This window comes from Ideonella aquatica (assembly GCF_018069755.1).
GTDB classification, from domain to species: domain Bacteria; phylum Pseudomonadota; class Gammaproteobacteria; order Burkholderiales; family Burkholderiaceae_C; genus Ideonella; species Ideonella aquatica.
In genome coordinates, this window is the sequence record NZ_JAGQDE010000003.1 from 1 (window position 1) to 114,583 (window position 114,583).

The window sequence follows — 114,583 nt, forward strand, 5'->3', positions numbered from 1 at the left end:
CAGCGAGGGCGGTCGGCTGCGCCGACTCCCCTGCGCTGCTCGAACTGCAGGGCGGCCCCCAAACTCGCTCCGCTCGCCTGCGGCTCGCTGTGCTCAGACAATGTGGGCCAAGTCAGAAAGACTTGCCCTGCAGTCCTGCGCTGCTCGGCGCCCTCCAATGGCCGGCTCTGCCTGCCTGCCCAGCCCTTGGCGGCACGGTTGGGGTAGCGCGATGGCCCCGAAGCGGCCTACGGCCGCTCCGGGCAGGTTGCCGACCTCAACCATGAGCCGCCGGGGGGAATGGGACAATCGGGGCATGAGCGATACCCTGACACTGATTCGCCCCGATGACTGGCACCTGCATGTGCGCGATGGCGCGCCGATGCAGGCGGTTGTGCCCTATACCGCACGGCAGTTCGGTCGCGCGATCATCATGCCCAATCTGCGTCCGCCGGTGACCACGGCGGCGCAGGCGGTGGCCTACCGTGAACGCATCCAGGCGGCGGTGCCGGCGGGCGTGGACTTCACGCCGCTGATGACGCTGTACCTGACCGACAACACGCCGCCCGACGAGATCCGACGCGCCAAGGACGCGGGCGTGGTGGCGCTCAAGCTGTACCCGGCGGGTGCCACCACCAACAGCGATGCCGGTGTCACCGAGCTGCGCAAGACCTACGCCACGCTCGAGGCCATGCAGCGCGAGGGCCTGCTGCTGCTGGTGCATGGCGAGGTGACCGATCCAGCGATCGACCTGTTCGACCGTGAAGCCGTGTTCATCGAGCAGGTGATGCAGCCGCTGCGCCGCGACTTTCCCGAGTTGAAGGTGGTGTTCGAGCACATCACCACGCAGGAGGCCGCGCAGTATGTGGCGGCTGCCGGTGCGCACACGGCAGCCACGATCACCGCGCACCACCTGCTCTACAACCGCAACGCGATCTTCCAGGGGGGCTTGAGGCCGCACTATTACTGCCTGCCGGTGCTCAAGCGCGAGGTGCATCGCCAGGCCCTGGTGGCGGCGGCCACCAGCGGGTCAGACCGCTTCTTCCTGGGCACTGACAGTGCGCCGCACGCGTCGGTGATGAAGGAGGCGTCGGTGTGTGGCGCGGGGTGCTTCACCGCGCTGAGCGCGCTGGAGCTGTATGCCGAGGCCTTCGATGCTGCAGGCGCCCTGGACAAGCTCGAGGGCTTTGCCAGCCGCCACGGTCCGGCGTTCTACGGCCTGCCCGTCAACACCGGAACCGTCACGCTGCGTCGCGACGCGCTGACGCTGCCCGAGTCCGTGCCCTTCGGCGACGCGCAGCTCAAGCCGCTGCGCGGCGGCGAGACCCTGGCCTGGCGCCAGATCGACTGACGCGCCCCGCCAGGCGGGGTCGGGCCAGGCCCACCGCCAGGGAGGCGCCTCCAGCGCCTCCCCGCCGTGCATCACTGGGTCACGTAGACGTTGTCGAAGATGCCGACGATGCCGCCCTTGATGCGCTGGGTGAGGCAGTTCTGGATCTCGTTGCGCAGCGACACGTTGGCAAACACCGCGACCGGCGCCACGCTGTCGTCCTGGGTGTAGGTGATGGTCGCCGTGATCGCGCCGTCACGGGTATAGGTGAAGGTGTTGGTCTTCTTGTCCCACGCGAACTGCAGGCGCATCGGCGTGCCCGGCGTCACGCTGCCCAGCGAGACCACCAGCGGCACGCCCGGCAGCGCGGCGCTGGCCGAGCAGTCGGCGACGGTGCACTGCGACAGCACGCCCTGAACCTGCAGCACGCCCGGCGCGTCGACCGAGTTGCTGGTGCGGCGCGCGCGCACCTGCGCCAGCACGTCGCCGGTGCGATCACCCGGGACCGGGCCGCCCGGACGGATGTTGAAGAACGAGCCGAGCAGGCGGGCCGAGGAGATGCCGACCGAGGTGTTGGCGGCGCAGCTCTCGTCCTGCTTGATGTCGTCGATGGTCAGATCCGCCCGCAGGCCCTTGACCGGCGCGAGGATGGGCACGCTCATGTTCCACGACTCCATCGTCAGCCCGGTGTCCGACAAGGTGTTGCCGTACAGGAAGCGGCCCAGCGTCAGCTTGTTGCCGTCGATGTAGCGCGCGGCTTCGCTCTCGCTCCACTTGACGCGGTCGATGCCGGTGGTGACGTTGAAGTCGTCGTACTTGACGGGGGCAGCGTGGGCGGTCAGTGCCAGCAGGCTGGCAACGGCGGCGGGGATCAGGCGAATCTTCATGGGACGGCTCCGGAGCGTGTGGGTGTGGTTGTGGTGAGAGGCGCTTGCGCCACCGCCTCGATTGTGGGCAGCCTCGCATGCGGTGCCCAGTATCGGCACGGCGCAGCCCCCTAGAACGCCAGACGGCCCGGCGTGAAGCGTGTCACGACCGGGCCGTTGGCGTGCCGGAGGTGGGGCTCAGTGCACGATGCCGTAGTTGTCGAACTGCGCGCCGATGCCGGCCTTGGCACGGCCGGCCATGCAGTTGGCCACCTCGGCTCGCGCCGTCAGGCTGTTGAACGGACGGGCCGGCGTGCCGGTGATCGTCACCGTGTAGGGCACGGCCAGTGGCGTGCCACCGTCGCGGATGAACAGGAACTGGTTGTTCGCCGCATCCCACTCGATCTGCAGCGTGACCTTGTCACCGACGTTGGCGGTGCCCAAGTCGACGCTGCCCAGGTTGTTCGAGGTCGAGCAGTCGAGGTTGGTGCACTGCGGCACGCCGCCAGCCACCCGCAGGACGCCCGGCGCATCGGTGGAGTTGGACGAGCGGCGCAGCCAGGCCTGGGCCAGCACGTCGCCGGTGAAGTCACCGGCCACCGGACCACCCACGCGGGTGCTGAAGTAGTTGCCGATCACCCGCGCCCGCGCCGTGCTGGGCGTGGTGTTGGCGGCGCAGCCGTCGAGGCGATCGATGTCCTCCACCGCGATCGTCACCTTGACCGCGCGCGCGGGCGAGGTATCGAGCTGGCTGAGCCCCAGCTGGGTCACGGTGACCCCGCTGTTGCTGGCCGTGTTGCCGAAGCCCCACTGGCCCAGGTACAGGCGGCCGTTGTCGACGTAGCGGTAGCTCTCGGGCGCCGACCAGCGGGTGGCGTCGATCTCGGGCAGGTTGAAGTTGTCGCTCACCGTGGCGGCGACCGCGGACAAGCTGGCCAGCACCAGGGTGCTGGCGGCAAACAGGCGCTTCGTGTGCGTCATCATGGACTCCTGTGTGATGTCGCGGCGCGGCTCAGTAGCTGAAGCGCACGTTGTCGAAATCCGCGACGATGCCGGCCTTCACCTTGGGCGTGCTCAGGCAGTTGGCCACCTCGTTGCGGAGGCTCGGCTGCACGAAGCCCTGCACCGGCGGCGTGCCGCTTGAGCCGGTGTAGGCCACGGTCTGTGTCACGCCGTTGGCGGTGAAGTCGAAGGTCTTGGCCTTTTTGGCCCAGTCGACCCGGCTGATCACCTTGGTGCCCAGCGCCACCGGCGCGAAGTTGACGACGCCGATCGCGGTCGAGGCGCTGCAGTCAGCGTTGTTGCAGGTCGACAGGATGCCCTGCACCTCGACCTGGCCCGGGGGCAGCGCGGAGTTCACCACCCGGCCCAGGCGGATCTGGGCCAGCACGTCACCGGTGCGGTCGCCCGGCACCGGGCCACCCGGGCGCTGGTTGAAATAGGCGGCGATCAGGCGCGCCCGGGCGCCGGTGATGAACGCGTTGGCGGCGCAGGTCTCGTCGGTCTTGATGTCGACGACGGTGATGTCGGCACCCATCGCCTTGGGCGGCGTGGCGTCGAGCAGCGGCTCGTTGAAGGTGTCGGCGACCAGCCCGCTGTCGCTGGCAGAGCCACCATAGGTGAAGCGCCCCAGGCGCAGCTGCTTGGCCTCGATCCAGCGGCCCTGCTCGCTCTCGATCCACAGCGCGCGGTTGAGGCCCGGCGTGCTGAAATCGTCCTGCGTGGGCACCTTGACCGCCCAGGCCGACCCGGCCAGCGTCAACGCCGCCAGTGCGGCGACCTGCCGGGGAATCCTGCTTTCCATGTTCACCTCCAGGAACTGCTGCCGGAGCGTGAACCCCACGACCGGTCGAAATCGATTGTTCCGACCGACGTGGCGGGGGTCATCCACACAATGCCCGATGACCCCCTAGTTTGACTGCCGTCAAGTCGCGGGCAGGAAGCCCTCGATCGACAGGTAGCGCTCACCGGTGTCGTAGTTGAAACCCAGCACCTTGGCGCCGGCCGGCAGCTCGGGCAGCTTCTTCGCAATCGCTGCCAGCGTGGCGCCGCTGGAGATGCCCACCAGCAGGCCTTCCTGAGCGGCGCTGCGACGGGCGTATTCGCGGGCCTCCTCGGCCTCGACCTGGATCACGCCGTCGAGCAGCTCGGTCTTCAGGTTCTTCGGCACGAAGCCGGCGCCGATGCCTTGAATGGGGTGCGGGCTGGGCGCGCCGCCGGAGATCACCGGCGACTGGCTGGGCTCGACCGCGAACACCTTGAGCTGCGGCCACTTCGCCTTCAGCACGGTGGCCACGCCCGACAGGTGGCCGCCAGTGCCGACGCCGGTGATGATCGCGTCCAGGCCCTCGGGGAAGTCGGCCAGGATCTCCTGCGCGGTGGTGCGCACATGCACGTCGATGTTGGCCGGGTTCTCGAACTGCTGCGGGATCCAGGCGCCGGGCGTGGCGGCGGCCAGTTCCTCGGCCTTGGCGATCGCGCCCTTCATGCCCTTCTCGCGCGGGGTCAGCTCGAAGCTGGCGCCGTAGGCCAGCATCAGGCGGCGGCGCTCGACGCTCATGCTGTCGGGCATCACCAGCACCAGCTTGTAGCCCTTGACCGCGGCCACCATGGCCAGGCCGACGCCGGTGTTGCCCGAGGTGGGCTCGATGATCGTGCCGCCGGGCTTCAGCTGCCCGCTGGCCTCGGCCGCCTCGATCATGGCCAGCGCGATGCGGTCCTTGACCGAGCCGCCCGGGTTGCTGCGCTCGGACTTGACCCAGACCTCATGGGTGTTGCCGAACAGGCGGTTGATGCGGATATGTGGCGTGTTGCCGATGGTGGCGAGGACGTTGGCGGCTTTCATGGCGGTCTCCTGTGGTGCGCCGATGATGCCGCAAGCCGTGTGCCGCCACGGGCATAAGCTTCTTTCCACTTCTCATGAACCGCCGCGGGGCGCGGGCTTTCGCCGGCATGGGACAATCGCCGCCGTGAAGCCGACCAGACCGCCGCTGGTGCATTCGCCGAAAGGCCGCACTGGAGGAAGGTCCGGACTGCATAGAGCAGCGTAGCGGGTAACGCCCGTCCACCGCGAGGTGCGGATCAGAGCCACAGAGACGAGTCGCCCAAGGGTTCCCGAAGCGGAGGCACAGCCTGGACGCCAGTTCAGCGCCGTGCTCACCCGCCCAGGGGTTCGACCCCTGGGCGGGTGAAACGCGGCAATCTCTACGCGCAGCAACACCAAATAGGCCGGCATTGAAGCGGCTCGCTGAGCCGGCGGGTAGGTGGCATCGAGCCAGGGTGGCAACACCCCGGCCCAGAGGAATGGCGGTCACGGTGGGGCGACCCACCGCACAGAATCCGGCCTATCGGTCGACTTCACTCTTTTCATGACATTCACCGGATGAACCCCGAAGCTTCCCGTGTCTGGCGCGGTCCGCGCTGGTTGCTGGCCGCGCTGCTGGCCGGCCTGGGCATGCTCGGGCCGTTCTCGATCGACACCTACCTACCGGCCTTCACCGGCATTGCGCAGAGCCTGGGTGCCACGCCGGTGCAGATGCAGCAGACGCTGTCGGCCTACCTGCTGGGCTTTGCGCTGATGAACCTGTTCCACGGCGCGCTGGCCGACAGCTTCGGCCGCCGGCCGGTGGTGCTGGCCGGGCTGGCAGTGTTCACGCTGGCCTCGCTGGGCTGCGCGCTGAGCCAGAGCATCGGCCAGCTGGTGCTGTTCCGCGCCTTGCAGGGCATGTCGGCAGGTGCCGGCATGGTGGTCTCGCGGGCCATCATCCGCGACCTGTTCCATCCGGACCAGGCGCAGAAGGTGATGTCGCAGGTCACCATCTACTTTGGCGTGGCGCCGGCGGTGGCGCCGATCATCGGCGGCTGGCTGTACGTGCACCTGGGCTGGCACGCGATCTTCTGGTTCCTGGTGGGCGTGGGCCTGGTACTGATGGCCACGATGGCGCGCATGCTGCCCGAGTCGCTGCACCCCAGCCAGCGCCAGCCCTTTGAGGCGCAGCCGCTGATGCAGGGCTACTGGCAGATGGTCAGCAACCCGGTGTTCCTGGCGCTGGCCTTTGCGTCGGGGGTGCCCTTCAACGGCATGTTCCTCTACGTGCTGTCGGCGCCGGTATTCCTGGGTGACATCCTGCACCTGGGCCCCACCGAATTCTTCTGGTTCTTCCTGCTGACCATCGGCGGCATCATGGCCGGGGCCTGGTGGTCCGGTCGGCTGGCCGGGCGCATCGAGCGCACCCGGCAGATCCGCCGGGGTTTTCGCATCATGGTCGGCGTGTCGCTGCTGAACGTGGCGATGAATGCGCTGCTGACACCGCACCCGGCCTGGGCGCTGCCCCTGATCGCGGTGTTCGCCTTCGGCTGGGCGCTGATGGTGCCGGTGGTCACGCTGCTGGTGCTGGACCAGGCGCCTGAGCGGCGCGGCATGGCCAGCTCGCTGCAGGCCTGCCTGGGCAGCGTGGCCAACGCCTTCGTGGCGGGGGTGATCGCACCCCTGGTGATGCATTCGGCGCTGGCACTGGCGCTGACCTCGCTGGGCCTGATGGGCATCGGGCTGCTGGCCTGGCACTGGGTGCGACGCCGCGTGCCCGCCTGAGCCGAAGCGGCGACAATCCGGTCGACTACCCAGGAGACCCGATGGACGCCGCCGACACCCCTGACCAGCCCGACACCGAGGGCCTGGAGATCTCGCTGGCTGCCGCGCTGGAGCTGTGCAAGCTGGAGCTGGGCACGCTGATCGACATCCGCCAGTCCTTCGAGATCGAGATGAAGGGTGCCATTCCCGGCACCGTCCACATCCCGCTCTTCGAGGTCAAGGTGATGCTGGGCGATTCGCTCAGCGAGGACGAGCAGGACATCCTGGACGCCGGCACGCCCAAGGACATCGACGCCAAGACCTTCTTCACGATGATCAACCAACTGCACCACGCGCGCGACCACCTGCTGCTGTGCGTGTGCAACAGCGGCCGCCGCAGCCTGGCGGCGGCGCGCATGCTGCGCTCGCTGGGCTACCCCAAGGCCTTGTCGGTGGCGGGGGGCTTCCAGGCTTGGAAAAAAAGTCAGAGCGTGCCGGCAGCACGCTGAGGCGCCTCAAGTTGGCCAGCGGGTGTCCGATACAGGACGGTGAGGTCCGGATCGGCCGGATCGGAGAACACCCATGTCCGACAGGTTCCACCCCCGTCTCGCCCTCCTGCTGCTGGCCCTGAGCGCCGCGCCGGCCTGGTCCGCTGACCATGGCCATGCTGAACCGGCGGCCAAGCCCGCCGCCAAACCCGCGGCGGAGCCCAAGGCCGAGGGCAAGGCCAGCCATGGCAAGGAAAGCATTTCGATGGACGAGCTGCGCGAGCGGCTCGCCGCGCGGCTGGGCGCCACCAAGGCGCCCGAGGCCAAGAGCGGCTACGTGCTGCGGGTGACCAACAAGTCCGAGGCGCCGTCCGAGCCGGTGCGCCGTGCCGCGCCCAAGGCGGCCGAACACGCAGGGGACGGGCATGGCGGCCATGCCAGCCCCGGGGTGGCAGCGCAACTGCTGCCGCACGCCGCCCACGACCCGCACTGGGCGTACGAGGGCGTCAACGGCCCGCAGGCCTGGGGTGCGCTCAAGCCGGAGTTCGCCACCTGCGCCAGCGGCCAGCGCCAGAGCCCGATCGACATCCGAGACGGCATCCCGTTGGAGCTGCAGCCCATCGAGTTCGCCTACATCCCCACCGGCTTCTCGGTGATCGACAACGGCCACACCGTGCAGGTCAACCTGCCGCAGGGCAATTCGATCAGCGTGCAGGGCAAGCGTTTCGAGCTGCTGCAGTTCCACTTCCACCGCCCGTCGGAGGAGCGCATCAACGGCCGCCAGTTCGACATGGTCGTTCACCTGGTCCACAAGGACCTGGACGGCCGCCTGGCGGTGGTGGCGGTGATGCTGGACCGCGGCACCGCCCACCCGCTGATCCAGGCGGTGTGGAACGCGCTGCCGCTGGAGAAGGGCGTGGCCGAGCCGGCGCCCACCGCGCTGGACCTGAACCAACTGCTGCCCAAGGATCGCCGCTACTACACCTACATGGGCTCGCTGACCACGCCGCCGTGCAGCGAGGGCGTGCTGTGGATGGTGATGAAGGAGCCGGTGCAGCTGAGCCCGCAGCAGATTGGCATCTTCGCGCGCCTGTACCCGATGAACGCCCGGCCGATCCAGAAGACCGCGGGGCGGATGATCAAGGAAGGGCAGTGAACCACCCCTGAGGCTGCCCGGCGCGGCCGTGGGCTGCCCGGGGCGCCTGAGCACGCGCTACTGCACCCGCTTGTAGGTGGTGTAGCCCTCGATGGGCGCGGTGTCCGGGCTCAGCACCAGCACACCCCAGGCCGGCACGGTCACGCCCAGCAGACCGGCCACCGGCACGATCGGGGACGGCTCGCCCGTCAGCAGGTCGCGCAGCGGCGAGAAATTCATGATCTTCGAGTTGGCCACCAGCACGTGGTCCTCGACCGGCTGGTCGCTGGGGTTGGCCAGCACCAGCACGGTGTCGGCCACGCGGTCGGTGTGGCGCTCGAAGGCCAGCAGCCGGGCGCTGGTGATCTCGCGCAGTTCGCCCACCCGCAAAGCCCGGTGCGCGCGGCGCAGCGCGATCAGCTGCTTGGTCCAGCGCAGCTCGGGGTGATCGTCGCTCACCTGGTCCCAGGGCATCGGGGCGCGCATCTCCGGGTCGTCACCCCCGGCCAGGCCCAGCTCGCTGCCGTAGTACAGGTTGGGCGCGCCAGGCAGGGTGAACTGCAGCACCTGGGCCAGGCGCCGCGCCGCAGGGTCGGGCAGCGCGGTGGCCAGGCGGATGGTGTCGTGGTTGTCCAGCATCAGCCAGCTGCGCAGCATGTTCTCGATGCCGGCTTCGTCGACCACGCGCTGGATCATCCGCGCCGCCACCGGGCCGGGGATCTGGCCGCGCATCGTGCGCAGCAGCACCTCGCGCACGGTGAAGTTCATCACCGCGTCCAGCGACGGGAACCACTCCCTGGGGTAGTTCCAGGTCTCGCCCACCACCAGTGAGCCGGGCTTCTCGGCGTGGGCCGAGCGGGTCAGGTCTTCCAGCAGGTTGAAGCCGATGTCGTGCGCCACGTCCAGGCGCCAGCCATCGACGCCATCGCGCAGCGCCTGGCGCACCACCGAGTTCGCACCGGCATGGATGTGCTCGCGCACCGCCGGGTGCTCCATCACCACCTCGGGCAGGTTCTGGGCGCGGAACCAGGCGCGGGCGCCGCCGGGCAGTGTGTCGTTGAAATCAAACCACGCACGGGTGGGCGCGGCCGGATCGGCCAGGGCCTGCTGGAAGGCCGGGGCGTTGCGGCCCATGTGGTTGAACACGCCGTCGAGCACCAGCTTCATGCCGCGGGCATGCACCGCATCGGCCAGTGCGCGCAGGTCGTCGCGGCTGCCGAACTCGGGCGACACGGCGGTCCAGTCGAGCGCGTCGTACTTGTGGTTGGTGTACGCGGCGTGGATGGGGTTGAGGTAGAGCACGTCGGCGCCCAGGCCCTGCACATGGTCCAGGCGGCTGGCGGTGCTGGCGAGGTCGCCGCCCCAGAAATCGATCTCGTGGCTCCAGACCTTGGCGTCGGCCAGGTACTGTCCGGCGCGCGGCTGTTCGTGCCAGGCGCGCAGGCGCTTGGGCGCGGGGTAGAGGTGGCGCTTGGCGTCCAGATCGGCGCTGGGCGCAAAGCGGTCGACCAGCACCTGGTAGACCACGGCGCCGCAGCGCCAGTCGGCCTCGCGGCGCTCGAAGGTGCCGGCCAGGGCCTGGTCGTGTCGGTTGGCGTAGTCCATTGGTCAGGGCACCCGCTTGTAGCGGTCGTAGCCGCCCATCGGCTCGGGGCGGGGCTGCAGCACCAGCACGCTCTGCGGTGGCACCTCCACCTCCAGCAGACCGGCGATCAGCGTGAAGCGGGCTGGCGTGCCGCCCGCGCTGTTCAGCACATCGACCATTGGCGTGCCGTCCATCAGCCAGGCGTCGGGCACCGGCAGGCGCTCCTTCACCGGCTCGCGGGTGGGGTTGGCCACCACCACGCGGCTGTCCAGCGGCCGGTCGGTGTGGCGCAGGAAGGCCAGCAGGCGCTCGCCATCCAGCGCGACGTGGTCGCCGATGCGCAGGGCGCGGTGTTCGCGGCGCAGCGCGATCAACCGCCGCACCCAGGCCAGCTCGGGGTGGCTGGCCTGCACGCGATCCCAGCGCATCGGGCCGCGGTTGGCCGGGTCGGGGCCGCCTTCCATGCCCACTTCCACTCCGTAGTACAGGTTGGGTGCGCCGGGCAGCGTGAACTGCAGCGCCTGCAGCAGACGGCGCGGCGCGGCTTCGGGGAATTCGGTGTGCAGGCGCGGCAGGTCGTGGTTGTCCAGCAGGTTCCAGGAGCGTAGCGTGGGCAGGATGCCGGAGGTCTTCACCAGCGCGTCGATGCGCCGGCCGGTGGTGCCGCCACTCACCTGGCCGCGGGCCAGGTCGAACAGCATCAGGCGCAGCGTGAAGCCCATCACCGCGTCGTGCGAGCGCAGCCAGCGGTCAGGCCAGTTGACGATCTCGCCCACCACCAGCGAGCCGGGCTTCTCGCGGTGGGCGGCGTCGGTCAGCTCACGCAGGAAGCGCGGGCCCAGCTCGTAGGCGGTGTCCAGGCGCCAGCCGTCGGCGCCATCGCGCAGGTAGCTGCGCAGCACCGAATCGCGGTCCAGCCACAGGTGGCGGCGCACCGGCAGGTGCTCGAGGTTCAGCTCGGGGTGGTTCTGGAATCCCGTCCACACCCGCGCGCCACCGGCGTACTGCGGACCGATCGCGAACCAGTGGCGGTAGGGGCTCTTCGGGTCGGCCAGCGCCTGCTGGAAGATCGGCGCGTTGCGGCCCATGTGGTTGAACACGCCGTCGAGCACCACCCTCAGCCCCAGGCCATGGGCCTGCGCGGCCAGGCGCTTGAAGTCAGCGCGGCTGCCGTACTCGGGCGAGATGGCCTGGTAGTCCAGCGCGTCGTACTTGTGGTTGGTCCAGGCCAGGTGGATGGGGTTGAGGTACAGCACGTCGGCGCCCAGGTCGCGCAGGTGCGACAGGTGGGCGCTGGTGCTGGCCAGGTCGCCGCCCCAGAAGTCCAGTTCGGCCGAGTTGACCTTGTACTCGGGCAGCTGCACGCCGGCCGCGGGCACCTCGTCCCAGCCGCGCAGGCGTTTGGGCGCAGGGTAGAGCGCCCGCTTGGCCTCCAGGTTGGCGCTGGGCGCGAAGCGGTCGACGATGACCTGGTAGACCACCTCACCGTTGCGCCAGTCGCGCTCGCGGCGGTCGTAGACGCTGTCGGCGGCCAGGGCCGGGCCCAGGCCGGCCAGGGCCAGCGCGGCCAGCATGCTGCGGCGTTTCATCCCTTGACACCTCCGGAGGTCAGGCCCGAGACGATCCAGCGCTGGGCCAGCAGGAACACCGCGGTGATCGGCAGGCCCGACAGCACGGCGGCCGCGGCAAAGTCGCCCCACAGGTACTTCTGGTCGTAGAGGTAGTACTTGGAGCCCACCGCCAGCGTGAGGTGGGGCTCCTCGCGCAGCAGCACCGAGGCGATCGGGTACTCGATGATGGTGCCGATGAAGGCCAGCACGAAGACCACCACCAGGATCGGCACCGCCATCGGCAGCAGCACACGCCAGAAGGCCTGCCAGCTGGTGGCGCCGTCGACCTTGGCGCATTCCTCGATCTCGGCCGGCACGGTGTCGAAGTAGCCCTTGATCGTCCAGACGTGCATGCCGATGCCGCCCAGGTAGGCCAGGATCAGGCCGCCGTGGGTCTCCACGCCCAGCCAGGGCACCCAGCGCCCGATCGCGTCGAAGATGGCGTAGACCGCCACCAGCGCCACCGCTACCGGGAACATCTGCAGCAGCAGCAGGCTGTTCATCAGCGGCGCCTTGAAACGAAAGCGCAGCCGCGCAAACGCATAGGCCGCGGTGGTGGAGAGCAGCACGATGCCGGCCGACGAGATGAAGGCCACCTTTATCGAGTTCCACAGCCACAGCAGCACCGGAAAGGGCGGCTGCACGACGGTGCCGTCGGGCTGCGTGACCGGGATGCCCAGCGCCAGCTGCCAGTGCTCGAAGCTGATGCGCTCGGGGATCAGCTGGCCGATCGCGAAATTGCCCGGCCGCAGCGAGATGCTGATGATGGCCAGCAGCGGAAACAGCGTGACGGCGATCAGCGCCCACAGCGCCGCATGGGTGGCGATGACACGCCAGCGGTGACTCTTGCCGGTGACGATGGGCATCAGCGTTTCCCTTCCTGCGCCTGGGTGAGTTTCAGGTTCAGCAGCGACAGCACCGCCACCAGCGCGAAGATCACCGTGGAGATCGCTGCGGCCAGGCCGAAGTTGGCGCCGGCGTCGGTGAAGGCGATGCGGTAGGTGTAGCTGACCAGGATGTCGGTGGTGCCGGCCGGCAGCTTGGTGTTGAGGTAGTCGGGCCGGCCGTCGGTGAGCAGGCTGATCAGCACGAAGTTGTTGAAGTTGAACGCGAAGGCGCTGATCAGCAGGGGGGTGAGCGGGCGGATGATCAGCGGCAGCGTGATGCGCCGGAAGTTCACCCAGGGGCTGGCGCCGGCGATGGCCGAGGCCTCGTACAGGTCCGACGGAATCGCCTTGATCAGGCCGGTGCACAGCACCAGGAAATACGGGTAGCCCAGCCAGGTGTTGACGATCAGGATCATCGTGCGGGCCAGCGCCGGGTCGGCGAACCAGGCGGGCTTGATGCCGAAGAGGTGGTCGAGGATGGCGTTGATCTCGCCAAAGTTCTGGTTGAACAGGCCCTTGAACACCAGGATGGAGATGAAGCCCGGCACCGCATACGGCAGGAACAGCAGCGTGCGGTAGAGCGTGCGGTACTTCAGCGCCTCCCAGTTCAGCACCACCGCCAGCGTGCCGCCGATGGCCGCCGAGAACAGGACCGTCAGCCCGGCAAAGGCCACGGTCCAGATGAAGATCGAGCCGAAAGGGCCGCGCATGTCCGGGTCGCCGAACAGGCGCTGGTAGTTGCCCCAGCCGACGTTGACCTGGAAGCCCGGCTGCAGCCGGGTGCCGTCGGGCGCGGTGAAGAAGCCGCTGTCGCGGTCGGGCGCGTACAGTGTGCCGGTGACGGGCTGGCGCAAGGCGCCGCCGTCAGCGGCCGTCCACAGCGGCGTGAAGGGGGCGAACTCGCGCAGGCCGGCATAGGCCAGCACCGTGCCGTCGGGACCGGTCACCTTCAGCGGCCGCAGCGTTTCACGCAGGGCGATCAGTGCGCGCAGGTCCAGCGCCTCGCCAGGCTCGCCAGCCAGCGCTTGCAAGGGCAGCGGTGTGGAGGGGGCCTCCCCGAGTACCGGCGTGGCCAGGCGGCTGCCGTCGGTGGCGCTGAACACCAGGCGCACCTGGCCACCGGCGTCGCGGTGCGCGGTGTAGGGCAGGGCGCGCTCCATGGCCACCTCGGCCTGCTCGAGCAGGTAGGCGCGGGCGCGTTCCTCGGTGAGCAGGTTGTTGGCCGAGTAGTTGGTGAAGCCGATCTGCACCGTGTAGAGCAGCGGGAAGGCGATGAAGACGATCATCGCCACCACGCCCGGGTACAGGTAGCGCCAGGCCAGCGAGCGGCCCAGGCCGTAGGTGGCAATCGCCGAGCTGCCCAGCACCAGCACGGCCACCGCCCACACGGGGTTGTCGGCGCGCATCATGCCGGTGACCAGCCACAGCAGGGCCATCTCGGCCAGCAGGCTGGCGGCCAAGGTCCAGCGGCGGGGCGTCATCGGGCCTGCATCCGGGCTGCGGCGCCGTCCAGCGCCTCCTTCGGGGACTGGCGGCCCTGGGTGATGGCCTCCAGCGCGGCGTCCATCGCCGGCCAGAAGCGGCCGGTTTCAGGAATGTTGGGCAGCGGCTCACCGGCGCGGGCGTTGGCCATGGTGGCGGCGATCTTCGGGTCACCGGCCAGCTCGGCGTAGTAGGCGGTGTTGGCGGGCGTGCCCAGCGGCACGTCGGCCGAGATGGTCTTCAGGCTGTCAACGCGCAGCAGGTGCTCCTCGATGAACAGGCGCGCGATGTCCTTGTTCGGGCTGGGCGCAGCGATCATGCAGCCCAGCACGCCGGCAAAGGGCTTGCTGGGTTGGCCGGGCACCACCGCGGGCAGCGGCGCCACGCCGATGTCGATGCCGGCCTTGCGCGCGTTGTCCCAGGCCCAGGGGCCGGTGATCATCATCGCCACCTTGCCCTGGGCGAAGCCGGCTTCCATCTCGGAGTAGCGCGCGCCGCGTGGCATGTGGCCGCCCTCGATCAGGCGCGCCAGCGCCTGGGCGCCGCGCACCGCGCCGGGGGTGTTGACGCCGATCTGCGCCGGGTCCAGCTCGCCCTGCGCATTGCGGCCGAAGACAAAGCCGCCGGCACCGGCCAGCAGCGGCCAGGTGAAGAAGCTCTTGTTGTAGTCCCACAGCAGCGCATGCCGGCCCTGGGTCTGCAGCTGGCGATCCAGCGCGATCAGCTCGTCCACCGTGGCCGGCGGCGTGGTCACCAGCGCCTTGTTGTAGACCAGGCCGATCGCTTCGATGGCCAGCGGGTAGCCCCAGGTCTTGCCGCGGTAGACGAAGGCCTTCCAGGCGAAGTCATCGATGCCCTGGCGCACGGCGGGCGAGGGGTGCACCGGCACGATCAGGCCCGAGCGCGCCCATTCGCCGGCGCGGTCATGCGGCCAGCAGAAGATGTCGGGGCCCTTGCCAGCCGCGGCGGCGGCCTGGAACTTGTCGGGCGCGCCCTCGGGGTGCTGCACCACCACCGGCACGCCACTGACCGCGGTGAAGGCATCGCCCACCTGCTGCAGGCCGTTGTAGCCCTTGTCGCCATTGATCCAGACCAGCAGGCGCGGCGGCGCCGCCAGCACGCCCGTGCAGGCGGCCAGCAGCAGCGCCGCCAGCGGGCGGCGCAGGATCCGGGCGCGTGCGGTCATGCGGCCTGGCGCAGCTCGGTAGCGGCGTGGCGGCGGAAGGCCAGGCCCTGCGCATCGAACAAATGGCAGGCGCCAGCGGGCACGCCCAGCGTCAGGGCCTCGCCGCTCTTCAGGCGCAGCGCGCCGTCGAGTTGGCAGGTCAGCGTGCTGTCGGTGCCGGGCAGGGTGCTGTAGGCGAAGGTGGCGCTGCCCAGTTGCTCGACAAACGTCACCTGCGCCTGGATGCGGTTGTCGGCATGGCTGACCACGAAATGCTCGGGGCGGATGCCCAGGGTCACGGTGTCGCCCGGCTGGGCGCGGGCGGCGTCCACCTCGCAGCGCACGGTTTCCTGGGTGGCCAGGCGCACCACCGCCTCGGCGCCACTGGCGCTGACGATCGTGCCGGGCAGGAAGTTCATGGCCGGCGAGCCGATGAAGCCGGCGACGAAGAGGTTGTCAGGGTGCTCATACAGCTCCAGCGGCGAGCCCACCTGCTCGATCTTGCCCGCCGACAGCACCACGATGCGGTCGGCCAGCGTCATCGCCTCGACCTGGTCGTGGGTGACGTAGATCATCGTGGTCTTCAGGTCCTCGTGCAGCTTGGCGAACTCGTAGCGCATCTTCACGCGCAGCGCCGTATCCAGATTGGACAGCGGTTCGTCGAACAGGAAGACCTGCGGCTTGCGCACGATGGCGCGGCCGATGGCCACGCGCTGGCGCTGGCCGCCCGACAGGTCCTTGGGCTTGCGGTGCAGCAGGTGGTCGATGTTGAGGATCTTCGCGGCCGACTGCACGGCGCGGTCGATCTCGTCCTTGGGCACCTTGGCGAGCTTCAGGCCGAAGGCCATGTTCTCGTAGAGGTCCATGTGCGGGTAGAGCGCGTAGCTCTGGAACACCATGGCCACGCCACGCTCGGCCGGCGGCACGTCATTGACCACGCGGCCGCCAATGCTGAGTTCGCCGCCGGTGATGTCCTCGAGCCCGGCGATGGTGCGCAGCAGCGTGGACTTGCCGCAGCCCGAGGGGCCGACAAAGACCATGAACTCGCCGTCGCGCACCTGCAGGTGGATGTCCTTGAGCACCACGGCGTCGCCATAGGCTTTCTGCACGTTGACGAGCTTCACTTCTGCCATGCCGGTCTCCGAAAGGCTGTGACCGGTGTTGGCCGGTCGGAATGTAGCGAATATACATCGCAAGACGGGTGCTTCGAACCGATGTGATGGCGGGGTTTTCCCGGTCATGCACCTATGTAGAACTTGATTGACTCGCCTCATTTTCACGACCTGGAATGTAGTCAAACTACACAAATCGTCGGAAATTGGTGATACTGGCCTCCATCGCGCCGAAGCCGCCGCACCGCAGCCTGGCGCCATCCTTGCCTGGAGGACCGTGATGACCACTGCCACCCGCCCCGCCCACCGCCCCGCCGCTCAGGGCCGCGAGCTGCCCGCACTGGCCCGCCGCGCGCTGGCCCAGCGCAGCGACGCGCCGTCGGGCGACGCCTGCTGGACCGCGCTGGCCAGCGCCGCCCGCGAGCTGCTGGCCGAGCGCTGGGCCGCCACCCAGCGTGCCGATGCCCGCCGCGGCCGCGCCCGCCGCGTGCACTACCTGTCGATGGAATTCCTGATGGGCCGTGCGCTGGGCAATGCGCTGCAGGCGTTGGACCTGCAGGACGCCGCTGCGGCCACGCTGCCCGCGGGCGCGCCGCCGCTGGGCGAGGTGCTGGAGCACGAGCCCGACGCCGCGCTGGGCAACGGCGGCCTGGGCCGCCTGGCCGCGTGTTTCCTGGACAGCTTTGCCACGCTGGGCCTGCCGTCCTTTGGCTATGGCCTGCGCTACCGACACGGCATGTTTGCCCAGGCCATCCAGGACGGCCGCCAGATCGAGCGCCCCGACACCTGGCTCGAGGCCGGCAGCCCGTGGGAGCTGCCGCGTCCCGAGCTGCGCTACACCGTCGGCTTTGGCGGTCATGTGCGCTTTGAGGGCGGCCAGCACCGCTGGGAGCCGGCCGAGACGGTGGCGGCGCAGGCGATCGATTTCATCGTGCCGGGCCACGGCACCGAGCGCGTCAGCACCCTGCGCCAGTGGCAGGCCGAGGCGGCGCAGCCGATCGACCTGGGCGCCTTCAGCCGCGGCGAGCACGCCCAGGCCGGCCAGCAGCGTCTGGCCGCCGAGCGCCTGAACTGGGTGCTGTACCCCGATGACAGCACCCCGGCCGGCCGCGAGCTGCGCCTGCGCCAGGAGTTCCTGCTGGTCAGTGCCTCGCTGCAGGATCTGCTGGCCCGGCACCTGCGCGAAGGCGGCGACATCCACCACCTCGGCCGCGCCAACGTCGTGCACCTGAACGACACCCATCCGGCGCTGGCGCCGCTGGAGCTGATGCGTCTGCTGCTCGATGAGCACGGCCTGGACTGGGACGCCGCCTGGCAGGCCACGCACCAGGCCACCAGCTACACCAACCACACCCTGATGCCCGAGGCGCTGGAGACCTGGCCGCTGGACCTGGTCGAGCGCCTGCTGCCGCGCCACCTGGCGATCGCCTACGAGATCAACCACCGCTTCCTGGACGAGGTGCGCGCGCGCTTCCCCGGCGACGAGGCGCGCGTCGCGCGCATGTCGCTGTTCGACGAAGGCCAGTCCCACCACGGTGGCGAGCGCCGACTGCGCATGGCGGCGCTGGCGGTGGTGGCCTCGCACAAGGTCAATGGGGTCTCGGCGCTGCACTCGCAGCTGATGGTCGACACGCTGTTCGCCGACTATGCGCAGCTGTGGCCTGAGCGCTTCCTCAACGTGACCAATGGCGTGACGCCGCGGCGCTGGCTGGTGCAGGCCAACCCCGGCCTGACCGCGCTGCTGGACAAGCACATCGGTGCCGAATGGCGCCAGGACCTGTCGGCGCTGGGCGCGCTGCGCGCCAAGGCCGCCGGCAAGCGCATCGGCGCCGAATTCCTGCGCGTCAAGCGTGCCGCCAAGGCGCGGCTGGCCGAGCACATCCGCGACGAGCTGGGCATCGTGGTGCGCGAGGACGCGCTGTTTGACGTTCAGGTCAAGCGCATCCACGAGTACAAGCGCCAGCTGCTGAACCTGCTGCAGGTGATTGCGCGCTACCAGGCCATCATCGCCGACCCCGGCGCCGACTGGGTGCCGCGGGTGGTGGTGTTCGCCGGCAAGGCGGCCTCGGCCTACCGTGCCGCCAAGGGCGTGATCGCGCTGATCCACGACGTGGCGCGGGTGGTCAACACCGACCCGCGCGTGGGCGACCGCCTGAAGCTGGTCTTCCTGCCCAACTACAGCGTCAGCCTGGCCGAGGTCATCATCCCTGCGGCCGACCTGTCCGAGCAGATCAGCACCGCCGGCACCGAGGCCAGCGGCACCGGCAACATGAAGTTCGCGCTGAATGGCGCGCTGACCGTGGGCACCTGGGACGGCGCCAACATCGAGATGGCCCAGGCCATGGGCGAGCGCGAGATGTTCGTCTTCGGCCTGCGCGCCGACGAGGCGGCCCGCATCAAGGCGCTGGGCTACGACCCGCGCCTGTACATCGAGGGCAGCCGTGTGCTGCAGCAGGTGATCGACGCCATCGCCCATGGCAGCTTTGCGCATGGCGACCCGCAGCGCCACCGCGAACTGCTGCAGCCGCTGCTGCAGCACGACCCCTACCTGCTGATGGCCGATTTCGACAGCTACCTGCAGGCGCAGGCGCGCGCCGATGCGCTGTGGCGCGACCCGGCGGCCTGGGCCGCCAGCGCGCTGCGCAACATCGCCGGCATGGGCGGCTTCAGCAGCGACCGTACCATCGGCGACTATCTGCGCGAGGTCTGGGCTCCCCCGGCCCGCTGAGGACGCTGCCACGATGCTGACCGACCACGACGCCCAGGCGCTGCTGAACGCCCACCACCCGGACCCGTTTGCGGTGCTGGGCCTGCATGCCGACGCCGACGGGCGGCTGTGGGTGCGCGCGCTGCTGCCGGGCGCCACGGCCGTGGAGGTGGTGGCGGTGGCCACCGGCCAGCGGGTGGCCACGCTGAGTGCCCGCGCCGACATGCCGCTGTTCGAGGGCCTGGTGCCGCGTCGCAAGCTGCGCTTCGACTACCGCCTGCGCATCACCTGGGACCACGGCGGCAGCAGCCTGCTGGCCGACCCCTATGCGATCGGCCCGCTGCTGGGCGACGCCGACCTGCATTACTTCGCCGAGGGCAGCCACCTGCGCCCCTTCGAGATGCTGGGCGCGCTGCCGATGACGCTGGGCGAGGGTCCGCATGCGCTGGCGGGCACCCGCTTTGCGGTCTGGGCGCCCGACGCGCGCCGCGTCAGCGTGGTGGGCGACTTCAACGCCTGGGATGGCCGGCGCCACCCGATGCGCGCGCGCGGCAGCTCGGGCGTGTGGGAGTTGTTCATCCCCGCCGCCGGCGTGGGCGATCGCTACAAGTTCGAGATCCTCGGCGCCGCCGGCCAGGTGCTGCCGCTGAAGGCCGACCCCTATGCCCGCGCCGCCGAGCTGCGACCGGGCACTGCCAGCATCATTGCGCCGCTGCCGCAGCGGCGCGAGCGCGCCCCCGAGCGCCGCGTGGCCGACACCCGCGGCCAGCCGATCAGCGTCTACGAGCTGCACGCCGGCAGCTGGCGCCGCCACCCGGATGGCCGCTGGCACGACTGGGACGAACTGGCCGCCGCGCTGCCCGCCTACGTGGCCGGCCTGGGCTTCACGCACGTGGAGCTGCTGCCGATCAGCGAGCATCCGTTCGATGGCAGCTGGGGCTACCAGACCCTGGGCCTGTACGCGCCCACCGCACGCTTTGGCGGGCCCGAGGCCTTCCAGCGCTTCGTTGACGCCTGCCATGCGCATGGTCTGGGCGTGGTGCTCGACTGGGTGCCGGCACACTTTCCCACCGACGCCCATGGCCTGGCACAGTTCGATGGCAGCGCCCTCTACGAGTACGCCGACCCGCGCGAAGGCTTCCACCGCGACTGGAACACGCTGATCTACAACTTCGGCCGCCGCGAGGTGGCCAACTTCCTGGTCGGCAGCGCGCTGTACTGGGTCGAGCGCTACGGCATTGACGGCCTGCGGGTCGACGCGGTGGCCTCGATGCTCTACCGCGACTACAGCCGCCCGGCCGGTGAATGGGTGCCCAACGTGCACGGCGGCCGCGAGAACCTCGAGGCGATCGCGCTGCTGCGCCGCACTGCCGAGGTGCTGGGCCAGGAAGCGCCCGGCGCGCTGCTGTTTGCCGAGGAGTCCACCGCCTTCCCTCAGGTGTCGGCGCCCACCTTTGCCGGCGGCCTGGGCTTTCACTACAAGTGGAACATGGGCTGGATGCACGACACCCTGGCCTACCTGCGCGAAGACCCGGTGAACCGGCGCTGGCACCACGACAAGATGAGCTTCGGCCTGGTCTACGCGTTCAGCGAGCACTTTGTGCTGGCGCTCTCGCACGACGAGGTGGTGCATGGCAAGGGCTCGCTGCTGACCAAGATGCCGGGCGACGCCTGGCAGCAGGCCGCCAACCTGCGCGCCTACTACGGCTTCATGTGGGGCCACCCCGGCAAGAAGTTGCTGTTCATGGGCCAGGAGTTCGGCCAGCCCAGCGAGTGGAACCACGACGCCGAGCTGCCCTGGGGCCTGCTGGGCCAGCCGCGCCACGCCGGCATCCAGCGCTGCGTGGCCGACCTCAACCGCCTGTACCGGGATGAACCGGCGCTGCATGCGCTGGACTGCGACGGCGCCGGCTTCGAATGGCTGCTGGTGGATGCGCGCGAGCTGTCGGTCTTCGCCTGGGTGCGCCGCGACGGCCAGGGCCGCGAGGCCATCGTGGTGTGCAACTTCACGCCGGTGCCGCGGCCCGGTTTCCGCCTGGGCGTGCCGGCCGGCGCCGGGGCCTGGCGCGAAGCGCTCAACAGCGATGCGGCGGTCTACGGTGGCAGCAACCAGGGCAATGGCGGGCAGACGCTGGTGGTGCAGGCCGAGCCCGCCACCGGCCGCGGGCAGTCCATCACGCTGACGCTGCCGCCGCTGGCCACACTGATCCTGCTGCCGGCATGAGGCTTGCACCGCACTGGCCATGAACGTGCATCTCCCCACCCAGCTGCTGGAAGGCCGGCCCGAGCCGATGGGCGCGCTGGCGCGCGACGGCGGCGTCAACATCGCGGTGTTCTCGCAGCATGCCGAGGCCGTCGAATGGTGCATCTTCGACGCCAGCGGCACGCGTGAGCTCAAGCGCTACCGGCTGCACGGACCGCACGACCAGGTCTTCCACGGCTTTCTGCCCGGTGTCGGGCCCGGCCTGGTCTACGGCCTGCGTGCGCACGGCCCCTACCAGCCCGAGCAGGGCCACCGCTTCAACCCGCACAAGCTGCTGCTCGATCCCTGCGCGCGCGAGATCGTCGGCCGCTTCCACTGGTCCGATGAGCACCATGGCTACGAGGTGGGCCACCCCGAGGGCCCGCGCAGCTTCGACCGCCGCGACAACGCCGTCAGCGCCCTCAAGGCCCGCGTGCCCGAGGCCATCGGCCCGGCGCCCGGCCGCGCCAACGCACCCCGCGTGCCAGCGTCCGACCTGGTGCTCTACGAAGTCCACGTCAAGGGCTTCAGCCAGCAGCACCCGGCCATTGCGCCAGCGCTGCGCGGCAGCTATGCGGCGCTGGCCCACCCGGCCAGCCTGGCCCATTTCAAGCGCCTGGGGGTGACCACGCTGAGTCTGCTGCCGGTGCAGCAGCGCCTGGATGAATCGCACCTGGCCGAGCGCGGCGCCACCAATTACTGGGGCTACAACACGCTGGGCTTCTTCGCCCCCGAGCCGCGCCTGGCCAGCGCGGCGGCGCGCCACGATCCGGCGCTGGTGCGCGAGGAGTTCCGCGCCATGGTCGATACCCTGCACCAGGCCGGCCTGGAGGTGGTGCTCGACGTGGTCTACAACCACACGCCCGAAGGCAGCGAGGCCGGCCCCACGATCAGCTGGCGCGGCCTGGACCACGCCGCCTGGTACCTGCTGCGTGCCGACGACGCCAGCCACTGCGAGAACCACACCGGCTGCGGCAACACGCTCAACGTGGCGCACCCGCGCGTCACGCAGTTCGTGCTGGACAGCCTGCGCCACTGGGTCGAGGCCTATGGGGTGGATGGCTTCCGGTTTGATCTGGCGCCGGTGCTGGGCCGTGGCCGCCATGGCTTCGACCCGCAGGCCGCCTTCTTCACCGCGCTGCGCCAGGACCCGCTGCTGGCCCAGGTCCACCTGATCGCCGAGCCCTGGGATGCCGGCTGGGGCGGCTACCAGCTGGGCCGCTTCCCCGGCAGGTTCCTGGAGTGGAACGACAAGTTCCGCGACACCGTGCGCCGCTACTGGCTGGACCGCAGCGTGCGCCGCGGCGAGCTGGCGCGGCGCTTCACCGCCTCGTCCGACCTGTTCCACCACGGCCAGCGCAGCCCCAGCGCCAGCGTCAACTTCATCACCGCACATGATGGCTTCACGCTGGCCGATGTGGTCAGCTACGCTGGCAAGCACAACCGGGCCAATGGTGAAGACAACCGCGACGGCCGCGACGGTGAACCCTGCGCGCCCTTCGGCCCCGAGGGACCGAGCGAGGACCCGGCGGTGATCGCGCTGCGCGGCCGCGTGCAGCGCGCCATGCTGGCCACGCTGCTGCTGGCCCAGGGCACGCCGATGCTGGGCGGTGGCGACGAGTCCGGCCGCAGCCAGCAGGGCAACAACAACGCCTACTGCCAGGACAACCCGCTGACCTGGCACGACTGGACGCAGCCCGACGAGGCGCTGACCCAGGTCGTGGCCGACCTGATCGCGCTGCGCCGCGCCGAGCCTGCGCTGCACCACGACCGCTGGTTCCAGCACGCACCGGCCGCGGCCGGCGAGCGCAGCCTGATGTGGTTCACCCCCAATGGCCAGGAGATGCAGGTGGCCGACTGGCACGACAGCCACAGCCACGCCTTCGCCTGCAAGATCCTGCCCGGCGCCGATGCGCCCCCCGCTGAGCGCCGGCTGATGCTGGCCTTCAACCCCGACATCCTGCCCACCCGCTTCACACTGCCGCCCGGGCGTTGGCAGGTGGCGCTCGATTCCTCTGGTGAACTGCTGCGCGGCCTGGAGCCGCCACGCGGTGCGCCGCTGATGGTGCCTGCGCATGCGCTGGTCGTGCTGCGCAGCCTCGATTGATGGAGACAAGACCCCCATGGACCTGACCCAACGCGCCAGTGGTGTGCTGCTGCATGTCACCTCGCTGCCCGGCCCGCACGGCATCGGCGACTTCGGCCCCGACGCGTACCGCTTCGTCGACTGGCTGGCCAGCGCCGGCCAGCGCCTGTGGCAGTGGCTGCCGACCACGCCGATCGGCCCGGGCAACTCGCCCTACCAGAGCGTCTCGGCCTTTGCCGGCAGTCCGCTGATGGTGGCGCTGGAGCCACTGGTCGAGCGCGGCTGGCTGCGCCTGGACACGGTGCCCGACTTCGACGCCAGCCGTGTCGATTTCGGCCGCATCGTGCCCTGGCGCATGGACCGCCTGCGCGACGCCTTCGCCGGCTTCGAGCGCCACGCGCTGGCCAGCGACCGCGCCGCGCTGGCCGAGTGGCAGGCCGCCCAGGCCCACTGGCTGGACGACTACACGCTGTTCATGGCGCTGGAGACGGCGCACGGCGGCCAACCCTGGTGGACCTGGGACGACGGCCTGCGCCGCCGCCTGAAGAAGCCGCTGGCCGCCGCGCGCACGCAGCACGCCGCCGAGATCGCCTTCTGGGCCTGGGTGCAGTGGTGCTTCGACACCCAGGCCGCGGCGCTCAAGGCCTATGCCAATGCGCGCGATGTGCACCTGATGGGCGACCTGCCGATCTTCATCGCCCACCACAGCGCCGACTGCTGGGCCCGCCCCGAGCTGTACTACCTGGACGAGCAGTGCCAGCCCACCGTGGTGGCCGGTGTGCCGCCCGATGTCTTCACCGCGCTGGGCCAGCGCTGGGGCAATCCGCTGTACCGCTGGGACAAGATGAAGAAGGAGGATTTCGCCTGGTGGAGCGCCCGCATCCGCCGCGCGATGGACCAGGCCGATGTCTTCCGCATCGACCACTTCCGGGGCTTTGCCGGCTACTACGAGATCCCGGCCAGCTGCCCCACCGCGGTGGAAGGGACCTGGAAGCCAGGGCCGGGGAAGGCCTTGTTCGAGGCGATCGAGCGCGCGCTGGGCCCGCTGCCCATCATTGCCGAGGACCTGGGCCTGGTGACGCCCGACGTGATCGAGCTGCTCGAGGCCACCGGCTTTCCGCGCATGAAGATCGTGCAGTTCGCCTTCGGCGACGACGGCACGCACGAGTTCCTGCCGCACAACTACGATCCCAACACCGTGGTCTACACCGGCACCCACGACAACGACACGGTGCGCGGCTGGTGGGCCACGGCCACGCCGCGCGAGCGCGAGTACGCCTGCTGCTACATGGCCTGCGGCGAGCACGACATCCACTGGGGCATGATCCGCGCCGCGGCCAACTCGGTGTCCAACCTGGCGGTGTTTCCGCTGCAGGATGTGCTGGGCCTGGGACCCGAGCACCGCATGAACCTGCCGGGCAGCCTGGGCGATCACAACTGGAGCTGGCGCTTCGGCTGGGAGATGCTGGGCGCCGAGCCGGCGCGGGTGCTGGGCCTGATCACCGCAGCGGCCGGCCGCGGGCCGTTCGAGCTGCTGAAACTGCCGGCTTAACGGCGGCGCCACAGCAGGTAGGCCAGCAGCCCCAGCGAGCCGCCCGCCAGCGTCAGCAGCACCCAGGGCCAGGCCGCGCGGCCCTGCGCGCGGCATTCGGGCACGACATAGCCCAGTGCCACCCCGCAGGCCAGCACCAGATCGATCGTGATCTGCGTGCTGCCCAGGCCGGCGAAGCCCTCGCGCCAGATGCCCAGGTAGCCCACCTGGGCCATGACCCACAGCGAGAAGGCGCCGAAGGCCGCGGTGACGATCCACAGAAGGGGCTGGAGGGGGGACATGAACGGCTCCTTGGGGCTTGATGTCCGGCACTGTCGGTCCGGCCGCGCACCGCCGCAATGACCTGCCAGGTCATCGGCGCCATCACCCGGCTCGCCTATGCTCACGCCCATGCACCCCCTCACCGCCCTGCGCCGCGAGCGGCGCGTCAGCCAGCTGGAACTGGGCCTGCGCGCCGGTGTGTCGCAGCGTCACCTGAGCTGCATCGAGACGGGTCGCGCCCGACCCTCGCGCGCCACGCTGCTGGCCCTGCTGGATGCGCTGGACGCCCCCTTGGCCGAGCGCAACGCCGCGCTGCTGGCTGCCGGTCTGGCACCCGCCTACTCGCAGCACGGCCTGGATGCGCCACAGCTGGCGCCAGCGCTGGATGCGGTGCGGCAGATGCTGCACGCCCCCGGCAGCCCGCCCGCGCTGGTGCTGGACGCTGAATGGAATCTGCTGATGGCCAATGCCGGCGTGCAGCGCCTGCTGGCATTGATCGAGCTGCCGCTGCCTGAAGGCCCGCTGAACCTGCTGGACTGGTTGCTCAGCCCGCAGGGCCTGCGCAGCCGCCTGCTCAACGAGGCCGAGACCTGCGGCGAGGTGCTGCACCGCGCCCGGCGCGAAGCCCAGCACCTGCCGGCGCTGGCAGCCCGGCTGCAGCGCCTGTCGGCCGGCCTGCCGGACTGGCCGATGCCCACTGCAGCCACGCCGCTGCTGCTGACCCGACTGCGGTCCACAGCGGGAGATCTGAGCCTGTTCTCGATGTTCAGCAGCTTCGGCGCCCCTCTGGACGTGACCCTGGCCTCCCTGCGCATCGAGCACCTGTGGGCCGCCGATGCCCGGACCGCTGCGCTGCTGCAAGGCTGAGCAACGCACCGATTCGGCGCACCGCCAGGAAAGACCGGTGGAACCCGTCTTCTCCGCGCTCAGGCACCGGGCGTTTGCGCCGATAGTGTGGACATGCGTTTCATGCGAAGGTCAGGCCATGCTCCGTCACAAGGATTCGATTCGGCTGTCCGCTGTTGACCAGCGCCTCTTCGAGGCCCTGACCGGTCCGGGCCAGCCCACCCCCACCACGGTGGCCGACTACAACCAGCGCCTGCGCCTGGCAGCGCAGAGCTGGAGCCAGGCGCGCACGCGCGATGAGCGGCACCTGGGCGAGATCGCCTCCGGCCTGCTGCTTGACGAGCACGACCACGCGGCGGTGATCGACCACCACCGGCTGGCCCGCGTGCGCCACTGAGGGGTCGCCTCAGCGGGCCCGGCGCAGCAGCGCCAGCCCCAGCGCGATCAGCGCCACGCCACCCCCGTACAGCGCCCACTGTGGCGCGCCCCAGGCATCGTCGCCGGCCATCGCCACCGTGCCGGCTGCCAGGCTGAAGACGCCCAGGTAGATCGGCACGTGGCCGTACGCCCACAGACGCAGTTGCCGACCGCCGGCCGTGCCGTGGACCACGCGTTCGTCGTGCGCCCGGGTCACCTCGAAGTAGCCCAGCCAGGTCAGGAAGGCCAGCGCCGCGCCCAGCAGCGCCGCGACCACCGCGGTGCCATGCAGCACCGGTCCATGGTCCAGTGCATGCACCACCGAGGCCACGCCCTCGCCCAGCAGGATGATGGTGAACAGGCCGAAGCGCTCGGGCAGGTGCTCGGGATGCGGCGGTACCGCGGCGGTGTAGCGCGCCACCCACCAGGGCGAGGCCAGGTCCAGCGCCAGCGCCAGCCCCCACAGGACCAGCCGCGGCGTCGGCGGCAGCCCTGCCGAGACCGCCCACAGCAGCGCCTGCAGCCCGTACAGGCCGCTGTAGGCGGCGATCAGGCCGTGCGCGCCGCGCCAGCGCCGCTCGGCCTGGTAGGCCAGCACCAGCAGCGCCTTGAAGGCCGCCAGTCCCAGCGCGAAGCCGGCGGCCCGCTCGCCGAAGGCATCGCTGACGCCATAGGCGATCACGCAGACCGCCCCGATCTGCGCCAGGCCCAGCCAGCGCTGGTCGGGGCGCTGCTGGTCGAAGCGGGTGGCGTGGAAGGTGTGGCCCAGCCAGCACCACCACATCGCCATCAGCAGCAGGGCGCTGCCGGCCGCTCCCGCCAGGTCGAAGTGGTGCGCATAGCGGCCCGACAGCTGGGCCACCGCCACCACGAACACCAGGTCGAAGAACAGCTCGAACCAGGTGGCCTTGCGGGCATGCACCTGCGGTGGCAGGTCCTCGCCTCCAGCGTGGTGCACGCTCATCGGCTCAGTCGCGCGAAAGCGAACTGCCGGCCCAGGCCCTGCTTGAACGCCAGGTGGATCCACACCATCGCCAGCGGCTCCAGATAGCGCGCGGCGCTGAGCGGGCCCATGTCGATGGCGTCGAAGCCGATCAGCGTGGCCAGCGCCAGCACCTGCTGGCGCGCTGCGGCGTCATCGCCGGCCACCGGCATCATCGGCTGGCCGGCGGGGAAGTGGCTGTCGGCCATGTTCTCGGCGCCGGTGGTGTTGAAGGCCTTGACCACGCGAGCCCCGCGGGCCCGCTCGGCGATCTGCTCGGCACCGCTGGTGGTGGTGCCCAGGCTCAACCCGGCCAGCCCGGGCGAGAGCGGGTTGGTGGCATCCACCAGCACGCGGCCCTGCCAGTCGGCCCGCTCGGCCGCGATGGCCAGCGCGGCCGAGTAGGGCACGGCCAGGATCACCAGCTCAGCGCTGTCGATGGCCGCGGCGCTGCCGGTCAGGCGCGCCTGTGGGCCCAGCGCTGCCACGGCGTCGGCATAGCGGGCCGGCTCGGGCACGCCCAGGGTCACCGGCTGGCCGGCGCGCAGCAGCGCGCGGGCCAGCGCCATGCCGACGTTGCCGGCACCAAGAATGCTGATCGTCATCGTCGTCTCCTGCGGCTTCAGCGGCCCAGCGCTTCGATCACCAGCCGCGCGGTCTCGCCGCCCGAGAAGTTCTGCTGGCCGGTCACCAGGTTGCCGTCGCGCACCGCAAAGCTGCGCCACAGCCCGGCCTGCACGTAGTTGGCGCCCAGCGCCTTGAGGCGATCCTCGATGCGCCAGGGCATCACATGCTGGTCGCGCGGCAGCAGGCCGTAGGACCACACCGCGTTGTCGGCGAAGTCCTCCTCGACGTTGGCAAAGCCGGTGACGGTGCGGCCCTTGGCGATGTACTCGCCGCGGCTGTCGCGGGCATAGGCCAGGATGGCGCTGCCGTGGCACAGCGCGGCGGCCACCTTGCCGGCCTCGAAAAAGGCAGCGAACACGCGGTGCAGCTCGGTCGCTCCCTCGAACGTGAACATCGGCGCCTGGCCGCCCGCCACGACGATGGCGTCGAAGGCGGCCACATCGATCTCGGCCACCGGCCGGGTGTGGTCGACCAGGGCCTTCAGCGCAGGCGTGTGGATGAAGCCCTGGCTGATCAGGTCGGTCTGGCTGTAGCCGCTGGCGTCGTTGGGATCGCTCATGGCATCGGCGGCGCAGGCGCCGCCGGCGGGGCTGAAGACCTCGACCTCATAGCCGACTTCAGTGAAGGCGTGGTACGGGTGGCTCAACTCGCTCCACCAGAAGCCCACTGGCCAGCCGGTGGTGGTAGACACCGCGGGGTTGGCGATCACCATCGCCACGCGCTTGCGGCGCTGGGGGTTCAGGACGTTGGGGTCTTGCAGGCTCATGGCGAACTCCTCTGGGGTGAATGCATGGGCGTCAGTCTGTGCGCTGGCTCGGTTGGCTTCAATCCATCACAATGAGACTTACTGTTGCCCAGATTGACAACAATGGATCTCTCGTCCTTGCAGGCGTTCGTGAAGGTCGTGCAGACCGGCAGCTTCACCCGCGCGGCCGACACGCTGCAGACGCACAAGGCGCGTCTGTCGCGCGTGGTCAGCGATCTGGAGCGCGAGCTGGGCGTGCGCCTGCTGGAGCGCAGCACGCGCGCGCTGTCGCTGACCGAGGCCGGGCGCGAATTCTTCGAGCGCGCCCACGCCATCCTGGGCTCGGTCGACGACGCCAAGCAGGCGATGCAGCGCGTCCGCGGCGAGCCGCAGGGAACGCTGCGTCTGACCTGCGGCGTCGAGTTCGGCCTGGTGGCCGTGGGTGGCTGGATCGCCGACTACCTGGCCGCCTACCCGCAGGTGCAGGTCGAGGCCGACTACACCAACCGGGTGGTCGACATCGTGCATGAAGGTGTCGACCTGGCAGTGCGCGTCGGCCCGCTGGCCGACTCCTCGCTGGCCGCACGGCGCCTGGGTGTGCTGGACTACGGGCTGTATGCCTCAGCAGCGTATCTGCGGCGCCATGGCCGGCCGGCCAGTCCGGCCGAGCTGGCGCAACACCCGCAAGTGGTCTACGCCGGCACCGCACCGCAAGGGCACTGGACCCTGGTCCGGGGCGACGAGCAGCAGCGGGTCAAGCTGCTGCCGCGCCTGCGCGTGAACACCAGCCTGGCCGCACGCGAGGCGCTGCAGCGCGGCCTGGGCATCGGCCTGCTGCCGCGCCGCGTGGCCGAATCAAACGAGCTGCGCAGCGGCCTGCAGCGCGTGCTGCCGGCGTGGTCGGCGCCGGAGGTGCCGGTGCACGCGGTATTCGCCAGCGCGCGCTACCTGACCCCCAAGGTGCGCGCCTTCATCGACCTGGCGGCGCAGCAGTTCAGCGGGGCCGCCTGAGGAACATCAGGGCAGGGTCGGCTGCGTCCAGGTCTCGGTGCTGGTCAGGCTCTGCAGGAAGGCCACGATCTGGTCGACCTCGGTATCGCTGAGCCCCTTGTCGGTCATCAGCGGCGTCTTGGCCGGATCGGCCTTGCCGGCGCTGGCCATGTAGCGCACGGCCTCCTTCAGCGTGGCCACGCTGCCGTCGTGGAAGTACGGCGCACTCAGGGCTACCGAGCGCAGGCCGGGCACCTTGAAGGCGCCGCGGTCGGCTTCGTTCTTGGTGACATTGAAGCGGCCCGGATCGGGGTTGGCCTTGCCGCTCTCCAGACCGATGTTGAAGAAGGCGGGCGTGCTGAACGTGGGCGGCGCATGGCAGGCCACGCAGCCGGCCTTGCCGGTGAACAAGCGGTGGCCCTCCACTGCCGCCGGCGACACGGCGCGGGTGTCGCCGGCCTCGTAGCGGTCCCAGGGCGCATTGGTGCTGACCAGGCTGCGGAAGAAGGCCGCCAGGGTCTTGACCACGTTGTCCGGCGTGGGGCCGCTGCCCCAGACGGCTTGAAACTGGCTGCGGTAGCCTGGCACGGTATCGAGCAGCGCGGCCACCTTGGCCGGGTCGGCGCCGATCTGGGCGCGCCAGGCAGCCAGCACCTGGCCTTCGAGCGTGGTGGCACGGCCGTCCCAGTACCAGTGGCTCTGGTAGCCGACGTTGTACAGGCTGGGGGTGTGCCGGGTGTTGAGCTTGCCGTCGTCCTTCATGGACAGCGGCTTGGCATCGGTCCAGCCCAGGTCGCGGTAGTGGCAGCTCTGGCAGGCCATCTTGCCGCTGCCCGACAGGCGCGGGTCGGCAAAGAGCTGCTGGCCCAGCGCCAGCTTCAGTGGCGTGGACGGGTTGTCGGCCGGGTGGCTGACCGGGGGCAGGGCCGAGGCCGGGGGGCTCGCCGGCGCGCGGTGCGTGGCGCCCGTGCAGGCGCTCAGGGCCACAGCGGCGATCAGCAAAGGCATCCAGGCCCTGGGTGTCAGTGTGCGTTGCATGTGCTCCTCCTGGTGTGTGTTCGCCCTTATCGGTGACTGCCTGGGGGCTGTCAAGCCCTGCGCAGCACCCCTGCCGACACCCAGGGCAACACTGAACAAGTGCCTCGCGGCGCGCGCATCCCTGCTTCGGCGACTTGTTCAGCGTCGCCCGAGGACTCAGCGATCGGCGGTGAGCGTGTTCAGCACATCGGCGTACCAGGCGAGGTTCAGGCCCAGCGACTCATCCTGGGCCTCGTCGCGAGGGTGCATGTCCATGCGGGTCGAGTGCACGCCGATCAACTGCCAGGGCATGCCGCTGCCGGCATCGTGCTGGCGCCGTCGACGCAACACCGGCGCGCCGCTGCTGCCCCGGTGCGTGCGTGCATCGGTGAGAAAACAGCCTTGGCGCTGGAAGCGGATGCCGTAGGCCGAGGCCAGCGACGCACTGCGCGCCACCGCCAGGTGATGCACCGTGTCATGAAAGCCCATCGGAAAGCCGACGATGGTCAGCGCATCGCCGATGGCGATGTCCTCGTCGCCGGCCTGAAGGTCGCTGGCCTCGAAGGCCTGCAGCACCGCGTTGGCCGGCAACTGCCCAGGGGCGATCTCCAGCACGGCCACATCCACGGGGCCGGCCTGGTCGCTGGCCTCGCGCCACAGCGGCAGGCCGTCGCGGAACAGCGGCAGGCCCAGCACAGTGGCGCGGCTGAGGTCCTGGACGTCGGTGTGCACAACGACTTCCAGGTGCTCGGGCTGGTGGCCACTGGCGGCATCGGCAAACACATGCCGGTTGCTGACCAGGAACAGGCGTGCGTCGCGTCGGAAGAAGAAGCCGCTGGCGCGGGTCAGCGAGCGGTAACGTGCAAAGGTGGTGATCGCGGCGGTGGTCAGCAGCAGCGCCTCGACCGGCCCGGACTGGGCAGCGGTGGCCACCCGGCGCAGGCTGGTGGCGATGCGCGCCACATCGCGCTCGAAGCTCGACAACACCAGGTCGGAGATGTCGGCAGGCAGCATCAGGGTGCGCGCCACCTCGGCATGGGTGTCGAACGAGCCTTGCAGCCGGGCCCGCACGGGCGCGGGCAGGGCGTCGATCAGCGCGGGCACCAGCGTGTCCAGGGCCACCAGGCTGCCCTTGAGTTCGCAGATGCGCTCGGTGGCTTCTTGCAGGTTCTTCATGGGCGTCCTTCGCAACGGCAGCGCACAACGAAAAAGCGCGGCCGGGGCCGCGCTTTCAGGGGCGAGGCGAGGGCCTCAGCCGATCGAGCGGATGCGCGAGGCTTGCGGGCCCTTTTGGCCTTGGGTCACCTCGAACTCCACGCGCTGGTTCTCGGTCAGGGTCTTGAAACCCGTGCCCTGGATTTCCTTGAAGTGGGCAAACAGGTCCTTGCCGCCGTTGTCGGGGGCGATGAAGCCAAAGCCCTTGCCTTCGTTGAACCACTTCACGGTGCCGGTTTCAGTCGTCATGTCATCAATCCTTGCTGGATGCGTTGAGAAAAATGCCCCAGCTTTCGCCAGTGCGGGCCAACAGCTGCCGCACAGGGCCGCTGAAAGTCTTGAGAAAAGGGTGCGACGCCGGGAGATCGGGGCCAGTGCAGGCCACGGCGAGCTCCGGGGTCAGATCGAGCTCGGCGCTGAGGGCAGCCCGATGCGAGGGACGGGAGGTACGGATGGGAGAGTCCTTGGGGCGTCGTCACCGCAGCAGCGGTGTCGGCGCGGGGCCAGTCTGTCGGGGGTGATCGCGCGGAAATGCGCGGGCGGGGGTCGAGCTCTGTCCGGCGTCTGGCCCGCGGGGTCGTTCGCGGCGGGCCAAAGGCAGCCAGAAAAGAGAGACGGCCGGGGCGATCAGACAGTCTGGCAGGGGATGGAGATCAGCGGGTGATCTCGGTGCCGAACCGTGGGCCGGCACCAAAAAGCAGAGGCAGTCTAGCACGCATCCATCCGACGTGCCGGATTCTTTCGTGCCACACTGGTCCATGACGCAACCCCTGCTGCAAGCCGCCGATCTGCGCGGCGCCACGCGCCTGACCACCGATGCGGTGGTCGGCCTCGCCAGCCTGGTCGAGGCCATGCATGCGCGCATTGCCCGGCCGCCCTGGCTGCCCCGCCTGGGCGGCGAGGTGCGCGACGACGAGCGCACGCGGGGCCTGACCGGTCTGGTCTACAAGACAGTGCGCGGCGTCACCCATCTGGTGGGCGGCAGCACCGAGCACCTGCTGGGCTGGATCGAGATGGCGATGGCCGAGCCGGGTGGCTCACTGGCACCGCGTGCCGAACGCAAGGCCGTACTGGCGGCACTCAATGGCGTGCTGGGCGACCATCTGGCAGCCACCGACAACCCCTTGGCGCTGAGCATGGCCTTTCGCCAGGCTGGCCGCGCGCTGCCGCTGGATCGGCCCGCGCTGCGCGCGCGCCTGCCCCAAGCCACACCCCGGCTGCTGGTGCTGCTGCATGGCCTGTGCATGAACGACCTGCAATGGCAGCGCGACGGCCACGACCACGGCGAGGCGCTGGCGCGGGCCGCGGGCTACACCCCGGTCTACCTGCACTACAACAGCGGCCTGAGCATCTCGACCAATGGCCGCATCCTGGCGGCGCTGCTCGAGCAGTTGTTCGATGCCTGGCCGGTGCCGATCGAGCGCCTGGCGCTGCTGGGCCACAGCATGGGTGGTCTGGTGGCGCGCAGCGCCATCTTCCACTCGGCGCAGTTGCGCCGCGGCGGCCTGCGCTGGCCGGCCCGGCTGGACGATCTGGTCTGCCTGGGTTCGCCCCACCTGGGTGCGCCGCTGGAGCAGGCCGGGCAGGGTGTCGACCTGCTGCTGGGCGCAGCGCCCTACGCCGGGCCGCTGGCGCGCATTGGCCGGCTGCGCAGTGCCGGCATCCAGGACCTGCGCCGCGGCAGCATCGTCGGCAGCGCGGCCGAGGACGGCGACGGGCCGCGCGCCGCGGCGGTGGCGCTGCCACCGGGCGTGCGCTGCTGCGCGGTGGCCGCTCGGCTGGGGGCGGCCGGTCGCGGCCTGGCGGGGCGCCTGCTGGGCGATGGCCTGGTGCCGGTGGCCAGCGCGCTGGGGCAGGACCCGGACCCGGCCCACCGGCTGGACTTTCCGCCGGAGCGGCAGATGATCGCGGACGACACCGGTCACCTTGAGCTGCTGTCCTCGCCCGCGGTCTCCGAGCGCCTGGCGGCCTGGCTGAGCTGATCGCCCATCACGGCCCGGGGCCGATCTCGGCCCCGGGCACCACCGACAGCAGCTCGAAGACACAGCACACCACCGGCATGTCGGGCGAGGGCGTGCGGCCGATGCGGGCGCACTCACGGCCGAAGAAGGCCTCGTGGGCCTGGCGCCAGAAGGCCAGCGAGCCATCACCCTCGCCCTCGATCGCGGCGTAGCGCGCATCCACCTGGTCGAAGGCCCGGATGTCGACCTCGGTGAGCCGGGTGACCAGGGCCGGTTGATGGCGATGGTCGATCACCAGCTCGATGTCGCCCACCTGTGGCAGGTCCTCGCCGTCATGCTCGAGGGCCCACAGCAGGCCGGTGCCGGCGCGCTTGCGGCCGCTGACGATCAGCGCCAGCAGCTCGCGCGAGAGCGCGGGCGAGTCGCCATAGCCGTCCACCCGCAGGCGGCCAGGCGGCAGGGTCACGCCCAGGGCACTCAGCCGCTGCAGCACGGCGTCGACATCGATCATCTGGGGCCTCTGATGGGTGACGGTGGGCGCTGCGCCAGCGGCCCGTGGCGGCGGTAGTCGCGCGGCGAGCAGCCGTGCCGGCGCCGGAACTGCTGGCCGAAGTGTGACAGCGTCGGAAAGCCGCAGTCCAGCGCGATCGCGGCCACTGGCTCGTCGCACTCCAGCAGGCGCTGCGCAGCCCAGCTGCAACGGGCGTCATTGACGAACTCGGTGAAGCCGCAGCCCAGCTCGCGGCGGAAGAAGCGACCAAAGGCCGCGGGGCTGATGCCGACGATGGCCGCAGCGTCGGCCACGCGCAGCTCGTCGCCCAGGTGGCGCTGGATCCAATCGAGCAGGCGCGTCAGGCGGTCGCGGCGAGCGGCGTGCACGGCATCGCTGCCAGCCACTGGCGCATGGCGCGACAGAGGGCGCAGCGCGTGGGCAGGCGCCTCGGCCAGCACGGCCAACAGCTCGATCAGCAGCGCGACGCGGCGGGGTGCATCGGCGCTGGGCATGCGCGCCAGCAGCGGCTGCACCTGCGCGCGGGTGGCGCCCTCCACGGCCAGGCCACGGGCGGCGCGGGCCAGCACGCCCGCCAGGCCAGCCAGCTCGGGCCAGGCCGCCTGGGCGCACCAGTCCTGCGGGAACTGCAGCACCGTGGCCTCGTGGCGGCCCTGCGCGGCCGGGCCCGCGCTCAGCCAGACGTGCGGCAGCTCGGCACCCAGCAGCACCAGATCGCCGTCGCCAAAGGGCTCGACGCGGTCGCCCACCCAGCGCAGGCCGCGGCCGCGCTCGATCCAGGTCAGCTCGCAGTGGCCGTGCCGGTGCAGGCTGCCGCGAAAGGCCGGCAGCCGCAGCCGCATGCAGCGCATCGAGGCCTCGGGGTGGCGGATGATCTCGCGGGCGATCTTCACGCTTGGCCGCGCAATGGGTTTGAAAACAGTCATTATGGGTGCGATGCGCGGCTGAAAGCGCCGGGAATCTCCGCAAGACTGGCTGTTTTCAACCCCGCAGGCAGGCCTCGATGTCTGAACCATGGTGGCGCGGCGCCACCCTCTACCAGGTCTACCCGCGCAGCTTTGCCGATGCCAACGGCGACGGCATCGGCGACCTGCCCGGGTTGATCGAGCGCCTGCCCTACATCGCCTCGTTGGGTGTGGACGGGCTGTGGGTCTCGCCCTTCTTTCCCAGCCCGATGCGCGACTTCGGCTACGACGTCAGCGACCACTGCGGCGTCGATCCGCGCTTCGGCACGCTGGCCGATGTCGATCGGCTGGTGGCCGAGGCGCACCGCCTGGGCCTGAAGCTGCTGATCGACCAGGTCTGGAGCCATACCGCGGCCGAGCATCCGTGGTTCCAGGCCAGCCGCGCCAGCCGCGAGGGGCCGCTGGCCGACTGGTACGTCTGGGCCGACCCGAAGCCCGACGGCAGCCCGCCCACCAACTGGCAAAGCTGGATGGGCGGCCCGGCCTGGCGCTGGGAGGCGCGCCGGCGCCAGTACCACCTGCACCAGTTCCTGCCGCAGATGCCGGACCTGAACTTTCACTGCCCGGCGGTGCAGGACGCGGTGCTGGAAATCGCCCGCTTCTGGCTGGAGCGCGGCGTCGACGGCTTTCGCCTGGACACCGCCAACCTCTACGCCCACGACCCGCTGCTGCGCGACAACCCGCCCGCCGAGCCCGGCCAGCGCGGCGACAGCCCGGTGCTGATGCAGCGCCACCTGCACACCATGGACCAGCCCGAGTCGCTGGCCTTTCTGCGCCGGCTTCGGCCTGTGTTGAACAGCTACCCGGACCGCTTCACCGTCGGCGAGATCGGTGGCCCCGAGCCGCTGGCCACGATGCAGGCCTACACGGGCAGCGGCGATGCGCTGCACACCGCCTACTCCTTCGCCTTCCTGGGCGAGCGGCCCGATGCCGCCGACGTGGCGCGACAGTTGGCGGCCTGGGACGACAGCGCGGGCTGGCCGTCCTGGGCCTTCTCGAACCACGACGTGCCGCGGGTGGCCACGCGCTGGGGCGATGGCGGTGCGGCCGGCTTCGGCTTCGGTGGCGCCGGCGCCGCGTCCGCCCGCCCGGGTGCCGGGGCGCTGACCTGGATGGCGCTGCTGATCGCGCTGCGCGGCACAGTCTTCATCTACCAGGGCGAGGAACTGGGCCTGCCGCAGAGCCAGGTACCGCCCGAGTTGATGCAGGACCCTTACGGTCTGGCGAACTGGCCGCTGCTGCCCGGGCGCGATGGCTGCCGCACGCCGATGCCTTGGGTGCATGACGCGCCGCAGGCCGGTTTCAGCAGCGCCCGGCCCTGGCTGCCGGTGGATCCGGCCCATGCGGCGCTGGCGGTGGACCTCCAGCATGCCGACCCGCGGTCGATGCTGCAGTACACCCGCGCACTGATCGCGCTGCGCCGCCGCGAGCCCGCGCTGCGCGTGGGGTCCAGCCGGGTGCGCTGGGCCGAGGGCGAGGTGCTGGTGCTGCAGCGCGGCGAGAGCCCGGACGCGGTGCTGGTGGTGTTCAACCTGGGCGCCCGGCCGGCACCGCTGCCGGCCATGTCCCCCGGGCTGCTCGATCCGGCCCACTGCCTGTGGGCCCATCCCGCGCCGCTGTCCGCCGATCGGCCACTGCCGGCCGGTGCCGCCGCCTTCTACCGTCTGACAGGACACTGGACATGACCGACCTCGACCAGCCCTACCCCCTGGCTGCCGAGGCCATCGCGCGCTTTCGCCGCGATGGCTTCATCAAGCTCAAGAACGTGCTGAGCCCCGCCACGCTGGCGCACTACGGCGCCGAGGTCACGCGCCTGACGCTGGCCCTCAACACCGATCATCGTCCGCTGGCCGAGCGCAGCACCTACGACCGCGCCTTCCTGCAGTTGATGAACCTGTGGGAGAAGAGCCCGCTGGTGGGCCGCTTCGTGATGGGCCAACGCCTGGGGCGCATCGCGGCCGAGCTGCTGGAGGTCGACGGCGTGCGCCTGTACCACGACCAGTCGCTGTACAAGGAGCCCGGCGGCGGCCTCACGCCCGCCCATGCCGACCAGTACTACTGGCCGCTGGCCAGCGACCGCACGATCACCGCCTGGATCCCGCTGCAGCCGGTGCCACCCGAGATGGGCCCGCTGGGCTTTTATGCGCGCAGCCAGTCGGTCGAGTTCGGGCGCGACCTGGGCATCAGTGATGAGAGCGAAGACAGGATCAGCGCCAACATGGCGCGCCACGGCTTTGAGTTCGTCAGCGGCGCGTTCGAGCTGGGCGAGGTCAGCTTCCACCTGGGTTGGACCTTCCACAAGGCCGGCGCCAACCACAGCCAGCGCCCGCGCTCGGTGATGACCATCATCTACATGGACGCCGCGATGCGCCTGCTGCCAGCGCTCAACGCCGTGCAGGCCAACGACCGCGAGCAATGGTGCCCGGGTGCCAATGAGGGCGAGGTGATCGACACGCGCAAGAATCCGCTGATCTGGCACCGCCGCTGACACCATGATCACCCGCCGCCACACCCTGAGCCTGCCGCTGCTGCTGAGCGCCTGTGCGCAGCCGCCGCTGACCCGGAGCCCCGCGATGCCCACCGTGCAGTTCGGTCGCCTCGAGCGCCTGCCCGCCATGGCCTCGCGCCAGGTCGACCCCCGTCCGGTCGACGTGTGGCTGCCGCCCGGCTATGACGGCCGGCGCCCTCACGCCGTGCTGTACATGCACGACGGCCAGATGCTGTTCGACCCCGCCACCACCTGGAACAAGCAGGCCTGGGAGATCGACCGCATGGCGGCGCCGCTGCTGGCCCGCGGCGTGCTGCGCGACTTCATCGTGGTGGCGCCCTGGAACCTGGACAAGCTGCGCTTTGCCGAGTACTTCCCGCAGGCCTGGCTGCCCCTGCTGGACGATACCTGGCGCCAGACCCTGGCCGAGCGTGCGCTGCAGGGGCCGCCGCGCAGCGATGCCTACCTGCGCTACCTGGTTGAAGAGCTCAAGCCGGCGGTCGACGCCCGCTACGCCACGCAGCCCGGTCGCGAGCACTGCTTCCTGGGCGGCTCCAGCATGGGCGGCCTGATCAGCCTGTACGGGCTGTGCGAGCACCCGCAGGTGTTTGGCGGCGCCGCCTGCCTGAGCACACACTGGATCGGGGGCTTCGAGCGCAACGAGGTGGTCCCGGCTGCCGCGCTGCGCTACCTGCACGACAGGCTGCCGCCACCAGACAGCGTGCGGCTGTGGATGGACCGCGGCGATCAGGAGCTCGACGCACTGTATGACCAGGCCCAGGACCGGGTCGACGCCTTGATGGCCGCGAAGGGCTTTCGGGCACCGCAGTTTGCCAGCCGGGTCTATCCCGGCACCGGCCACAACGAGCGCGCCTGGCGCGACCGTCTGCCCGAGGTGCTGGGTTGTCTGCTGGGGACGTGATGCGCCGCTGGCTGTGCGGGCTGACGCTGGCCACCTGGGGGCTGTCGGCAGCGTCGGCGGTCCACCGCGAGGTCGACCCCTTCATCGGCACCGACGGCACCGGCCATGTGACGCCCGGCGCCACCGTGCCCTTCGGCATGGTGTTCCCCGCGCCCGACAACGCCGACCGCGGCTGGCGCTACAGCGCCGGCTACCAGTTCCGCCACCCGCGCATCCTGGGCTTCTCGAACACCCACCACAGCGGCGCCGGCATTCCGGAACTGGGCGACGTCCTGTTGCAGCCGCGCGCCGGCACGCACTGGGGCGCGCAGACGCGCGACTTCAGCGCCCGCAAGTCCGAGGAGCGTGCCCGCCCGGGCCACTACGCCGTGCGCCTGGCCGCCCATGGCGTGCGCGTCGAGCTGAGCGCCGCACCGAAGGTGGCCTTGCAGCGCTACCGCTTCGACCGACCGGGCCGCGTCCAGGTGCTGGTCGACCTGCAGCACGGCTTGCACTACGTCGATGGGCCGGCGGCGCTGCGCGCTGAGGTGAGGGCGCGCGACGACGGCCTGCAGGGCACGGTCTGGCGGCGCAACTGGGTGGAGCGGCAGCTGTCCTTCGTCGTCCAGTTCAGCCAGCCGGTGCGCAAGCGCCAGACACTGCCGCCGCGGCCTGGCGATCGGGCACCGCGTGAATTGCTGGAGTTCGACCTCGGCCGGGCGCGCACGCTGGAAGCGCGCATCGCCTTGTCCACCGTGGACGAGGCGGGTGCGCAAGGCAACCTCGACACCGTGGCGGGACAGTCCTTCGAGACGGTGCGTGACGCCGCCGAGACGGCGTGGACCGCGCTGCTGCAGCGCATCCGCATCCAGGCGGATGCGCGCACGCGGCGCCTCTTCTACTCGGCGCTGTACCGCGCCCTGCAGCACCCCAGCGACATCGCCGACGCCGACGGCCGCGTGCGCGGCCCGCGTGGCGAGGTGCTGCAGGCGCCGGGTGGCGTCTACTACTCGACACTGAGCCTGTGGGACACCTTTCGTGCCTCGCACCCGCTGTTCACGCTGGTCGTGCCCGAGCGGGTGCCCGGCTTCGTCAACACCTTGCTGGCCCACCACCGGCAGATGGGCTGGCTGCCCTTGTGGACCAGCTGGGGCCGCGAGACCTACACCATGATCGGCAACCCGGCGCTGCCGGTGATCGCCGACGCGCTGGTCAAGGGTCTGGGCGAGGGCGGTGCGATCGACGAGCGCGCCGCGCTGGCGGCCATGGTCGAGACCAGCACCCGCGAGCGGCCCGACGCCCCGGCCTGGGCCCAGCGCGGCTGGCTGCTGCTGGACCAGCACGGCTACCTGCCCTTCGATCTGCAGGCCGGCGAGTCGGTCAGCATGACGGCCGAGTTGGGCTACGGCGATGCGGCGGTGGCAGCCGTCGCCCAGCGGCTGGGCGAGCCGGCGCTGGCCGAGCGTTTCCGCACCCGCTCGCGCGCTTGGCTGCAGCTGTTCGACGAGCAGACGCGCACGCTGCGCGGCAAGGACAGCCAGGGCCGCTGGCGCACGCCCTTCGACCCGGTGGCTGCCACCTCGCCGCTGAAGAACCCCGGCGACTACACCGAGGCCAACGCCTGGCAATACACCGCCACGCCCGCGCTGCACGATGTGGCGGGTTTCCGCCAGCGCCTGGGTGGCGCAGCGGGTTTGGAGGCCTGGCTGGACCGCTTCTTCAGCCTGCCGGTGCCCCACCCGGACAAGCACCTGGGCCAGGAGGCGCTGATCGGCCAATACGCCCACGGCAACGAGCCCAGCCACCACATCAGCTGGCTCTACGCCTACACCAACGCCCCCGAGAAGGGCCAGCGCCTGCGCGAGCGCATCGTGCGGCGCTTCTACGGCATCGGCCCGGGCGGTCTGGTCGGCAACGACGATGTCGGCCAGATGAGTGCCTGGCTGGTGTTCGCGTTGCTGGGCCTGTACCCGGCGCAGCCCTTCAGCGGCGAGTACGTGCTGGGGCAGCCCATGCTCAGGCAGGCCGAGCTGCGCCTGGCGGACGGTCGCTGGCTGCGCATCAGTGGACGCGGGGCCCGCGCGCTGCTGGACGGCCGGCCGGTGGACGCACCGGCCGTGCGCCACCAGGACCTGGTCGGCGCGCAGCACCTGCATTGGCGCTGAAGCGCGGGTCGCTCAACCGTCGATCGCGAACACCGCCACCGACTGCGGCGCCAGCATGAAGGCGCTGGCATCCGCGGGTCCTGGGCTGCTGCGCCACAACAGCGTCGGGCGCACCCCGTCGGGCAGCCCGACGGGCCGGGCCAGCGCAGGACCCTGGCCGTAGTTGATCAGCACCAGTGTGCGTTCGTTGCCCAGACGGCGCTGGAAGGCCAGCAGCAGGCCATCGGCGCTGCTGTGCGCGAAGTCGCCCCGGGCCAGGCTGGGTCGGGCGTTGCGCAGGCCGATCACCTCGCGGTAGAAGTGCCACAGCGAGTGCGGGTCAGCGCGCTGCGCGGCCAGGTGGTGGGTGTCGGCATTGGGCGCGCGTCCGTTGTAGGGGCCTTTGGGGCTGAAGCCGGCGCCGGGGCGCTCCGCGTTCCAGCTCATCGAGCCGCGCACCGGCCGGTCGCCCGTCAGGCCCGGCAGGCTGGCCTGGCCGACCTCCTCGCCGTAGTAGACGAAGGGCGTGCCGGGCTGCAGCAGGTAGCCGGCGGCGGCCAGGCGGTAGCGGGCCTCGTCGCCGCCTACCTGGTCCCACAGGCGCAGGCCGGCGAAGATGTCATGGCTGCTGGTGAAGGTGGCCATGCGTGGCGACGCGCTGCGGTAGTACGTGGCCAGCGCCGCCACCGACGAGGCCTCACCCTGCGCCGCCTTGACGAAGTGGTGCTGGTAGCCAAAGGCGAAGGCGCCGCCGCACACTGCTGGGTCGCCATAGGCCTGCGGCTCGGCGGTGGCTTCGCAGACCACATAGCGGTTCGGGTAGGCGAGGATGGTGTCCTGCAGCCGCTTGGTCAGGGCACGGCTCTCGGGCTGGTCGTTCCAGCGCACCGCGTCGTTCTCGATCATGTGCGGCACGGCATCCAGTCGGAAGCCGTCCAGTCCGCGGTTGAGCCAGAAGCGCAGCGAGTCCAGGTGGTACTCGAAAACCTCCGGCCGGCGCAGGTTGAAGTCGGGCATGTGCGGCCCGAAGGTGCCGAAGAAGTGGTCCTTCGCGCCTGGCGGCGCGGGCGGCTGGGTTTTGGGGTCGCCGTGCTCCCAGGGGCGGCTGGGCAGCCAGTACCAGGGGTTGGCGTCCCAGATCTTCCAGCCCTGGGGCGCGTCCTGGCTGAAGACGAACCAGTCGCGCCAGGGACTGCGCGGATCGGCGATGGCCGCCTGGAAGGCCGGGTGCTGCCACGAGGCATGGTTGACCACGTAGTCCATCACCACACCGATGCCGCGGCGGTGGGCCTCGCGCAGCAGCGTATCCATGTCGTCCAGCGTGCCGTAGGCGGGCTCCACCGCGCGGTGGTCGGTGGTGGCGTAGCCATGGTCGTGGTCGGCGCTGGCGGTGATCGGCATCAGCCACAGGCCACGGATGCCCAGTGCCTGCAGCTCGTCCAGGCGGCTGATCAGGCCGCGCAGGTCGCCGATGCCGTCGCCATCGCTGTCCTGGTACGCCCGGACGAAAATCTCCATGAACACACCCTGCTGCCAGCCGGCGGGCAGGGCGCTGGGGGCGGCACGCATCGGCTGCGGGCTGCGGTCGAAGGCCGGCTCGGCGGCGGCCAGGGCCCAGGTGCTCCACAGGGCCAGGGTTGTTGCACGCAGCGTGTGTAGTATGGCTACATTCATAAGCCTGGATGCTGGCACATGGCTGAGGAGTTGCCAAGAGATGCGGTTTCACGCATGGTCAAACTGGCTGTAATTTGGGTACATTTGACGCCATGAATCGCCTTTGTTGGAACGCCATCTGGGCCTGGCTGCCGGCTCTGCTGGCACCTGCCGTGCAGGCCCAGGATGACTGCAACGACCCGGCGCCCTGGCGCGTGCTGACGGCGGCGGCCGAACCGGCGCCAGCGGCGCGCGCGGTGCTGGCCGATCGACATCGCCTGCTGTGGGCGGGGGCTCCTGCCGACGCAGAGGTCTGGCTGCTGGCCGCGCCCCAAGGGGGGCTGCGCACGCCGCTGGGCCAGGCCCCGCAAGGCGTGGTGCAGCGCTGGCGGCTGTCCGTCGACCGTGCGGTGCCGGCCGAGGCCGCTCAGCGCCTGCGCTACCTGGGCGACGGCGCCTGGCGCGCGCTGCCTGCGGAGGCGGTGGCCACGTTGCCGCAGCAGTTGCGTGGCGAGACGCGGGTGGTGCGCCTGGACGCCGAGGGCCGGGTCACCGCTGCTGCCGGCCTGCAGATCGCCGGTGCACTGGATGACCTCTACGCCGCCGCCGAGTCGCTCGATGACCTGGGGGCGCAGCCCGGCCCCAGCGAGAGCCGCTGGCGCCTGTGGGCGCCGACGGCGCAGGCGGTGTCGCTGTGCCTGTACCGCGCCGACGCCGGCCCGGCCCTGGCGCAGCACGCACTGCGCCGCGACGACGCCACCGGCAGCTGGCAACTGGCGCTTGCGGGCGATGCGCGCGGCCGCTACTACCGCTATCTGGTGGATGTGTGGACGCCCGGCACGGGCCTGGTGCGCCAGCGTGTGGCTGACCCGTATGCGGTGTCGGCCGGCGTGGACGCGCGCCGCGCCTATGTCAGCGGCCTGGATGAGCCGGCGGTCACACCGCTGGGCTGGGCCGCCGACCGCGCGCCTGCCAGTGTGCGCCAGGCCACCGACATGACGGTCTACGAGCTGCACCTGCGCGATTTCTCCATCGGCGACAGCAGCGTGCCGCGCGCCGATCGCGGCCGCTACACCGCCTTCACCCATGCCGACAGCGCCGGCATGCGCCACCTGCGCACGCTGGCCCGCGCCGGCTTGACCGATGTGCACCTGCTGCCGGTGTTCGACCATGGCGCCGTGCCCGAAGCCGGCTGCGTCACGCCCACTCCCCGCGGCGGCCCGGCCGACGCGACGCAGCAGGCTGCGGTGGCCGCCAGCGCGGCGCGCGATTGCTTCAACTGGGGCTACGACCCGGTGCTGTTCAATGCCCCGGAGGGCAGCTACAGCCGCCGGGCGGCCGATGGTGCGTCGCGTCTGCACGAATTCCGCCAGATGGTGATGGCCCTGCACCGCGCCGGCCTGCGGGTGGGCATGGATGTGGTCTACAACCACACCGTGGCCTCGGGCCAGCACCCCAATGCGGTGCTCGACCGCGTGGTGCCAGGCTACTACCACCGACTCAACGCGGATGGTGTGGTCGAGCGCAGCACCTGCTGCGACAACACCGCCACCGAGCACCGCATGATGGGCAAGCTGCTGGTGGACTCGGTGCTGCTGTGGGCCCGGGCACACCACATCGACAGCTTCCGCTTCGACCTGATGGGCCATCAGCCACGGGCGCTGATGGAGCGCCTGCAGCAGCGCCTGCGCGCCGAGCTGCCCGACCGCGTGATCCCGCTGATCGGCGAGGGCTGGAATTTCGGCGAGGTGGCCAGCGGTGCGCGCTTCGAGCAGGCCAGCCAGCTCAGCCTGAACGGCAGCGGCATCGGCAGCTTCAACGACCGCCTGCGCGACGCCGTGCGCGGCGGCGGCGCCGGTGACAGCGGCGCCGCGCTGTTGCAGCGCGCCGGCTGGGCCTTCGGCCTGGCCGACCGCAGCGCGGACGATGCCGAGCTGCAGCGCGCCGCCCTGTGGCTACGCGCCGGCGCCGCCGGCAGCCTGCGCCACTATCCGCTGCGCCAGCAAGACGGCAGCGTGCGCGAGGCGCAGGCCGTCGACTACGCCGGTCAGCCGGCTGGCTACGCGAGCCAGCCCACCGAGGTGGTCAACTACGTCGAGAACCACGACAACCAGACGCTGTTCGACAACGGCGTGATGAAGCTGCCGCCCGACACGCCGCGTGAGGTGCGCGCGCGCGCCCAGCTGGTGGCCCTGGCCACCGTGGCCTTCAGCCAGGGGGTGGCCTATTTCCATGCCGGCGGTGAGCTGCTGCGCAGCAAGAGCCTGGACCGCAACAGCTTCGACTCGGGCGACTGGTTCAACCGCATCGACTGGACCGGCCAGCGCCATGTCTTCGGCACCGGCCTGCCGCCCGCGGGCGACAACCAGGCCGACTGGCCGGCGATGCGCGAGCGCCTGGCCGACACCCGCATCGCCCCGACCCCGCGCGAGATCGCACTGGTGCGCGAGGGCTTCCTGGACCTGCTACGCATCCGCGCCAGCACGCCGCTGCTGCGCCTGGCCGGCGCCGACGAGGTGCTGCAGCGCGTGCGCGTGCTGCCCGCCGAGCCCGCGCTGCTGGCCGTGCAGATCGACGGCCGCGGCCGGCCTGACGCCCAGTTCGGCCAGTTGCTGCTGCTGGTCAATGCCAGCCGGACACCCCGCCGCTTCGCGCTGCCCGAGGGACGCTGGACCAACCACCCGGTGCTGGCCTCTGTGGCGGGAATCCTGCATCGCGGCACCGACTGCCTGGCCGGCACTGGCCAGGGCGGTTTGGATCTGCCGGCGCAGAGCGTGCTGGTCTGCGTGGCGCCGCGCTGAAGTGGCGCGGCGTCCGGCGCACCGTCAGCCCGGCAGCAGCGCCCGCGCCGCCGCGGTGTACAGCGGAATCCCCAGCACCAGATTGAACGGGAAGGTCAGGCCCAGCGACAGGCCGACATAGACCGCCGGCCGCGCCTCGGGGACCGCGTGGCGCAGCACCGCCGGCACCGCGATGTACGAGGCGCTGGCGGCCAGCACCATCAGCACCGCGCCATCAGCGGCGCCTAGGCCCACCAGCGCCGCCAGGCCCAGCGCCAGCGTGGCGTGCACCAGCGGACCGCCCACGCCATACAGCCACAGCGCAGGCGGCAGGCCGCGCAGGCTGCCCAGCTGGCGGGCGGTCAGCAGGCCCATGTCGAGCAGGAAGAAGGCGAGCAGGCCCTTGAACAGGTCACCGGTGAACAGCGTCATCGAGCGCGCGCCGGCTTCGCCTGAGGCCAGGCCCACCAGCAGCGAGCCCATCAGCAGCAGCAGTCCGCCGTCGGTGCAGGCCTCGCGCAGGGCGGTGCCCAGCGCGGTGGCGCTCCCGGTGGTGGCAGCCGGGGGGTGTTCACCCGCAGGCAGGGTGGCGAGCCGGCTGCGCAGCACCTGGGCCGAGGCCACGGCCAGCAGGATGGCGGGCGACTCCATCAGCGCCATCGCCGCCGCCATGTGGCCACCGGCCGGCGTGCCCTGCTGCTCCAGCACATGCATCGCGGTGATGAAGGTCACCGCGCTCACGCTGCCATAGGTGGCGGACACCGCCAGCGCGTCGAACGGCGGCAGCAGTCGACGCAGCGCCACCCAGGCCAGCGCCGGCACCACCACCGACAGCACCACTGCGCAGGCCAGCGCCGTGGCAATGTCGAGTGTCAGACCCGAGCGGGCCAGTGCGAAGCCCCCCTTCAGGCCCAGCGCCATCAGCAGGTACAGCGCCAGGAAGCGCGACAGCTGGGGCGGTACCTCCAGCGAGGATTTCATCAGGCCCGCGACGATGCCGAGGGCGAAAAAGAGCAGGACGGGGTCGAGCAGCGCAGCCATGAGGCCCGGATGCTAGGGTGTCATGGCTTTATTGAAAAATCGATAATACTGATCGAGAACATATCGAAAGTGCTATGAATCCGAGTTTTCGGCGTCTGCGTCTGCTGCTGGCGCTGTCGCGCACCGGCAGCATCACGGCCGCCGCGCGCGACTGCCATGTGAGCCAGCCCACCGCGTCGATGCAGCTGCGCGAGCTGTCCGAGGCGCTGGGCCTGCCGCTCCATGAGGCGGCTGGTCGCCGGGTGCGGCTGACCGCTGCCGGTCACGAGGTGGCCGCGGCCGCCCAGCGCATGGTCGACGAGTGGGAGGCGCTGGAGCAGCGCATCGCCGCGATGAAAGGCCTGGAGCAGGGGCGGCTGCGGGTGTGCCTGGCCAGCACCGCCAAGTACTTCCTGCCGCGCATGCTGGGCCCGTTCTGCCAGGCCCACCCCGGCATCGACATCACGCTGGAGGTGCTCAACCGCGACCGCGTGGTGCAGCGCCTGCGCGAGCAGCTTGACGACCTCTACCTGCTGTCGCAGCCGCCGCGCGACATTGCCCACCAGGCCGAGACGCTGATGGACAACCCGCTGGTGCTGATTGCGCCGCTGCACCACCCGCTGGCCGCCGTGCCGCGGCTGCGCTGGCAGCGCCTGCGCGGCGAACCCTTCATCCTGCGCGAGCAGGGCTCGGGCACGCGCCTGGCCGTGGATGCCCACCTGGCGGCGCTGGGCCTGCAGCCGCGCGTGCGGCTGGAGCTGGGCGACAACGAGGCGATCAAGCAGGCCGTGGCCGCCGGCATGGGGCTGGGGGTGGTGTCGCGCCACGCGCTGGCGGCGGACCCGGCACGCGAAGGCCTGGCCCTGCCGTCGGTGCAGCGCTTTCCGGTGCCCTCGTCGTGGTCGGTGCTGTGGCCGACCGGTCGCCGCCTGTCACCGGCGGCGCAGGCCTTCGTGGCACACCTGCATGCGGCCTCGGCGGGGTGGGCAGTGCATTCATGAGGCTGCGGCGGGGCCGGAGCTGGTGATCCATCCAGCTCTGGCGCACCAGCCGTCTTGAGGGTTCACTTTCGAACCCCTTCCCAAGTCCTTGTTTGTGAAGCGAAATTTACGTGACGCTGCCTTTGCAATCGCGTGTAAGTGACTGATTTCATTGAATTTTTTGCTCGGATGCGTTGACCCGGGGTGGGTGGTGGGTTAAAGTGGGGGAAAGTGCACTTTTGTAGGTTCTCGTGTCCGATTTTGTGTTCCAAGGCGAGTCTGCGCTGACGCTGGACGGCAAGGGGCGGGTCACCGTTCCCGCCCGTTTCCGCGATGCGCTGGCCGCCTTGTGCGCCGGGCAGATGACCCTGACCAAGCACCCCAGCCGCTGCCTGCTGCTGTTCCCGCGTCCGGCCTGGGTGGAGTTCCGCGCCAAGCTGATGGCGTTGCCGATGGGCTCCGAGGCCTGGCGGCGGCTGTTCATCGGCAGTGCCATGGATGTGGACATCGACGGCGGCTCGCGCGTGCTGCTGTCGCCCGAGCTGCGCGAGTGGGCTGGTCTGGGCAAGGAGCTGATGCTGGTGGGCATGGGCTCGCGCATGGAAATCTGGGACCGCGCGCGCTACCTGGCCAATGAAGAGGCCACGCTGGCGGGCCCCATGCCCGACGGCCTGGCCAACATGGTGATGTGACGTGAGCGATACCGGCTTCACCCACACCACCGTGCTGCTGAACGAGACCGTTGACGCGGTGCTCGCGCGGCCCGAGGGCTGCTATGTCGACGGCACCTTCGGCCGTGGCGGCCACTCGCGCCTGCTGCTGTCGAAGCTGGCGCCCGCCGGTCGCCTGATCGCCTTCGACAAGGACCCTGAGGCGGTGGCCGCGGCCACCACAGGCCCGCAGGCCATCGCCGACCCGCGCTTCGAGATCCGCCACGCCAGCTTCACCGCGATGGCCGAGCTGCTGGCCGAACGCGGCGCCGGCACGCTCGACGGCGTGATGCTGGACTTGGGCGTCTCGTCGCCGCAGATCGACAACCCCGAGCGCGGGTTCAGCTTCCGTTTCGACGGCCCGCTGGACATGCGCATGGACCCGACCCGTGGCGAGTCCGCCGCGGATTTCTTGGCCCGCGCCGACGAGCGCCAGATAGCACAGGTGATTCGCGACTATGGGGAAGAACGGTTTGCTGTACCGATTTCAAAGGCGCTTGCTGCTCGCCGGGCGAGCGGGAAGCCTGTTCGAACCACAGGCGAGCTGGCCGAGCTCGTGGCTCGCACGGTCAAGACCCGCGAGCCGGGCCAGGACCCTGCAACGCGCACATTTCAGGCTCTACGGATTCTCGTCAACGCCGAGCTTGAAGAGCTCGAGCAGGGACTGAGCGCCGCACTGGATGGGCTGCGTGAGGGCGGCCGCCTGGCGGTGATCAGCTTCCACTCGCTGGAAGACCGCATCGTCAAAAGCTTCATCAACCGCGAGAGCAAGGCCGAGGTCGACCGCCGCGCGCCCTTTGCGCCGCCCACCCGCCCGCTGCGCCTGCAGGCGCTGGGCCGCATCCGCGCCGGCCAGGCCGAGCTGTCGGCCAACCCGCGCGCCCGCTCGGCGGTGCTGCGCGTAGCCCAGCGCACGTCGGAGGGCTTTGTCGCATGATGCGCCTGTCCGTGCTGCTGCTGATCGCGCTGGTGGCCAGCGGTCTGTACCTGGTGCGCACCAGCTACGAGTCACGCCGGTTGTTCGTCGAGATCGAGCGCGCCAGGAACGACGAAAAGCAGCTGCTGGCCGATGAAAAGCGCCTGGACGCCGAGCGCCAGGCCCAGGCCACGCACCTGCGTGTCGAGCGCGTGGCGCGCGAGAAGCTCGGCATGCGCATGGCGGGGCCGGACATCACCGTCTACGTCAGCGACGCGCGCAGCGCGTCCAGCGCCTCGGGGGCCCTGCGGTGAAGCTCTTCCAGCGCTCAGCGAGTACCGGCGTGCAATCGGTGCGTGGTGTCAACTACTCCAGCAGCCCGCTGCTGGCCTCCAAGACCCCGCCCTGGCGCAGCCGCTTCCTCGTGATGCTGTTCGGTGTGGGCTCGGTGGTGCTGGCCGGGCGCGCGCTGTACATCCAGGTGCTGCAGTCCGACTTCTTCCAGAAGAAGGGCGAGGAGCGCTATGCCTCCACCGTGGCGCTGCCGGCCAACCGCGGCCGCATCGTCGACCGTGAGGGCCGCATCCTGGCGATCAGCGTCAACGCGCCCACCATCGCCGTCAACCCGCAGCACTTCCAGGCCGACAGCGCGCAGAAGAAGGAACTCGCCACGCTGCTGAAGCTGCCGCTGAAAGAAGTGGACGCGCGCCTGGCCGACGGCGGCGCCTATGCGGTGCTGCGTCGCCAGGTGGATGACGGCGTGGCCCAGCAGGTGCGCGCGCTGAAGATCAAGGGCCTGCAGTTCGAGCCCGGCTACATCCGCCGCTACCCCGAAAGCGAGGCCGCCGCGCACGTGGTGGGCTTCACCGACATCGAGGACCACGGCCAGGAGGGCATCGAGCTGGCCCTGCAGCGCCAGCTCAAGGGCCAGGGCGGCTCGCGCGCGGTGGTCAAGGACCGGCTGGGCCGGGTGGTCGAGGAGCTGGGTGACCCGGTCGATCCGCGCGATGGCCGCGACGTCACGCTGACGATCGACTCCAAGGTCCAGGCGCTGGCCTACCAGCGCCTGCGCGACGCGGTGCAGCAGCACAAGGCCAAGGCCGGCTCGGTGGTGGTGCTCGATGCGCAAAGCGGCGACATCCTGGCGCTGGCCAACTACCCCAGCTATGTGCCGGGCGACCGCCGCAACCTGAGCGGCAACCAGCTGCGCAACCGCGCGATCACCGACGTCTTCGAGCCCGGCTCCACCGTCAAGCCCTTCATCATCGGCCGCGCACTGGAAGAAGGCCTGGTGCGCCCCGAGACCGTGCTCGACACCCGCCCCTTCATGGTGGGCCCGCTGCGCGTCAATGACGGCGACCACGGCCGCCCCGAGATGTCGGTGGCGCAGATCATCCAGAAGTCGTCCAACGTCGGCACGGTCAAGCTGGCCCAGCGCATCGACACCCGCACCATGGGCGAGCTCTACCAGAGCGTGGGCTTCGGCCAGAAGCCGCAGATCGGCTTCCCGGGCACCGCCACCGGCAAGCTGCGGCCCTGGAAGAGCTGGCTTCCGGTGGAGAAGGCCACGATGGCCTATGGCTACGGCCTGTCGGCCTCGTTGCTGCAGATCGCCCGCGCCTACACCGCGATCGCCCGCGATGGCGAGCTGGCGCCGCTGACCCTGGTCAAGGGCGGCGAGGCGCTGCCCACCGCCCGCGTGTTCCGTCCCGAGACCGCCCGCACGCTGCGCCAGATGATGCGCGGCACGGTCAGCAAGGACGGCACCGCGCCGCTGGCGCAGCCGCTGGGCTACTCGGCCGGTGGCAAGACCGGCACCGCCGCCAAGCAGGAGGGCAAGGGCTACGCCAGCCACAAGTACCGCGCCTGGTTCGCCGGCTTCTCGCCGGTGGACCAGCCGCGGGTGGTGGTGGCCGTGATGATCGACGAGCCGAGCAACGGGGTGTACTACGGCGGCCTGGTGGCCGCGCCGGTGTTCAAGGTCGTCGTCGAGCAGGCGCTGCGCACGCTGGGTGTGCCGCCTGACCTGGAAGTCAAGCCGCAGGTGGTGGCGCAGGCCCCTGCCACCCCGTCCAACAAGGTGCAGTGAGATGCCGCTGACCCGTCTGAAGAATCCCGACGCCGCCGCCCGCTGGCTCAGCTCCTGGGTCACCGGGGCGCTGCGCACCGACAGCCGCCAGGTCCAGCCTGGCGATGCCTTCATCGCCTGGCCCGGCTATGCCACCGACGGCCGCCGCTTCGTGCAGGCGGCGCTGGACGCCGGTGCCTCGACCTGCCTGGTCGAGGCCGAGGGCATCGAGGCCTTCGGTTTCGATGACGCCCGCATCGCCGTGCTGCCCGGCCTGAAGGCCGCCACGCCACTGATCGCCCACGCCTTCTACCGCCAGCCCAGCGCCGCGCTGCGCGTGGTGGCCACCACCGGCACCAATGGCAAGACCAGCACCGCCTGGTGGACGGCTCAGGCGCTGGCGCTGCTGGGCCAGCGCTGCGGCGTGGTCGGCACGCTGGGCGTGGGCACGCCGCCCACGCCGGGCGCCGACGCTGGCGAGATCGTCTACACCGGCCTGACCACGCCCGACCCGGTGGTGCTGCAGCAGGGCTTTCGCCGCATGGTCGACGCCGGCTTTGCGGCCTGCGCGATCGAGGCCTCGTCGATCGGCATCGTCGAGCACCGGCTGGACGCCACCGCCATCGACGTGGCGCTGTTCACCAACTTCACCCAGGACCACCTGGACTACCACGGCGACATGGCCACCTACCGCGCCGCCAAGCGCGCGCTGTTCGACTGGCCCGGTCTGAAGGCGGCGGTGATCAATGTCGACGACCCCACCGGCGCCGAGCTGGTGGCCGAGCTGGCCGGCCGCGGCCCGGCGCTGTGGACGGTGTCGGTCGAGGGCGAGGCCCGCCTGTCGGCCCAGCATGTGCGCTGGGAGGATGGCGGCCTGGTGTTCTCGGTGGTCGAGGGCGATCGTCGTGTCGAGGCGCGCACCAGCCTGATCGGCGACTACAACGTCAGCAACCTGCTGGTGGTGATCGGCGCGCTGCGCGCGCTGGGCGTGCCGCTGTCCGAAGCCGTGGCCGCGGCCGCCCGCGTGACGCCGGTGCCTGGCCGTATGCAGCGAGTGGCGGGCGAGGGCGTCGGCCCCGAGGTGGTGGTCGACTACGCCCACACGCCCGATGCCCTGGACAAGGCCCTGGGCGCGCTCAAACCGCTGGCCGAGGCGCGCGGCGGCCAGCTGTGGTGCGTGTTTGGCTGCGGCGGCGACCGCGATCCGGGCAAGCGTTCACTGATGGGCGCGATCGCCGAGCGCTACGCGCACCGCGTGGTGGTCACCAGCGACAACCCGCGCTCCGAGGACCCGCAGGCCATCATCGAGCAGATCGTCAGCGGCCTGTCCGACGGTGCCGGCACGATCAAGCTGACGGTGGAGGTGGACCGCCGCCTGGCCATCCTGGAGGCGCTGGCCGCGGCCGGCCCGCAGGACGTGGTGCTGATCGCCGGCAAGGGCCACGAGGACTACCAGGAGGTGCACGGCGTGCGCCATCCGTTCTCGGACGCCGCGGTCGCGGCCGGCGCGCTGCACGCGAGGGCCACCGCATGACGCTGATGTCGCTCGGTCAGGCTGCCCAGTTGCTCGGCGCCGACGCCGTGCTGCTGGGTGACGCGGGCGTGTCCTTCGCCCGCGTGCACACCGATACCCGCACGCTGCAGCCCGGCGACCTGTTCGTCGCGCTGCGGGGTGAGCGCTTCGATGCGCATGACTTCCTGCCCCAGGCGCGCGCCGCCGGTGCGGTGGCCGCGCTGGCCGAGCGCGGCCTGGCCGAGGCCGGCCTGCCGGGCCTGCAGGTGGCCGACAGCCTGCGTGGCCTGCAGCGCCTGGCCGCCGGCTGGCGCGCCACGCAGACGCTGCCGCTGATCGCCGTGACCGGCAGCAACGGCAAGACCACGGTGACGCAGATGATCGCCAGCATCCTGCGCGCCGCCCACGGTGAGCGCGCGCTGGCCACCCGCGGCAACCTGAACAACCACATCGGCGTGCCGCTGACGGTGCTGGGCCTGAACGGCCACGCTGCGGCCGTGATCGAGCTGGGCATGAACCACCCGGGCGAGATCGCCGAACTGGCCGCCATCGCCCAGCCCACCGTGGCCCTGGTCAACAACGCCCAGCGCGAGCACCAGGAGTTCATGGGCACGGTCGAGGCGGTGGCGCGCGAGAACGGCTGCGCGATCAGCGCGCTGCAGGCCGACGGCGTGGCGGTCTTCCCCGCAGACGACGCCTACACCGCCGTCTGGCGTGAGCTGGCCGGCACGCGGCGCACGCTGAGCTTCGCGCTCGACGCGGCGGCCGACGTCACCGGCGAGGCGCGCTGGGACATCGACCACTGGGCGCTGCGTCTGCGCACGCCGCAGGGCGAGGCCGGTCTGGCGCTGCGCATCGCCGGCCGCCACAACGTCAAGAACGCGCTGGCGGCCGCGGCCGCGGCGCTGGCCGCTGGCACGCCGCTGGCGGCGGTGCGCGACGGCCTGGCCGCCTTCGAGCCGGTCAAGGGCCGCTCGCAGGTCAAGCCGCTGGCACGCGGTGGCCGCGCGCTGACGCTGATCGACGACACCTACAACGCCAACCCCGATTCGGTGCGTGCCGCGATCGACGTGCTGGCCGCGCTGCCGGCGCCGCGCTGGCTGCTGCTGGGCGACATGGGCGAGGTGGGCGACCAGGGCCCGGCCTTCCATGCCGAGGTGGGCGCCTATGCGCGCGAACGCGGCATCGAGACGGTCTGGTGCGCCGGCACGCTGGCCGCCGACGCCGCGCGCGCCGCCGGCGGGCGCCACTTTGCCGACGTGCCCCAGCTGCTGGCGGCGCTGAACGAGGCGCCCGCGTTTGCGTCGGTGCTGGTCAAGGGGTCGCGCTTCATGCAGATGGAACGCGTGGTGGCGGCCCTGCAGGCTGCCGGTGCCGCGCAGGAGGGCGCATGCTGCTGAGTCTGGCCCAATGGCTGCAAACGATGTACCCGGAGAGCCTGGGCTTTCTGCGCGTCTTCCAGTACATCACCTTCCGTGCGGTGCTGGCGGCGATGACCGCGCTGCTGATCGGCCTGGCCTTCGGCCCCTGGCTGATCCGCCGTCTGACCGAGCTGAAGATCGGCCAGCCGGTGCGCGGCTATGCGATGGAGACCCACCTGGTCAAGAGCGGCACGCCCACCATGGGCGGCGCGCTGATCCTGATCGGCATCTTCGTCGCCACGCTGCTGTGGAGTGACTGGAGCAACCGCTTCGTCTGGATCGTGATGATCGTCACCTTCGGCTTCGGCGCGATCGGCTGGGTCGATGACTGGCGCAAGGTGGTCGACAAGAACCCCGAGGGCATGGCCTCGCGCGAGAAGTTCATGTGGCAGACGCTGATCGGCGTGCTGGCCGCGATCTACCTGGCCTTCAGCGTGTCCGAGACCAGCAACCTGCGCGTGATCGAGCTGTTCTTCCGCTGGATCCAGAGCGGCTTCTCGAACGACCTGCCGCCCAAGGCCGACCTGATGCTGCCCTTCTTCAAGACGGTCAGCTACCCGCTGGGCGTGTTCGGCTTCATGTTCTTCGCCTGGTTCGTCATCGTCGGCATGAGCAATGCGGTCAACCTGACCGACGGTCTGGACGGCCTGGCGATCATGCCGGTGGTGCTGGTGGCGGCGGCGCTGGCTATCTTCAGCTACGTCGTGGGCAATGCGGTGTACTCGAAGTACCTGCTGTTCCCGCACATCCCCGGCGCGGGCGAGCTGATGATCTTCTGCGCTGCGATCAGCGGGGCCGGCCTGGCCTTCCTGTGGTTCAACGCCTACCCGGCGCAGGTCTTCATGGGCGACGTCGGCGCACTGGCGCTGGGTGGCGCGCTGGGCACGGTGGCGGTGATCACGCGCCAGGAGATCCTGCTCGGGATCATGGGCGGCGTGTTCGTCGTCGAGGCGGCATCGGTGGCGCTGCAGGTGGGCTGGTTCAAGTACACCAAGCGCAAGTACGGCGAGGGCCGGCGCATCCTGCTGATGGCGCCGCTGCACCACCACTTCGAGAAATCGGGCTGGAACGAAACCCAGGTCGTCATCCGCTTCTGGATCATCACCATGCTGCTGTGCCTGGTGGGTCTGGCCTCTCTCAAGCTCCGCTGAACATGTCTGCCCCCACGCTCACTTCGTTCGCTGCCCCCCGAGGGGGCGCGCGGCCCGCTTGGGGCGGCCCGGCGCTGGCCGCGACTTCGGCCATCTGACCATGAAGTACCTTCAAGGTCTTTCCGTGCTGATCCTGGGCCTGGGTGACTCCGGCCTGGCGATGGCGCGCTGGTGCGCCCGCCAGGGCGCGGCCCAGGTGCGGGTCTGGGACTCGCGCGAGGCGCCGCCGCAGGCCGCCGCGCTGGCGACCGACGTCCCCGCGGCCACGCTGTTCAGCGGTGCGTTGTCAGCTGAACAACTGGGCGATGCCAAGCTGGTGCTGAAGAGCCCCGGCCTGGCGCCCAGCGATGCGCGCATCGCGCCGCTGCTGGACGCCGCCCGCGCCCAGGGTCTGGCGGTGATGGGTGAGCTCGACCTGTTCGCCCACGCGCTGGCCGACCTGAAGGCCGAGCGCGGCTACGCGCCCAAGCTGCTGGCGATCACCGGCACCAATGGCAAGACCACGACCACCTCGCTGACCGCGATGCTGGTCGAGCGCGCCGGTCTGCGCGTCGGCCTGGCTGGCAACATCGGCCCGACGATGCTGGACACGCTGGCCGCCGCGCTGGCCAAGGAGCCGGCGCCGGCCACCGAGATCACTGAGGAAGAGACACCCGAGGACGTCGTTGGGCAGTACGCCGAACCCGCCGGAAACACGGACGGGGTGGCGATCGACGCGCCAGGGGTGAACGGGGAGCCCGCGGACGATAACGCGGACGGGTCTGAACCTGGGGAGGAGGAGGCGCCGCTCGTGCTGGCACCTCCCCCTCCCAAGGATCCGGTCTTCGCCCACCTGCCCCAGGTCTGGGTGCTGGAGCTCAGCAGCTTCCAGCTCGATGGCGTGCGCGGCTTCGAGCCCAGCGCCGCCACCGTGCTCAACATCAGCCAGGACCACCTGGACTGGCACGGCGACATGGCCGCCTACGCCGCGGCCAAGGCCCGCATCTTCGGCGAGCAGGGCCTGATGGTCATCAACCGCGACGAGCCCCTGGTGGAAGCCATGGTGCCGGCGCCCGTGATGGTCAAGGGCGGCCGCGGCAAGCCCGCCAAGGCCGTGGGTCGCGCGGTGCTGCGCTTCGGTCTGGATGCGCCGCAGCACCCTGGAGACTTCGGCCTGGTCACCGAAGGCGGCATGGCCTGGCTGGTGCGCGCGATGCCGGCCGATGAGACGATCAAGAAGCGCAAGGGCGAAGAGGAAGAGCTGATCATCCAGCGCTTGATGCCCGCCGATGCGCTGCGCATCCGCGGCCGCCACAACGCCAGCAATGCACTGGCCGCGTTGGCGCTGACCACGGCGATCGGCTGCCCGCTGGCGCCGATGCTGCATGGCCTGCGCGAGTACCGCGGCGAGCCGCACCGCGTCGAGCCGATCGGCATCCTTGGTGGCATCGAAGCGGTGGACGACAGCAAGGGCACCAACGTTGGCGCCACCGTGGCGGCGATCAAGGGCCTGGGCGAGGACCGCCTGAGCAGCCAACTGGTGGTGATTCTGGGTGGCGACGGCAAGGGCCAGGACTTCGCGCCGCTGGCGGCACCGGTGCAGCGCCACGTGCGCGCCGTGGCCCTGATCGGCCGCGACGCCGAGGCCATCGCAGCGGCACTGGCCGGCACCGGCGTGCCGATGCAGCGCCACGACTCGCTGGAGGCCGCCGTGCCCTGGTGCTTCGCGCAGGCCAAGGAAGGCGACGCCGTGCTGCTCAGCCCGGCCTGCGCCAGCCTGGACATGTTCCGCAACTACGCCCACCGCGCCCAGGTCTTTGCCGACGCGGTGCAGCAGCTGGCGCATGAGCGCGGGGAGCTGCTGTCATGAACTTCGCCGCCACGCTCAAGCCCGATGTGGCCGGCTGGCGCGCTCGCCTGGCGGGCCTCATCGGCCGCCGCGGCGAGGGCAGCGAGCCGCTGCCGCCGATCCGCGACTGGGTGGGCGGCAACGAGGGCCGCCCGGCCGCGATTGCCGGCATCGACCTGGCGCTGATCTGGGTGACCGTGGCGCTGCTGGCGCTGGGCCTGGTGATGGTCTATTCGGCCTCGGTGGCGCTGCCCGACAACCCCAAGTTCGCCAAGTACACACCCACCTATTTCCTGGGTCGCCAGGCGATGTTCATCGCCGTGTCCCTGGTCGCCGCGCTGATCACGCTGCAGATCCCGATTGCGGTGTGGGAGAAGTGGGCGCCGTGGCTGTTCGCGCTGTCGCTGGCGATGCTGATCGTGGTGCTGATCCCGCACGTGGGCAAGGGCGTCAACGGCGCGCGGCGCTGGCTGCCGCTGGGGGTGATGAACTTCCAGCCCAGCGAGCTGGCCAAGCTGTCGATCGCGATGTATGCGGCCAGCTACATGGTCCGCAAGATGGACGTCAAGGAGAACTTCTTCAAGGCGGTGTGGCCGATGGCGGTGTCGCTGGGCGTGATCGGCGTGCTGCTGCTGGCCGAGCCCGACATGGGCGCCTTCATGGTGATCGCCGCGGTGGCGCTGGCCATCCTGTTCCTGGGCGGCGTCAACGGCCGGATGTTCCTGCTCAGCGTGGCGGTGCTGGTCGGCGCCTTCGTGCTGATGATCGTCTTCAGCGAGTTCCGCCGCCAGCGCATCTTCGCCTACCTCGACCCCTGGAACCCCGACTATGCGCAGGGCAAGGCCTACCAGCTGACGCACTCGCTGATCGCCTTCGGCCGCGGTGAGCTGTTCGGCCAGGGCCTGGGCTCGTCGATCGAAAAGCTGCATTACCTGCCCGAGGCGCACACCGACTTTCTGCTGGCCGTGATCGGCGAGGAGCTCGGCTTTGTCGCCGTGCTGTCGGTGGTGGTGGGCTTTTTCTGGCTGACGCGCCGCATCTTCGTCATCGGCCGCCAGGCGATCGCGCTGGACCGCGTCTTCGCCGGCCTGATGGTGCAGGGCATCGGCGTGTGGTTCGGCGGCCAGAGCTTCATCAACATGGGCGTCAACCTGGGCGTGCTGCCCACCAAGGGCCTGACGCTGCCGCTGTTGAGCTACGGCGGCTCGGGCATCCTGATGAACCTGGTGGCGCTGGCGATCGTGCTCAGGGTGGATCAAGAGAATCGACAACTCATGCGCGGAGGCCGCGCATGACGAAGCACCTCGTCGTCATGGCAGCCGGCACCGGCGGCCACGTGATTCCCGGCCTGGCGGTGGCGCGCGAGATGCTCTCGCGCGGCTGGACCGTCAGCTGGCTGGGCACCGAGGGTGGCATGGAGAACCGGCTGGTGCCGCCCAGCGGCATCAGCATCGACCGGCTGGCCTTCACCGGGCTGCGCGGCAAGGGCTGGCTGCACACGCTGACCGGCGGTGTGCGCCTGCTCAAGGCCTTCTGGGACGCGCTGCGCATCCTGCGCCAGCGCCGCGCCGACGCGGTGCTGGGCATGGGTGGCTATGTCTGCTTCCCGGGCGGGCTGATGGCCTCGCTGCTGGGCAAGCCGCTGGTGCTGGTCAATGCCGACGCCGCGCTGCTGATGAGCAACAAGGCGCTGCTGCCGGTGGCCGACGCGGTGGCCTTCGGCTTCGACGGCCCCGACGCCGCGCGCGTGCGCCACGGCAAGGTCACCGGCAACCCGGTGCGCCAGGAGATCGAGCAGATGCCGCAGCCCGCCGCGCGCTTCGCCGGGCGCGAGGGCCCGCTGCGCCTGCTGCTGGTGGGCGGCAGCCTGGGTGCCAAGGTGCTCAACGAGACCTTGCCGGCCGCGCTGGCCCACCTGCCGGCCGATGCCCGCCCGCAGGTCACGCACCAGACCGGCATGGCCCACCTCGATGACGTGCGCGGGCGCTACGCCACGCTGGGCGTCGAGGCCGAGATCCTGCCCTTCATCGACGACATGGACCGCCGCCTGGCCGACTGCGACGTGGTGCTGTGCCGCGCCGGTGCGATCACGGTGAGCGAGCTGTGCGCCGGTGGCGTGGCCAGCGTGCTGGTGCCGCTGATCGTCTCGACCACCTCGCACCAGCGCGACAACGCGGCCTGGATGGCCGAGCGTGGTGCGGCGATCCATCTGCCGCAGACCGAGATGACCCCGCAATCGCTGGCCGACCTGCTGCAGGGCCTGACACGCGAGAGACTGCTGGCGATGGCCGAGGCCGCGCGCGGCCTGGCCCGCCCCCATGCCGCCGCGAAGGTGGCTGACGAGATCGAGGGACTGGTGGCATGAAGCACGCCGTCAAGCACATCCACTTCGTGGGCGTCGGCGGTGCCGGCATGAGCGGCATCGCCGAGATCCTGCACAACCTGGGCTACACGGTGTCGGGCTCGGACCAGTCCGACAGCGCGGTCACGCGCCGCCTGGCCGAACTGGGCATCCGCATCCACACCGGCCACGACGCCGCCCACATCGCCGGCGCCGAGGCCCTGGTCACCTCCACCGCAGTGAAGGGCGACAACCCCGAGGTGATCGCCGCCCGCGCGAAGCGCGTGCCGGTGGTGCCGCGCGCGGTGATGCTGGCCGAGCTGATGCGCCTGAAGAAGGGCATCGCGATCGCCGGCACCCACGGCAAGACCACCACCACCTCGCTGGTCACCAGCGTGCTGGAAGAAGCCGGGCTGGACCCGACCTTCGTGATCGGTGGCAAGCTCAACTCGGCGGGCGCCAACTCGGCGCTGGGCTCGGGCGACTTCATCGTCGTCGAGGCCGATGAGTCAGACGCCTCGTTCCTGAACCTGATGCCCATCCTGTCGGTCGTCACCAACATTGACGCCGACCACATGGACACCTACGGCCACGACTTCGCGCGGCTGAAGCAGGCCTTCGTCGACTTCCTGCACCGCATGCCCTTCTACGGCGCCGCCATCGTCTGCGGCGACGACCCCGGCGTGAAGAGCATCATCCCGATGATCTCGCGCCCGGTGGTCACCTACGGCCTGGGCGAGGACGTGCAGGTGCGCGCGATCGACGTGCAGGCCCTGCCCGGCGGCCAGATGCGCTTCACCTGCCAGCGCCGCAACGGCGTGGTGATGCCCGACCTGCAGATCACGCTGAACCTGCCCGGCGAGCACAACGTGCGCAATGCGCTGGCGGCGATCGCCATCGCCACCGAACTGGAGCTGCCCGACGCCCCCATCGTGGCCGCGCTGGCGAAGTTCAGCGGCGTCGGCCGGCGCTTCCAGCGCTGGGGCGAGGTGCGGCCCACCCAGGGCGGCGCGGTCACGCTGATCGACGACTACGGCCACCACCCGGTGGAGATGGGCGCGGTGCTGTCGGCGGCGCGCGGCGCCTTCCCGGGCCAGCGCCTGGTGCTGGCCTTCCAGCCGCACCGCTACACCCGCACCCGCGACTGCTTCGAAGACTTCGTCAAGGTGATGGGTCAGGCCGATGCGGTGCTGCTGACCGAGGTCTACGCCGCCGGCGAGGCGCCGATCGTGGCGGCTGATGGCCGCTCGCTGGCGCGTGCGCTGCGGGTGGCGGGCAAGGTGGATCCGGTCTTCGTCGACGACGTGGCCGAGCTGCCGCAGCAACTGCTGGACTTCACGCGTGACGGCGACGTGGTGATCCTGATGGGCGCCGGCTCGATCGGCGGCGTGCCGGCCAAGGTGGTGGAACTCGCAGGGAGCAGCGCGGCATGAAGGCGATTGACGTCAAGACACTGGGCAAGGTGGCGGTGCTGATGGGCGGCCACTCGGCCGAGCGCGAGGTCTCGGCCACGATGTCCGGCCCCGGCGTGCTGGCCGCGCTGCGCTCGCAGGGCGTGGACGCGCACCCCTTTGATCCGGCCGAGCGCGCGCTGGGTGAGCTCCAGCGCGAGGGCTTCCAGCGCTGCTTCATCGCGCTGCATGGCCGCGGCGGCGAGGACGGCACGGTGCAGGGCGCGCTCGAGCTGTTGGGCATTCCCTACACCGGCTCGGGCGTGATGGCCTCGGCGATCGCGATGGACAAGGTCATGACCAAGCGGGTCTGGATGGCCGAGGGCCTGCCCACGCCCGCCTGGCGTCTCCTCGGAAAAGGCCACCACACGCGGGAAGACACGCGCGCCGTGCCCGACGTGCTGGGCCTGCCGATGATCGTCAAGCCGGCGCGCGAGGGTTCGTCCTTTGGTGTAAGCAAGGTCGAAGGCTACTCAAATGTGATGGAAGCGGTCACTCTCGCGGCACAATACGACTCCGACGTGCTTTGCGAAGAATTCATCGATGGCGACGAAGTCACCTGCCCGGTGCTGGGAGAAGGTGACGCCGCCGTCGCTCTGCCGGTGGTGCGCATCGTCGCCCCCGATGGCAACTACGACTTCGAACACAAGTACGTCTCCAACGACACCACCTACCTCTGCCCGAGCGGGCTGCCCGAGGCCGAGGAGCGTGAGATCCAGCGCCTGGTGGTGCAGGCCTACCGCCTGCTGGGCTGCCGCGGCTGGGGCCGTGCCGACCTGATGATCCGCGCCAGCGACCGTCGGCCCTTCCTGCTGGAGATGAACACCTCGCCGGGCATGACCAGCCACTCGCTGGTGCCCAAGTCGGCGGCGCAGGCCGGCATCAGTTATGAGCAGCTGTGCCTGGGCCTGCTGGCCGGCGCCACGCTGGACAGCCTGGCCAGCCAGGGAGCCTGACCGACCATGGCCAACGCCCTGCCCGTCGACATCCGCCTGATGAACGCCACCGCGGCGCTCGTGGGTGTGCTCGCGCTGGGCGTGCTGGCCTTGGGCGCCGCCTCGTGGGTGGCGCGGCAGCCGGCTTTTGCCCTGCGCCAGATCCGCCTGGAAGGTGAAACCGCGCGCAACAACGCGGCCACCGTGCGCGCCCACGTCATGCCGCGCCTGGCCGGCAACTTCTTCACCCTGAACCTGCAGGCCGCGCGCGAGGCCTTCGAGGCTGTGCCCTGGGTGCGCCACGCGGTGGTGCGCAAGGTCTGGCCCAACCGGCTGGTGGTGCAGCTCGAAGAGCACCACCCGGTGGCGGTGTGGAAGGGCGAGGAGGGCGATGACCGCCTGGTCAACAGCCATGGCGAGGTCTTCGAGGCCAATCTGGGCGACGTCGACGAGGCCCAGTTGCCCGACTTCGCCGGCCCGCTGGCCGAGGCACCGCAGATCCTGGCGCTGTACCGTCGCCTGCGCCCGGTGTTCGAGCCGCTGGGCCGCGAGCCGGTGAGCCTGGCGCTGTCGGGCCGTGGCTCCTGGCGCGTCGAGCTGGACGACGGCGTGGCCGTCGAGCTTGGCCGCGGCAGCGAGGACGAGGTGCTCGAACGCAGCGCGCGCTTCGTGCGCACCATCACCCAGGTCGGTGGCGCCAGCCGCCGGCCCATCGATTACGCCGACCTGCGGCACGCCGACGGTTACGCGGTGCGCTTCAAGGGCGGTCCCGGGGCTGCCGCCACACCCACCGGAGCCCACTGAGGAAGGCCATGGCCAAGGAATACAAGGATCTCGTCGTCGGCCTGGACATCGGCACCGCCAAGGTGATGGCGGTGGTGGCCGAGGTCGTGGGTGGCGAATTGCGCGTCGCCGGTCTGGGGGTGGCCAGCTCGCACGGCCTGAAGCGCGGCGTGGTGGTCAACATCGACGCCACCGTGCAAAGCATCCAGCAGGCGCTGAAAGAGGCCGAGATGATGGCCGCCTGCAAGATCGAGCGCGTCTACACCGGCATCACCGGCAGCCACATCCGCGGCCAGAACAGCACCGGCATGGTGATCGTGCGCGACAACCGCGAGGTCACGCCCACCGATGTGGCGCGCGTCATCGAGACCGCCAAGGCGATCAACATCCCCAACGACCAGCGCCTGTTGCTGGTCGAGTCGCAGGAGTTCGTGATCGACGGCCACGAGGTCAAGGAGCCGATCGGCATGAGCGGCAGCCGGCTCGAGGTCAAGGTCCACATCGCCACCGGCGCGCAGAGCGCCGCCGAGAACATCGTCAAGTGCGTGCGCCGCTGCGGCCTGGAGGTCGAGCAGCTGTGCCTGTCGCCCACCGCTGCCGCCGCCGCGGTGCTGACCGACGACGAGAAGGACCTGGGCGTGGCGGTGGTGGACATCGGCGCCGGCACCACCGATGTGAGCATCTTCACCGGCGGCTCGATCCGCCACACCGCGGTCATCCCCATCGCCGGCGACCTGATCACCAGCGACATCGCGATGGCGCTGCGCACGCCCACCAAGGACGCCGAGGAGATCAAGGTCGAGTACGGCGTGGCCAAGCAGATGCTGGCCGACCCCAACGAGCAGGTCGAGGTGCCCGGTCTGGGCGACCGCGTGCCGCGCATGCTCAGCCGCCAGGCGCTGGCCGGTGTGATCGAGCCGCGGGTGGAAGAGATCTACTCGCTGGTGCACCAGGTGATCCGCGATTCGGGCTACGAGGAACTGCTGTCCTCGGGCATCGTGATCACCGGCGGCACGGCGGTGATGCCGGGCATGGTCGAGCTGGGCGAGGACATCTTCCTCAAGCCCGTGCGCAAGGGCCTGCCCACCTATTCGGGGCCGCTCTTTGACATGGTGGCCAACCCGCGCTCGGCCACCGTGATGGGTCTGCTGGAAGAAGCCCGGCTGGCCCATGCACGCGGCCACAAGGCACAACAACAGGCCGGCTCGGTGAAGACCTTGTTCGGCCGGGCGAAGGACTGGTTCTTGGGAAATTTCTGACCGGCGGGGCCGGCACACAACGACGGACGTTGCAACGATCCGCACAGGTAGCAAGCGTTTTCAATTCAGGCAACTGCACACAGCACGACGGAGGTTCCACATGGCCATCGAGATGATCGAAGACTTCGACCAGGGCACGCAGATCAAGGTGATCGGCGTGGGCGGCGGCGGCGGCAACGCGGTCGACCACATGATCGCCCAGGGCGTCCAGGGGGTGGAGTTCATCGTCGCCAACACCGACGCGCAAGCGCTCAACCGCAGCGGCGCCGGTCAGCTGGTGCAGCTGGGCAGCACCGGTCTGGGCGCCGGCTCCAAGCCCGAGGTGGGCAGCAGCGCCGCCCAGGAGGCCGAGGGCCGCATCCGCGAAGCCATTGCCGGCGCGCACATGCTGTTCATCACCGCCGGCATGGGTGGCGGCACCGGCACCGGCGCGGCGCCGGTGATCGCCCGCATCGCCAAGGACATGGGCATCCTGACCGTGGGCGTGGTCACCAAGCCGTTTGAATTCGAAGGCGGTCGCCGCTCCAAGCAGGCCGATGCCGGCGTGACCGAGCTGGAAGCCAACGTCGACAGCCTGATCGTGGTGCTCAACGAGAAGCTGCTCGAGGTCATGGGCGACGACGTCACCCAGGAGGAGGCCTTCGCGCACGCCAACGACGTGCTGAAGAACGCCGTGGGCGGCATCTCGGACATCATCCACATCCCGGGCCTGGTGAACGTCGACTTCGAGGACGTCAAGACCGTGATGAGCGAGCCGGGCAAGGCGATGATGGGCACGGCCATGGCCGGCGGTCCGGACCGCGCCACCAAGGCCGCTGAGGCCGCCGTGGCCTGCCCGCTGCTCGAAGGCATCGACCTGTCCGGCGCGCGTGGCGTGCTGGTGCTGATCGCGGCAGCCCGCAGCACCTTCAAGCTGAGCGAGAGCAAGAACGCGATGAACACCATCCGCCGCTACGCCGCGGAAGATGCGCACGTGATCTACGGCACTGCCTACGACGACAGCCTGGGCGACCAGCTGCGCGTGACCGTCATCGCCACCGGCCTGTCCTCGGCCCGCCGCGCCGCCGCCCCGCTGACCGTGGTCCAGACCCAGCCGCAGACCGTGCTGCGCACCGGCACCGACAACCTGCCGGTGCTGAGCAGCCCGATCGGCGCCACTGCCGCCCCGGTGATGGGCGCTACCGACTACGCCGGCATGGCCACGCCCAGCGTCTGGCGCACCGGCCGCACCCAGGCCGCCGCCAAGGTCGAGGCGCTGAGCAGCAACGGCATGGACGAGATCGAGATCCCGGCCTTCCTGCGCAAGCAGGCCGACTGAGGCCGCGCCAGCACCTGTGCGCCCGGGCCTGGCCGGCCCGGCGTGCTGCCGTCGCCTGCATTCCAGGGGGGCGCCCGCTCGGGGCAGCCCCTTTTTTCATGCGCTGTCGTGCGTGATATAAGCCGGGGGCCGGCGATGTGCTGGTGACAGTTTCCCTGGCGCATGATGTCGCAGACCCCCCCGGACGATCAGGTCCCGAGCGTGTTCCTCCACGTTCCCAAGAGCGCAGGCACCACCTTGCGCGCGGTGTTCCATCGTGCGCTGGGCGACCAACTGCTGTGGTTCCGCAACCCCGACAGTCGCCGGCCGCCCGAGCCCGATCATCCGCGCCACACCGATGATCTCTCCAAGCTGAACAGCCCCGAGGCCTGGGCCGGGGTGCGCATGGTGGGCGGCCACTTTCCGGCCTGGAAGCTGCCGCTGGCGCTGCTGGAGCGCAGGCCCTTGCTGATGGCGGTACTGCGCGAGCCGGTGGCTCGGGTCGAGTCCCTGTACGCCTACATCCGGCGCGAGGAGCACCATGCGCTGCACCACGAGCTGAGCCAACGGACCTTGCTGGAGGCCCTGGACCTGCCGCAGTTTCGCCGCGTGGTCCCCCAGGGGCAGCTTCGATTCCTGCGCACCGCTCAAAGACCCTGGCATCCCAGCATGCTGGCGCCCTTTCCGGTGCTGATCGGCAAGCATGAGCATCTGCCCGCCTTTGTCGAGGCGGCCGCCCGTCGCACCGGCCTGCCGCTGGAACTGGCCGACATGTCGGCCAATGTCAGCCCGCCGGGCTACCGCGATTCGCTGAAGCAACAAGCGGGCTACGCCGAGGCGCGCGCGCTGATCGCCAGCCTGACCGAGGACGAAGCCGAGTTCATGCGCAGCTTCGACCAGATCTACGAGCACGAGGCCGGGGACATGCCGGTGGTGCCGCAGCGGCCCAGCCGCCCGGCGGGTGCCGTGGCCAAGCCAGCGGCCAAGGCGACGCCAGCGCCGAAGGGCCCCAGGCCCGACTCGCGGCCCGCCGCACGACCCCTTGCACGGGCCGATGCACCGCCGGCCGCTGACGCCGCAGGCACCCAGGCCGACGCGCCGACCGAAGCGCAGGCCGAGCGTCGCGCTGCCCGGCGCGAGGCGCGCCGCGGTGCCCGCCAGGCCGAGCGTCGGCGGCTGCGTGAGCAGGGCGACGAGCCGCAGGGCGGTTCGTCGCCGTAGCGCGGCCTCAGCCGGATCGCCGTCAGAACGGCTGCTCGTAACCCAGCCGCCACAGCACCTGGCGGTGCCAGGCCTCGCGGGCGTCGTAGCGGACCGGCAGGCCAGCTTCCACCACCTGCACGCGCTTGTTGTCGACCATGTCGTTGCCCCACCACTGCTGGGCCGACAGCCGCCAGGTGTGGCGCGGCTGCGGCTGCCAGGACAGGTCGGCGCTGAAGCTGTGCTGGGCATTGAAGGCCAGGCGGCGCTTGTCGGGCTGATCGGCCAGCGCGCGGCCGCGGGCCTGCAGACCCAGCTGCGCCGTCCAGGCCGCTGACAGCGGTTGCGTCAGGTCCAGCTTGGCCTGCCAGTCGGGCTGGCCGGCCAGTGCAGGGCGGGCACCGGCCACATCGTCCAGGCGAGAGCGCAGGGCTGCCAGGCTGGCCTGCCAGCGCAGTGGCCGGCCGTCGATCAGTGCGCCGCGGGCCTCGCCGCGCAGCTCCAGCTCCAGGCTGGCGCTCCAGGCGCTGCCGGCATTGAAGCGCTGCAGCAGGTAGGGGTAGCTCAGGTCTTGCGCCTGCACGATCAGGCGATCGAGGATGACATCGTCAATGCGGCGCAGCGCGGCCGACCACACCATCTCGCCGCCCAGCGCTGGCAGCGCGCGCTGCCAGCTGGCGTCCAGGCTCCAGGCGCGTTCGGGCCGCAGGTCCGGATTGCCGGTCTGTGCCGGCGCGGTGGGCGAGACCTCGATCGGCACGTAGCGGCGCGGCATCACGTCGCGCGGCGCCGGCAGCTTGAAGCCGCGCGACAGGCCTAGCTTGAAGGTGCCCCAGCCGCCGGCGGGCGTGGTGGCGATGCGCAGCACCGGTCCGACCAGGCGGTGGGACTGTCGCACCGCGGTGAAGACGTTGCCCTCGCTGTCGGTGGACAGCTGTTCCAGGCGCAGGCCCAGCTGGGCCTCGGTTTTCTCGGCCAGCGTCCAGTCGTCCTGCACATACAGGGCGCGGCGCTGCACGCGTGCGTCGTAGCGCTCGTCGAGGTTGTCGGGCGGCTTGCCACCGGGCAGTGCCAGCTCGGTCTGCACCCGGTCCTCGCGGCGCACCGCCTGCTCCAGCTCGGCCCCCACATCCAGCCGGTGCGCCTCGCCCAGCGGGCGCTGGTGGTTGAGGTTGAGCACCACGCTCTGGTCGTCGGCGCGTCCATCGACGTGCGTGTCCTGCACCAGGCGCGGCGTGAAGTCGGTGCCCAGGCCGCGGGCCTGCTGGTCGCGCCGCGAGAAGGTGCCGCTCAGCCGCGCCTCGGTGCGTGAGCCATCGGCCGCCTTGTGCTGCAGCTGGGCTCGGCCGCGCCAGAACACCCGCTGGTAGTGCAGTTGCAGCTGGCTGTCCTGCTGCTCCGGCGGCGCGCCGAGCAGCGGCGTGCGGTGATCGATCACGCCACCGTCCGAGCGGGCATAGCGCAGGCTGTGGTCGGTGGAGAGTTGCCAGCGGCTGCCATCGGCCTGCTCCTGCTGCCAGGACAGGCGGGGGTTCAGCGCCAGCGACTCGGTGCGGTCGTATTCGACCTTGTCGGTCAGCGTGCGTTGCACCAGGGTGGCGGCCTCGCCCTCGCGGCGCTCGCTCAGCCAGGTGGCCGGCCAGCGCTGGCGCTCGCTGGCCAGCACCGTGCCCAGGCCCCAGGTGGCGGCGCCCCAGCGGTCGCCCAGGTTCAGGGTGGCGCTGGCCTGCGGCAGGCCCCACTGGCTGGCCAGCGCGAGCTTGATATCGCGCGTGGCCAGCGCACTGGCGCGGCGCGTGACCAGGTTGATCGTGCCGGCAATCGCCTGCGTGCTCTGCACCGATGCGCCGCGCTGGATCTCCACCCGCTCCAGGCTGTCCAGCGCGATGCTGTCCAGCGAGAAACCGCGTGGCACCGGCTCGCCATTGATCAGCAACTGGGTGTAGCCGCCGCCCAGGCCGCCGAGCTTGAGCTCGGTCTGCGGGCCGCGGCCATCGACCGTGATGCCGGGCACGCGACCCAGCGCATCGGCCAGGCGGGTGTCGCCATGGCGCAGCAGCTCGTCGCGGGCCACCACCTGGCGGCCGGCGGTGTCGGCGCGGCGCTGGGCGCTGCTGTCACCGCGCACCTCGACCTGGGTGGCCGGTTCCTGCGCCACGGCGCAGCTGGCCAGCAGCAGCAGCGCGGGTGAGCAGGATCGTCGGCGGTGGTGGTTCGGTGTCATGCAAGCCTCCCTGGCACGGCCTGCGGTGGGCCGAGCGTGATGTGTTGAGCAGGCGATGCTATCCGAGCCCGGCTCATGCACGGCGTAGGCTGAGCCCATGCTGCTGGACATCAGCCCCATGCGCCACAACCTGGCCTTTCGCCGACTGTTCGCCAGCCAGTTCATCTCGGGCCTGGGCACCATGGTCAGCGATGTGGCCGTGCCCTGGCAGCTGCATGAGCTGACCCACCCTGGGTGGGTGCGCTGGTGATCGGCGTGTTCAGCGGCCGGACCCACCGCGTCCAGTGCCGTGGCCGCGCGGTGGTGATCGCGGCTGGCGCTGACTGGCCTGGTCTGGCCGCGCTTCTGGCGCTACCTGCCGCCGTCCGGCCCGGGCTGAGGCGGTGGACCGATGCTGTCGCGCATCGCCTGCGCCAGCGCCGTCTGACCACGCTGGTCCAGCACCTCGGCGGCCGACTGCCGGTCGCGCAGCGCCTTGTTCTGGCTGAGCTTGGACTTGCCCACCAGCGAGCTGATGCTCACCTGGATGCCGACGATCTTGCGCAGCATCTCGTCAATGAACTCGGGCGCCGAGTCCGACATCTTCCAGGGCTTGGTCTCGGCCGCCTCGTGCTGGCGCGTCAGTCGCGCCACCAGGCCGCGCACGAAGCGCTCGTCGTCGTGCACGCTCAGCGTGCCGTGGGCATGCACCACCTCGTAGTTCCAGGTGGGCACCTGGCGGTGGCTCTCGTGCTTGCTGGGGTACCAGCTGGGCGAGATGAAGGCCTCGGCGCCGCGGAACACCACCATCACCGGCGTGCCGGTGGGGCAGCGTTGCCACAGCGGATTGGCGCGCGCCACATGGGCGCTGAGCGTGCCCAGCGGCCCCGCGGCCGGATCGAACTCGAAGGGGATGTGGTCGGCATCCATGCCCAGCTCGCCCGGCGTCACCAGCATGCCCAGCGGGTGCGCGCGGATGATGCGGTGCAGGGCCGCGGGATCGGTGAGGGCGAAGTGGGCGGGGGTGTACATCGGAGGGCCTCGCGTGGGGGCGCGCCGCCAGCCCGGCGCGAACCCAGGCATCTTGGCACGACACCGGGCGCGACGCCGATCAGCCAGTGTGCTGCGCCACGCGCTGCAGCCAGCGGTGCAGGGCCAGCGCCTCCACTGGCTTGCTCAGCCACGCCAGCCCCAGGGCCTGCAGCCGGGCCTGGGTGGCCGCCCGCGTGTCGCCACTGACCACCAGCGCCGGCAGCGGCCGGCCGGCGTGTTGGCGCAGGTGGTCGATCTGCTGGCTGCCATCGCCGCCAGCGGCAGGGCCGAGCTGCAGATCAACGATCAGCGCGTCCAGCGGCGGCTGGCCAGCCAGCTGGCGCTCGATGTCTGCGGCGTCGTCACCATCGGTGACGACACAGCCCAGCGTGCGCAGCCAGCCGCCCAGCGCGTGGCGGTTGGCGGCGTCATCGTCGATCACGGCCAGGTGCAGTGGGCCGGGCAAGGCGGGCAGCGGTCCGCCAGCGGCGCCAGGCAGTGCGAGGGACTCGGCATGACCGGGCACCCGCAGCTCGAAGCAGCTGCCCCGGCCCGGCGCCGAGCGCAGGCTCAGCGGATGATCCAGTGCGCGTGCCAGCCGCTGCACGATGGCCAGGCCCAGGCCCTGGCCGCGGTGGCGCTGGCGCGACGGGTTGTCCAGTTGCACAAAGGGCTCGAAGATGGCCTGCTGGTGCCCGGGCGCGATGCCGATGCCGCTGTCGCGCACCTGCAGCCGCCAGACGGGCTGGCCGGTGCCGTCGCGGCCGGCGCGGGCGCACAGCAGCACGGTGCCCTCGGTGGTGTACTTCAGCGCGTTGCCCAGCAGGTTGCGCAGCAGGGTTTCCAGCAGCAGCGCGTCGCTCAGTGCAGCGGGCGGCAAGGCGCTGCTGACGCGCAGACTCAACAGCAGGCCGCGCGCCTCGGCCTGGGGCTGGTGCTCGCTGGCCAGGCGCAGCAGCAGGGCGCGCAGGTCCAGCGGGGCAGGGCGGGCGTGGACCTCGCCGGTCTCGGCGCGCGACAGGTCCAGCAGGCTGTCGAGCATGCTGCGCAGGGCCTGCACGCAGCTGTTCATCTCGCCCAGCAGGGCGTGCTGCGCGGGCTCGGTCAGCAGCCGCTCGAACATGGCCGATTGCAGCGACAGCGCATGCAGCGGTTGGCGCAGGTCGTGGCTGGCGGCGGCCAGGAAGCGGGTTTTGGCGGCATCGGCCTGCGCCAGTGCGGTGTTCAGCTCGGTCAGGCGGTGCCCCTCCTGCAGCGCACGGTCGCGCTGGTCGGCCAGTCGGGCCAGCTCCAGCTGGATCGACAGCGCCAGCCGCTGGGCCTGGGCCGCGCGCCGGTGGGCCTGATCGCCCAGACGGGCGGCGCGGCGCTGGTGATGCAGCGCGCCGGCCAGATCGCCCAGCGCCTCGCAGGCACGGGCGGCCTCGTCGTGCAGGCGGCAGGCATCGGCCGGGAAGGTGGCCCCTTCGAAACCCTCTGGGTCGTGCTGGCGCAGTTGCTCCAGCAAGCCCCAGGCCTCGCGCGCCCGGCCCTGGTCGGTCCAGACCGCCGCCTGCGCCCAGACCCATTCGACCGGCGGGTGCGCCGGGTCAGCGCTCAGCGGCAGCGACACATCCAGCCAATGCTGCGCCTCGGCCAGCCGGCCAGCGCGCTGGTAGATCGAGCCATAGAAGGCGCTGCGGATCCAACGCTGGTAGGCGTTGAAATGCGGCTCCCAGGCCGACAGCCGGTCGGCCAGCGCCGCGGCTTGCTCGTGTTGGTTGGTGCCGCTGAGCGCCATCATCAGGTTGATGCCCGCCACATGGATGGCCGGCCACTGGCCGGTGTCGGCGCACAGTGACCAGGCCTCCTGGCAGTGCTCGATCGCCCCCTGGTGGTCGAGCAGGCTGCCCTGGTAGCCGCCCAGGCTGCCCAGGGCGATGGCCAGCAGCACCGGGGCGTTGGCCGCACGGGCGGTCTGGATCGATTCGAAGTGCAGGCGCAGCGCCATCTCGGGCTGCTTGAGCTGCTCGTGCGCCGTCGCCAGACGCAGCCGCAGCGTATAGCTCTGCAGCGGGTGTGTGGGCGCCTCCAGGTGAGCCAGCCAGGGGGTGAGCAGCGCCACCACCTCGTCGGCGCGGTTGTGCCGGTGCAGCCATTGCGAGGCCAGGTCGTCACAGGCCATGGCCAGCGTCTGCCGGCCGGCGTGGGCCGGGGGCAGCGTGGCCAGGTGCTGGCGGGCCTCGGCCAGCGCCGCCTCGTACGCTGCGGTGTCCCCGGACCAGAGCTGGCGCCGGCCCTCGAAGGTGGCCGCCAGGCCCTGGGCCAGCGCGTCATCGGCCGCCTGGGCCCGCAAGGCCTGAGCGCCCGGGTTGGGCCCCAGGCGGTCTTGCGCATGGGCCCGCCAGGCCTGGTCGATCAGCGCGGACAGCGGGGCGTCGTCGGTCATGCGGGGGGCGGGCCAGAGCGTGCGCCGGATGATAGGCCGCGTGCTGCGGCCATGCGATCAACGATCGGCGATCAATAGCAGATTCGCGCCTCGTAGGTGGCGCCCAGCCCGGGGTAGCTGGCCGGCCCCTGGTAGCAGCGGCTGTCATAGGCGCTGAGGGCCCAGGTGGACACCAGCGCGCCGCCCGAGTACAGCTCCACGCGCAGCGCGCCCGGGCCTTGGGGCAGCGCCACCAGCGTGCCATCGGGGAACACCATCTGGCCATTGGCATCCAGCGGCAGCGGCTCAGGCTGCACGGGTTGGCCATAGGTCAGACCGCATTCCAGCAGGTCATCGCGGCCCATGCACAGGTACAGGCTGGCGGCGGCCGGGAAGCTGATGGTGGGCGCATAAGTGTCCACTTGGGTCACGGCCGGGTCGTGGTTGTTCTGCGTGCTGGACTCGGCCACGCCTTGCAGCACCTGGGCGCGGCCGGTCAGCGTCAGCGTTTGGCTGGTGCTGGACACGCGCAGCGGCAGGTGCACGGTCTTGGTCTCGCCCACCGCAATACCGGGCCAGACGCAGGCCAGCACGCGGGTGTTGCTGTTCCAGCTGCAGCCCGGCGGCAGGTTCAGCACCCAGGTGCCGTTGGTACCGCGCTGCAGGTCGGGCGACACGCTGCTGGGCAGGTTGACGTAGCCGCGCGTCTGGCCAGCGGCCGCCACGCCATCGTTGCGCAGGCTCAGCCTCCAGAACGCGCCCTTGCCGCGCTGCAACTGGGCCGGGCCGCTGAAATCGGTGACGATGTCGGGCCGGGGCGTGTTGTTCTGGGCCGCCGCCAGGCTGGAGCCCAAAGCCAGAGCGAGCAGAACCAGGGTCTTGTGCATCATGATGTGGATCCTCTTCAGGGTGGGGGACAGGTGGTGGCCGTGTGAACCGGCGCCAGGCCAGTGTCTGGCCCACGGCGCGCCGCCCACCCGTCCAGTTGGACGGGTCGGCGCCCCCCAGTTCGTGGATGATCGACACCGCACCCACCCACCGCGATGACCCTGCCCGTCCTGATCGTTGAAGACCACCCGCTGTTTCGCAGCGCGCTGGCCTCCACCGTGCAAGCCGCCGGCCTGGCCGCCGAGTGCGTGGCCGTGGGCAGCGCCGCGCAGGCGCGCGCGCTGTGGCGGCCCGGCGTGCGCTATGCGCTGGCCCTGATCGACCAGCGCCTGCCCGACGGCCTGGGCCTGCGCCTGGCCCAGGAGGCCCGCGCCTGGGCCGAGCGCTGCGTGCTGCTGACCGGCGCCGAAGAGCCCGGCCTGGCCCAGCAGGCCCGCCAGCTGGGCCTGGACGGCTTCATCCCCAAATCACTGCCGCCCGAGGCGCTGGTGGCCGCACTGCGCCGCGTGCTGCGCGGCGAGCCCTGGTACCCCGACCAACCCACCGCCGCCGCCACCCCGCTGACCGAACGCCAGCGCCAGGTGCTGCGCGAAGTGGGCCGCGGCCGCTCCAACCGCGAGATCGCCGAGCGCCTGGGTATCAGCGAACGCACCGTGAAGGAACACCTCAGCGTGGTCTTCATCCGCCTGGGCACCAACCGGCGGGCGGAGGCGATTGCGCAGGCGACGTCGCTGGGGTTGATTGATTTTGAGGGGGAGGGGTGAGGGGCGGGGCTGCTGGCGCGTTGAGGAGGCGTGATTGGTGGGCCTGGCGGACTGCAGTGCAGCGTAAGCAGCCATTGGCCGCGGACAAGCTAACTGGCGCTGCCTGGCACAAAGCGGTCAGCAGCATTGCATGAAAGCTGCGAGTTGCCCTGCACTTGGCTTCAGATGCCATCGATGCTTCTCGACCTCCCAGTTGTCTCCGCCGGCATGTCGATAGACACCAAGGTGGTGAAGCCTGCCTCCAAACGCATTGCCGCGCGAGTCCGGACCATACAGTTCCTTCTCTCCATAGAGCACCCAAACTGCCCGCAACCCCTCCCGCTGCACGAACGCAAGGAATGCGTCCCGGTCGACCAGGGCTGCCGAAGGACCATCTTGAGTCACAGCGGGATCAAAGAACGTCGTTCGCTTGCCGTCAGTCCAAGTGAGGTCGGCACCGTTTGACAGCCTCAGCCCCAGGCCTGCGCACAGCCACGCTCCTGGCATCCGGAAGTTACAGGTCCCATCGGCGGAGTAGTCGTATCCCTTCGAATGGGAGTACTGGACGGTTGGCACAAGGAGCCGCGGGAGCCTTTCCCTCCAGTCGCTGGCCGCGTGCCACTCGTCAAGACCCTTGGCGGAGGGATGCCAACCATATTCCCCGAGGAATGCTTCCGAGAACCCGTCGCGATTCGGAAGGTCCGGATGACTTTCCGCCTTGCTCCTGGTGAGTGCGGCCACGAGGTTGTCCTCATCGGCCGGACTGACTATCAAACAATGCAGATGGACCCAAGACTTGCGCGTCACCTCCTGCGGGTGCTGGCGATTTCCCATGCGGGTCCAGGATCCTGCACCGTGGAGGGAGAGCCAACGTCGCCCATCAATGTCGAGAAGGTCAATAACCTTCTCGTCGTTGACGACGTCGACCTCCGAAGTGAGCCACTGCACGGCCTCCTGAGGCGTACGACAGGACAGCTTCGCCTGCTTAGGCATCCACCATGTCGCGCTCCACGCTTTCCAACCATCATCCTTGGTAGACCTGCGCAGCATCGACGGGTCGATGTCTCTGCCACTCACCTGCCATGGCCCTTGGTACGGCTCGGGGTCGTCCTTAGACCAGCCGGCGAGAAGCTGAACACTGTCCGACAGGCGCCCCACGAGCTCGTGCAATGCGAGCCACTGGTACTTTTTCCCCAGCCGCTCGATTCGATGGTCCATTCGATCGAGTGTGGGCCGAAAAGCTTGCTCGGCACGTTCAAAGTCTTTTGCGGACCAGCCGAGGTCGTGGGCTCGTTTGGCCACCCACCTGGCTGCCCACAAACTGTCGAAGCTAGCGCGTCCATCGACGTACTCTGCTTCGGGCACAAGTAGGTCTCCTGAGGCAGTGCAAATGCGGAAGTTCTCTGCGACCAGCATGCCAACCTTTGACTTGAAGCGATCGAAGACCAACTTGGCTGCTTCTTCCAGCTTCTCGCGCCGCTCCCAGTTGCTCCGTCTAGCAACGACTATCTCGCGCCTAGCACTTAGAAGATCCTTGAGCGCATCACGCGCATCCTCTCCAGCCCAAGAGTCAAAGTGCTTGAGCCAAAGGGCCGCCAGTTGGTAGGTGGAGATCGCACTCGGGGCCGCCCTCGGTGAGCAGCCAAACGATTGCGTGCTATGCGGAATCGTGTAGTGCTCGAAGTCATCGTGCAGGCATGAGCGGACAACGTCATCGTCGATATCGCTGCCTGCAGGCCATACGAAGCCGGCGAGAGCCTCCTCTGGGACCAGGTCAACGGTCCAGCTGCATTGGTACGGTGGTCGGGCGGCGGCCGCCTGGCTGTCGGCTATAGCACCCATGTGCACTGCGATCTCGACAATGCCTCTCGCAAAGTCCCGCGTGAGCACATGAGTCGTCGTGCCTGGCTCGAAGAACTCCTTCAGTACAAACTTGGCGACTGGGCTGTACTCAGCTGCGGACCAACTACCCTGCATGGCCGCACCGTATGCAGCCGCAAAGAGCCGCTCTTGAAGATAGCCATCATCGACAGTCTTGAACTTTTCAAGCAACGCCAGCGACGCTGCCCCACTACCGGCAAGTACGCAAGCGAGGGCTTTCGTTGCCTTGTCTCGCACCTCCCGATGGCTCGTCGTGAGCAGCCAAGTCAGTGTCGTTCCAAGCAGTTCAACGCGCACGGGGTCGGTGATCCGCCTACCGCTCGCCAGTGCCCAGTCAACGATCCTCTGGATAGATCCCCCTTTCTCGAACCCAAGGCGGTTCACGGTCACCGACCAGTCAACGTCGCGCGCTGGCATCGTCATGCCCGCAAGCCGTTGATGCAACCAGTCGGCGTTAAATGCATTGCCAACCTGTGGCCCGAACTCGATGTAGAAGCCCGCCAACCCGTCGGCGTCGACAGCGTCTTCTATCCAGTGAAGCGTCCTCTGGGTCACGCTCTGCGCGGAGCGCCAGTGCACCGTGTCAAGGAAGTTCTCGCGCCCTCCCCATACGCCTGGAGCGTACTTCGCTGGCACGATGTCGCCAAGCTCAGCGCTATGCCCTTCGGCAATCTGGATTGCCAGTGCCTGGATGACACTCTCCAGTCCCCAGTCGGTGCTTCGCAGGGTGTCCCCCAGCGGCGTTCCTGCGGTGAACGCGTCGGCGAGGGCGTGATGCTCGAAGTGCTTACGAAGGATTGCTCGGGCGATCTCATGATCGCTCATACGCTCGAACGTGAAGCGAACATAGTCACGGCTGGGGTCGGCGCCGACGCCTGGCTCGACGGCAAGGAGCCCCTCGGCCTCGAGCGCCGCTAGGAGGTTCTTCTCCGCGACGCCTCCACTCGCGAAAGTCTGTTCGGCGAGCCGGTACGCATCCTCATAGAGAACATACCTATCAGCAGACGCCGTCACAAGCTCTGCGAAGCTGGCGAGGAACCGATCGACAACTCGCAATTGAGGGACGACCCCGAGTCTTCGCTCTACTGAGCTTGCCACCTCCCGTTTGTAGAAGGAGAACATCGCGGTGATGCCTTCAAGGCCTCGCGGCAGCTCGTGCCCGCCGGCGGCAAGGACGGCATCACAGCATGTGCGCAGGAACAGGGGATTGGTCGACTCTGGGCCTGGTCGCACTCCCAGCCAGCCGGTGACTCCTCGCATGTTCAGGTATCGCCGCGCCAGTTCACCCGTGGAGTCTTCGAAGCCTTTGACGACTCCGCGAGCCCAGTGCGACACCAGAGTGCTCGCCGTGCTTGGCGTGACCATTCGATCAACGAAGGTGTCCCTGCAAGTGAGCACGACCGACACATAGGGGTAGCGCTGTGCCTCGACGAGGAACTCCGACAGCTGCTCTGGCCACCAGCGACGCGCCGGTCCCTCGTTAATTGCGTCAATCGCTAGTAGCGCTCGTGTTTCCGCAGCCTGCCCTGCTGCATCCAACGCGCCCAAAAGTTCGTCGACGCTCAGCGGCGCACCGCGACCGAGCCTTTCAGCAACGCTCAACCAGCCGGTCGGGTTTGCGCCGAGTACGCTGCTGGGAACAAGCACTGCAGGCCGCTTGCCCTCCAAGATGGACTGAACCGCGTCTCCGAGGAGATGCGACTTGCCTGAGCCTCCCGGACCGGTCAGGAAGAGCGCCTTCTTGTTTGCTGCGTCCCACTTGTCACTTGCAAGCTCGTGGGCGATGTCATCCAACAGGTCAATGAGCCTGTATGTATAGTGAGCCAGCGAACGCCAGTGGTCGCCGTTCGGCTTGCTTGCGACATCCCATAACCAACTGAGGAGGTCGCCCAATGACTTTCGCGCCACCGTCGCCGCATCTCGCCACGCGTCCACGTCGTAGACGCCTTCGATGCTCACATCGCGAGGTCTCAACGCACCACAGAGAGCAACTACCGGAGCCAGGAGGTCATTCGCAGGAGGCGGTGCGGCGGGGGATGCCTTGACTGCTCCCGCAAGGGAACTGCGCACGCTCACAACAGCTTCGAGCACCTTGCCCGCCAGCGCTTCTAGGCGGACAAAGAAGTCTGGCCCCCGCACGAGTGCGTCGATGAGCTGACGGGCTGGAGTCTCGACATTGAACTTCGGAAGATACCGTTCGCCGAGGACTGACTTGGCTTCCTGCCAGCGCTTAGCGAACCATCTTTCGCCGAAGACCTCCTGGTCGAGCCAATACTTCATCCTCCCAGCGTAGCGCCCATCACTCGACGTAAGCTTTGTGTGGATGGCGCTCGCATCCCAAAGCTCGAGCTCGAGCACCCGCGATCGCTTTCGCGCATCTGCCTGTGCCTTGTCCTTCCAGGCTTTCCATCTATTCATCTCCGTCGTCGACTTGGTCGAGCTCTTCCCGGGGTCACGCAGGTTAAACGGCAGACAGACGATGTACTTGACGAGCTTTGGGTGATTGTCGAATGCTTGGTTGAGTGACGCAGTCAGCTTGCTGGCAAGGTCGGTGGTGAACTGGCTGTAGAACTTCGCCTGGAGACAATGCTGGTCGCCGCCGTCGAACTCGACGTAGGCCTCGACACCGGCGTCAGCACTGCCGCCCTTTCGATAGAAGCACGCGCTCGCTGGCCTGGGCTCCAGCGAAAGGAGCTGTGCGCACAGTTCCTCAAAGCCATGATGTTGCGAACCCCTGTGGAGACGAACCTTCTGAAGATCAAAGGCAGACAGTGGTTGGGACACGTTGGCTTCCCGTTCTTGGCGTGCTCACATTCTCGGGTTGACTCATGTGTCGCGCGCCGATAACTTGGCACCTCAGCTCTGGAGTTGGTCGGACGCCGAACGAAGACCCCGCCGGCGATGCCCAATTGCTCCCTACGGCTGCTTGCTGTGGTTGCCGACATCCGTTCCTCAACGGTGAATGTCGGTTGACCGTCTCGAACGGCAATCTTGAATGCATGCGAGCAAAGCAGCGATGACCGCCACTCGACCAAAGCAAGCGAATTCGCGGTAACAGGCACAAAGCCGACATCCGCCCTCGCGACCGATGCTTGTACTGGGGACGGCTTATCCGACGCGCGAGTACGGGTAAGCATTCTTGATTTGATAGGCCAAGAACTGCCCTTTGGATCCTGCCTGCATTAGCTGCTCAAAGAGTGCCTGCGTCACGTTGTAGTACTGGTAGATGCCGCCACTCGAAAACTCCACTTCCAATGTCTGCGACGGTTCGTCGTAGCCGATTGAGGCGATATTGGACGAAGCGACTGGTTCTCGGTTCATTGTTCACCTACCTGTGGTTCTGGGGTGTCTTCGACTGGAACTCGCACGATGCCAGGGTCTCTCGTGACGGCGAACGTCCTCTGGGCACGCCAAGAGGCGACTACTCGGTCGTACCCCTCTGCGATCCTCTTGGTGGCCCAAGCTTCGGACACCTTGGGGTCAGAGCTCTTGGGGCGGTGCTCAGGCGCGGGCAGCGTGACGCGGCATCGCACGGGCAGTCGGGCAGCCTCTCCGGCTACGATTGCCTCCCCCGTTCTCAGCACCGGCAGCAGGTCCACCAACCCGCCAAGGTTGTCGGGAAGTGCGCCCTTCACTCGGGCACGATCTTCAGGGTTTGAAAGGCGCAAGGCCATGATCGTGCCGCACTGAGACAGGATGGTCTCATCGACCTCTGCGGGACGTTGTGAAACCACCATCGCGCCAATACCGTACTTACGTCCTTCCTTGGCGATCCGCTTCACCACGTCGGCCGCTGGACTGTCTTCCTTGGCGCCTGACAGGTATCTGTGTGCCTCTTCCATCACGACAAGCAGTGGGCGGTGTATGCCTCCTTCGGTTTTCTCGCGGCTCCAGAAGAGCGCCTCGTAGACGATCCGCAAGATTGAACCGATAAGAGTCGTCAATACGGAGCTCGGCACACCAGAAAGGTCCAGGATGGTGACTGGCTTTTCGTAACCCAACCAGTCATCCAAGAGATGGTCCAGATCGCGTTCAACGGTTCCGTCCAGCGCAGGCTCCCACGGGCCAGGGTGCAGGATGAAGTCGAACCGGTGGTCTAGCAGACGTGACCGCATTAAATTCAACTGTCGGCGAATCCCTTTTGCCTGAGTGTTCAAGAACGGTCCCGCAGCGCCCAACGCCGCCGGGGTGTATTTGGGGGGTGCGAGAGTTATAGGGTTGCCGGCAGCTTCCAATGCCGGCTGGTCCCGCTGTGGCCCGTTGAGCGTCCGCATCTCGAAGTCTACGAGGTCATACCAGCATTGCTTGAGGCTGAACGGCACCGGGCTATCGACGGTGAGCGATTGAGGGTCCAATCCGGCGAAGTTGGCCGCCGTTAGCACCGCAGCCTTCATTTCCTGAATCTTGTCGGAGAACGCAATCTCTTGATTCTCAGTCAGGCCTCCCGCAACAAAGTCCAGCAGGTCTTTCGATTGCAGAGCCCAGTAGGGCACGAACAGCGGGCGTTCTCCGGGTTGTGGCGTGGCGCTGTACACGCGAGCGAGATCTGCCAAGGCATGGGTGTATTCACCATGTAGGTCAAGAAGAAGGATCCGAGACGCCGGCGCGCCATCTTCCTGATTGGGCCGAACGATCGAGCGCAACAAGCTTGCGACGGTTGTAGATTTGCCTGAGCCAGTTGATCCCAAGATGGCGGAGTGCCGAGATACCAAGGCATCCAGCGAGAGTTTGACAGTGATGCTCTCTGAACTGGAAAGAGTGCCTATGGCTATCTGGTCAACGCCATCGCTCCCATAGATTCGTCTCAGGTCACCCTCGCTAACGATGTGCACCGCATCGTTTATAGACGGCAACTGGCTAAGTCCGCGCTCAAAGCTCCGCCCTAGGGCTTCTCCAGCGAGTTCCACTTTCATCCAACGTCCACCGCTGGCTGCTTTGGAATCTGACGATGCGCCCACCTCGCTCACGATGCCGAATAGGTCCTGGTATCCCTGAGGTATCCGCACAAAGCCACCGACCTGAGCAACCCGGTACATGTGCCCTTCAATCATGGCGATGCCTGATGCGAGGGACTCGGCGAGCGACACTGTCACGGTCGGCCCCGAAACTGATGTCACCAACCCTAAGAAGGTAGGGTCCTTGGCGCTCACGCTTTGGGCTCCCCGGCATTCGCTTCGGCAATGGCAATCGCAGCTGGGGCACCTGCGACGGCGGCGTCGGGTGTCTCCTGTGCACTCATTTCGGTTGCTTGAGCAAGGGCGCAAAAGCGGGTGAGCAGCGCAAAGTCGCCAAGCAGAAATTTGCTCTGTTCCCCAGGCCACCGTGGCCCCCAGAAGGTCGCACGGATGTCCTCCCAGTTCTTTGGTGGATCCCCGGGACGCCATGTTCCCTTGACGCCTCCAATCACAGCCCCATCGGACGCATACACCGAAAGGTTGGGGCGTTCGTACGCCAGTTTGCAGGCGGGCTCCTCAGACGCCAATGGCATGTACTGGAATGCCATCACCGAGGCGTTCGCATTCATGGCAAGCGCTTCGTCCAACACTGCGCAGATGTGTGCGTCTCGGAATGAGAAGCCAGAGGTGAGCAAGATGCTGTCTGGGGTCAGTAGAAACTGGCGTAGTCGCTCGAACAAGGCCGAGTAGGGTTGCTTCTGGGTCAGCTCGTACTTTAGGTGGTCGGGATACACGAGCTGCGAGGCTGTTCGTCCGCGTCCGCGAACAACCGAGTCGCCTTCTAGCGCCCAACCCAAGGAGCCATGCAACTTCCAGAGCCGGGACCACCTTGGTGGTAAATCGTCGCTGGCGACGCTGACGGGATCAAAGAAGGGCAGATGCCCTCCGGTGAATCCGTCGAAATAGGAAGCGCGGGATCGTTCGAACGCCTCTTCGAACAGCAAGTCGTAGTTAGTAGTGAAGATTTCGACGGCGTGCGCCCGAAGCGTTCCGCTGACCCAAGAGACCAACTCCGTGTAGGCGTTTCGCTCCTTAGGGAGGGCTGCGCCCACTACTTCGCCGATCTTCCTACACACTTCCATGCCGAGCGCCATATATCCGTTGGAGTCCAGTCCATGAACCTGGGCTGGCCCAAGTGCCTGCTGCAAGAGTCGGATACGGGTGAGGATTGATTCGATATTTGCGGCAGCACCAAGTTCCGCGCGAATCGCCTCAGCAGCGGCCTTCTGCTGTCCAGTCAATGCCCCAATCGCCTGTGCGGTCAACTCCTCGACACCAGGCATCAATGCGCGTCCACCTTCGGATACCAACGTCCCAATATCGTTCACCCGGAGAGACATCGGAGCTCCTGCACCTACCAGCAGACCAATGCGCTTCCGCCCTTGTGACAGGATCTGCCGGAGGTCCGACATGAAGCGGTCGGGGTTGTGGAATGTGTTCATGCGGGCTCCCTTGCCGTATCTTTTCGTAGCCACATTCTGCATGGTTCCTAAGTTGACGCCCTCTGGGGACCGGCCGGCCCTTTCCCGGGGTTGCTGCATCGGCAAGCTTGCCCGAAGAGCTTTCTGGCCAAGAGATCTGTGGCGCTCAATCCGTAGCCGAGGAACCCGGATCCTTGAGTTCCGCAAACTTGGCGGCCATGGTCGGATTGCCCTTGGTGAGCTTCTTGATTGTCACGTCCTGGGCTTTGTCATTTGCCAACCGCAAATTTCTGTCAGCACCTAAGAGTGCGTCCTTGGTCTTTTGCAGGTGGTCGATGGACTTGTCGATCTCGTCAATTGCAGTCTGAAACCTGCGCGAAGCCAAGTCGTAGTTCTTGGCAAACGCTGTCTTGAAGCCCTCAAGTTCACTCTCGAAACTGGTGATGTCGATGTTCTGGGCCTTCACAAGAGCCAGCTCGGTCTTGTACTTGACCGCATTCATCGCCGCATTGCGCAGCAGTGTGATCATCGGGATGAAGAACTGCGGTCGCACCACATACATCTTCGGATAGCGATGAAAGACGTCGACGATGCCGGTGTTGTAGAGCTCACTTTCGGGTTCCAGGAGAGAGACCAGCACTGCATACTCACAGCCCTTTTCCGTGCGATCCTTGTCTAGCTCTTTAAGGAAGTCCTCGTTGCGCTTCTTGGTGGCAGTCGCATCGTTCTCGTTCTTCATCTCGAACATGATGGACACGATTTCAGTGCCGGACTCGTCGGTGTCCCGAAAGATGTAGTCACCCTTGCTTCCGGTGCTGGCGTCGTTGTCCTTCTCAAAGTAGGCCAGCGGGAAGGCGGTGGCACGGATGCGATTGAACTCGGTCTCGCAGTGTTGTTCTAGCGTCTCGCCCACCATCTTCGTGGACAGGCGCGCCTTCATGTCGCGTAGGCGCTCGATGGCCTCGTCGCGGTCTTTGATCTGGACCTCATAGCGGTCTTTGAGGGACTGCTCCGCGAGTTGCTTTTCCAGCCGCACCTGCGCCAGGCTGGCCTGCAGCTCGTCACGCTGCTTCTCGACGCCGCTCAGCGCCTCGGTGATGGCGAGCTTTCGGGAGAGTTCAAGCGCCGCCAGCCGAGCCTTCAAGCCCTGGATTTCGCTGTCCTTGCTAGCAGCAGTGAGTTGCAACTCGGCAGTACGCTGGGCCTCGGCCAATTGCCGGACGGTTTGGGTTTCCTGCCTAGCTTTGTCCAGTTCGCTGGCGAGGGCGTCCCTCTGCTTTTCGACATCGCTCAAGGCCTGTGCAACTGCTAACTGGCGGGACACCTCGCCAGCCTCAAGCTGAGCCTTGAGCTTCTGGATTTCAGCCTCTCGTTCGGCGCTCTGCTTCTGCAACTCAGCAGACAGCTGGGCGCGGGCGAGTTCCACAGCGCTCCGTTTGTCGCGCTCCGCGAGTTCCAGGCGCTCATGAAGTTGGTGCTCGAAGTCGCTGTCTCGCACCTGCTTGAGGATGTCGGCGTAGCCGGCCTCGTCAATCTTGAATGCCCTGCTGCAATGCGGGCAGATGATCTCGTTCATGTCTGTCGCTCCCAAGACCTACAGGTTAGCAAACCTGCGGATTCCAAGGAGTAGGTTGGCTCCGCAGGACAGCGCGCAGAAGGTGGTCTAGGACTGCAGGTTCTCGATACAAGGCCGACGGGCAGTACGGCTGCTACGAGATGGCCGGTCCTGATCCCAGCAGACATTGACGTTCCGAGTTCGTGCGACAGCACACAGTCTGAAGCCGAACCTCGCTGTTGTTGACGTCGTTGACGGCCTGCGGGCATGAAGTGCCGCGCGCGACGAAGATTCCGTGCTCACCGCAGCCAACATGATGCCCGGGCGACCTCGGCGGACCATGAGGTCTTCCAAGACCTGACCCTCCCGGCCATCCCTGGTCCCCCCGACAGGAATCGAACCTGTATCTGGCGCTTAGGAGGCGCCCGTTCTATCCATTGAACTACGGGGAGACTCACGCGGGGTGCTGGGCACACTGCGCGAAAGCGCGAATTCTCGCATGAGGCTCCGGCGCGTTACGCTGTGGCCTGGGGTGACGACGAAGGAGTCGACATGACGATGGTGGGCAAGGTGGGCGTGCTGCTGGCGGTGATCGGCATGGCGGCGCAGCTGGGTGAGGCGGGGCCGTGGGCGGGATGGGTGTTGCTGGCGGGGCTGGTGGCCCTGGGCGTGGACGTGGTCCGCGGGGTCAAGGCCTTCCTGTCGACGGACGGGCGCTGAGCCATGGGGGCCGCTCGCAGGATGGGTAGCAGGGCGCTGGGCGCGCTGATGATGGCGCTGGGGATGGTCTGCGCGATGCAGGGCGCGGTGGCGCAGACATCTCCGACTGCGCCGCCAGCGCCTGCGGCCTCGTCCCCACCCGCCGCCTTTGACGAGGCCCTGGCCGCCCGCACCGGCGCCGATGAGTACGGCATGAAGCGCTATGTTTTCGTGCTGCTGCGCACCGGGCCCAACCGCATGCCTGATGGGCCGGCGCGCGACGAGATGTTCCGCGGCCACTTTGCCAACATGAAGCGCCTGGCCGATGCGGGCCATCTGGTGCTGGCCGGGCCGTTCGATGGGGTGGACGGCTGGCGCGGCCTGTTCATCCTGGCGGTCAAGGACATTGACGAGGCCAAGAAGCTGGCCTCGACCGACCCGGTGCTGGCCTCGGGCGAGATGTTGGCCGAGTACCACCGCTATTTCGGCTCGGCGGCGCTGGTGATGGTCAACGAGCTGCACGCCAGGCTGGCGAAGAAGTCCTTCTGACCGGGCCACTCAGGGCCAGCGCCAGCTCCAGATCAGGTCCACCGCGTTGTCCTCGCCCGACTGCGCGCGCAGCGTGAAGCGCTGGGCGATGCGGTAGACCAGCTGCCAGGTGCCGGTGGTGGCGTTCACACCGCGCTCATAGCCGACGTACCAGCGCCGGCTGAGCTGCTTGCCCACGCTCACCACCATCTGCCGCACGTCGTTGGCGTCGGTGGCCTGGCGCAGCGAGAAGTCGGTCAGGCCCAGGGCCTTCATCACCGCGTCGGTGGGGGCTTCGCCCTCGCCGGCCAGCAGGGCCACGGCGGCGCGCTGCAGCAGCGCGGTGTCGGCCTCGCCCAGGCCGTCGGGTTCGCGGCCCAGCATCAGCCAGCTGAGCTTGTAGGCGTCGCTCATCTCGGGCTCGCTGGCCAGGCGCACGCGCGGGTTCAGCGCGGTGCCGGTGACCTGCACGCCCACCGTCACGTCCAGGTTGGGCCGTACCGCGAAGATGTCCAGCCGCGGGTCTTCCACCGGGCCGGTGAAGCTGAGCACGCCGCGCTCGATGTCGAGGTTCTGGCCGTAGGCCACATAGTGGCCATCCTGCAGGCGCACGCTGCCGTTGACCGACAGCTTCTGGTTGGTCACGCTGGCCAGCAGCTCGCCGCGCAGCGTGCCGTCGATGCCGCGGCCCTTGATGCGCAGGCGCTCGCCCAGGTCCAGCTTCGCCTTCAGTTGCATGGGGCGTTGGGCGCGGGCGGTGCCGGCGGTCTCGGCGCTGGCGGGACGGGCGCTGGCGAAGACGACGTCGTTGTCCAGGCCGGGGGCGTCGCCCTGGCTCACGTCCACCAGGCCTTCGTCCACCTTCAGTGCGCCGTCCAGCAGCCAGCGCTCGGGGCTCAGGCTCAGCGTGGCCTGGCCGCTGGTGACCAGTCGGCGGTCGAGGCGGCCCAGCACCTGAAAGCGTTCGGCCTGGGCCTGCAGCTGCAGCTCGGGGCGGGCGCCCAGGCGCGCCTCGCCCTGCAGCGTGACGCGGCCGTCGCCACCGCGGAAGCTGAACTGCTCGATGTGGGCGCGCTCGCCGTCCAGGCGCATGTCGACCTGGCCGTCGCTGAGCTGCACGCCCATCAGCGCGTGGCGCGCTTCCAGGCGCTCGCCGCTGAGGCGGCCGGTCACCTCGGGCGCGCCGAAGCGACCGCCAAAGCCGGCCGTCACCGCCAGCGCGCCGCCCAGGCGCCAGCCCGGCGGCACCCAGGCACCCCAGGCACCCAGGTTGGCCACGCGCAGCTGCAGCACGCCGTTGAGCGGCGCATCGGCGGTGGGCCAGGCCAGCTCGGGGCGGGTTTGCAGCGTGGCCACGCCGGCCATCTCGCCCAGCGCGCGACCGGCCAGGGCCTGCGTGAAATGCCAGGTGCCGTCGTGCGCCGACAGCGCCAGACGCAGGTCGCTCAGCGCCAGCGGCTGCACGCGGCTGCGCGGATCGCGGGCGTCATCGACCATGGCCAGGTCGCCGCCCAGGCGCTCGAAGACCAGTTCGGCGTCAAAGCGCTCCTCGCGCCGGATCTGCACCGAGCCGCCCAGCCGCAGGTCGCCGCGCCAGCCCAGCTCGGGCTGGGCACGGGCCAGCAGCGGGGCCAGCGCGAAGGGCTCGATCTGGGCGTCCAGCGCCAGCGTGGGGGCGGCCCTGCCCGGGCGCCAGCGCGCTTCGGCCTGGCGCCAGCGCAGGCGGGTTTCGGGCAGCGCCAGCGCGCCGGGCTGCAGCGTGGCGCGCAGCGGGTGGGCCTGGGCGTCGAGCTGCAGTTCGGCCTGCAGGTCGGTGGTGGACAACCAGTCGCTGCCGGCAGCGCTGCCGGTGCCGCGCGCACGCAGGCGCAGCTCTGACAGCGCGGCCTGCCAGCGGCCGGCCCAGCCCTCACCGTCGGTCAGCCAGCGGCCCTGGCCGGCCAGGCGCAGCTCTGTGCCGTTGCCGCCCGGCGTGCCCAGCGCCTGCGCCAGCAGCTCGCCCGGCCGCGCCGGGCCGCTGGCGGTCAGGCTCAGGCGGTGTTCGGCCAGGCGGCCGTCCACGCGCGCCTGGGCCTGGTCCAGTTGCAACACGCCGGCCGCCAGGCCGCGCAGCTGGGCGTCCAGCTGCAGCGGGCCGTCGGGCTCGCCCGGCCAGGCCAGCCTGGCCTGGCCTTGGCTGAGCTGAACGCCAGGCAGCTGCAGCGCGTCGGCCTGCACATCGGCCCGCCAGGCACGCTGGCCAGGGGTGCGGCTCAGCGTGGCCTGCAGGCGGCCGGCCGAGGGCGCCCAGGCGGGATCGAGCAGGCGCAGCAGCGGCGCGGCGGCGGCCAGCGCGGGCGCGTCCAGGCCCAGCTCGCCACCGACGGCCTCGGTGTCACCGTCCCAGCGGGCCTGCAGGCGGTTGCCGGCCAGGTCCAACACGGCCGTGCCCTGGCTGCGCACCTGGCGCTCCCAGGTCAGTTGGCCTTGCAGCGGCACGCCGGCCAGCAGACTGGGCTGCAGCTCGGCGCCGAGCCGGCCCTGCCAGGCCAGCGGCCACTGGCTGGGGCTGGCCTGGGCGAGGCGGTCCGTGTCCAGCCGGCCCTGGGCCTGCCACTGACCCTGCAGCCGGTGCGGGCCGCGGCGCCAGGGGCTGTCGGCGGCCAGCGGCCACCACAGCGTGGGGTCGAGTTGTTGCAGGCCGCCTTGCAGCTGCAGCTGCCATCGGCCGCTGCCTTCGGGCACCACCTGGCCGCTCAGCTTGGCGCGGGCCTCGCCGGCCTTCAGCTCGGCGCGCTGCAGTTGCAGCTGGCGGGCATCGGCGCGCAGGTCCAGGGCCAATCCCAGCTCGGGTGTGGCGGGGGCGCCCACCAGGCGGCCCTGCCAGTCCACCGTCAGTTGGCCGCGCAGCGCCTGCGCCTGCAGCGCGGCGCGGCCGGCCAGCCAGTCGTCCAGGGCCGGCAGGCCGGCCAGCTGGCCGGTGAGCGGGCCGCTCCAGGTGCTGGCGCGCAGGCGGCGGTCCAGCGCTTCGGGGTGCAGGGCGCGCAGGCGGGCGTCCAGCGTGAGGGTGTCGGCCTGCCAGTTCAGCGTCGCGTCGGCCTGGCCACCGTCGGGCAGCGTGGCCTGCAGGCGCTCCAGCGTCAGGCCTCGGGGCAGCAGCGCAGTGGCATCGGCCCACTGCCAGTGGGCCTGCCATTGCAGACGGGACAGCGGCAGGCGGGCGCTGTCCCAGGGACCGGCGGCGGCGTTGTCGATGCGGCCCTCCCAGGCCGTGGGCTGGCCGGCCTGGCGCGCGGCCAGCGACACGCTGGCATCCAGCGCGGTGCGCGGCCAGCCGGCCTGCAGCGCCGACAAGTCCAGCGCCTGGCTGCGCAGCTGCAGTGCGCCCAGGGGCCAGGGGCTGAAGGGCTGCACCTGGGCGTCGGCGTCCAGCGACGGCGCGGTCTGGCCGGACGGCGCCTGACCGCGCAGCGTGGCGCGGGCGCGCAGCTTGGTCAGTGGGCCGTCGGCCTGCAGCGTGGCCTGCCAGGGGGTGGCGGCGCCGTCCAGGCTGTGCGCCTGCACCTGGGCCTGCAGCGGCAGCGGCGCGTGGGTGCCCAGCTGCAGCGTGCCGCTGAAGCCGGCCTGGCGGGTCTGGGCCTGGGTGAGCGTCAGCCGGTGTTCGGTGGGGCCGGCGTGCCCGCTGCCGGCCAGGGCCTGCAGGGCTTCGGCCTGGTCGATCTGCAGGCGGCCAATCTGCCAGCGCGCCAGGTCCAGCACCAGCGGCAGCGCCAGGCTGTCCGGCACGGGCGTGGGGCCGGACGAGGGCGCGCTGCGCCACTGCACGCTGTCGGCCTGCAGCGCCTCGGCCTGCAGGCCCAGCCAGGCGCCCTCCGCGGGGCGCCACTGCCAACGCAGGCCCCGCAGCTGCCAGGCGCCCAGGTCGAGCTGACCGGCGCTGCCTTGCCAGTGCAGCGCGCGGGCGCTCAGGTCCGGTCCGCTCAGCGTGCCTTGCAGGCCGTCCACGCGCAGCCCGGGCACCTGGCCCAGCGCCCAGGCGGCGCCGGCCTCGGTGCGCAGCAGCCAGCCCCCCGCACCGATGCCCGCTGCGGCCAGCAGGCTGGCTGCCAGCAGCGCGGCGGGCCAGCGCCGTCGGCGCGCCGTGGGGGCCGCGGTCGTGTCCATCAGAAGGCGATGCCCACGCTCAGGTGCAGGCGCACGCTGCGCAGTTCCTGGCCATAGGCCAGGTCCAGCTTCAGCGGACCCACCGGGCTGCGCCAGCGCACGCCCAGGCCGTAGCCCAGCGCGGGCGAGAAGCCGCGCCAGCTGTCACTGGCCCGGCCGGCATCGACAAACGCGGCCCACCACACCGAGGGCAGCGTGGCCGACACCGGCCGCGCGATTTCGGCGCTGACCGTGGCCAGCACGCGGCCGCCGGTCAGGCTGCCGTCGGAGCGCGTGGGCGCCAGGCTGCGCCAGGCGTAGCCGCGCACGGATTCATCACCGCCGGCCCGAAAACGCAGCGCATCGGGCACCTGCACGTCGTCGCGCATCAGCACCTGGCCGGCCTCCAGCCGCAGCTGGCTGTACCAGCTCTGGCCGATCGGCCAGTAGCCGGTGGCGCGCGCCTGCACGCGGCCGAAGCTGCCGCGGGCGCTGTCGCTGCCGTCAGCGGCGCCCAAGCCCAGGCCCAGCTGCACGGTGTAGCCCCGCGTGGGCAGCAGCGCGTTGTCGACGCGGCGCAGCGACCAGTCGGCCTGCAGCGACAGCGCGGCCAGGGTCTCGCAGGTGCCGGTGGCCAGTCCGCTGGCGCATTCGCGGCTGCGGTCGGCATCGATGTGGAGAAAGCGTTCGATGCCGCCGCGGTCGGTGGAGCGGCCCACGCGCAGGCGCTGCAGCAGCACGGTGTCGTTGTCGCCCACGGTGCGGTCCAGCGTGCCGCCCAGCACCCAGCGGCGGTAGTCGCGGTCGGGGTGGGTGGAGAGCTCGCCGTCCCAGCTCTGCTCCGACGCGCCCCACAGCAGCTTGTTGCGCAGCGACAGGTCGCGCCCGAACAGCCGGCGCTGCACATGCTCCAGCGAGACGCGCGGCCCGGTGTTGGCGCTGTAGCCCAGGCCGGCGGTGGCGGCCTGGCGTGGTGCCTCGTGCAGCTGCACGTTGACGGTGGCGGCGCCGGCCTGGGTGGGGTCGGGATCGAAGCCCACGTTGACGCTTTCGTACAGGCCCGTCTTCAGCAGCGTGGTTTGGTAGTCCAGCAGGCGCTGCTCGGTCAGCGCGGCGCCGGTCTCGAAGGGCGCCAGCGCGCGGGCGCGCTCCGGGGGCTGGTGCGTCAGGCCGTTGACGGCGATCAGGCCGGCGCGGAACAGCGGGCCGCTGTCGGCCACCAGGAAGAGGCGCACGCCGGTCAGCTCGGCGTCCACCTCGGCGGCGGTGCCGGCCCAGTTGGCGGCCGCGTAGCCCTGGGCCCGCAGGCTGGCGATGACGGCGTTCTTGGCCTCGCTCCAGGCGGCATTGCTGAAGCTGCTGCCCGGCGCCAGCGGCCAGCGCTGGCCCAGGCGCTGCTGCAGCGCGCGGGCATCGGCATCGCCCTGCTCGGCGCGCTCGGGCAGTTCGCCGGTCCATTCGAAGGTCAGCCGGCTCACGCGCGCGGGCTCGCCCGGCGTGACGCGCAGGGTCAGCGTGCCGTCATCGGCGCGCAGCACCTCGGCTTGCGCGCGGAACAGGCCCAGCGGCTGCACCAACTGGCGGGCCTGGGCCGGGGCGCTGCCGATCAGGCGCGACCATTCCAGGTCGCTGAAGCTGGCAGCGTCGGGTTGGGCGATCGCGCGGGCCAGATCCAGGTGCTTGTCGAGCAGGTCGCGCACCGCGCCCGGGGCGTCCAAGCGCAGCCGCGGCACCTTGCCGACGGGCGCAACAGGCTCGGCAGCCGGCGCGGTGGCGTCGGGAACCGAGGCGGCGCTGTCCGGCGCCGCCGGCTGCGCCAGCGCCAGGCCGGGTGCAGCCGCCAGCGCCCACAGCGCCGCGGCCAGCCGCTGTCGCCAGCTCATTTGCTGAGCAGTCGCATCGCCCCTTCCAGGCCCTGCAGGGTCAGCGGGAACATGCGCTGGCTCACCAGCTGCTGCACGATCGCAATGCTCTGCCGGTACTGCCAGACGCCCTGCGGCTCGGGGTTGATCCAGGCGAACTTGGGGAAGGCGTGGGTGAGCCGCTGCAGCCATTCGGCGCCGGGCTCCTCGTTGTTGTACTCGACGCTGCCACCGGGTTGCAGGATCTCGTAGGGGCTCATCGTGGCATCGCCGACAAAGATCAGGCGCCAGTCCTTGTTGTACTTGCGGATGATGTCCCAGGTGGCGCTCTTCTCGGTGTAGCGCCGGCGGTTGTTCTTCCACATGAAGTCATAGACGCAGTTGTGGAAGTAGTAGAACTCGAGGTGCTTGAACTCGCTGCGCGCGGCCGAGAACAGCTCCTCCACACGGTGGATGTGCTCGTCCATCGTGCCGCCCACGTCCATCAGCAGCAGCACCTTCACCTTGTTGTGGCGCTCGGGCACCATCTTGATGTCGAGCAGGCCGGCATTGGCGGCGGTGGAGTGGATGGTGTCGTCCAGGTCCAGCTCCAGCTCCGAGCCCTCGCGGGCGAAGCGGCGCAGGCGGCGCAGCGCCACCTTGATGTTGCGCGTGCCCAGCTCCTTGGTGTCGTCGTAGTCGGCATAGGCACGCTGGTCCCACACCTTGACGGCGCTGCGGTTCTTGCCCGGGCCGCCGATGCGCACGCCCTGCGGGTTGTAGCCGCCGTGGCCGAAGGGGCTGGTGCCGCCGGTGCCGATCCACTTGCTGCCGCCTTCGTGGCGCTCCTTCTGCTCCTCGAGGCGCTTCTTCAAAGTCTGCATCAGCTCGTCCCAGCCCATCTTCTCGATGGCGGCCTTCTGCTCGGGCGTGAGCTCTTTCTCGAGGACCTTGCGCAGCCACTCCAGCGGGATCTCCTGGCCGAAGTCGGTGAGCATCTCCACGCCCTTGAAGTAGGCGCCGAAGGCGCGGTCGAACTTGTCGAAGTGGGCCTCGTCCTTGACCAGGGTGGTGCGCGACAGGTAGTAGAAATCGTTCACCGACGGGCCGATCACGCCGGCCTTGAGTGCCTCGAGCAAGGTCAGGTACTCCTTGACCGACACCGGCAGCTTGGCGGAACGCAGCGTGTAGAAGAAGTCGATCAGCATGGTGTCGGTCCGCCACGACGGCGGTAGAGGCCGATTGTGCCGAATCCGTGCCGCCCAGGGGCACCGAAGGGGACACCGCAGCGGCTTGTGCCCATAATGCGCAGGTCGAACCCGGGGAGGTCCGGGCGCTGAGGCCGTGAACAACGTCAACAATACCTTGCTGGCTGTCCTGGCTGTTCAGGCGGCGCTGTGCGGCGCCGGCTGGTGGGTGGGCGCGGCCACGCTGGGCCTGTCGCGGTCGGCCGCGCTGCACTGGATGGGCCTGTGCCTGAGCATCGGCCTGGGCTCGGTGCTGTTCATGCCCGGTCTGGATGTGCCGCTGGAGCTGAGCCTGCCAACGCGCAACCTGCTGGTCCTGCTGGGCTGCATGCTGCTGCGGCGTGGCAATGCGCTGTTCCTGCGCGGCGACACCGCCGATCTGGAGCAGGCGCTGCTGCTGGCCGTGGCGGTGCTGGCGATGCTGCTGATCGGCATGGAGCCGGGCGAGCAGTGGGTGCGTGCGCTGACGCTCTCGTCGGCGATCGGCTGGGTGCTGCTGCGCGGCGGCATCGAGCTGGTGCGCGGCCTGATGCGCGAGCACAGCTGGGCCGGCGCCCTGACGATCAGCCTGCCGATGCTGCTGCTGGGCGCGGCGCTGATGGGCCGGGCTGCCTCGGCGCTGGTGGTGCCGCCGCAGTCGCCGATGCTCGACCTGTCACAGCCCAGCTCGGCCGGCACCGGCCTGCTGCTGACTGCGCTGCTGGTCTTCAGCACCACCCAGCTGATGCTGCTGTACCTGGTGATCATGCGCCTGGTGCGGCGCCTGCGCGAGGTGGCCAGCCAGGACCCGCTGACCCGCCTGCTCAACCGCCGCGCCTGGATGCTGGCCCTGCAGGCCGAGCGGGTGCGCATGCAGCGCCACCCTTGCGCCACCGCGATGGCGGTGATCGACATCGACGGCTTTCGCCACCTGAACCAGCGCTACGGCAACGCCCAGGGCGACGATCTGCTGCAGCAGCTGGCGCGCTGCCTGGAAGAGACCGCCCGTGCCACCGACGTGGTGGCTCGCCTGGGCGCCGACCAGTTCGGCGTGTTGCTGTCCGACACCGACGCCGACGGTGCCACCGAGGCCGCCGAGCGCCTGCGCCAGGCCGTGGCGGGCCTGAACCTGCGCGTGGGCGAGGAACGTGTGCCGCTGACGATCAGCGTCGGCGTGGCGGTGCAGCCGGCCGACCTGGCGCTGCAGCTGTCATTCTCGGCGCTGCAACTGCGTGCCGACGAGGCGCTCAGCTCGGCCAAGGCGGGTGGCGGCAACCGGGTGCAGATCGATCGCCGCCCGGCCAGCCTGGCCTTGGCCGGCGCCTGATCAGGTCTTGACCCGGTCGTAGCGCGTCAGCCAGTCAAAGAAGGCCTGGTGCCACTGCCGGCTGTTGCGCGGCTTGAGCACCCAGTGGTTCTCGTCCGGGAACCACAGCATCCGGGCCGGCACGCCGCGCGCCTTGAGCGTGTTGTAGTAGGCAAAGCCCTGGGCGTCGGGCACGCGGTAGTCCAGCGCGCCATGCACCACCAGCGTCGGCGTGCTGAAGGCGCTGGCAAAGGCATGCGGGCTCTGCGAGGCGATCTTGGCCGGGTCCTCCCAGTACCAGGCGCCCATCTCGTCACCGGTCCAGGGCCAGCAGTCGTCGGCGAACATGGCCGTCCAGTCGTAGCAGCCGGCATGGCAGATGTAGGCGGCGTAGCGGCCAGGGGCGCAGTGGCCGTTCATCCAGGCCACCATGTAGCCGCCGTAGCTGCCGCCGCTGGCAAAGACACGGCGCTTGTCGACCCAGCGCTTGCTCAGCAGCCAGTCGGTGGCGGCTTCAATGTCCTGCAGCTCCAGCTCGCCCCAGCGGTGCGAGATCGAGTCCTTGAAGGCGTGGCCGAAGCTGCTGGAGCCGTGGTAGTTGACGCTGGCCACCACATAGCCCTGGGCCGCGAAGACCTTGTTGTTCCAGCGCCAGTGCCAGTTGTCGCCGGGCGCGGTGTGCGGGCCGCCATGGATGGTGTGCAGCACCGGGTGCTTCTTCTTGGGGTCGAAGCCGGGTGGGTAGTGCAGCCAGACCTGGACCGCATCACCCAGCGCGCCGGTGATCCAGACCTCTTCAGTGCGGCCCAGCTCGAACGCGGCCAGCGCGCGGTCATTGAGGTGCTCCATGCGGCGCACATCCTCACCGGGCAGATGGGCCTGCAGACGGGCCGGGTGATCGGCGGTGTCGGCCAGCGTCACCACGGTGCCGGCGGCTTTGTCGAAAGCCAGCACCCAGCCCCCTTCCACCACCACTTCGGCGCGGCGATCCGGCAGATCGAAGCGCCACAGGTGCTGGCGGCCGCGCTGCTCGGCGGTGAAGAGCAGGGCCTGACCGTCGTCCTCCCAGTGCAGCGGGGCCTGCACCTCGTGGTCCCAGTTGGCGCTGGGCACCTCCCAGACGCCGTCCTCGCGCCGCCACAGACCCAGTTGCTGGGGCATGGTGTGTTTCTGGCCGCGGTGGCAGGCGCGGAAGGCCACGGCCTCGCCGTCCGGCGCGTAGGCCGGCGTGGTGAAGCCCCACTCGGCGTCCTGCGCCAGGGTCTGGAAGCGCTTGCCGCGCAGGCGCAGCTCGACGATCGCCGGCCGGCTGTCGGTGCGTTTGGCCGGGTCCGGGTCCCAGGCAAAGACCAGGCTCTGGCCGTCGGGCGCGATGTCAAAGCAGCTCTCGTCGGGCTCGAAGCGGGTGAGCTCGTAGGGCGTGCCTTCGAACAGATCGGTGCTGCGGCCGGTGTCCAGGTCCAGCACCAGCACATGGGGCACGCGGTCCATCGGGATCATGTGGTCCCAGAAGCGCACGATCTCGGCGTCGCTGGCGATGCCGGTCTCCTTGCGCTCGGTGAAGGCCTGGTGCGCCTTGGCCTGGGCCGCCGCGCCCTTCAGGCCCGGTCGCACCCACGACACAAAGGCGATGCGCCGGCCATCCGGAAACCACTTGAAGCCGCCGACGCCGGTGGCCACGTTGCCCACCCGGCGTGCCTCGCCGCCATCGGGCGGGATGACGTAGAACTGCGGCTCGCTGTCCTTGGCGCCCTCCTGTTCGCGGCGGGCAACGAAGCCGACCAGATCGCCCAGGGGCGAAAAGCGCGGCGCGCCGTCCTTGTCGCCGCAGCGGGTCAGCTCGCGCGGGCGGCCGCCCAGCGTGGAGAACAGCCACAGCGAGGCAGGGCTGCGGTTGGCGGCCATATCGGGCCGGGTCACCGCGGCCACCGCCTGCGCGCCGTCGGGCGACAGGCTGGGCGCGCCGATCCTCGCCAGGCGCCAGAGATCGTCGATCGTGAAGGGCTTGTGGCGGGCCATGACGGGGTGTCTCCTCAGCGTTGGCGGCTCAGCTGGTGGTCCAGGTGCTGCCGGATGGTCGGCCATTCGGCCGCGGTGATGCTGTACACGGCCGTGTCGCGCAGGCTGCCGTCAGCGGTGCGCTGGTGGGCGCGCAGAATGCCGTCGAGCTGGGCGCCCAGGCGCTCGATCGCGCGGCGGCTCTGGGTGTTCAGGCGGTGGGTGCGGAACTCCACCGCGATGCAGTCCAGGGTCTCGAAGGCATGGGTCAACAGCATTCGTTTGCACTCGGTGTTCAGTGCGCTGCGCTGCACGCGCCGGGCGTACCAGGTGCTGCCGATCTCGACCCGGCGGTGCACGCGGTCGATGTTCATGTAGGTGGTCATGCCCACCGGCACGCCTTGGGCATCCAGCACCGCAAAGGGCAGCATGCTGCCCGCGGCGTGCAGGCCCAGGCGGCGCTCGATCTCGGCGGCCATGCCCTCGGGGCGCGGCACCACGGTGTACCAGAGCCGCCACAGCTCGCCATCGCGCGCGGCGTCGGCCAGCGCGGCAGCGTGATCCGGGTGCAGCGGCACCAGGCTGGCGTGCTGCCCGCGCAGCGTCACCGCCTGCAGCAGTTCACTCATCGCGTGATCCTTTTTGGGCGCGTTGCCAGGCGCGCGCACCGTGCAGGCCCAGGCCACCACCCAGGCCCACCAGCACGATGGCGCCGATGCTGGCGCCGCCATAGCCCTCGGCAAACAGATCCAGCCCCAGTGCCTGCCCCAGCCAGAAACCCGCCAGCGCGCCGCCGATGAAGCCCACCGCGTCAGAGACGCCTTCGACCCAGGGGCTCAACGGTTCCTCGACTGCATGAAGACCAGCTTCTCGAACAGGGTCACGTCCTGCTCGTTCTTCAGCAGCGCGCCCACCAGCGGCGGCAGCACCACCTTCTCGTCGCCGCTGCGCAGCACCTCGGCCGGGATGTCCTCGGCCACCAGCAGCTTGAGCCAGTCGATCAGCTCACTGGTGCTGGGCTTCTTCTTCAGGCCCGGCAGGTTGCGCACGTCGTAGAAGCTCTTCATCGCCGCGGCCAACAGATCCTGCTTCAGGCCGGGGAAATGCACGTCGACGATCTTCTTCATCGTGTCGGCGTCGGGGAACTTGATGTAGTGGAAGAAGCAGCGGCGCAGGAAGGCGTCGGGCAGCTCCTTTTCGTTGTTCGAGGTGATGAAGACCAGCGGCCGGTGCCTGGCGCGGATGGTCTGGCGCGTCTCGTAGCAGTGGAACTCCATGCGGTCGATCTCGCGCAGCAGATCGTTCGGGAACTCGATGTCGGCCTTGTCGATCTCGTCGATCAGCAGCGCCACCGGCGTGTCCGACTCGAAGGCCTGCCACAGCGTGCCCTTGACGATGTAGTTGCGGATGTCGCGCACCTTCTCGGCGCTCTCGGCATCAGAGAGCTGGCTGTCGCGCAGGCGGCTGACCGCGTCGTACTCGTACAGGCCCTGGTGGGCCTTGGTGGTGCTCTTGATGTGCCACTCCAGCAGCGGCAGGCCCAGCGCGCGCGCGGCCTCCTCGGCCAGCATGGTCTTGCCGGTGCCGGGCTCGCCCTTGACCAGCAGCGGGCGCTTGAGCGTGATCGCGGCGTTGACCGCCAGCATCAGGTCGTCGGTGGCGACGTAGTTCTCGGTGCCTTGGAATTTCATGGGGGGCTGTCGAGGGGTGACGATTCAGTATATGCGTGGCGTTCGCGCCACGCGCGGCCAGGGTTGCCCGGGCCAAATGCGCAGGGAATCGGGGCTGTTTTCCGGGGTTTCGAAGCGGGGCGGGGTGGCACAGTCGTCCCTGATCCGGGCTGTTGTGCGTGCCGATGCGCAGGGCCGGTGATCGCCTTCGCTACGCCATGCTCAAGAAGATCCCCGTTACACAAGTCCGCCTGGGCATGCACCTGCATGCGCTGGAGGGCGCGTGGATCGACCACCCGTTCTGGAAGACCAAGTTCGTCATCCGCGACCGGGAGGATCTGGCCAAGCTGCAGAACAGCGCGATCACCGAGGTCTGGATCGATCCCGACAAAGGCCTGGACGTGGCCGAGCCGGGCGACGACCGACCGGCCCCACGGCGCGTGGCCTCGGTGGCCCCGGTGTCGGCGGTGGCACCGGTGACAGCGCGCAGCGCGCCCGCCGCGGCCGCGCACCCTGGCGCCGCGGAAACGCCCCTGCCGCCCGCTTCGCGCAGCCTGCGCGAGGAGCTCACCCAGGCTGCCGCGCTGTACCGCCAGAGCCGGGCCCAGGTCACCTCGATGTTTGCCGAAGCCCGCCTGGGCAAGGCCATCGACGCTGAGCAGTGCCTGCCGCTGGTCGAAGAGATTTCCAGTTCGGTCTTTCGCAACCCGGGCGCCCTGGTCAGCCTGGCGCGACTGAAGACGCAGGACGACTACACCTACATGCACTCGGTGGCGGTGTGCGCGCTGATGGTGGCGCTGGGCCGCGAGCTGGGCCTGAACGAGGCCGAATGCCGCGAAGCGGGTTTCGCCGGCCTGCTGCACGACCTGGGCAAGGCAGCGATGCCGCTGGAGGTGCTGAACAAGCCCGGCAAGCTGACCGATGAAGAGTTCGGCATCATGAAGTCGCATCCCGAGCGAGGCTGGGAGATGCTGTCCGAATCGGGCACCGTGGGCGAGGGCGCGCTGGACGTGTGCCTGCACCACCACGAGCGCATGGACGGCACAGGCTACCCGCACCGCCTGCCGGCCGAGAAGATCAGCCGCCTGGCCCGCATGGGCGCGGTGTGTGACGTGTACGACGCGATCACCTCCAACCGGCCCTACAAGGCCGGCTGGGACCCGGCGGAGTCGATCGCCAAGATGGCCTCGTGGAAGGGCCACTTCGACCCGGCGATCTTCGCCGCCTTCGTCAAGAGCCTGGGCATCTACCCGGTGGGCTCGCTGGTGCGGCTGAAATCGGGCCGGCTGGCGGTGGTGGTCGAGCAGAACCCGAGCGCGCTGACGGCGCCGAACGTCAAGGTCTTCTTTTCGACCAAGTCGCAGATGCCGATGGCGCCGCAGCTGCTGGATCTGTCGACATCCACCGACCGCATCGAGGCGCGCGAAAACCCCGCCACCTGGGGTTTCAAGCACCTGGACGAGCTGTGGGCGGGCGACGCCCTGCCCACCCGCCGCTGATCACTGCATCGGCGCGGCGAAGCGCTCGAAGCGCGGCCGCCAGTCCCCCAGAATGTCAGCCGACACCAGGGTGTGGGTGGCGCGGCCGATCAGCATCTCGCGCGGCACGCTGCCGATGAAGCGCGAGTCCTCGCTGTTGTCGCGGTTGTCACCCATCATGAAGTAGTGTTCGGCCGGCACCGTCACCGGACCGAAGTCGCGGCCGTGCCCGCCGCCACCCAGGTACTGCACCGCATGGGGCCGACCTGCCAGGTGCTCCTGAGCCCGCAACGCCGGCCAGGTGACGCCGGGCTGCACCGCCTCCATCACCTCGTGGGCATCGCTGTAGCCTTGTTCCTGGCCGTTGATCAGCAGGTGCCCGGCGCGCAGTTCGACCTGGTCGCCCGGCAGTGCCACCAGGCGCTTGATCAGGCGGGTGCCGTCACGCGGCGAATCGAAGGTGACGACATCGCCGCGCTGCGGCTCGCCCAGGCGCGCCAGCACCACATGCGTCAGCGGCAGCTTCAGGTCATAGGCCAGGCGGTCGACCAGCACCACGTCGCCCTCCAGGATGGTGGGCCGCATCGAGCCGGTGGGCACCGGGTTCCAGTCGGCCACGGCAGTGCGCAGCAGGCCCATGCCCAGCAGCAGGGCCAGGAAGCCGCGGTTGTTCTTGAGCCAGGTGCGCATGCTCACTCGCCTGTGATTCGATCACGCTACGACCAGGCGCTCCGGCGGAAGTTCCGTCAGCGCAGTGCCACGCTGCCGCTGCGCCAGGCCGGGTCGGCCCAGCGCTTGAAGGCCAGCAGCACGTCGGGGGTCGAGGCCTGGCGCTCCAGCGTCAGATCAGCGGCGCTCAGCACCTCGAAGCGGCGCTGCCAGCGGCCGTCGGCGCGGGCCTCGCGGGCCAGCAGCAGCCGGGGCGAGGGCTCGGCCGTCCAGCCGGCGGACTCGACATAGCCCAGGTCCTCGCCCAGCGGGTTGCCGGCCACGGGCGGCAGCACCTCGAGTGTCCAGCCGCCCTGCGCGCTGCGGCGGGCCAGCCACAGTTCACGCCAGGTGGCCAGCGGCTGCACCGCGATGGTGGCGGCTTGCCCTGTCGGGTGACCAGCGGCCGATGCGGCCCAGACCACTCCCCAGGTGCAGCGGCGCAGCAGCGGGTCGGCCTCGCCATGCGCGGCGTCGAGCAGCAGCACGCAGGTCTCGCCTGGTCGGCCGGGGCGGGTGACGAAGGCCGGTCGGGTGCCGGCCGGCGCGCTGCGCGGCGCCTGGGCGGCCCAGCGGCTGGCGCCGACGCGCACCGCGGCCTCGGTGTAGTCGGCCTGGTCCTCGTCGGACAGTTGCGTCTTGTCGACCGCGGCCAGGGCTGCCAGCGCCTGCTCGCCGGTCGGTCGGGCGTCCTCGCCGCGGCGCGCCTGCTGGAAGGCCAGCGTCGACCACACCGCGGCGCGGCGCATCTGCAGGCGCTGGCGCAGCTCGGTGGGCAGCGTGGCGACGGCGCTGTCAGGCAGGCTGGCCAGCAGCGTGGCGTGCTGGCGCAGTTGCGCGTCCTGCTCGACCACCGGCAGCCCTGGGTCGATGCACTCCAGACGCGTCAGGCCCAGCAGGGCACGGCTGCGCGCCGCGGCGCCGGCCTGCGGCAAGGCCAGCACCTGGCGCCAGGCGGCGCCGTCGTAGCACAGGCGCATGCGGCCGTCGCGCTCCACGCTCAGCAGGCGCACGCCATAGGCGGCCACGGCGTCGAGCTGCGCAGCCAGGCGGCTGTCGCTGCCGCCCGGGCTGCTGGCGCGCCGGCCCAGGCGCTCGGCCAGCGTGCCGATCAGCTCGAGGGGCTCGCTGCCCAGCTCCCGCGCCGGCACCGCCTTCAGGTAGGCGGCGGCATACCCTATGGCCAAGGACTCGGCGCCCGGCTGGTCGCGCAGAAAGCGCAGCACGGCCAGCAGGCTGGCGGCGTCGTCCGGGCCGCTGCCGATGACGCGCAGCTGGCTGCGCTTGACGAAGCCGCCGCGCTCGCGCCGGTGGTCCCAGACCTGCCAGTGGTCCAGGCGCTCGCCGCGCAGCTCCAGGGTGTCGCCGGGCGTCAGCTGGGCCTGCAGGCCGGCGCTGTCGTGCGGACCGGCACGCAGCGCGGCGCCGTCGGGGCCGACCAGGGCCAGCGTGGCCAGCGTGGCGGCGGCCAGGGTGGTGGCGGGCATGTCAGTGGACCTCGTCAGCGGTGTCGACTGCGGTGTCGGCGGCGGTGTCGGCGGCGGCTGTGGCGGTGGCCTTGGCCCCGCCCAGCAGCGCGGCGCCGATGAAGTCGCCGTTGGCCGGTGGCGGCGCGATGATGACCTGCACCTTGTCACTGAGCTTGTCGGCCATGGTCTTCTGGATCAGCAGCGGATGGCGGCTGAGCAGCGCGCCCTCGCGGGCCATCTGTTCGGCGTTGATCTGACCCACCTTCTGCAGGCGGTAGGCCTCGGCGTCGGCCAGCTTCTGGCGCGAGTCGGCCTCGCCCTGGCTCTCGATGCGGCGCGCCTGGGCGCTGGCCTCGGCGCCCTTGATGCGGGCGGTCTTCTCGGCCTCGGCCTCCAGCGCGCGCTGCTCGATCTGCTTCTGCTTGAAGGGCAGCACATGCCGCATGGCCTCCTCCTGCGCCTGGGCAGCGATGACCTGCTCGCGCGCCGCCGCTTCGGCGTCCTTTTCGCGGCGCACCTTGGCGGCCTGGGCTTCCAGTGCGGTCTGCTCGACCTGCTTTTCCTTCAGCGCCAGCGTGTAGCGCATCTGCTCGGTGGCCAGCTCGGCCGACAGCAGCGCGTCCATGCCGCGCTTGTAGTCGGCCGGCAGGTCCACCTGGCCGAGCTGCACGCTGCGCAGCACGATGCCCTCGGCGGCCAGACGGGGCTTGAGCTCGGCCTCGATCTCGGCCTGGATCTGCGCGCGCCTGGTCGAGAAGATCTCGCGCACGGTGTAGCGCGAGAAGCTCTTGTAGACCACGCCCTGCACCGCTGGCTGCACCAGTCCGGCGCCGATGTCATCGGGCCAGCGGGTCGAGGCGCTGGCCAGCTGCGCCGGGTCCAGCGCATAGCGCACCGCCAGGTCCACGCCCAGCGACAGGCCCTCGATGCTCTGGAACGGCGCCGGACCGTCGGCACGGGCGCTGCCGCTGGGGTGGTAGATCGCGTCGCGCAGCGGATAGAGGCGCCATTGGTGCAGGCCGGGCAGCACCAGGGCGCTGCCCTCGCGCAGCTCGGTGACGCCGCCGGTCAGCGCATTGGTGCGCAGGCCCACCTCGCCGCGCGGCACGGGCTGCAGCGGTGGGTGCTGCACCAGCAGCCAGGCGGCCCCGGCCAGCACCGCGCCGCCCAGCCACCAGGCGCGGCCGTCCTGCAGCCGGCGGGTGCTGCGCTGGGCCAGCGCACGGCTGTGCTGCCAGCCGTGGACCAGGCCCTGGCCGATGGCGCCGGCCAGGCGGTTCAAGCGGGGGAATCGGGCGGGGCGGGGGGTGTCCATGTGCAGGCTTCCTTGGGTGGGTGACCGTGTCCTCACGGCCTGGAAGCCATTCTTCGCAGCGGCCCCGGAAGGCAACAGGCCCCGGCGGGGCGTCTTTGCTCCGCTGCCCGGAAGAAAGCTTCACACCACGGGCCACGGGCCGCCGGGATAATCGGCCGCATGGTCCGCATCGCCGTCATCGAGGACGATCCCCCCACCAGCCGCCAGCTCTGCGGCTGGATCGCCGCCGCCCGCCCGGATGCGCAGATCGATTGCTGGTTCGACCGCGACAGCGCCGACGCCGCGCTGGCCCGCGAGCGCTACGACCTGGTGCTGCTTGACATTGAGCTGGGCCGCGAGCGCAATGCCGGCGTGGCGCTGATCAATGCCATCAACAAGCGCCACGCGGGCACGCCGGTGCTGGTGGTCTCGGCCATGCCGGCGGCGATCTACCGCAGCATCATGAAGGCGCTGGACGCCTGGGACTACCTGCAGAAGTCCACCTTCGAGGAGGCCGACTTCGTCGAGACCTTCCTCGACATCCTGCGCGCCACACGCGACCGTGCGCCTGCCGCCGCGGTGCCGACGGTCGATCCCGACGCCGTGCTGATCGACCCGTTGCGCCAGGGCGCCGCGATCTGGCGCGGCCAGAAGGTCAACCTGCCGCTGACCGCGCAGCGCATCCTGGCCGCGCTGCTGGCGCGCAAGGGCGAGGTGGTCAGCTACGAGGAGCTCTACCAGGTGGTCAAGAGCGGGCGAAACCGCGACAACATCCGCAAGCACGTCAGCACCATCCGCGACGCGCTGCGCGAGATCGACCCCGCGTTCGACGGCATCGCCAACATCCCGATGCGCGGGTTCCGCTGGGGATGATCCGCCTGCGTCCGCGCATCCCGCTGCGGCTGCGCTTCTTCTTCCGCGCGGCCTTCGCGCTGCTGGCGCTGGCGGTGCTGGGCTTGGCGCTGACGCTGCTGGCCGAGGAAAAGGAGCGCGCCTGGCGCAGCCGGCGCGAGGGGGTGGACCAGACGCTGGCGCAAATCGGTGGACGGCTGCGCCATCCCACCGGCCAGCTGGCCCTGATGAACCCCGAGGCGCGGCCCGGGCCGCCGCTGCGGCCGCTGGTGCTGCCCTTTGGCGCGATCGACTTCGACGACCGCGCCAAGGCCCAGCAGGCGGTGGAGATGGCCGGCTGCGCGCTGCAGTACGCCGACGCGGTGCAGCTGTGCGCCGCGGTGGGCGCCAACCCGGCGGCCGGCGGCTTCCTGTACCTGGTGGGCCAGCTGCCGCTGGGACCGCTGGCGGCGCGCGCGCCGGGCGACACCGATTTCCGCCATGCCCATCGCGCGCAGGTGCGGGTGCTGATGCGCGGCCGCGAGTGGCACTGGCTGGCGCCCTACGAGCTGCCGGCCGACGCGGGGGCCAGCGCCGGGCGCGGCAAGCTGACCGGCTTTGCGGTGGACGGCGCCAGCGTGGCCGAGCGGCCGCAGCGCGACTTCCGCGGCTGGTTGTGGCAGGACGCCCGCTGCCTGGATGGTGGCGAGGCCGACGACTGCCTGCGCCGCAGCTACTACTCGCTGCGCCTGCCGGTCGAGCTGTTCCGCGAGGACCTGCAGGCCGCGCGCGGCCGGCCGGTCTGGCCGCCGGCCGACCTGGACCGCATCGAGGTGCACCTGCGCCTGATGGGCCCGGGCGATGACACGGCTGCGCCGCTGTTCGATTCCGACCAGCCGGGCGCCACGCCACCCTTCACGCTGGCCGAGCTGGCGCGTCTGCTGCAGCCGGGCGAGTCGCTGCGCGTGCGCCGCCTGGGCCCGCAGCGGGCCACCGAGGTGGCGCTGCTCAGCGGGCCCGAGGACACGGCGCAGCCGCTGTCGCCGCTGCTGGAACGCCTGATCCGCGCGCTGCCGGTGCAGGACAACCCGGCGCCGCTGCAGGCCAGCGACACCGTGACCACCCCCACCGGACGCTACGAGCTGCGCCTGGAGGGCGACAGCCGCGGCGTGGACCGCGCGCTGGGCCGCGTGGCCACGCGCATGGCCTGGTTCGTCGGTGCGCTGCTGCTGGCGATCGGCCTGACCTGGGCCGCGATCGAGCTGCGGGTGATCCGCCGCATCACGCTGCTGACCCGCCGCGCGGCGGCGGTGCGGCGCGACGTCAAGGAAGGCGGCGAGATCCGCCTGGAGGTCAGCGAGCTGCGCGGCAGCGACGAGCTGGGCCTGCTGGCCGGCACGCTGGCCGAGCTGATGCAGCGGGTCAACGACGACGTGCGCCGCGAGCACATCCGCGCCCGCCAGGAGAAGGACCAGTGGCACGCGGTGGGGCACGAGATCCTGTCGCCGCTGCAGTCGCTGATGGCGCTGCACGGCGACCCGGCCGATCCCAGCCACCGCTACATCCAGCGCATGCAGCAGGCGGTGCGCGTGCTGTATGGCCAGGCCTCGCCCACCGAGGCCTTCGAGTCCACCGCGCTGGGCCTGGCCCCGCTGGACCTGGACCAGTTCCTGCGCCACGTGGCCGAGAACGCGCCGCATGCGGGCATCAGCGCCGTGACCTACGACGGCCCGGGCGGGCCGCTGGCCGTGCAGGGCGACGAGTACGCGCTGGAGGACGTGGTGACCCATGTGCTGCGCAATGCCGCGCGCTGCCGGCACCCGGACACACCGATCACGCTGACGCTGCGGCGCGTGGGGGAGCGCGCCGAACTGGGCATCCGCAACCAGGGCCGGACCATTGCCGAGGAGCGGCTTGAGCGCATCTTCGAGTACGGGGTGTCGGACGCGCCGGCCGAGTCGGGCAGCCGCGGCCAGGGCCTGTTCGTGGCGCGCACCTGGATGGCCAAGATGGGCGGCACCATCGTCGCCCGCAACGAGACCGACGGCGTCAGCCTGGTGCTGACGCTGCCACTGGCCTGATCAGCGCCAGCCGAAGTGCTGGCGCAGCAGCGCCGCGCTGGCATTCACCGGCTGGTGCAGCACATTGGGAAAGCGTGCCACCGCGCCGCGCGCGGGCACCTGCGGCTTGACCGGGTCAGCGCCCAGCACCGCCACGCGCTCGATGCGCCAGCCGGCGCGGCCAAAGGCATCCAGGTAGGCCTGGGCATCCGGCAGGCCCTGCGGGTCCAGCGGGCTGCCCTGGGGCGACAGGATGAAGGCGGCGTGGGTGCAGCGCTGGCGCTGCACCTCGGCAATGAAGTCCTGCGGCGTGGTGCGGGTGTCCTGCAGCGCCGAGACGCGGGCATACAGGCGCACGGTCTGGCCGCTGGCCAGCTCGATGTCGCGCAGGTTGCGGCTGTAACAGCCGGTCAGGCAGCGCAGCAGCGTGGATTTGCGGGTGCGCGGGCTGCCGATCAGCACATAGGCGGTGAGGGTCATGGGCGGAGCTTAGCGAATCCTGTGCCACGCCCCACCTCAGTGCGTCAAGTGGCGCTCGATGCGGCGGTCGGGCACCAGCCACATCAGGGCCACCAGCACGTACAGCGCCATGGTCAGTACCGGCATGCTCTGCACCAGCGCCAGCGCCAGCGCCACCGCATAGCAGACCAGGGAGAGCTTGCCCTTCCAGTCGCCACCCAGCGCTTCGCGCAACACCGACTGCTCGCCCTGGCTGCGGATGATCAGCTGCTGCAGCACGCAGTAGCTGAGCGCGCACATCAGCAGCACCACGCCGTACAGGGCCACGGGCATCACCTCGAAGTGGTTCTCGCCCATCCAGCCGGTGGCAAACGGCACCAGCGACAGCCAGAACAGCAGCGCCATGTTGGCCCACAGGATGCCGCCATTGACGCGCTGCACCGTGTGCAGCATGTGGTGGTGGTTGTTCCAGTAGATGCCCACGTAGATGAAGCTCAGCACGTAGCTGAGGAACACTGGCAGCAGCCCCTGCAGGTCGGCCAGGGCGGCGCCGTGCGGCACCTTCATCTCCAGCACCATGATGGTGATCAGGATGGCGATCACGCCGTCACTGAAGGCCTCGAGCCGGGTCTTGTGCATCGTCGGATGTTCCTCGCATGGCGTCGTCGGCGCCGCACCGCGCGGGCCCGCTCGCCACTCTTGCCGAGTCGCAGGGCACCCGCCCTTGCGCTGGCAAGAGGCCGCTGAATCCAGCCCGCCCCACGGACAGCGCCGCCAGCCTGGCTGCCGTCTGCTGCGGGGAAACCATGCACGGTATCGGGAAGTTCTCCCTCCGGATGCCCCTGGACACTGCAGGGCGATGTACCTGCTTCCGTCGACGTCCCGGCTCGCCAGCCTGACTCCTCTCGCTGCGGCGCTCGTCGCCCTGCTGTGGTCAGGCAGCGTGGCGGCCCAGCCCACGCCTGATACGCCGGCCGAGTCCCCCGAGCCCGCGCGGGTGACGGTGCGCGGCCAGCGCCCCTATGAGCAGGGTCCGCTGCCCGGCCTGCTGCTGGGCCGCGACCAGCTGCCGGCCAATGTGCAGTCGGCGGACAAGGCCGAACTGAAGGCCAGCCGGGCCTTGAACATCGGCGAGTTCATGAACCTGCAGATGCCCTCGGTCAGTGTCAACGACTATGCCGGCAACCCCTTCCAGCTCGACGTGTCCTACCGCGGATTCACCGCCAGCCCGCAGATTGGCACGCCGCAGGGCCTGTCAGTGTTCCTGGATGGCGTGCGCGTCAACGAGCCCTTCGGCGACGTCGTCAACTGGGATCTGCTGCCGATGAACGCAATCGAGCGTTTCGACGTGTTTCCGGGCTCGAACCCGCTGTATGGCCTGAACACGCTGGGCGGCGCGCTGAGCTTGCGCACGCGCAGCGGCTTCACCTCGCCTGGCCTGGACGCCAGCCTGCAATACGGCAGCGCCGGCCGCGCCCAGGCGCAACTGGCCTACGGCTGGCACGAAGAGTCGCGCGCGCTGTTCGGTGCACTGACCCACTTCGAGGAACGCGGCTGGCGCGACAACTCCCCCTCGCGCGTTGACCAGGGCTTCGTGCGTGGCGACTGGCGTTTCGAGCGCGGCAGCGTCGGTGTCAGTCTGCTGGGCGCTTCCAATGACCTGATCGGCAACGGACTGATCCCCTACGAGAGCTGGCTTCAGAACCCGCGCAGCGTGTTCACCTCGCCCGACCAGTCGCGCAACCGGCTGGCGCAGGCGCAGCTGTTCGGGACCTTCGAGCTCGACGAGCAGATCAACCTGAGCGCGCAGGCCTACACGAGGCACTCGCGCCGACGCGGCCTGAACGGCGACATCTACGAGGGCTTCGACGAGTTCGATGCCGACATCGACGTGGTGCGCGGTCCGCTGCGCCCGCGCACCAGCCCGCTGCCGGCCTGCCAGTGGCTGGATGCCAACCGCGATGGCCGGCGCGATACCGAGATCATCGTGCTGCCTGACGGCACCGCGGTCGATGACGTGCTGCTGGCCCCGCTGAACGATCCGAACAACGAGGGCTTGTGCGACACCTCGGCACGCCGCCCCCAACTGGGTGGCGCGCGCAACGGACAGGAAACCGGCGCTCCCGGCGTGGTCGAGGGCACGCCGATCGGCCTGCTCACCCGCACCGACGTGGCCCAGCGCACCGATGGCCTGGCGCTGCAGATGAATTTCAACCTGGAGCGGCATCGCCTGATGGTGGGTGCGTCGGTCGATGCCAGCAGCGCCAGCTACCGCATGGCGCAGCGCCTTGGGCTGATCGATGCCTCGCACCAGGTCTATGCGGCACCGGACCAGATCGACGTGCAGTACCGCGCAGCCCAGGTTGATGTGCGGGCCAACGACTTTGACGGCCGCTCGCGCACCCGCAGCCTGTATGTCAGCGAGACCTGGACGCCGCAGCCCGGCCTGCACCTGAACCTGGCTGGCCGCTACAACCACACCCGGGTGCGGACCCGGCTGCTGGCGCGCAGCGGCTTTGGCGAGGAGGCCGGCGCGCTGCACAACCTGCGCACCGGCAACCTGCGTGCGGCCTACCTGCTGTGCCCCACGGCGGACCCGGCCTCGTGCCCGAGCGAGCCGCAGCCGGTGGCGCGGCCGCTGGAGCAGTTGCCCGACGCGCTGACGCGCGAAAGCTTACGCTACGAATCGCTCAACCCCTCGCTGGGCTTCAGCTGGCGCCTGGATCCGGCGCTGAACCTGTTCGGCAACCTCAGCGCCGGCACGCGCACGCCGTCGGTGATCGAGCTGGGCTGCGCCTTCGATGCGCGGCCGGTGAACCTCAATGCCGGCCTGATCGACGACGCCACCGGCGAGGCGGTGCCGCCGCTGATGCGTCCGCGCAGCCTGGTCGGGCCGACCTGCAGCCTGCCCAGCACGCTGTCGGGCGACCCGTTCCTGCCGCAGATCCGGGCCCGCTCGGCCGAGCTGGGTGCGCGCGGCCTGCTGCCCGCCAACTGGGGTCCACTGTCACGCTGGGAGTGGAACGCCAGCGCCTACCGCACCGACCTGCGCGACGACATCTTCTTCGTCGGTGTCTCGGCCGAGCGCAGCTACTTTGACACCATCGGCCACACCCGGCGACAGGGGGTCGAGATGGGCGTGAAGGGCCGGCACGGCCCCTTTGAGCTGCGCTTCAACTATGCCTGGACCGATGCCACCTTCCAGTCGCGCTTCTATGTGCTGAGCCCGCACAACAGCAGCGCCGACTTCGATCAGAACAGCCAGCCCTCGTCGGCCCTGCCCACACCCACCGCGAATGACAACGGCACCGCCGGCACCTACCGGATGATCCGGGTCGACCCCGGCGCCCGGATGCCGGGCATCTCGCCGCACAACCTGAATGCCAGCCTGTCCTGGTCGGTCAGCAGTGCCTGGACACTGCGCCTGAGCGCCGTGGCGCATTCGCGCGCCTATGTGCGTGGCAACGAGAACAACGCGCACCGGCCTGCCGGCACCGACAGCGAGACGCTGCTCTACCTGGGCGGCAGTGGCACCTGGTGCGATGCCAATGGCTACTGCGGCGGGACCTCGGGTGGCGGGCGCACGGTCGGGCGGCCGTTCATGCTGCCGGGCTCGACGCCCGGCTACGCGGTGTTCCATCTGATGAGCCACTGGCGACTGCCCTCGGGGCTGACCTTGACCGCGGGTGTCTACAACCTGTTCGATCGGCGCTACTTCACGGCGGGACGCCTGGGGGTCAACCCATTCTCGCCCTCGGTGCTGGGGGCCATTGGCCCGAGCGGCTGGAACTACAACTCGTCGGAGTGGCAGAACACCAGCTTTGTCGGGCCGGCGGCGCCACGGGCGTTCGTGCTGGGAGTGAGCCTTGAACTGGACTGAGGGGCGCACCTGGGTCGGCCTGGCGCTGTGCTTGTTGAGCGCCTGTGGTGGCGGCTCGGGCGTGCGCGAGACCCCCGCGCCGGCGACGCGCATCATGCTGCAAGGGGCGGTGGTCGACAGCGCCCCGGTCGCCCAGGGCGCCATCGAGGTCAAGCCGCTGGCCGGCGTGCCCACCTCGACACGGCGCGATGACTCCGGCCGCTACGAGCTGATCGTCGAAGGGCTGACGGCACCGTACGTGCTGTGGGACGAGACGGCGCAGTTGGCCGGTGTGGCACTGGCTCCGGGCCGGGCGCCGGTGACGCCGTTGAGCCATCTGCTGCTGGCCGAGCTGCAAGGCGACGACCCGGCGCACTTCTACCAGGTGCTGGGGCCGGTGGGGGCGGCCGACTTTTCGCGCATCGATGCCGCGCAACTGGCGGACGCCGAGCAGCGCCTACTTGAGCGGCTGCAGCGCCAACTGGGCCTGACGCTTCCGGCCGACCTGGGCCGCTTCCACGACAGCGCCTTCGAGCCGGTGGCAGGCGATCCGATGATGGATTTGATCAGCGGCCTGCACGCTGCGCTGGCGCAGCACGGCAGCGACCTGGCCACGCTGGTGCAGGAGGTCGCACTGCATGGCCGGCTGTGCGACCGGGCGCGCGTCACGCTGGACCTGGGCGGTGCGCACTCGGTGTTCTGCCCGATGGAGCTGACCTCCGCCGTCGACGACACCGCCGGCACCGAGGCACTGCACTTTGCCAGCCCGCTGGGCGATGAGCTGCAAGTGCTGCTGCGCAGCGGCGCGGTGGCGTCGGTGCGCTGGCTGCGCGACGGCCGCGAGCGCGCGGCCTGTACTGGCGCCGGCTGCGCCGGCCTGGGCGTCGGTGTACCGGATGCCGACGGCCACCGTCTGCTGACATGGAAGCAGGTGCGCCTGAGCGGCGCGACACCCGCCAGCGTCCAGGGCCGTCTGAGCAGCGGCGAGGGCCCCGTGCAGGCCCCCTGCGCCGGCCGGCGCTTCAGTGCCCGGCACACCGATGGCTTGCGCGAGGAAGAGTGCGTGGGGCAGCGCCTGGTCACCCGTCAGTTCCAACGGCTGGCTCATGGATTCACCGGGGCCGTGGACGGCTCGCGCCTGCTCGACATCCGGCTCGATGGCGACCGGGTCGCCTGGATCTCGCTGGGCCGTACCTGGGGCGAGATCGAGTACCGCTGCATCGGGCGGGCCTGCAGTGGCGTGAGCGTCGGCCCGGCAGCGGCCGACGGCGTGCGGCGGATCGTGCTCGCCGGCACCCGCATGGTCCGAGCGCTGGGCGACGGCCAGGTCGACCCGGCCGACACGGTGCAGGTGGAGGCCGATGTGCTCACTGCCCGCACGCCCCCCGCACCCACCGACAGCTGCCCGATGCCGATCCTGCTGACGCTGGAAAGCAGCGACGGCACTGTGATGCCCCTGTGCGACACCCGCCCCGGGGCATCGATCGGCATCGACGACGTCGATGGCGATGGTCGCTTCGAGACGGTGATGACCGACAGCACCAACCCGGAGTCCGATGTCGTCAGCGTGGTCTACAACCTGGACCTGGCACAGCCGACGCAGGTCACGATGAGCCGCGTTCGGGTCGAGGCCTTCGAGCTGGCTTACCGCTGCCGCGGCGGCGACTGCCAAGGGGGCAGCGTCACCTTCACAACCGACCTGCGCTATCGCTTCCAGTTCGATGGCACGGTGCTGGACGAGGTGCTGCCTGACGGGTCGCCTGGTACACGCCATCTGGTGCTGCGCGGCACGATCTTGTCGGCCGCACTGGTCGTTGCACCCGGAGACTGAGGATGGACCGGCACCTCGATCTGCGCTCCCGCGGCCGGCTGGCGTGGCTGCTGGCGATGGGCACGGCGGCCCTGGCTGTGCTGGTGGCCTGCGGTGGCGGTACGCCCAGCGATGCGCCTGCTGGGCCCCCCGTGCTGCAGGGGCGTGCCAGCACCGGTTACCGCATCCTCAGCGAGTTCAGCGTGCGCGCCTTGGCCGGCACGCCGCGCAGCCTGTCGCAGTCCACCCAGGGCGACGGCAGCTACAGGCTGCCCTTGGACGATCTGCAGGCGCCCTATGTGCTGCGCGCCAGCTCGCCTGTCAGTGGCGAGGCCTTTCATGCGCTGGCCACGCGGCCCGGCGCGCTCAACGTGACGCCGCTGACCGAGTTGGTGGCGGCGGCCCTGCTGGGAGAGCCGGCCGGGGGGTTCTACGACGGCCTGCGCTGGGGCGTGTCCGATGTCGCGCCCATCACCGCCCAGGCTTTGACCCAGGCCGAGGCGCGGGTGCGTACGCTGCTGGTGCAGCGGCTGGGCATTGACGTGCCCGAGTCGCTGCTACCCTTCGGCGAGGTCGATTTCAGCGTGGCCGCTGACGACCCGATGACCCAGGTGCTGCGTGTGTTGCGGCAGCGCGTGGCCGACCAGGGTCGGCTGTTTGCCGACCTGGTGGACGACGTGGCCGAGGACAGCGCGCGCTGCCGCGGTGAGTCGCTCGCCCTGTTGCTGGGCGATGCGCCGGACCGCTTCTGCCCGCTCAGCCGCAGCCGAGTCAGCGTGCCTGGTTCGGTACAGACACTGGGTTTTGCCAATGTCTTCGGCGACCGTCTGCAGCTGCGTCTGCAGGGCGAACAGGTGCTGGATGTCCGGCTCGACCGCAGCGGAGCGGGCAGCGGTGCTTGCAGTGGCGCCGCCTGCGCCGGTCTGCGCGTGGGGCCGGCCGACAGCCAGGGACGCCGCAGCCTGGATTTTGTCGCCGTGATGCTGGGCAGCACCCGGCTGGACGGGCAGCTTCACAGCGGCCAGGGCGAGGATCCCCGGCCCTGCACCGGTATTCCGATGCGGCTGCTGGGACCGGATGGCACGACCGAGTTGCGTTGTGTCGCGCGGCGCATCGCCACCTCGAAGTTCGGCCGCGTCTCGCACGCGTTCCAGGCCAAGACCGATGCAGGCTGGCTGCTCAACGTGATCACCGAGGGCGACCGTGTCGTCTGGGTCTCGGTGGGTGACCCGCTGCGCGCCGGCCTGAGCGGCGGCGGTCAGCGCTGGCGCTGCCAGGGGGCCGGATGTGCCGGCGCCACGGCCAGCGCCTTGGCGGCCGATGGAACGCGCCACCTGTCCTTGAAGGATGTGCGGCTCGCGCTGGTGGGCGCGGACGGTCAGGCTGACGAGGCCGTGCAGGCTCGTCTGAGTACCGAGCTCGACACCATCGCCCTGAACGAGCCGCCACTGCCCGTGTGCACGCCCTTCAAGGGCCTGGTGCTGGCCAACAGCGATGGCACCCGGCTGGAGCTGTGCGCTGACCGGCTGGCGCTGAACCCATCCTGGGAAGACCTGGATGGCGACGGCCAGCCCGATCAGTTCTGGGGCAGTCTGGGCGACGTCGGACGCTACACGATGACGATCAATGTGCTTGCCTGGTCGCCCACCAGCGGCCTGGCCGACGGCGTGGAGCTGCTGACGCGTTACATCAACAGCGATGGTGCCGAGTCCCTGCAGACCGTGCACTACCGCTGCGGCGGCGGGTGTGCCGGCGTGACGGCCCGCCAGGACGGCGATCTGACGCGCCTGCACTTTCAGGACGTGTTGCTGCTTGAGATGAACCCGGACGGCCAGCCCGGCGACCGCACGCTGAGCATCAACGGCGACATGCCCTGATCGGCAGGCTCGCCGCGGCCCGGCACAATCGCAGCCGTGAGCGACCGTTTCGACCTTGAATTCCAGCGGCTGTTTGGCCTGGACCGTGCCGGGTCACTGATCGACTTCCGCGGCCATACCCGTGCGCTGGTGCTGGAGTGGCCCGCACCCGCCGATTGGGAGCGGCTGGGCGCCGTCTGGCGAGGCGTGCAGGACGCGCTGGGCTGGCCGGCGCCGGCGATTGCGGTGTCGGGCGAGGCGCTGCAGCTGTGGTTCTCGCTGGCCGAGCCGGTGGATGCCGCCACCGCGCAGACCCTGCTGGCCGCGCTGCGCGAACGCTTCCTGCCGGCGTCCCAGGCCGCCCAGGTGGGCGGCTGGCCGCGCGACGGTCAGGCCGCGCCGCGACCCGGGGCCGCGCTGCCCGGCGAGGACCGCTGGTCGGCCTTCGTGGCGCCCGATCTGGCGCCGCTGTTCGCCCAGACGCCCTGGCTGGACGTGCCGCCAGGCGACGACGGCCAGGCCACGCTGCTGGCCGGCCTGGGCAGCGTGTCGGCCGATCGGCTGACGCCGCTGCAGCCGACCGCCCAGCCCGCGGCCACACCGGTCACGGCGGTCGCCGCCGCGACCGACCCGCGGGCCTTCCTGCTGCAGGTGATGAACGATCCGGCGGTGCCGCTGGCGCTGCGCATCGAAGCAGCCAAGGCCCTGCTGCCGCGCTGAGGATGCTCGCGCAAGTGCCGGCGCAGGCGCAGAATCGGCGCTGGGCGCTTCGACCCGGACACCGACAGGAGACACCATGTTCCAGCGCGATACCTGCTGCACCCTGGTCCCGTATTTCACCGTCCAGGAGGGGCGGCTCAACGACTTCCAGGCCCTGGGGCCGCGCTTCGTCGAGAAGACGCGCACCGAGCTGGGCTGCCTGCACTACGCCTTCTCCTACAGCGGCAACACCGCGCATTGCCGTGAAGGCTATGTGGACGCCGCGGCGGTGCTGGCCCACCTGGACAACGTGGGTGAGCTGCTGGGCGAGGCGCTGAAGATCGCCAGCATCCAGCGGCTGGAAGTGCATGGTCCGGCGGCTGAACTGGACAAGCTGCGCGGGCCGATGGCGGCGCTGAACCCGCAGTTCTTCGTGCTGGACGAGGGCATCCGGCGCGCCTGAAGCGCGGGGGTGTCAGCGCGGCGCGTCCGGGTCCCATCCCGGCGCGCGCTGGCGCTGCGCCAGCGCCTCGCGCTCCTGGGCGAACAGCTCTTCGAGCTGCTGCCGGCCCTGCTTGGCCATCGACACCAGGGCCTGCTCGTCGCGGTGGTGCGGGTACATGCGCTCGACCTGCTCGACCAGGTGCTGGCGGTAGCGCATGGCCAGCTGGCGGGCCTGGTGCGGCAGCCAGCCCAGTTGCTCCAGCACGCGGCGCGCGCTGAACAGGGCGGAGTCCATGGTCTCGCGGTCGATCAGTGCCACGCCGCGGTCGCGCAGCGCGTAATAGTGCTGCACGTTGCGGGCGCGGGCGACCAGCGTGAGCTGCGGAAAGTGCTGGCGCGCGGCCTCGGCCAGGGCCAGGCTTTGCTCGACATCGTCGATCGCGATCACCAGCACCCGCGCCTGCTCGGCGCCGGCCAGGCGCAACAGGTCCAGCCGGGTAGCGTCGCCGTAGTGCACCCGAAAGCCAAACTTGCGCAGGAACTCCACTTGCTCGGCGTCGTGGTCCAGCACCGTGGGCCGGATACCGTTGGCGTACAACAGCCGGCCAACCACCTGGCCGTAGCGGCCGAAGCCGGCAATGATCACCGGGCCCTCCTGCGGCTCGGCCAGTGCGTGTGGCGAGCCTGTGGCGGCACGCGCGAAGCGCGGCAGCAGCAGGCGGTCGATCAGCACCAGCAGCAGCGGCGTCACCAGCATCGACAGCGCCACCGTGCCCACCAGCAGCGCACCGTGGCGCGCGCCGATCACGCCGGCCCCTTCAGCCTGCTGGAAGACCACGAAGGCGAACTCGCCGCCCTGGGCCAGCAGCAGGGTCAGCACCGGGCGTTCGGCCAGCGGCACCTTCACCGTGGTGGCCAGGGCCCAGATCACGGCGGCCTTCAGCGCCAGGAAGCCCAGCAGCAGCCCCA

The 114,583-nt window shown here is 70.0% G+C and carries 90 protein-coding genes, 1 tRNA gene and 1 other RNA gene (1 of these 92 cut by a window edge); 48 read left to right on the forward strand and 44 right to left on the reverse strand.

Translation table 11 applies throughout. From position 1 onward, the window contains the following. Window positions 1-295: 295 nt before the first annotated feature. Window positions 296-1,330 carry a dihydroorotase gene (gene pyrC / locus KAK06_RS04315; protein ID WP_210800695.1) on the forward strand — a complete coding sequence of 345 codons (1,035 nt, stop codon included), beginning with the start codon at window positions 296-298 and terminating at the stop codon, window positions 1,328-1,330. A 71-nt stretch (window positions 1,331-1,401) separates the two neighbouring features. Here the strand turns inward: pyrC and KAK06_RS04320 are convergent, their stop codons facing one another. The 4 genes from KAK06_RS04320 to cysK all read right to left on the reverse strand — a co-directional run bounded on the left by KAK06_RS04320 (window position 1,402) and on the right by cysK (window position 5,020). Further along, window positions 1,402-2,196, reverse strand: coding sequence for a hypothetical protein (locus tag KAK06_RS04320; RefSeq protein ID WP_210800696.1), 795 nt, complete (start codon window positions 2,194-2,196; stop codon window positions 1,402-1,404). Between the two features lie 177 nt (window positions 2,197-2,373). Next, window positions 2,374-3,156: a hypothetical protein gene (locus KAK06_RS04325; RefSeq protein ID WP_210800697.1), complete on the reverse strand. Its 783-nt coding sequence runs from the start codon at window positions 3,154-3,156 to the stop codon at window positions 2,374-2,376. A 31-nt stretch (window positions 3,157-3,187) separates the two neighbouring features. Further along, on the reverse strand, window positions 3,188-3,979 hold the full coding sequence (locus tag KAK06_RS04330) for a hypothetical protein (protein WP_210800698.1): 792 nt from the start codon (window positions 3,977-3,979) through the stop codon (window positions 3,188-3,190). A 120-nt stretch (window positions 3,980-4,099) separates the two neighbouring features. Then, window positions 4,100-5,020 carry a cysteine synthase A gene (cysK, locus tag KAK06_RS04335; protein WP_210800699.1) on the reverse strand — a complete coding sequence of 307 codons (921 nt, stop codon included), beginning with the start codon at window positions 5,018-5,020 and terminating at the stop codon, window positions 4,100-4,102. 126 nt (window positions 5,021-5,146) lie between these two features. Here cysK and rnpB point away from each other — a divergent pair. The 4 genes from rnpB (at window position 5,147) to KAK06_RS04355 (ending at window position 8,389) form a co-directional block, all read left to right on the forward strand. After that, window positions 5,147-5,538: RNase P RNA component class A (rnpB, locus tag KAK06_RS04340), an RNA gene on the forward strand. Between the two features lie 19 nt (window positions 5,539-5,557). Further along, complete coding sequence (locus KAK06_RS04345; protein WP_210800700.1) at window positions 5,558-6,766, forward strand: multidrug effflux MFS transporter; 1,209 nt, start codon at window positions 5,558-5,560, stop codon at window positions 6,764-6,766. A gap of 41 nt (window positions 6,767-6,807) precedes the next feature. Continuing rightward, complete coding sequence (locus KAK06_RS04350) at window positions 6,808-7,254, forward strand: rhodanese-like domain-containing protein (RefSeq protein WP_210800701.1); 447 nt, start codon at window positions 6,808-6,810, stop codon at window positions 7,252-7,254. A gap of 73 nt (window positions 7,255-7,327) precedes the next feature. Continuing rightward, on the forward strand, window positions 7,328-8,389 hold the full coding sequence (locus KAK06_RS04355; protein ID WP_247652654.1) for a carbonic anhydrase: 1,062 nt from the start codon (window positions 7,328-7,330) through the stop codon (window positions 8,387-8,389). 57 nt (window positions 8,390-8,446) lie between these two features. Here KAK06_RS04355 and KAK06_RS04360 read toward each other — a convergent pair whose 3' ends face one another. The 6 genes from KAK06_RS04360 to KAK06_RS04385 are packed head-to-tail and all read right to left on the reverse strand — an operon-like array spanning window position 8,447 to window position 16,230. Further along, window positions 8,447-9,973: an alpha-amylase family glycosyl hydrolase gene (locus KAK06_RS04360; protein ID WP_210800702.1), complete on the reverse strand. Its 1,527-nt coding sequence runs from the start codon at window positions 9,971-9,973 to the stop codon at window positions 8,447-8,449. 3 nt (window positions 9,974-9,976) lie between these two features. Beyond that, the gene (locus KAK06_RS04365; protein ID WP_210800703.1) at window positions 9,977-11,542 is read right to left on the reverse strand and encodes an alpha-amylase family glycosyl hydrolase; all 1,566 of its coding nucleotides are present in this window, start codon (window positions 11,540-11,542) and stop codon (window positions 9,977-9,979) included. Beyond that, a complete protein-coding gene (gene malG, locus KAK06_RS04370) occupies window positions 11,539-12,429 on the reverse strand; it encodes a maltose ABC transporter permease MalG (protein WP_210800704.1) in 891 nt (296 codons plus the stop codon). The genes KAK06_RS04365 and malG overlap by 4 nt, the downstream gene beginning before the upstream one ends. Continuing rightward, a complete protein-coding gene (gene malF, locus KAK06_RS04375) occupies window positions 12,429-13,931 on the reverse strand; it encodes a maltose ABC transporter permease MalF (protein WP_210800705.1) in 1,503 nt (500 codons plus the stop codon). Before malF ends, malG begins: the two co-directional genes overlap by 1 nt. After that, the gene (malE, locus tag KAK06_RS04380) at window positions 13,928-15,118 is read right to left on the reverse strand and encodes a maltose/maltodextrin ABC transporter substrate-binding protein MalE (protein ID WP_210800706.1); all 1,191 of its coding nucleotides are present in this window, start codon (window positions 15,116-15,118) and stop codon (window positions 13,928-13,930) included. Before malE ends, malF begins: the two co-directional genes overlap by 4 nt. Then, window positions 15,115-16,230, reverse strand: coding sequence for an ABC transporter ATP-binding protein (locus KAK06_RS04385; protein ID WP_210800707.1), 1,116 nt, complete (start codon window positions 16,228-16,230; stop codon window positions 15,115-15,117). Before KAK06_RS04385 ends, malE begins: the two co-directional genes overlap by 4 nt. 259 nt (window positions 16,231-16,489) lie before the next feature. Between KAK06_RS04385 and KAK06_RS04390 the strand changes: the two genes are divergently transcribed. The 4 genes from KAK06_RS04390 to malQ are packed head-to-tail and all read left to right on the forward strand — an operon-like array spanning window position 16,490 to window position 24,796. Further along, on the forward strand, window positions 16,490-18,937 hold the full coding sequence (locus KAK06_RS04390; RefSeq protein ID WP_210800708.1) for a glycogen/starch/alpha-glucan phosphorylase: 2,448 nt from the start codon (window positions 16,490-16,492) through the stop codon (window positions 18,935-18,937). Between the two features lie 13 nt (window positions 18,938-18,950). Next, window positions 18,951-21,140 (forward strand): 1,4-alpha-glucan branching protein GlgB, encoded by a 2,190-nt coding sequence (gene glgB / locus KAK06_RS04395; RefSeq protein WP_210800709.1) that lies wholly within the window; start codon window positions 18,951-18,953, stop codon window positions 21,138-21,140. Between the two features lie 19 nt (window positions 21,141-21,159). Beyond that, a complete protein-coding gene (gene glgX, locus KAK06_RS04400; protein WP_210800710.1) occupies window positions 21,160-23,265 on the forward strand; it encodes a glycogen debranching protein GlgX in 2,106 nt (701 codons plus the stop codon). A 16-nt stretch (window positions 23,266-23,281) separates the two neighbouring features. Then, window positions 23,282-24,796: a 4-alpha-glucanotransferase gene (gene malQ, locus KAK06_RS04405; RefSeq protein WP_210800711.1), complete on the forward strand. Its 1,515-nt coding sequence runs from the start codon at window positions 23,282-23,284 to the stop codon at window positions 24,794-24,796. Here malQ and KAK06_RS04410 read toward each other — a convergent pair. Beyond that, window positions 24,793-25,077, reverse strand: coding sequence for a DUF2834 domain-containing protein (locus KAK06_RS04410; protein WP_210800712.1), 285 nt, complete (start codon window positions 25,075-25,077; stop codon window positions 24,793-24,795). The genes malQ and KAK06_RS04410 overlap by 4 nt on opposite strands. A gap of 109 nt (window positions 25,078-25,186) precedes the next feature. Between KAK06_RS04410 and KAK06_RS04415 the strand changes: the two genes are divergently transcribed. Both KAK06_RS04415 and KAK06_RS04420 read left to right on the forward strand, forming a co-directional pair. Continuing rightward, window positions 25,187-25,924, forward strand: coding sequence for a helix-turn-helix domain-containing protein (locus KAK06_RS04415; protein WP_247652655.1), 738 nt, complete (start codon window positions 25,187-25,189; stop codon window positions 25,922-25,924). A gap of 118 nt (window positions 25,925-26,042) precedes the next feature. Then, window positions 26,043-26,300, forward strand: coding sequence for a hypothetical protein (locus KAK06_RS04420; protein WP_210800714.1), 258 nt, complete (start codon window positions 26,043-26,045; stop codon window positions 26,298-26,300). 9 nt (window positions 26,301-26,309) lie between these two features. On the opposite strand, the gene KAK06_RS04425 is transcribed toward KAK06_RS04420, so the two are convergent. From KAK06_RS04425 to KAK06_RS04435, 3 genes are read right to left on the reverse strand one after another with little or no spacing between them, the layout of a single operon-like run. Then, a complete protein-coding gene (locus tag KAK06_RS04425) occupies window positions 26,310-27,284 on the reverse strand; it encodes a low temperature requirement protein A (protein WP_210800715.1) in 975 nt (324 codons plus the stop codon). After that, window positions 27,281-27,907, reverse strand: coding sequence for an NADPH-dependent F420 reductase (locus KAK06_RS04430; protein WP_210800716.1), 627 nt, complete (start codon window positions 27,905-27,907; stop codon window positions 27,281-27,283). The genes KAK06_RS04425 and KAK06_RS04430 overlap by 4 nt, the downstream gene beginning before the upstream one ends. Before the next feature lie 17 nt (window positions 27,908-27,924). Then, window positions 27,925-28,695 (reverse strand): type 1 glutamine amidotransferase domain-containing protein, encoded by a 771-nt coding sequence (locus KAK06_RS04435; protein ID WP_210800717.1) that lies wholly within the window; start codon window positions 28,693-28,695, stop codon window positions 27,925-27,927. Between the two features lie 117 nt (window positions 28,696-28,812). Here KAK06_RS04435 and KAK06_RS04440 point away from each other — a divergent pair, with 117 nt between their 5' ends. Beyond that, entirely contained in the window at window positions 28,813-29,685 is an 873-nt protein-coding gene (locus KAK06_RS04440; RefSeq protein WP_210800718.1) for a LysR family transcriptional regulator, read from the forward strand. 6 nt (window positions 29,686-29,691) lie between these two features. On the opposite strand, the gene KAK06_RS04445 is transcribed toward KAK06_RS04440, so the two are convergent. From KAK06_RS04445 to cspE, 3 genes are all read right to left on the reverse strand, one after another. Beyond that, window positions 29,692-30,702, reverse strand: a complete 1,011-nt coding sequence (locus tag KAK06_RS04445) for a cytochrome-c peroxidase (RefSeq protein ID WP_210800719.1) — start codon at window positions 30,700-30,702, stop codon at window positions 29,692-29,694. A 156-nt stretch (window positions 30,703-30,858) separates the two neighbouring features. Continuing rightward, entirely contained in the window at window positions 30,859-31,857 is a 999-nt protein-coding gene (locus KAK06_RS04450) for a trypsin-like peptidase domain-containing protein (protein ID WP_210800720.1), read from the reverse strand. 75 nt (window positions 31,858-31,932) lie between these two features. Further along, window positions 31,933-32,145, reverse strand: coding sequence for a transcription antiterminator/RNA stability regulator CspE (gene cspE / locus KAK06_RS04455; protein ID WP_210800721.1), 213 nt, complete (start codon window positions 32,143-32,145; stop codon window positions 31,933-31,935). Between the two features lie 509 nt (window positions 32,146-32,654). Here cspE and KAK06_RS04460 point away from each other — a divergent pair. Continuing rightward, on the forward strand, window positions 32,655-33,878 hold the full coding sequence (locus KAK06_RS04460) for an esterase/lipase family protein (RefSeq protein ID WP_210800722.1): 1,224 nt from the start codon (window positions 32,655-32,657) through the stop codon (window positions 33,876-33,878). Between the two features lie 7 nt (window positions 33,879-33,885). On the opposite strand, the gene KAK06_RS04465 is transcribed toward KAK06_RS04460, so the two are convergent. Next, a complete protein-coding gene (locus tag KAK06_RS04465) occupies window positions 33,886-34,368 on the reverse strand; it encodes an ASCH domain-containing protein (RefSeq protein WP_247652656.1) in 483 nt (160 codons plus the stop codon). Next, window positions 34,365-35,261: a helix-turn-helix domain-containing protein gene (locus tag KAK06_RS24485; protein ID WP_210800723.1), complete on the reverse strand. Its 897-nt coding sequence runs from the start codon at window positions 35,259-35,261 to the stop codon at window positions 34,365-34,367. Before KAK06_RS24485 ends, KAK06_RS04465 begins: the two co-directional genes overlap by 4 nt. 110 nt (window positions 35,262-35,371) lie before the next feature. Between KAK06_RS24485 and KAK06_RS04475 the strand changes: the two genes are divergently transcribed. From KAK06_RS04475 to KAK06_RS04490, 4 genes are read left to right on the forward strand one after another with little or no spacing between them, the layout of a single operon-like run. Further along, a complete protein-coding gene (locus KAK06_RS04475) occupies window positions 35,372-37,018 on the forward strand; it encodes an alpha-amylase family glycosyl hydrolase (RefSeq protein WP_210800724.1) in 1,647 nt (548 codons plus the stop codon). After that, window positions 37,015-37,821, forward strand: coding sequence for a phytanoyl-CoA dioxygenase family protein (locus KAK06_RS04480; protein ID WP_210800725.1), 807 nt, complete (start codon window positions 37,015-37,017; stop codon window positions 37,819-37,821). The genes KAK06_RS04475 and KAK06_RS04480 overlap by 4 nt, the downstream gene beginning before the upstream one ends. A gap of 4 nt (window positions 37,822-37,825) precedes the next feature. Next, window positions 37,826-38,743 carry an alpha/beta hydrolase gene (locus KAK06_RS04485; RefSeq protein ID WP_210800726.1) on the forward strand — a complete coding sequence of 306 codons (918 nt, stop codon included), beginning with the start codon at window positions 37,826-37,828 and terminating at the stop codon, window positions 38,741-38,743. Further along, window positions 38,743-40,887: a GH92 family glycosyl hydrolase gene (locus tag KAK06_RS04490; protein ID WP_210800727.1), complete on the forward strand. Its 2,145-nt coding sequence runs from the start codon at window positions 38,743-38,745 to the stop codon at window positions 40,885-40,887. Before KAK06_RS04485 ends, KAK06_RS04490 begins: the two co-directional genes overlap by 1 nt. Window positions 40,888-40,899: 12 nt before the next feature. Here the strand turns inward: KAK06_RS04490 and KAK06_RS04495 are convergent, their stop codons facing one another. Beyond that, window positions 40,900-42,540, reverse strand: a complete 1,641-nt coding sequence (locus KAK06_RS04495; protein WP_210800728.1) for an alpha-amylase family glycosyl hydrolase — start codon at window positions 42,538-42,540, stop codon at window positions 40,900-40,902. A gap of 92 nt (window positions 42,541-42,632) precedes the next feature. Here KAK06_RS04495 and KAK06_RS04500 point away from each other — a divergent pair, with 92 nt between their 5' ends. Beyond that, window positions 42,633-45,320 (forward strand): alpha-1,6-glucosidase domain-containing protein, encoded by a 2,688-nt coding sequence (locus KAK06_RS04500; protein ID WP_210800729.1) that lies wholly within the window; start codon window positions 42,633-42,635, stop codon window positions 45,318-45,320. A 24-nt stretch (window positions 45,321-45,344) separates the two neighbouring features. Here KAK06_RS04500 and KAK06_RS04505 read toward each other — a convergent pair whose 3' ends face one another. Then, window positions 45,345-46,340: a sodium-dependent bicarbonate transport family permease gene (locus KAK06_RS04505; RefSeq protein WP_210800730.1), complete on the reverse strand. Its 996-nt coding sequence runs from the start codon at window positions 46,338-46,340 to the stop codon at window positions 45,345-45,347. Between the two features lie 74 nt (window positions 46,341-46,414). Between KAK06_RS04505 and KAK06_RS04510 the strand changes: the two genes are divergently transcribed. The 17 genes from KAK06_RS04510 to KAK06_RS04590 all read left to right on the forward strand — a co-directional run bounded on the left by KAK06_RS04510 (window position 46,415) and on the right by KAK06_RS04590 (window position 66,193). Further along, window positions 46,415-47,320, forward strand: a complete 906-nt coding sequence (locus KAK06_RS04510) for a LysR family transcriptional regulator (protein ID WP_210800731.1) — start codon at window positions 46,415-46,417, stop codon at window positions 47,318-47,320. A gap of 242 nt (window positions 47,321-47,562) precedes the next feature. Continuing rightward, complete coding sequence (locus KAK06_RS04515) at window positions 47,563-47,991, forward strand: division/cell wall cluster transcriptional repressor MraZ (protein WP_210801087.1); 429 nt, start codon at window positions 47,563-47,565, stop codon at window positions 47,989-47,991. Window position 47,992: 1 nt separating this feature from the next. Beyond that, window positions 47,993-48,946 carry a 16S rRNA (cytosine(1402)-N(4))-methyltransferase RsmH gene (gene rsmH / locus KAK06_RS04520; RefSeq protein WP_210800732.1) on the forward strand — a complete coding sequence of 318 codons (954 nt, stop codon included), beginning with the start codon at window positions 47,993-47,995 and terminating at the stop codon, window positions 48,944-48,946. Continuing rightward, window positions 48,943-49,239: a cell division protein FtsL gene (ftsL, locus tag KAK06_RS04525; RefSeq protein WP_210800733.1), complete on the forward strand. Its 297-nt coding sequence runs from the start codon at window positions 48,943-48,945 to the stop codon at window positions 49,237-49,239. The genes rsmH and ftsL overlap by 4 nt, the downstream gene beginning before the upstream one ends. Further along, window positions 49,236-51,014: a peptidoglycan D,D-transpeptidase FtsI family protein gene (locus tag KAK06_RS04530; protein ID WP_310741034.1), complete on the forward strand. Its 1,779-nt coding sequence runs from the start codon at window positions 49,236-49,238 to the stop codon at window positions 51,012-51,014. The genes ftsL and KAK06_RS04530 overlap by 4 nt, the downstream gene beginning before the upstream one ends. 1 nt (window position 51,015) lies before the next feature. Beyond that, on the forward strand, window positions 51,016-52,527 hold the full coding sequence (locus tag KAK06_RS04535; protein ID WP_210800734.1) for a UDP-N-acetylmuramoyl-L-alanyl-D-glutamate--2,6-diaminopimelate ligase: 1,512 nt from the start codon (window positions 51,016-51,018) through the stop codon (window positions 52,525-52,527). Then, a complete protein-coding gene (locus KAK06_RS04540; protein WP_247652657.1) occupies window positions 52,524-53,906 on the forward strand; it encodes a UDP-N-acetylmuramoyl-tripeptide--D-alanyl-D-alanine ligase in 1,383 nt (460 codons plus the stop codon). Before KAK06_RS04535 ends, KAK06_RS04540 begins: the two co-directional genes overlap by 4 nt. Beyond that, window positions 53,897-55,078, forward strand: coding sequence for a phospho-N-acetylmuramoyl-pentapeptide-transferase (gene mraY / locus KAK06_RS04545; RefSeq protein ID WP_210800735.1), 1,182 nt, complete (start codon window positions 53,897-53,899; stop codon window positions 55,076-55,078). The genes KAK06_RS04540 and mraY overlap by 10 nt, the downstream gene beginning before the upstream one ends. A gap of 100 nt (window positions 55,079-55,178) precedes the next feature. After that, window positions 55,179-56,927, forward strand: coding sequence for a UDP-N-acetylmuramoyl-L-alanine--D-glutamate ligase (gene murD / locus KAK06_RS04550; protein WP_210800736.1), 1,749 nt, complete (start codon window positions 55,179-55,181; stop codon window positions 56,925-56,927). Then, on the forward strand, window positions 56,924-58,201 hold the full coding sequence (gene ftsW, locus KAK06_RS04555; RefSeq protein WP_210800737.1) for a putative lipid II flippase FtsW: 1,278 nt from the start codon (window positions 56,924-56,926) through the stop codon (window positions 58,199-58,201). Before murD ends, ftsW begins: the two co-directional genes overlap by 4 nt. Further along, window positions 58,198-59,271 carry an undecaprenyldiphospho-muramoylpentapeptide beta-N-acetylglucosaminyltransferase gene (gene murG, locus KAK06_RS04560; protein WP_210800738.1) on the forward strand — a complete coding sequence of 358 codons (1,074 nt, stop codon included), beginning with the start codon at window positions 58,198-58,200 and terminating at the stop codon, window positions 59,269-59,271. Before ftsW ends, murG begins: the two co-directional genes overlap by 4 nt. Continuing rightward, on the forward strand, window positions 59,268-60,680 hold the full coding sequence (gene murC / locus KAK06_RS04565; RefSeq protein ID WP_210800739.1) for a UDP-N-acetylmuramate--L-alanine ligase: 1,413 nt from the start codon (window positions 59,268-59,270) through the stop codon (window positions 60,678-60,680). Before murG ends, murC begins: the two co-directional genes overlap by 4 nt. Beyond that, entirely contained in the window at window positions 60,677-61,654 is a 978-nt protein-coding gene (locus KAK06_RS04570) for a D-alanine--D-alanine ligase (protein ID WP_210800740.1), read from the forward strand. Before murC ends, KAK06_RS04570 begins: the two co-directional genes overlap by 4 nt. 6 nt (window positions 61,655-61,660) lie before the next feature. After that, window positions 61,661-62,437: a cell division protein FtsQ/DivIB gene (locus tag KAK06_RS04575; RefSeq protein WP_210800741.1), complete on the forward strand. Its 777-nt coding sequence runs from the start codon at window positions 61,661-61,663 to the stop codon at window positions 62,435-62,437. An 8-nt stretch (window positions 62,438-62,445) separates the two neighbouring features. After that, window positions 62,446-63,675 carry a cell division protein FtsA gene (gene ftsA / locus KAK06_RS04580; RefSeq protein ID WP_210800742.1) on the forward strand — a complete coding sequence of 410 codons (1,230 nt, stop codon included), beginning with the start codon at window positions 62,446-62,448 and terminating at the stop codon, window positions 63,673-63,675. A gap of 100 nt (window positions 63,676-63,775) precedes the next feature. Continuing rightward, on the forward strand, window positions 63,776-64,993 hold the full coding sequence (ftsZ, locus tag KAK06_RS04585) for a cell division protein FtsZ (protein WP_210800743.1): 1,218 nt from the start codon (window positions 63,776-63,778) through the stop codon (window positions 64,991-64,993). A gap of 201 nt (window positions 64,994-65,194) precedes the next feature. Then, entirely contained in the window at window positions 65,195-66,193 is a 999-nt protein-coding gene (locus KAK06_RS04590; protein WP_210800744.1) for a sulfotransferase family protein, read from the forward strand. Window positions 66,194-66,215: 22 nt separating this feature from the next. On the opposite strand, the gene KAK06_RS04595 is transcribed toward KAK06_RS04590, so the two are convergent. Continuing rightward, complete coding sequence (locus KAK06_RS04595; protein WP_210800745.1) at window positions 66,216-68,396, reverse strand: TonB-dependent receptor; 2,181 nt, start codon at window positions 68,394-68,396, stop codon at window positions 66,216-66,218. A 97-nt stretch (window positions 68,397-68,493) separates the two neighbouring features. Here KAK06_RS04595 and KAK06_RS04600 point away from each other — a divergent pair, with 97 nt between their 5' ends. Beyond that, window positions 68,494-68,646: a hypothetical protein gene (locus KAK06_RS04600; RefSeq protein ID WP_210800746.1), complete on the forward strand. Its 153-nt coding sequence runs from the start codon at window positions 68,494-68,496 to the stop codon at window positions 68,644-68,646. A gap of 101 nt (window positions 68,647-68,747) precedes the next feature. On the opposite strand, the gene KAK06_RS04605 is transcribed toward KAK06_RS04600, so the two are convergent. The 3 genes from KAK06_RS04605 to KAK06_RS04615 all read right to left on the reverse strand — a co-directional run bounded on the left by KAK06_RS04605 (window position 68,748) and on the right by KAK06_RS04615 (window position 72,704). Beyond that, the gene (locus KAK06_RS04605; RefSeq protein ID WP_210800747.1) at window positions 68,748-69,407 is read right to left on the reverse strand and encodes an FMN-binding negative transcriptional regulator; all 660 of its coding nucleotides are present in this window, start codon (window positions 69,405-69,407) and stop codon (window positions 68,748-68,750) included. Window positions 69,408-69,486: 79 nt separating this feature from the next. Then, window positions 69,487-71,835: an ATP-binding response regulator gene (locus KAK06_RS04610; RefSeq protein ID WP_210800748.1), complete on the reverse strand. Its 2,349-nt coding sequence runs from the start codon at window positions 71,833-71,835 to the stop codon at window positions 69,487-69,489. A 71-nt stretch (window positions 71,836-71,906) separates the two neighbouring features. Continuing rightward, a complete protein-coding gene (locus KAK06_RS04615) occupies window positions 71,907-72,704 on the reverse strand; it encodes a hypothetical protein (RefSeq protein ID WP_210800749.1) in 798 nt (265 codons plus the stop codon). A 153-nt stretch (window positions 72,705-72,857) separates the two neighbouring features. Here KAK06_RS04615 and KAK06_RS04620 point away from each other — a divergent pair, with 153 nt between their 5' ends. Further along, entirely contained in the window at window positions 72,858-73,466 is a 609-nt protein-coding gene (locus KAK06_RS04620; protein ID WP_210800750.1) for a response regulator transcription factor, read from the forward strand. A gap of 117 nt (window positions 73,467-73,583) precedes the next feature. Here KAK06_RS04620 and KAK06_RS04625 read toward each other — a convergent pair whose 3' ends face one another. The 6 genes from KAK06_RS04625 to KAK06_RS04650 form a co-directional block, all read right to left on the reverse strand. Further along, a complete protein-coding gene (locus KAK06_RS04625) occupies window positions 73,584-78,110 on the reverse strand; it encodes an NACHT domain-containing protein (protein WP_210800751.1) in 4,527 nt (1,508 codons plus the stop codon). A gap of 324 nt (window positions 78,111-78,434) precedes the next feature. Beyond that, on the reverse strand, window positions 78,435-78,647 hold the full coding sequence (locus KAK06_RS04630) for a KTSC domain-containing protein (protein ID WP_210800752.1): 213 nt from the start codon (window positions 78,645-78,647) through the stop codon (window positions 78,435-78,437). Beyond that, window positions 78,644-80,476, reverse strand: coding sequence for an ATP-binding protein (locus tag KAK06_RS04635; RefSeq protein ID WP_210800753.1), 1,833 nt, complete (start codon window positions 80,474-80,476; stop codon window positions 78,644-78,646). Before KAK06_RS04635 ends, KAK06_RS04630 begins: the two co-directional genes overlap by 4 nt. Next, the gene (locus KAK06_RS04640; protein WP_247652658.1) at window positions 80,473-81,723 is read right to left on the reverse strand and encodes an SIR2 family NAD-dependent protein deacylase; all 1,251 of its coding nucleotides are present in this window, start codon (window positions 81,721-81,723) and stop codon (window positions 80,473-80,475) included. Before KAK06_RS04640 ends, KAK06_RS04635 begins: the two co-directional genes overlap by 4 nt. A gap of 145 nt (window positions 81,724-81,868) precedes the next feature. After that, on the reverse strand, window positions 81,869-83,278 hold the full coding sequence (locus KAK06_RS04645; protein WP_210800754.1) for a DUF2130 domain-containing protein: 1,410 nt from the start codon (window positions 83,276-83,278) through the stop codon (window positions 81,869-81,871). A gap of 356 nt (window positions 83,279-83,634) precedes the next feature. Next, window positions 83,635-83,709 (reverse strand) — tRNA-Arg (locus KAK06_RS04650). 100 nt (window positions 83,710-83,809) lie between these two features. On the opposite strand from KAK06_RS04650, the gene KAK06_RS04655 reads away from it, so the two are divergent. Further along, window positions 83,810-83,977 carry a hypothetical protein gene (locus tag KAK06_RS04655; RefSeq protein WP_210800755.1) on the forward strand — a complete coding sequence of 56 codons (168 nt, stop codon included), beginning with the start codon at window positions 83,810-83,812 and terminating at the stop codon, window positions 83,975-83,977. Window positions 83,978-83,998: 21 nt separating this feature from the next. Continuing rightward, window positions 83,999-84,505 carry a YciI family protein gene (locus KAK06_RS04660; RefSeq protein WP_210800756.1) on the forward strand — a complete coding sequence of 169 codons (507 nt, stop codon included), beginning with the start codon at window positions 83,999-84,001 and terminating at the stop codon, window positions 84,503-84,505. A gap of 9 nt (window positions 84,506-84,514) precedes the next feature. Here the strand turns inward: KAK06_RS04660 and KAK06_RS04665 are convergent, their stop codons facing one another. The 3 genes from KAK06_RS04665 to KAK06_RS04675 are packed head-to-tail and all read right to left on the reverse strand — an operon-like array spanning window position 84,515 to window position 91,655. Then, window positions 84,515-88,627, reverse strand: a complete 4,113-nt coding sequence (locus KAK06_RS04665) for a translocation/assembly module TamB domain-containing protein (RefSeq protein WP_210800757.1) — start codon at window positions 88,625-88,627, stop codon at window positions 84,515-84,517. Then, window positions 88,627-90,489 carry an autotransporter assembly complex protein TamA gene (locus KAK06_RS04670; RefSeq protein ID WP_210800758.1) on the reverse strand — a complete coding sequence of 621 codons (1,863 nt, stop codon included), beginning with the start codon at window positions 90,487-90,489 and terminating at the stop codon, window positions 88,627-88,629. Before KAK06_RS04670 ends, KAK06_RS04665 begins: the two co-directional genes overlap by 1 nt. Further along, a complete protein-coding gene (locus KAK06_RS04675) occupies window positions 90,486-91,655 on the reverse strand; it encodes a vWA domain-containing protein (protein WP_210800759.1) in 1,170 nt (389 codons plus the stop codon). Before KAK06_RS04675 ends, KAK06_RS04670 begins: the two co-directional genes overlap by 4 nt. A 136-nt stretch (window positions 91,656-91,791) precedes the next feature. Between KAK06_RS04675 and KAK06_RS24490 the strand changes: the two genes are divergently transcribed. Beyond that, complete coding sequence (locus tag KAK06_RS24490) at window positions 91,792-93,000, forward strand: GGDEF domain-containing protein (protein ID WP_210800760.1); 1,209 nt, start codon at window positions 91,792-91,794, stop codon at window positions 92,998-93,000. Here the strand turns inward: KAK06_RS24490 and KAK06_RS04685 are convergent, their stop codons facing one another. Genes KAK06_RS04685 through KAK06_RS04700 form a run of 4 tightly spaced genes read right to left on the reverse strand, consistent with a single transcriptional unit; the run spans window position 93,001 to window position 96,668 of the window. Continuing rightward, window positions 93,001-94,998: a S9 family peptidase gene (locus tag KAK06_RS04685; protein WP_210800761.1), complete on the reverse strand. Its 1,998-nt coding sequence runs from the start codon at window positions 94,996-94,998 to the stop codon at window positions 93,001-93,003. A 14-nt stretch (window positions 94,999-95,012) separates the two neighbouring features. Then, window positions 95,013-95,606, reverse strand: coding sequence for a GNAT family N-acetyltransferase (locus tag KAK06_RS04690; protein WP_210800762.1), 594 nt, complete (start codon window positions 95,604-95,606; stop codon window positions 95,013-95,015). Beyond that, the gene (locus tag KAK06_RS04695) at window positions 95,599-95,817 is read right to left on the reverse strand and encodes a hypothetical protein (protein WP_210800763.1); all 219 of its coding nucleotides are present in this window, start codon (window positions 95,815-95,817) and stop codon (window positions 95,599-95,601) included. Before KAK06_RS04695 ends, KAK06_RS04690 begins: the two co-directional genes overlap by 8 nt. Continuing rightward, entirely contained in the window at window positions 95,814-96,668 is an 855-nt protein-coding gene (locus KAK06_RS04700) for an AAA family ATPase (RefSeq protein WP_210800764.1), read from the reverse strand. Before KAK06_RS04700 ends, KAK06_RS04695 begins: the two co-directional genes overlap by 4 nt. 197 nt (window positions 96,669-96,865) lie before the next feature. Here KAK06_RS04700 and KAK06_RS04705 point away from each other — a divergent pair, with 197 nt between their 5' ends. Continuing rightward, window positions 96,866-98,146: an HD-GYP domain-containing protein gene (locus tag KAK06_RS04705; protein WP_210800765.1), complete on the forward strand. Its 1,281-nt coding sequence runs from the start codon at window positions 96,866-96,868 to the stop codon at window positions 98,144-98,146. On the opposite strand, the gene lepB is transcribed toward KAK06_RS04705, so the two are convergent. The 3 genes from lepB to KAK06_RS04720 are packed head-to-tail and all read right to left on the reverse strand — an operon-like array spanning window position 98,147 to window position 101,617. Then, a complete protein-coding gene (gene lepB / locus KAK06_RS04710; protein ID WP_210800766.1) occupies window positions 98,147-98,815 on the reverse strand; it encodes a signal peptidase I in 669 nt (222 codons plus the stop codon). 56 nt (window positions 98,816-98,871) lie between these two features. Continuing rightward, window positions 98,872-100,320, reverse strand: coding sequence for a hypothetical protein (locus KAK06_RS04715; RefSeq protein ID WP_210800767.1), 1,449 nt, complete (start codon window positions 100,318-100,320; stop codon window positions 98,872-98,874). Window position 100,321: 1 nt separating this feature from the next. After that, window positions 100,322-101,617 (reverse strand): SPFH domain-containing protein, encoded by a 1,296-nt coding sequence (locus KAK06_RS04720; RefSeq protein ID WP_210800768.1) that lies wholly within the window; start codon window positions 101,615-101,617, stop codon window positions 100,322-100,324. Between the two features lie 159 nt (window positions 101,618-101,776). Here KAK06_RS04720 and KAK06_RS04725 point away from each other — a divergent pair, with 159 nt between their 5' ends. Then, complete coding sequence (locus KAK06_RS04725) at window positions 101,777-102,469, forward strand: response regulator transcription factor (protein ID WP_210800769.1); 693 nt, start codon at window positions 101,777-101,779, stop codon at window positions 102,467-102,469. Continuing rightward, window positions 102,466-104,508: a sensor histidine kinase gene (locus tag KAK06_RS04730; protein ID WP_210800770.1), complete on the forward strand. Its 2,043-nt coding sequence runs from the start codon at window positions 102,466-102,468 to the stop codon at window positions 104,506-104,508. Before KAK06_RS04725 ends, KAK06_RS04730 begins: the two co-directional genes overlap by 4 nt. Here KAK06_RS04730 and KAK06_RS04735 read toward each other — a convergent pair whose 3' ends face one another. Both KAK06_RS04735 and KAK06_RS04740 read right to left on the reverse strand, forming a co-directional pair. Then, window positions 104,509-104,967, reverse strand: coding sequence for a hypothetical protein (locus tag KAK06_RS04735; RefSeq protein ID WP_210800771.1), 459 nt, complete (start codon window positions 104,965-104,967; stop codon window positions 104,509-104,511). It abuts the gene before it with no gap. A gap of 36 nt (window positions 104,968-105,003) precedes the next feature. Beyond that, window positions 105,004-105,585: a TMEM175 family protein gene (locus KAK06_RS04740; RefSeq protein ID WP_210800772.1), complete on the reverse strand. Its 582-nt coding sequence runs from the start codon at window positions 105,583-105,585 to the stop codon at window positions 105,004-105,006. Between the two features lie 220 nt (window positions 105,586-105,805). On the opposite strand from KAK06_RS04740, the gene KAK06_RS04745 reads away from it, so the two are divergent. The 5 genes from KAK06_RS04745 (at window position 105,806) to KAK06_RS04765 (ending at window position 113,633) form a co-directional block, all read left to right on the forward strand. Next, window positions 105,806-108,826 (forward strand): TonB-dependent receptor, encoded by a 3,021-nt coding sequence (locus KAK06_RS04745; protein WP_210800773.1) that lies wholly within the window; start codon window positions 105,806-105,808, stop codon window positions 108,824-108,826. Next, entirely contained in the window at window positions 108,813-110,636 is a 1,824-nt protein-coding gene (locus KAK06_RS04750; RefSeq protein WP_210800774.1) for a hypothetical protein, read from the forward strand. The genes KAK06_RS04745 and KAK06_RS04750 overlap by 14 nt, the downstream gene beginning before the upstream one ends. A gap of 2 nt (window positions 110,637-110,638) precedes the next feature. Continuing rightward, window positions 110,639-112,492, forward strand: coding sequence for a hypothetical protein (locus tag KAK06_RS04755; RefSeq protein ID WP_210800775.1), 1,854 nt, complete (start codon window positions 110,639-110,641; stop codon window positions 112,490-112,492). A gap of 36 nt (window positions 112,493-112,528) precedes the next feature. After that, window positions 112,529-113,191, forward strand: coding sequence for a hypothetical protein (locus KAK06_RS04760; RefSeq protein ID WP_210800776.1), 663 nt, complete (start codon window positions 112,529-112,531; stop codon window positions 113,189-113,191). Window positions 113,192-113,267: 76 nt separating this feature from the next. Further along, on the forward strand, window positions 113,268-113,633 hold the full coding sequence (locus KAK06_RS04765) for a putative quinol monooxygenase (RefSeq protein WP_210800777.1): 366 nt from the start codon (window positions 113,268-113,270) through the stop codon (window positions 113,631-113,633). A gap of 12 nt (window positions 113,634-113,645) precedes the next feature. Here KAK06_RS04765 and kefC read toward each other — a convergent pair whose 3' ends face one another. Next, on the reverse strand, window positions 113,646-114,583 hold the 3' portion of the coding sequence (gene kefC, locus KAK06_RS04770) for a glutathione-regulated potassium-efflux system protein KefC (protein WP_210800778.1). Its footprint extends 883 nt past the window's final position; only the last 938 of its 1,821 coding nucleotides appear in the window; the start codon falls outside the window, past its right edge; it ends in the stop codon at window positions 113,646-113,648.

Bases quoted from the DNA above. Each gene is read 5' to 3' on its own strand.
- KAK06_RS04465 (WP_247652656.1), bottom strand. From the start codon at position 34,368: ATGATCGATGTCGACGCCGTGCTGCAGCGGCTGAGTGCCCTGGGCGTG.
- KAK06_RS04620 (WP_210800750.1), top strand. From the start codon at position 72,858: ATGACCCTGCCCGTCCTGATCGTTGAAGACCACCCGCTGTTTCGCAGC.
- KAK06_RS04540 (WP_247652657.1), top strand. From the start codon at position 52,524: ATGACGCTGATGTCGCTCGGTCAGGCTGCCCAGTTGCTCGGCGCCGAC.
- KAK06_RS04610 (WP_210800748.1), bottom strand. From the start codon at position 71,835: ATGACCGACGACGCCCCGCTGTCCGCGCTGATCGACCAGGCCTGGCGG.
- KAK06_RS04420 (WP_210800714.1), top strand. From the start codon at position 26,043: ATGCTCCGTCACAAGGATTCGATTCGGCTGTCCGCTGTTGACCAGCGC.
- KAK06_RS04360 (WP_210800702.1), bottom strand. From the start codon at position 9,973: ATGGACTACGCCAACCGACACGACCAGGCCCTGGCCGGCACCTTCGAG.
- KAK06_RS04480 (WP_210800725.1), top strand. From the start codon at position 37,015: ATGACCGACCTCGACCAGCCCTACCCCCTGGCTGCCGAGGCCATCGCG.
- glgX (WP_210800710.1), top strand. From the start codon at position 21,160: ATGAACGTGCATCTCCCCACCCAGCTGCTGGAAGGCCGGCCCGAGCCG.
- KAK06_RS04350 (WP_210800701.1), top strand. From the start codon at position 6,808: ATGGACGCCGCCGACACCCCTGACCAGCCCGACACCGAGGGCCTGGAG.
- KAK06_RS04745 (WP_210800773.1), top strand. From the start codon at position 105,806: ATGTACCTGCTTCCGTCGACGTCCCGGCTCGCCAGCCTGACTCCTCTC.
- KAK06_RS04615 (WP_210800749.1), bottom strand. From the start codon at position 72,704: ATGATGCACAAGACCCTGGTTCTGCTCGCTCTGGCTTTGGGCTCCAGC.
- KAK06_RS04430 (WP_210800716.1), bottom strand. From the start codon at position 27,907: ATGACGATCAGCATTCTTGGTGCCGGCAACGTCGGCATGGCGCTGGCC.
- KAK06_RS04705 (WP_210800765.1), top strand. From the start codon at position 96,866: ATGCTCAAGAAGATCCCCGTTACACAAGTCCGCCTGGGCATGCACCTG.
- malG (WP_210800704.1), bottom strand. From the start codon at position 12,429: ATGCCCATCGTCACCGGCAAGAGTCACCGCTGGCGTGTCATCGCCACC.
- KAK06_RS04595 (WP_210800745.1), bottom strand. From the start codon at position 68,396: ATGACACCGAACCACCACCGCCGACGATCCTGCTCACCCGCGCTGCTG.
- KAK06_RS04740 (WP_210800772.1), bottom strand. From the start codon at position 105,585: ATGCACAAGACCCGGCTCGAGGCCTTCAGTGACGGCGTGATCGCCATC.
- malF (WP_210800705.1), bottom strand. From the start codon at position 13,931: ATGACGCCCCGCCGCTGGACCTTGGCCGCCAGCCTGCTGGCCGAGATG.
- pyrC (WP_210800695.1), top strand. From the start codon at position 296: ATGAGCGATACCCTGACACTGATTCGCCCCGATGACTGGCACCTGCAT.
- KAK06_RS04345 (WP_210800700.1), top strand. From the start codon at position 5,558: ATGAACCCCGAAGCTTCCCGTGTCTGGCGCGGTCCGCGCTGGTTGCTG.
- KAK06_RS04325 (WP_210800697.1), bottom strand. From the start codon at position 3,156: ATGACGCACACGAAGCGCCTGTTTGCCGCCAGCACCCTGGTGCTGGCC.
- KAK06_RS04385 (WP_210800707.1), bottom strand. From the start codon at position 16,230: ATGGCAGAAGTGAAGCTCGTCAACGTGCAGAAAGCCTATGGCGACGCC.
- KAK06_RS04460 (WP_210800722.1), top strand. From the start codon at position 32,655: ATGACGCAACCCCTGCTGCAAGCCGCCGATCTGCGCGGCGCCACGCGC.
- KAK06_RS04490 (WP_210800727.1), top strand. From the start codon at position 38,743: ATGCGCCGCTGGCTGTGCGGGCTGACGCTGGCCACCTGGGGGCTGTCG.
- KAK06_RS04475 (WP_210800724.1), top strand. From the start codon at position 35,372: ATGTCTGAACCATGGTGGCGCGGCGCCACCCTCTACCAGGTCTACCCG.
- KAK06_RS04365 (WP_210800703.1), bottom strand. From the start codon at position 11,542: ATGAAACGCCGCAGCATGCTGGCCGCGCTGGCCCTGGCCGGCCTGGGC.
- KAK06_RS04700 (WP_210800764.1), bottom strand. From the start codon at position 96,668: ATGAAATTCCAAGGCACCGAGAACTACGTCGCCACCGACGACCTGATG.
- KAK06_RS04630 (WP_210800752.1), bottom strand. From the start codon at position 78,647: ATGAACCGAGAACCAGTCGCTTCGTCCAATATCGCCTCAATCGGCTAC.
- KAK06_RS04600 (WP_210800746.1), top strand. From the start codon at position 68,494: ATGCTGCTGGACATCAGCCCCATGCGCCACAACCTGGCCTTTCGCCGA.
- murD (WP_210800736.1), top strand. From the start codon at position 55,179: ATGAAGTACCTTCAAGGTCTTTCCGTGCTGATCCTGGGCCTGGGTGAC.
- ftsW (WP_210800737.1), top strand. From the start codon at position 56,924: ATGAACTTCGCCGCCACGCTCAAGCCCGATGTGGCCGGCTGGCGCGCT.
- KAK06_RS04715 (WP_210800767.1), bottom strand. From the start codon at position 100,320: ATGCCCGCCACCACCCTGGCCGCCGCCACGCTGGCCACGCTGGCCCTG.
- KAK06_RS04765 (WP_210800777.1), top strand. From the start codon at position 113,268: ATGTTCCAGCGCGATACCTGCTGCACCCTGGTCCCGTATTTCACCGTC.
- KAK06_RS04675 (WP_210800759.1), bottom strand. From the start codon at position 91,655: ATGCTGATCGACTTCTTCTACACGCTGCGTTCCGCCAAGCTGCCGGTG.
- cysK (WP_210800699.1), bottom strand. From the start codon at position 5,020: ATGAAAGCCGCCAACGTCCTCGCCACCATCGGCAACACGCCACATATC.
- malE (WP_210800706.1), bottom strand. From the start codon at position 15,118: ATGACCGCACGCGCCCGGATCCTGCGCCGCCCGCTGGCGGCGCTGCTG.
- malQ (WP_210800711.1), top strand. From the start codon at position 23,282: ATGGACCTGACCCAACGCGCCAGTGGTGTGCTGCTGCATGTCACCTCG.
- KAK06_RS04670 (WP_210800758.1), bottom strand. From the start codon at position 90,489: ATGAGCTGGCGACAGCGGCTGGCCGCGGCGCTGTGGGCGCTGGCGGCT.
- KAK06_RS04720 (WP_210800768.1), bottom strand. From the start codon at position 101,617: ATGGACACCCCCCGCCCCGCCCGATTCCCCCGCTTGAACCGCCTGGCC.
- KAK06_RS04505 (WP_210800730.1), bottom strand. From the start codon at position 46,340: ATGGCTGCGCTGCTCGACCCCGTCCTGCTCTTTTTCGCCCTCGGCATC.
- KAK06_RS04485 (WP_210800726.1), top strand. From the start codon at position 37,826: ATGATCACCCGCCGCCACACCCTGAGCCTGCCGCTGCTGCTGAGCGCC.
- KAK06_RS04685 (WP_210800761.1), bottom strand. From the start codon at position 94,998: ATGGCCCGCCACAAGCCCTTCACGATCGACGATCTCTGGCGCCTGGCG.
- KAK06_RS04500 (WP_210800729.1), top strand. From the start codon at position 42,633: ATGAATCGCCTTTGTTGGAACGCCATCTGGGCCTGGCTGCCGGCTCTG.
- murG (WP_210800738.1), top strand. From the start codon at position 58,198: ATGACGAAGCACCTCGTCGTCATGGCAGCCGGCACCGGCGGCCACGTG.
- KAK06_RS04655 (WP_210800755.1), top strand. From the start codon at position 83,810: ATGACGATGGTGGGCAAGGTGGGCGTGCTGCTGGCGGTGATCGGCATG.
- KAK06_RS04660 (WP_210800756.1), top strand. From the start codon at position 83,999: ATGGGTAGCAGGGCGCTGGGCGCGCTGATGATGGCGCTGGGGATGGTC.
- KAK06_RS04415 (WP_247652655.1), top strand. From the start codon at position 25,187: ATGCACCCCCTCACCGCCCTGCGCCGCGAGCGGCGCGTCAGCCAGCTG.
- KAK06_RS04445 (WP_210800719.1), bottom strand. From the start codon at position 30,702: ATGCAACGCACACTGACACCCAGGGCCTGGATGCCTTTGCTGATCGCC.
- ftsL (WP_210800733.1), top strand. From the start codon at position 48,943: ATGATGCGCCTGTCCGTGCTGCTGCTGATCGCGCTGGTGGCCAGCGGT.
- KAK06_RS04665 (WP_210800757.1), bottom strand. From the start codon at position 88,627: ATGGACACGACCGCGGCCCCCACGGCGCGCCGACGGCGCTGGCCCGCC.
- KAK06_RS04640 (WP_247652658.1), bottom strand. From the start codon at position 81,723: ATGAACACATTCCACAACCCCGACCGCTTCATGTCGGACCTCCGGCAG.
- KAK06_RS04320 (WP_210800696.1), bottom strand. From the start codon at position 2,196: ATGAAGATTCGCCTGATCCCCGCCGCCGTTGCCAGCCTGCTGGCACTG.
- glgB (WP_210800709.1), top strand. From the start codon at position 18,951: ATGCTGACCGACCACGACGCCCAGGCGCTGCTGAACGCCCACCACCCG.
- KAK06_RS04435 (WP_210800717.1), bottom strand. From the start codon at position 28,695: ATGAGCCTGCAAGACCCCAACGTCCTGAACCCCCAGCGCCGCAAGCGC.
- KAK06_RS04355 (WP_247652654.1), top strand. From the start codon at position 7,328: ATGTCCGACAGGTTCCACCCCCGTCTCGCCCTCCTGCTGCTGGCCCTG.
- lepB (WP_210800766.1), bottom strand. From the start codon at position 98,815: ATGCGCACCTGGCTCAAGAACAACCGCGGCTTCCTGGCCCTGCTGCTG.
- KAK06_RS04450 (WP_210800720.1), bottom strand. From the start codon at position 31,857: ATGAAGAACCTGCAAGAAGCCACCGAGCGCATCTGCGAACTCAAGGGC.
- cspE (WP_210800721.1), bottom strand. From the start codon at position 32,145: ATGACGACTGAAACCGGCACCGTGAAGTGGTTCAACGAAGGCAAGGGC.
- KAK06_RS04390 (WP_210800708.1), top strand. From the start codon at position 16,490: ATGACCACTGCCACCCGCCCCGCCCACCGCCCCGCCGCTCAGGGCCGC.
- ftsZ (WP_210800743.1), top strand. From the start codon at position 63,776: ATGGCCATCGAGATGATCGAAGACTTCGACCAGGGCACGCAGATCAAG.
- KAK06_RS04690 (WP_210800762.1), bottom strand. From the start codon at position 95,606: ATGAGTGAACTGCTGCAGGCGGTGACGCTGCGCGGGCAGCACGCCAGC.
- KAK06_RS04510 (WP_210800731.1), top strand. From the start codon at position 46,415: ATGAATCCGAGTTTTCGGCGTCTGCGTCTGCTGCTGGCGCTGTCGCGC.
- KAK06_RS04735 (WP_210800771.1), bottom strand. From the start codon at position 104,967: ATGACCCTCACCGCCTATGTGCTGATCGGCAGCCCGCGCACCCGCAAA.
- murC (WP_210800739.1), top strand. From the start codon at position 59,268: ATGAAGCACGCCGTCAAGCACATCCACTTCGTGGGCGTCGGCGGTGCC.
- KAK06_RS04605 (WP_210800747.1), bottom strand. From the start codon at position 69,407: ATGTACACCCCCGCCCACTTCGCCCTCACCGATCCCGCGGCCCTGCAC.
- KAK06_RS04570 (WP_210800740.1), top strand. From the start codon at position 60,677: ATGAAGGCGATTGACGTCAAGACACTGGGCAAGGTGGCGGTGCTGATG.
- KAK06_RS04495 (WP_210800728.1), bottom strand. From the start codon at position 42,540: ATGAATGTAGCCATACTACACACGCTGCGTGCAACAACCCTGGCCCTG.
- KAK06_RS04725 (WP_210800769.1), top strand. From the start codon at position 101,777: ATGGTCCGCATCGCCGTCATCGAGGACGATCCCCCCACCAGCCGCCAG.
- KAK06_RS04410 (WP_210800712.1), bottom strand. From the start codon at position 25,077: ATGTCCCCCCTCCAGCCCCTTCTGTGGATCGTCACCGCGGCCTTCGGC.
- KAK06_RS04535 (WP_210800734.1), top strand. From the start codon at position 51,016: ATGCCGCTGACCCGTCTGAAGAATCCCGACGCCGCCGCCCGCTGGCTC.
- ftsA (WP_210800742.1), top strand. From the start codon at position 62,446: ATGGCCAAGGAATACAAGGATCTCGTCGTCGGCCTGGACATCGGCACC.
- KAK06_RS04645 (WP_210800754.1), bottom strand. From the start codon at position 83,278: ATGAACGAGATCATCTGCCCGCATTGCAGCAGGGCATTCAAGATTGAC.
- KAK06_RS04575 (WP_210800741.1), top strand. From the start codon at position 61,661: ATGGCCAACGCCCTGCCCGTCGACATCCGCCTGATGAACGCCACCGCG.
- KAK06_RS04330 (WP_210800698.1), bottom strand. From the start codon at position 3,979: ATGGAAAGCAGGATTCCCCGGCAGGTCGCCGCACTGGCGGCGTTGACG.
- KAK06_RS04425 (WP_210800715.1), bottom strand. From the start codon at position 27,284: ATGAGCGTGCACCACGCTGGAGGCGAGGACCTGCCACCGCAGGTGCAT.
- KAK06_RS04755 (WP_210800775.1), top strand. From the start codon at position 110,639: ATGGACCGGCACCTCGATCTGCGCTCCCGCGGCCGGCTGGCGTGGCTG.
- KAK06_RS04730 (WP_210800770.1), top strand. From the start codon at position 102,466: ATGATCCGCCTGCGTCCGCGCATCCCGCTGCGGCTGCGCTTCTTCTTC.
- mraY (WP_210800735.1), top strand. From the start codon at position 53,897: ATGCTGCTGAGTCTGGCCCAATGGCTGCAAACGATGTACCCGGAGAGC.